Here is a 100,531-nt window from a genome sequence, read left to right on the forward strand (position 1 = left end):
AATTCTGGTTTATCAAAAGGTTCGCAAGCCTCGTCTATTAATTTCTTTTCAGCAGCATTGATTTGCTCTTCCGTAGGTTTTTCTATCTTAAAAATTTCTTTTGCTTTTTCAATTGCTTTGTCAGGATCAGTAGCATCTAATAGATTGCTTATAATGGTGTTCAAAGGTTGTTTGGCAGCATCTTCTATTTCCTGTCTGTCTTCTTTCTCAATCTCTCGAGCAAGCTTTGCAAGTCTACCAGCCAGCGATGTTATTGAATCAGTATCTCTATTGCCAAGAGCAATTGAGAAAAGCAGTTTATCAAAAGGAACGCTTGGTTTTCTTTCAAGAGGACGAGAATCAGTTTTATCATTTTCACACACCCCAACTGCATCTACAATAACAAAATGTGTTTTTTTGTATGCATCAGGGGTCACTGCGTTAAGTTCAGTCTGTGAAAGAATTCGAGTTCCTCTACCTTTCATTTGCTCAAAATAAACCCTTGATTTTACATCGCGCATAAATATCAGGCACTCGATTGGTTTTATGTCTGTACCAGTTGAAATCATATCTACTGTGACTGCAATCCGTGGATTGTATGAATTTCGAAATTCTGTAATCAAATTCTCTGGTTTTTCTCCAGTAATTTTATAGGTTATCTTTTTGCAAAAATCATTTCCTCTGCCGAATTCTTCCCTTACAATGTGCACAATGTCTTCTGCGTGTGAGTCGTCTTTGGCAAAGATTAAAGTTTTGGGGACTTCTTTTCTGCCGGGAAAGATTTCGGTAAAAAGTTTTTCCTTAAATGTCCTTATTACTGTTCTTATCTGGTCTGGTGCGACAATATCTCTATCCAGTTGATTTGGTGAATATTCAATATCATCATCAAGCTGTTCCCATCTCACCTTTCTGGTAAGTTTATCTCGTTTATCTATGTAATACCCTGCTTCTACCTTGCTCCCTTTTTCTGTAATTTCAGTTTTGATTCTGTACACTTCATAGGGCACATTCACTCCATCAGCCACAGCTTTTTCATAGTTATATTCAGAAACAAGATTTTGGTTGAAAAAGCCAAGTGTTTGCTTTGAGGGAGTAGCAGTCAGTCCAATGATATAGGCATCAAAATATTCCAGTACCTGTCTCCATAAATTGTAAATAGAACGGTGGCATTCATCAGTAATGATAAAATCAAACGTTTCAATCGGAATTTTTGGATTATATGTAATTTCTCTGGGTTGCTCTTCCTCTGGATATATTTCAAAAACCGACTGCTCTTCCAGACTCTCATCAAATTCTGCTTCGCCTTTTAACATGGAGTAGAGTCTCTGAATTGTGGTAATGCAAACCCGACTTACAGGGTCAATCACATTGGAGGTGAGATGCTGAATGTTATAAAGCTCTGTAAATTTCCTTCTGTCGTCCGGGGTAATAAACTGCTGAAATTCTTTTCTCGTTTGTCTGCCAAGATTACTTCTATCAACCAGAAAAAGAATCCTTTTGGCATTGGCAAATTTAATAAGGCGATAGACGAAATTCACTGCAGTATATGTTTTCCCACTCCCTGAAGCCATTTGAATCAAAGCCCGGGGTCTATCTTCAGCAAAGGCTCTCTCAAGATTCTTAATTGCTTCAATCTGACACCCTCTGAACCCTTCTGTAATGAGACGAGGCAAGTTTCTGAGTCTTTGTCGTAGAGTTTCTTTTTGCGACAGCCACTCTGCAAGTGTCTCCGGATTATGAAATGCAAAGACTCTTCTTGAACGAGGAAAAGGGTCTCTAATATCTCTGAAAAATGTTTCAGTGCCTGTACTTTCGTAGGCAAATGGAAGCGGTTCTTGAACAATGGGTAGATTTTTGGGTATGCTTGCAATATATAATTCAGACTGTTCCGCAACCCCACTTAATGTCGTACCCTCGGGTTTTGCTTCAATTACCCCAATAGCTTTTTTATCAACAAAAAGTAGATAATCAGCAAATCCAGATTCAAGGGGAAATTCGCAGACTGCTACACCAAAGGAAGCGCTAAGATTTATGTCTTTTAAATCCTGTACCCTCCAGCCTGCTAAATTCAGGAGTTTATCTATCTTCTGCCTTGCCTCTTCCTCTGGTTTCATAGCAAATGTTTTTATATTTTCTATTTATACCGATTCATTTTATATAACTAAATAGCAAATGGGCGAATTTTCTAAAAAAGGAAATTATCACAGGGGATGAAGCACCTAAGCGTTTCGGTTTAAAAATTATTCCCATTGGTTGAAACCGCATAATTATCTCCCAAAAAGTGTCAGTTAGTTTAGGTATGCGGCAAATTCTTATTAAAATCATATCATAAAGATACCAAATATATATAATTTCAAACTTTGTTATCTGTCCATGTTTTATCAAAATATAAAAATAGCAAAGAATAAATATATATAGAAGTAGGGGTAATTCACGAATTACTCCTACTTTTTTGAAAGTAAACAATAGTAAACAATTAAAAACATAAAGGGTCATCAGTAACTGTTTACTGATGACCCTTTAAGAACTATAAAATGAAACTAAATGGCTTTATTTTATGCTTACGTATTTAACTTCATTTACAACTTTCTGACCTTCTTTTGAAAGCATAAAATCAATAAATTTAGCGATAACTCCTTCAGGCTTTCCATTTGTGTACATAAATAGCGGCCTTGCTATAGGCCATGAACCATCACGAATACTTTGCGGAGTTGCTGTCTTGCCATTTACCATAACAGCCTTAACGGTTTTGTCAAGATATCCAATCCCAATATATCCTATAGCGTATTTGTTCTTTGCAACTGTCTGCACAGCCTGTCCATTTGAAGCAACCAATAAAGCATCTGCTCTTACTTTGTCGCCTTTTAATACTTTTTCTTCCCAGACTTCATAAGTTCCTGAACTTGTATCTCTTGACACTACAGAGATAGGTCTATTTGGACCGCCAAGTTCCTTCCAACTTTGTATTTTGCCATTGTAAATATCTCTTAACTGTTCTAATGTTAGCTCTTTTATATTCATTGACGGGTGTACTATCGGAACAATACCATCAAGAGCTATTTTGTGACCATTCAAAATAATGTTTTTGGCTTTTGCCGAATTAATTTCTTTATCTTTTGCTTCGCGGGAACTTGTAGCTATGTGGGTAGTTCCATCTATTAAAGCTTTAATTCCTGTACCAGAGCCGCTCCCTGAAACATAAACTTTAATATTTTGATTCTTTTTCATAAAAACTTCGGCTGCCTTCTGAGCAATTGGTAGAACAGTTGTTGAACCGTCTATCTTGATGTCTTCTGCATAAGAATATCCGGCAACAGAAAAAATAAACAAGACTGAAATTAACAGCATTAAAAACTTTTTCATAAGCTCCTCCTTGATTAATTTTCTACATTACACCTGAATTGTTACAATTGTGTTAAATTTTTGTTAAAATTTTATTATACATCTCACCTCCTTAATTTTTACGTTCATCATGCTTGTCGCCAAAAAATTTACCTAACAGATCAAACAAGAAAAGGCTCGGGGTCCTTTTTATGAGAAAATAAATTGCTGTAACCGCTACAACAAACGTCAAGAAAAAAATAGTCACTCTTTTAAAATAATATGTTTTTGTTACATGGATATGAAATCAATGTTAAAATTAAGTTCGGGTAGTTGAAATCAGGATATCTATTTCGTCTTTTAAATCCTCTGTATAAAAAGGGCACCTTTTATGGTCTTTTCTCTTGCAATACTCCTTTAGTTGGAACGCACTCGGAAAATATATCTGTTCCCTTGCCTTGCAGGCAAATGTAAGCCACTTTATGAGATAGGGGCATTTCATATGCATCTAAATCTTTAGACCATTAAAAGTTTATTAGCTCTTCCTCAGAACCTTTGAGAGGAATAGCGGACAGGAATCATAATTTTCGGTTTCGCAACAATCAGACTTTATCTGATTATCAATAAACATTGATGAAATAGAAGCTGTACAGATATTGAAACTGCTATAAGGACACATGTTATCACCAACCTTTCGAGTTTTTTCAAGAATTATGTCAAAATCGTTTCTCATGATAATAGCCTATCAGAAATATGTTACAGGCATATGAAAATAACTTGACATTTTCATTTATTGTGAATAAATAATTGATGTAACAGCTGTCTTGCTTATCAGCTGTCAAAATATTGACAAGTATGAATTTAAAAGAGGAGGCGCCAAAGGAACCTCCTCTAAAAACATGCGTGTATTCAGTAATGTTTATATTACCTCAAAACTTTCTTCATTATAGAAAACAGGTCTGTGTTGTCAAGGGCCTTGCCTAAATAGTGGCTTCCCGGCCCCTGACTCCAGATTATTGTATCACCGGCTGTATGGTCTCCGCTTGTCCATCCTGCTTCTACGATATCACCTGCATTTGACAAGCTGCCATATGGCCCATTAACCGCAAATCCACCGCAGTCATGGTCAGCAACAATAATTACCAGCGTATGGTTCTTGCGGGAAGGTTCTGCATTAATCCAGTCTAAGACCACACCCACGGATTCATCAAATGCGAGGGTTTCCCCGATCTGATAGGTAATATCGTTATCGTGGTTTGCCCAGTCTATCTGGGAGCCTTCGACCATTAGGAAAAAACCATCCTTGTCTTCTTCAAGAATATCGAGTGCAGCCGCTGTCATTTCAGGAAGCGTAGGTTCCTCTTCATTCCAGCTATAGACTATAGGGTCGATCCTGTAGGTTTCAGGAGTCTTTCCGCTGGCAGTAAAAAGACCGAGTATTTTGTTCTTCCTTGCTGCCACCGCAGCTTCCATCTCTGATTTGTTGATAACATATTCATACCCCCTGCTTATTGCGGATGAAATAACAGCATTTTTATCCTGCCCTAAATACTGTTCACAATTTTTGCCAGCCTGATTTGATCCTATGCCACCGCCGAGTATAACATCAACCCCTGTGACCTCAATATACTGACGGGCGATCTCTGTTTCACAATTCCTGTAGTGCACATGCGCAGCCCAGACTGCAGGTGTTGCATGAGAAATAGTTGAGGTAGCAACCAAACCTGTAGCTTTTCCTGACTGCTTTGCCAGTTCAAGGATAGTTGCTGGTGAACCATTAGTATCACAGACCTTGTCACCGTCATTGTCATGACAGGAGATTTCATTATTATTGAATTTTTCTCCACATGCCCATGCAGCAGCCGCGGCGGCGGAATCGGTCACTGTGCTGTTTCTGGAATGAGTTCTCTGATATCCAATCTGAGGTAAAGTTTCAAGATAGAGGGGATTACCATCTGGCCCGTTTTTGAATATGCGAGCCGCTGTCACATTATAGAGTCCCATACCATCCGGCACCATGAAAATGATATTTTTAGCATAGTTGCTGCTTTTTATAACTTCTGTTCCTGCACAGGAAATTCCTGGTAATGCAAGAGCTAAAAGTATTACGATCGATATCACGCACACCATAGTTTGAAAATGTTTTTTCATTTTTTGACCTCCTGTTATTTTTTCAAATCTGTTCAAAAGCGATTTTTGTACCCTCTGCATCTTTTATAAATCGAGGTTGAATTTTGAAACTGAATGTAATATTATGTTTTAAAGCAGAGGGAATGCATTTTACGGTTTGAGATGGTCCTCTTACGGTACACTCAAAATCGATGAAAAATGCAGCCGATACAAATTCCCTCTGCTATTTTTGCTATATGCGTCTAACTTCATTTAATCACCTCCTTTCAAAACTATAGACATTAGATAACGAAATAGGAAGAATGTATCGTGCAAATCAGATTTTAATTATTTCGTGTTACATGATTATTAAAGTGACATTAAAATTTTAGTTAATTTTGAGGAAGATTTTTTTTGATTCGAAGATTGCTCTACATTACTTTTTTAATTATTTTTCAATTTGCATTATGCAAATCTCATTTTTATCGCATCAATAATTCTGTATTTCCATGACCAGACGCCTCTTTCAGGACAGGGTGACAATAGCGAATCTTTGCCAATAATATATCTGTTTCCCCTCCAGACGACAGTGTTAGAAATAATCGGGATAAACCAAACAAGTCCGATAATAAGGTCTTTTATGGGAGATAAAAAATAAAATATCGATTTCATATCTGTCTTTAATATTTTACCTGTATAATAATCTCCTGCAATTTTCAAAAAAGATGCAGAAAATGCCAAAGATAAAGTCACCTTAGTCGGCTCCCATAACAATAGTGGAATGCATGAAATGAAAACCGGATTCCCTATCAGTTCTGAAAAATATTTTATTCCACCGATTTTCCACCTGAGTTTTCCCCATCTTGTATGTCTGTTCAGAAATTTGCGTATCCCCCAGTATTCATTCACATTCTTTATAACATGTTTTGAGAGAATAACTTTCCTTCCCATTTTATGAATCTTCTTGCCAATAATATAATCCTCTGCAAGAACATCCTTTACGCCCTCGAAGCCGCCGATGGACTCAAGGTCTCTTTTTCTCATAAGCATTGACTTCCCCACAACGCATGGCATCTTTAGAAATTTATCAAGGAAACATACACTGCCTATTATGAAGGAATTGAGATGAAGATTCTCAAAGACAGCTCCTGCTGTGCGTCCCCCGACACCCTGTATCAAGTTACTTACAAGTCCTACTTCTGGATCCTGCATATGCATTGCAATTTCTTTCAGATAATTGCCCCCAACCATAACGTTACTATCACTTATGAGTATATATTCATATTTCGCACTTCTATATGAAGGGAGAAGGTTATTTATTTTCGGATTAAGTCCCGCATTACATTGTTCAACAATAATCCTTATATTTTTATCCGGATATTTATCTTTTATTTTTCTCGCTATTTTATATGCAGGATCGTTGTGGTCCTGAAGAGAAAAAATTATCTCATATTCGGGGTAATCCTGGAGACATAGACTCTCAAGGTTATCGAATAGTTTATCATCAAGCCCCTTGAGAGGCTTCAAAATAGAAATAGCAGGCAAATGTAAAGGAGTGTCTTTATCTTTACTTTTATCTGCTCTTTCCCTTAGAGTCAATCGGGTGGCAAGGATTTGAAGACCATATGCTATTAGTCCCAGAAGAGTTATTACTAAGAATATTACAATAAAAAATTTTTCCATAATTTCTCCCTTACTGTGAGGATTTTATACTCGATAAATCCACCATCTCTAAAATGGATGGGCTGATTATCTTTTATATACATAATCGACATCCCTTAATTCCTGAATAATGTTATAGCTACGCCCTTGTTATGCCTGATACACTGTTTTACTGACTGAACATTTTTTTCGCAATTCAGCAGGGTCTTCCATGAATAAAGGTGACGTACCCTGTGGAAATCGCTGTTTGCAATGTAAGGGTATTTACTAAGACTTATGACATTAAAGACATCATCCCTGTTAGCAATCTCCCATGCGTCGATGTATTTAGAATATTTATCCCTGTTGTTCCATAAAAATAAGGTGTTTCTTGTAATTTCAGATGTATGGTGAGGGTGGCAGGCGATGATTAAAGCATCCTGGGCTTTTGCTTCGAGGAATATCTTTTCATAACTCCAGCATGCAGAGATAAAATCCTTTATATCAAGTATCAGGATATGTGCAGATTTGTCAGAAGAGATATAATTCTTGCTTATCTCTATCCCAGGGATGACAAGCATCTGATATTTGTCCCAAGCCCTTTTGGCCTCTTCTGCTAAGCGGGACATGTATATAGAGAAATTATCCTCCCTTATAGACAGATTAAACCTGCGGGCGATTTTCCCAAATGAACTGTCTCCGTTCACAACGTGGTCTGTTATCGCAATGACATCGAAGCCGGCCTGCCCAAAGAGATCGACCGTCCTGGTTAATTCTACTGAACCATCAGAGTATTTTGTGTGGATGTGAAAATCACACAATAACATTAATAAGATAATAAGATATTTTTATTACACACAGATTAAGGCAAAATTAAGTTTGTGTTACAAGCATTAAAGAAGAAATGGTGACAAAAAAAGGTATAATGTAAATGTTGACGATGCAACTGGAGGCAAATTATGCAGGACAATAAAGGAGCAGTCCCCTGGTCATTCCATCAAAAGCCTGAGGATAGCCGTACAGGTATGAATGCTGAAGCAATTAGACAATCAGTGCTTGATAATTTATTTTTCCAGCTTGCAAAGACCCCTCAGACCGCAACAAGAAAGGACTGGTACATGGCGCTTGCATATACAGTCCGTGACAGGTTAATACAGCGGTGGATTAAAACTCAACAGAGTTATACAGAAGATCTTACGGTTGTAGCATATCTTTCTTCTGAATTTCTTATCGGCCCACAACTTGCAAATAACCTCATTAATCTCAACATCTATAATGAGGTCTCCCATGCAATAGAAGAATTAGGAATGCACCTATTCGAACTTATTGAACAAGAGGGAGAACCAGGGCTTGGTAATAGTGGAATTGGCAGGCTTGCAGCATGCTATCTGGATTCGCTCACAACCCTTCAGATTCCTTCAATAGGTTATGGAATTCGTTATGAATTTGGAACTTTTAATCAGGATTTTTCAGACGGCTGGCAAACAGAGTTGACTGATAAGTGGCTTGTTGCAGGCAACCCATGGGAAATTCCACGCCCTGAGATAGCTTATACAATTAAGATTGGTGGACGTACAGAATCGTATTATGACGAGCAAGATTGTTACCGCGTTCGCTGGATTCCAAAATTCTCTATTAAAGGTATTGCATATGATACACCTATTTCAGGATACAGAGTTTCCAACATAAACACACTGCGACTCTGGAAGTCTGAGTCCATTGAATCCTTTGATTACGAAACCTTTAATGCCGGTGATTATTTCAGCGCAGTTAACGAAAAAATTGCATCAGAATCAATAGGTAAAATACTTTATCCTGATGATGAACCTTATGCTGGAAAACATTTACGTCTTGCACAACAATATTTTCTTGTCTCCTGTGGTCTCCAGGATATGATTCGTCTTCATCTGCTGCGCTGGAAAAATATTCATAGTTTTTCTAACTCTTTTGCAGTTCAACTTATTGATACCAATTCTGCAATAGCCGTGGCAGAGTTAATGAGACTCCTTGTTGATGAACATCTGGTAAGCTGGGAAAAAGCATGGTACATAACACAGAATACCTTTTCATACACAAACCATGCAACATTACCTGAAGCACTCGAAAAGTGGAATCTTCCTATGTTTGCGAGTATCCTGCCCAGACACCTTGAAATAATATACGAGATAAATAGACGCTTTCTTGATGAAATATGGCTAAGGTGTCCTGATAACAATGATAAAATCTCTCGCCTTTCAATAATTGACGAGAGTGATCAAAAATATGTCAAAATGGCACATCTTGCAACTCTTGGTAGCCATGCCATCAATGGTGTTTCAGAAACTCAGTCAGAGCTTCTGAAAAAGACGATATTCCCTGACCTTTACGAACTTTACCCTGAAAGATTTCTCAGTATAACCAATGGAGTGACACCAAGGCGATGGATTGTTCTCAGTAATCCAAGACTTACTAAACTTATAACAAATGTAATCGGAGATCGGTGGATTAATCAATTTATCGAACTCAGAAAGCTCGAAACATTTGTTGACGATCTTGACTTTGTGAAAAAATGGATACAGGTGAAAAAAGACAATAAGCATCATCTTGCAAAAATGATTTATGAACGAACAGACGTCCAAATTAATCCAGATTCGCTATTTGATGTTCATATGACGCGCTTTCAAGAATACAAAAGACAGCACCTTAACGTTCTTCATATAATATCGTTGTATAATAAGATCAAGAAAAATCCCCAGGTAGACATTACACCCCGCACATTCATATTCGGGGGGAAAGCTTCACCTGGTTATTTCATCGCAAATCTTATTATAAAATTAATCAATTCTGTTGCTGAAGTTGTAAACAATGATCCTGATGTATCTGAACGCCTGAAAGTCGTTTTCTTTCCCAACTTCAATATAAAAAATAGTCACAATATTTATATTGCTGCTGACCTATCCGAACAGATATCTTTAGCAGGAAGAGAAGCATCAGGAACAGGGAGCATGAAATTTTCCATGAATGGTGCACTTACAATAGGGACTTTAAACGGTTCGAACATTGAAATTCGTGAAGAGGTAGGAGCAGATAATTTTTTCCTATTCGGTCTGACTCCTGAAGAAGTTGTGTCCATGAAATCTCAGGGTTATAATCCTATGAATTACTATAATGCAAATCATGAACTCAAAGAAGTGATTGATCTAATCACTTCAGGATTCTTTTTTAGAAAAGATGTAAACCTGTTTAAACCATTAATCGACTCACTCCTCTGTCGAGATGAATATATGGTTCTTGCAGATTATCAATCATATATCGAAAGCCAGAATCTTGTAAGTATGGCTTTCAAAGATCAGAATAAGTGGGCGAAGATGTCACTCCTTACAGTTGCACGGATGGGAAAGTTTTCATCAGATAGGGCAATACATGAGTACAACGAAAAAATATGGCATGCCGAACCATTTAAAATAGATATAGATATTGATACAAAAAGGAGTTAATTTATGAATACCAAACGTTTGTCTGAGATGGTACAATCCTCATCACTCCTGAGTCAGGTTGTGGGAGCAGAAAAACTCTTCCTTTCAGGCCGTCGGAAACGAGGTGAAGATCTTGAAAGTGCTGTCAGATTTTTTCTTGAATTTCTTCATGGTTTTGAGAGTTTTGATTTTGAAAGCCCATGTGTTACAGTCTTTGGTTCAGCTCGCTTTCAGGAAAGACACCGATATTATGAACTTGCACGTGAACTTGGGCGGGCACTCGCGCAAGCTGGCTATGCTGTCATGACAGGAGGTGGACCGGGTATCATGGAGGCAGCAAACCGTGGTGCAAAAGAGGGCGGAGGACTGAGTCTCGGTTGTAATATAAAACTTCCTTTTGAGCAAAAACCGAATCCATACCTTGACAAATTCATCGAATTTGAGCACTTTTTTGTTCGTAAGGTAATGTTAGTAAAGTATTCATCAGCGTTTGTTGTTATGCCAGGTGGTTTTGGTACACTTGATGAGGCATTTGAAGTCATAACACTTGCACAGACTGGAAAACTTGAACGCTTTCCGGTTGTAGGGATGGTCAGAGAGTTCTGGGGTCATCTTCGTAACTTCATGCACGACACAATGCTGGCAGAAGGCACAATCAGTATTGAAGATTTAGATCTGATTCATGGAGCAAATACGGTTGAGGAAGCCATCCGCATTATCAGTGGTCTATCAAGGGGTCACTTTTAATCAATAAAGTGAAACTAAAAATGTTTCTCGAAGACCTTTCTGAAATGGAACCCATAAATCGAAAAAGTTATTGCCATCGGGAAAAGTCTCGGACGTTTGAACATGGTCCAGAAAAAAAGCTTCCAATACTGAAACCGCTCTTTCCCTATGATACCAAGAATGAACATTGATTTAAGTAAGGCATAAAAATAGTTGAGTTTTAAATTTAGCATCCTTTTCTTGGGAGGCATATACTCTTTTAAAAAATTTTTTACCCTTTTATAATAATGTCTTGGAGAATATATCGTCCTGAGGATTTTTTTGTATCCGTCAATTAGAATATCGTAGTTCATTTTGGGAATAAAGTTGATCGAAAAATCTGTATTGTCACCCGAAGTGTCTTTAAGAAGCCTTTTTTCTTTCTCAAGCCTTTGGTAAAGTCGGGTGCGGGGGAGTGCGTTTAACAGACCCACCATTGCAGTGACAATCCCGCTATTCTGGATGAACTTTATCTGTGTGTCAAAAATGGTAAGGGGGTCGTTATCAAACCCGACAATAAACCCTGCCTGAACCTGAAGCCCTGCCTTGTGAATATTTTTAACACTTTCAAGAAGGTCGCGGTTCTTGTTCTGAAATTTGCTGCATTCTGTCAGACTTTGCTCATTGGGGGTCTCGATACCAACAAAAACAGTATCAAATCCTGCCTGGACCATTAAATTCATTAATTCTTCATTATCTGAGAGCTCTATTGATGCCTGTGTTACAAAGGAAAATGGATACCTTCTGTCCTTCATCCATTCAGCAATTGCAGGCAATATCTCATCTTTGAGCTTTCTTTTATTCCCTATAAAATTGTCGTCCACAAAAAAGACTCCGCCTCTGAAGCCGCATGAGTAAATGCTCTCAAGTTCCCTGATAATCTGATCTTTATCTTTTGTCCGCGGGATACGCCCACAGAGCAGTGTAATGTCGCAGAATTCGCAGTTAAAGGGACAACCTCGGGAATACTGGATGTTTATTGTTGCATAGCGATTTATATTTATAAGGCTCCAGAGAGGAATAGGCGTCTTTCTTATATCTGCCCACTGATCAGATGTATAGATGTGTTTGGGGCAACCATTCTTTAAATCCTCAAGGAACAGAGGTAAAGTTATTTCTGCCTCACCTAATACAAGATAATCGATCTCTTTAAACTCTTCATATCCAGTCGTGAAGAGTGGCCCACCAGCTACAATCTTAACTCCAATGGATTTGCATCTCGTAATGATTTTTTCTACTGATTCTCGCTGAATAGCCATAGCGCTTATAAAAACAAGATCTGCCCACATTAGATCTTTATCATCCAGATTGCTGACATTCATATCAATTAGCTTTTTCTCATATTCTTCTGGAAGCATTGCTGCAACAGTCAGAAGACCCAATGGCGGACTGCTTGCCTTTTTAAGAATAAATTTTAATGCATGTCTGAAACTCCAGAAGCTGTCGGGAAAATAAGGATAAACAAGAAGTATCTTCACTTAGCAGTTCCTATATATTTTTGAAATTACTTTCTGGAATAAATAAAATTTCCATATCTTAACTTTAGCAGTTCATAAAAGTATACCTTATTTAATTGAAATAAACAAGTATTATTATTTTCATATAGATTTTACTTGTAAAATAATCTCCAGATATATCAGATGTCATATGAGCATTGACCATCTATCAGTTTTTTTATATATTTAAAGCAGAAACTATTGTTTCGAAATATAAAAGATAATATAAATAGGGTTTAAATATTTATTTTAGGAGGGAAAATGCAGGATATAGTATCAAAAGGTATATCTCATGGAGTTTATATTGTTACAGTCAGGACAAAAGAGAAAATAAATGGTATGACTGCTGCCTGGGTTTCTCAGGTTTCTTTCCAACCATTGTTGCTAATGGTTTCAATCGCGCCTGCAAGATATACTCATAATCTCATAAAAGAATCTGGTTACTTTGCGATTAATGCTCTTGACGAAAGTATGCAGAACTACGCAGCATCATTCGGTTTCAAAACTGGGAGGAAGGTAGATAAATTTCAGGGGGTCTTTTATTTCGATGCTCAAAACGGTTCACCTGTCCTTACTGATGCTCTTGCTTACTTTGAATGCAGGGTAAAAGATATCTTCTCTGCGGGGGACCATACTCTTTTTATCGGTGAGGTAGTGGAAGCAAAACTCCTTAAAGAAAATACCAAGCCACTGATATTTCATTGGAATGATTATTTTTAGGGGGTTTTTATTTAAATTAGTTCATATTTCAATTTCTTTATTCCAAAATCAATGGCATCTGAATAATTATGCATATATATGTCGAATCTATCGCATCCATGTCTCACGTTCATTCTGTCCTGAATCTCAAAGATTTTATCATTAACCTTTATTTTTGTTCCGAATGGAAGGCAATTATTTGCAACCATCCCTTCACTAATTTTTTTATTACTTGCAGTAATCGTTGGTGAACTGTCCGTTTGAGAAACAGTTGCAGTATATGCGGTGAAAATACCGATTTTTTTCTGTAAATCATTATTGTTTTCTAAAACAAAGGTAAAAATAAAGAACAGCATTCCTATGACAAGGAATTTGCAGACAAAAAATAATCCAATTTTTCTGTTAATCTTCACCTTCTATTTTCCTTGATTTATAATGAGGGATTGATTATTTAATTATATATTTTAATAAATAGGCTTGAGTATTTGTCAAGAGAACCAAGAATCTTAACTTTCAGAATTTCTTCATGACTATTTCTCATCCCTGTTTTCATCTTCATCTTTAGGAGAATAAGTTCTGTAGGAATATTCCCTCATCATTTGTCTGATCCGTTTTCTGTTAAGCGATAGTTCACGATTGGCAAGCAATCCTATAATTATTATGATAATAAAAAAAATGATGAGATATTTCATAATCTCTTATCCCCAACTCGTTAGATATCTCTGAGAATTTTATCATCTTTACGTTCGTATTTCTTTGTGGTATTCTTTTTTATATTTTAAACATAACTTATTCCCGAATACAGTGATAAAAAGTTGTCATTCCGAGTAAAGTGAGAAATCTTGTCGTTCGAGAAAAGATTGCCACGCACCTTTCAGGCGTTTGCAATGACAAACATGGCAAGAAATTTTACAGCTTATCACTGAATTTGGGTTATTATTAATATATGCATTATGGCTTTTACAGGTGACTTAGAACATCTACATATAGTTGATATTATTCAGTTAATTCATACAACGAGAAAGTCCGGCACTTTTTCTGTAAAAGGAAGTCGCGGTGAGAGTCGAATTATTTTCTATAATGGTTATATTGTAGGTGCAAATCATCTCAATATTCGGATTGGAACAGTTCTGGTAAAAATGAATGCTATCTCACCAAAGGATCTTGAACAAGCACTCGAAGCTCAGAAAAAAGTAGGAATTAATCGAAAACCCTTGATTGCTACTCTAATAGAAATGGGCAAATTGAGTCATGAAGAAGCATCCAAAGGCTTGAAGAAGCTGATAGAAATGACGATTGTTGAATTGATGGGATGGAAGGAAGGAGTCTTTACCTTTGATACTGAAGTAATTGCCGTATCTCCTGAATGTAAATATAGCCCTGCTGATATGGAACAGGAAGTTACCCTCGATGCTCAGATGGTTTTGATGGATGCACTCCGAATTTTTGACGAACGTGAACGAGACCGCATAGCAGGAAAGAATGTCCAGCCATTTGAAGATTTTTTCAAAGATGTCATCCCATCAAAAGATAAGATTGAAGATAAACAGAATGATAAAGTTATTACTCCAGAAGATCTTGGACTATCAGAAATTGATCGTCTTAAAAAGAAATTGCCAAGGCCTTTTTCTGTAAAAGAAATTTTTGATCCTGTAGAAATTCATCGTCAAAATATAAGAGAAAATTTAGAAAATTTTTCTGATGTAGATCAGGGAACTCTTGTATCTTTTTTAAATAGATTCACAAAGAGTAGCGGTATCCTCAGAGCTTCTTCACAAATAAAAGGCGAGGTTAAGGCGCTTGTATTTTTCAGCAGTGATAAGCTTATAAAACATTCTTTGATGACTATCTGTAAAAATGATGGTTACCTTGTATTTGCAACAGAAGAAAAAAGAGAACTTGATAATATTATCAACCAGTGTATATCAAAGAAAATACAACTAATCCTGGTCTTAGATTACCCTGTGAAATTAGCATCGTCACTTTTCAAAGAAAATATACTCAGCATACGAAATCATATAAAAGAGAGATATCCACAAATTATCACTATTCAACTTATATCTCTCTTTGATTACAATTTCATAATTCAGTCCTTTAATGATAATGTGAAAATTGTTTTTCCCAGGCCTTTAAAAGAGTTTCAAAAAGAAACTTTCATCGAAGATACAATAAAATTTCTGGAAACCTTTAGATCTTATATAAATAGTTTATTCGAAGAAAAAAAATACTCTTTATCAACTGATATTGCTCTCAGCAAAATCAAAGAGCAAATTACGATTTTTCAGAAAATAAATGAACCACCTGAGCTATCTCTTGCTATTCTTCAGTCTGTCTCTGAAATATTCGAAAGATCTATAACATTCGTAGTCCGTCAAGGAGAGCTGATAGGTGAAAAAGCTTGTGGAATTAATAATGATAAAAAAGAGGCTACAATTTCAGTAAGTAATCTCAGAATACCATTAACAGAATCTTCTATTTTCCGTAATGTAGTTGAAAATGGACAGATTTTTTATGGTGAGATTAATGACGAAATTTTAGAAGACTATCTTTTTAAAAAAATTGGGGCACCACTGAAAACTACCATACTCCTGTTGCCTGTAAAGAGCCTCAGAAAAACCATGATACTAACATATGGGGATTTTGGTATTAGCGATGTTCACCCGGTGCAGATTGATATTCTTGAAATACTTGCAAACCATGCTGGTTTAGTTCTTGAAAATATTATATTCAGAAAACATTTTAAAAAGACCGCTTCTAAATAAGAGGATTTACTTAAATTTAAAAACTACTCAAAAAGGAACCGATTATGGACATTGCAAAATTTAAACAGATACTTGAAATTGCCTTTGAAAAGAGGGTTTCTGACATTCACTTTGAAGTGGATAATCCCCCTCTATTCAGAGTCCGTGGGCACTTGATTCACTCAAAATTGAAAAGTCTGACAAAAAAAGATACAGAGTTTATCGCTGAAACCATCATGGAACAGAGCAATCGAAAACTACCAGAAGACTTTAAAGAATTTGACACTTCTTATACATTATTAAATGTAGGCCGTTTTCGTGCAAGTATCTTTCGTCAGCGTGGCAATATTGGAATTGTGATGCGTGTGATACCTCACCATATTGGCACTTTTGAGGAATTAAATCTTCCACCAGTACTTGGAAAAATTGTTCAGGCTCCTAACGGCCTGATTCTTGTAACCGGACCAACTGGAAATGGTAAATCTACGACCTTAGCATCGATGATTCGCTTCATAAATGAGAATTTCAATTATAATGTAATAACAATTGAGGACCCTATAGAGTTCCTATTTTCTTCTGAAAAAAGCTGTATCATTCAAAGAGAGGTTGGTATTGATACCGAAAGTTTCAGTGGTGCATTGAAAGCTGCCATGCGAATGGATCCTGATGTAATCATGGTAGGAGAAATGCGTGATCTGGAAACAATAGATGCATGTATCAAGGCTGCTGAAACAGGACATCTGGTTTTATCAACCCTGCATACACATAATGCTGCTTCAACTATTAACAGGATTGTGAGCTATTTTCCACCACAGGCTCAGGAAATCATAAGACACAGACTCGCAGAGATACTTGTTGCAACTGTTTCTCTGCGACTTATCGTAGATAAGAGCGGTGAATACATCATACCTGCTTTAGAGGTAATGTTCTCAACCTCATCTATTAAGGCGTGTATTCGTGACGGGCATCTGGATGAAATCGAACAATATATTGAGAAAGGGCACGATGAATATGGCATGCAGACTTTTGACCAGCATTTGATTCAACTTTGCAAACAGGATATTATAACGATTGATGAAGCAAAGCGGATTTCCCGCTCGACTGATCTGGAACGAAAGTTCATATATTATTAGCTAATTAAAATCGCCTGCTTTTGATAAGGTATGAGTAATATAGCGCTGCTTTGGTCGGTTTCCTTTCGAGGGTTTCGAAATCGACCCTGTAAAGGCCGAATCTTGAGTCGAGTCCATGGAGCCATTCATAGTTGTCGATAAGCGACCAGTAGAAATATCCCCTGATATCCATGCCATTCCTGATGCACCGTTGAAGAATATCGATATGGGACTTCATGAATTTAATCTTCTTCTCGTCCTGGTGAGTTGCAATCCCATTTTCGGTAATTATTAGAGGAACCTTGAGTCTCGATGCATATCTCAGAACCTTTTCAAGCCCGCGTGGATGGATTTCCCATCCCATATCTGTCAAACCGTAACCGTCTATATCCCTGTGCCGTAGCTCAATCCCCATTCTTTGAAATGGATTGAACCTTACATGAACCCTTGTATAATAATTCACACCAAAAAAATCGAGTTTATCCTGTAATGGGACCTCTATTTCGACCTCATTTTTCAAAGGGAATTTCACCCTTAATTTATTTGTCAGAAAAGCATCAATCAGAGAATGGTTATAAAAATATTTCGAAATCTTCGATAGTAGCCTGTCGAAAGGGTTCCAGAATCTCCACGGTGCAAGGGCTGCCATGTTATGCGCAATACTCACCTCTGCCCCTGGCACTTTTGCATGAATTATATCATACGACAGGCTGTGACATATGAGGATATTCTTGAGCGCTTTGAGTGCCATGGACGGGTCTTTCAGCCCCGGAGGCATACACCCTTCGAGATATCCTCCCAGCAAAAGCACATAAGGCTCATTGAAAGTTATCCAGTATCTGGCACCTTTTATTGCTGATAGAAGTTTTTTGACATATCCAGTAAATTTTTCTACTGATTTGTCTTTATGCCACGGATATTTTTTTATAAACCATAAAGGATGTGTGAAATGATGTAGGGTGATAACAGGTTCGATATTATTTTTATTTAGAATGTCTATGATATCCTGATAATGTGCAATCGTTTCGCAATCCCATACATTTTCTCGCGGCTGGATTCTACTCCATTCGAGTGAGAACCTGTACGCATTGACCCCGAGTTCTTTGAGTAATAGTAAATCTTTTTTATAGAGGTTGTAGTGGTCTGTTACACAAGGTTTTGCACTGAGTATTGAATCCCATGATGCCCAGTCTGCATTTATAGACCCTTCAAGCTGAAAGGCTGATGTAGCAACACCCCAGAGAAAGCTCTTATCAGTCATTTTTTATTTAAACACACCCACTAAAAAAATGCCCCCCTTATGAGGGGGGCAAAGGGGGGTTGCAGAGCTCTTCTTCAATCTTCAATCCATGATTCCTCAGATATTACTAACAAATACGCTAAAAGATACAGTTATTCCCTCTTTATACCGGTGATAAATCTTATCTCCCTGTGTATATTTAATGTCCTGATCAAGGAGATTCTTAACAGTCATTTTTATTCCCCACTTACCAAAACTCTTTATGGCTAACAAGTCAAGCCAGTGGGTAGAATCTTCTATAACGTCTGGTAGTCCGAATGCCCCAACATCACTGATTCTTTCACCTACATAGTTGTAAAGCAGACGGGTTGTAAGATTCCATGATTTATGATTGTGTTCCAATATCAGATTTGCAATGTGATCAGATTGCCCCTGTAGAGGCCTGTCCTTTGATGTCATAATCTCAGTTCCTTCACTGCTTAATTCTATTTGTGAATGTACATAAGAGTAGTTGGCAAAAAAGTTGAATGGTTCAAGCCAGGAGTGAATAAACCCCAGTTTTTTTCTTAACTCAAATTCAAAGCCGTAGTTCCTCGCTGCCTCAGCATTCTGGAAGGTACTCCTTATCTGAATTGTGGGTTGCACTACTTTTTCGATCGGGTCATCAAAGTCTTTATAAAATAGGCTGACAGCAAGCAGTTCATCTGAACTTAGGAACCATTCCCATCGCAAGTCGTAGTTCCTTATTAATGCACGTTTTAACTCAGGGTTCCCGACGGTTGCATATGCACCATGGACATCCGTAAATTCAAAGGGCGCAATTTCCCTGAATTCAGGACGGTTAACAGTCTGTGAGAAACCGAGGCGTAAATTCATGTCCTTCTTCAAGCTGTAAATAAAATTTGCTGAGGGGAAATAATCAGTGTCTTCAAGATTGGTTAAGACATTTTCTCCTGAAGGATTAAAAGGATCGAAACTTTCCATCTCCTGGTCTGAATATTCAACCCTTACTCCTCCCACAAATCTCAAGTTCTTTATGAATGTAGTGTCAGCCATTAGATAACCACCTGCGATTATGTGATTTGCATCATAATGGTCAGTAGGCCGTGTTTCTTCCTGAAGTTCAAAACCATTAACCGGCTCAATATTTTCAGGGCTGAACAGTGTTTCAGGATCCTGACCCAGATCTATTCCAGTAATATTTTTCTGTACATAATGGAACCTACGGTGGTCGAATGACCTGTCACGGTAAGATACTGCTGGCCCGAATTTTATTTTCAGAGGATTCCGGATTAAATCCTTCAGATCGATTTCCCAGTCAAATCCACCATCCCATCCATCCTCTTCAAGATCTGAAAAAAACCTTGAACCACTTTGTGTAACATTTGCAATTATATAGGAGGCAATTGTGGGCTCATATTCATAAAGCACTTCTCTTGTATCGGGTTCTTCGAGTGATGCATGAGAGTACCCCAATCTCCAGTGAATGAGGCTTTTCAATTTCTCAAACCGATGGTCCCCTGAAATCTGTCCGTTATAAATACCTTCTTCTTTCCAGTAAAGTCTTCTGTTCCATATGTCCTTTTTCAGGTTGTCATTATATCCTTCGTAGTATCTCACTTCATCTGTAGCTTTTCTTGTATATAAATTCTTTAAACTCAATTTATGATTACTGTTTAGCTCATAGCCAAAATTGAATATTCCACTCCAGGTAAATATCTGTTCCCAGACTGAAAAATCGTAGTCATAAATTGGTTCAAGTTGATTATCAGCACCCACTTTATAATAAATGCGTTCTTCCTGCTTTGTCTGGGCATCTTTGTCATAGTTTAAACTTATAATGTAGCCAAGATTACCGATCTTATCCCCGAGAGAAAAATTCATCCCTAAAGAAGGTGTGGCTTCTGTAGTTTCCGTACTCCAGATATTATTGAAGTCTTCCCCAAACTCTTCTAATTTTTCTGGAGAATAGCCTGTCCCGAACATGCCGCCAGGTCTCACCCTGTCATCCGGTATACTGTCAGGCAGCTTACGTGTCCCGTCGTCGAAGGCGAGCCAGTCCCACCTACCACCCTCATAGGTTTGGAAGTCTTTCCCGGTTGTCTCTGTGTTGTATCCAGCAGATAGAGAAAATTTTACTTCAAAATCATCAGGATGGTCTTTTGTATTGATCTGGACTAATCCACCGGAAAATTCACCTGGCAGATCAGGTGTGTACGACTTTATAATATTCACGGATTCAATAAGCTCAGAAGAAAATAAATCAAGAGGAACAATTTTTTTCTCGGGTTCGGTAGATGGTAATGCTGCGTTATTAAGGGATGTAGCTGTATAGCGTTCACCAAGACCTCTTACGTAAACATATTTATCATCTACGACTGAAATACCGGGGGCTCTTTCGACAACAGAAGCCACATGAGGGTCTGGCTGTTTACTGATTGTTTCTGCGCTTATTCTGTCTGTTACTGCTGGGGCCTGTTTTCTGATCATAAGCTGGGCTGCTTCTGTAGCTTTATCAGCTTCTGTGACAACTTCTACTACCTCTATCTCCATCTCTTTTTTGGGTTCAAGGGATATGTCTAACTTTGTAATCTTTCCAGGATTCACTATAACATTCTTTATCCTCTGTCCCTGAAATTGAGGGTAAAAGACACGAATTTCATAATCTCCCCGAGGCAACTCGATACGAAATTTACCGTCTAAATCAGTAAATACCTGCTTACCTGTCTGTATGACCTCTAAACCTGCTTCAATGAGTGGTTCCCCAGTATTTCTGTCTATGATTATTCCGCTGACTATCCCTGTGTCCTGAGCAAAAATAAATGACGGTACAAGCAAAAAACATACAACTATCCATAGTAGTTTCTTCACGAAATCTTCCCTCCATGCGGTTCTATCATTCGTTTATCGGTTTTGCTAATAAAGCGATGGTGACGGCACCACCTTCCCTTGCCTTATCCATCGCTTGAACAGCAAAACCGTAATTGGCTTCGTTGTCTATATCAACAAACAATACGTGGTCATCTTTTGCAGCAAACATCCTCTTGAGCTTTCCTGAAAGATCATTAACTGATATCTCTGCTTTATTGACTAACAACTTGTCCCCTGGCATAATCCGTAACACAAGTGAATCATTATTTGCTGTTTTCTGGACAACCTCTTTCTTGTCCTGTTTTGGCAGGTGTGTCCAGAACTCCCTTCTCATTAGAGGTGTAACAACCATAAAAATGATTAGTAAAACAAGCACAACATCAATAAGTGGAGTAACGTTAATCTCAGGTCTCGCTCTCTTTTTTTCTGAATCTACCCGGAAACCCATTCTTTCTTACCTTCTTCCTTATCCTTCTTCTTTGTTCTTGGCTCCTACTACAAAACCTGTGCCCCTAAAGCCGAGTTTCTGGAGGATATCAAGCACAGGTCGGACATGTTTAAATTGAAGCGACGTGTCTGCCTTTACAAGAACCTGTCTGTCCGGTGTTTCCTGGCGTATAAGCGCTAGTTCATTTTCAATTGCTTCGACTCCCGAATAAGATTGTTCTCCTATATATAATTGTTTATCAGCCGCAATCGTAATAGTCACAGGTTCGTGCTTTTGCTCATACTTTGGGTCAGGATTGAAGACACCTGGCAAATCTATCGGTATCTGGTCTATCATCCTCGGGATAACAACCATAAATATGATAAGCAGGACAAGAACAACATCTACCAGTGGTGTAACATTAATGTGCGGGCTTGCGGATTTCAATATCTTCCTCCATTTTTTCTACAAGTTCACCCCCGATAGATCTGACTGTTATCTCTTCTTTATCTATCTTTACAGAAAGATAATAAAACATTATGACAGCAGGGATTGCGACAAACAGCCCAAGGGCTGTTTCAACAAGAGCTTCTGCTATCCCAGCAGACACAGCAGCTAATCCGCCGGAGCCGGCCTGCGCAATACCCCTGAATGCAGAGACTATACCGATGACTGTCCCCAGTAGTCCCACAAAAGGCGCAGTTGATGCTACTGTTGATAGAACTGTGAGTCCACGCCGCATCTCATGTGATAAGCTCTCATAATACCGTTCGAGTTTGTTGCTGACTTTCTTAGGGTCTTTATCCACCTGGTAGTCTTTAATTCCCTTGATCATAACTTTTGCTGCATAACTCGTCGAGTATTTGTCTGTTATTGCAAGAGCATCTGAAAAATGAGGATTTGCAAGCAAGGGGGCTACCTCGTTAAGGAATACTTTCGAGCTTTTCCTGTGTCGGTATATCACGATGCTTCTTTCGATGAAAACAGACAGGGACATAAGCCCCATGATGATAAGCACTACTGCAACTCCCTTTGCTAAAGGGCTCATTGAACTCCACATTTGTATCCAGTTGAATTCCATCTTTATACCTCCTATGTTATGTTACTAATTTAAAAGGAATCTTTATGATCCGATAAACCGTTATTGGTTTATTGTTGTAATAGGCCGGCGTATATTTCCATTTTTTTACTGCTTTTACCGCCGCACTCTTAAAAGGCTCTTCACCCCTTAACACCTCAACTTTTATTACATTTCCGTTTGTATCTATTATTACTTTTAGCATTACTACACCAGTTAGGCCTTGTTTCTTGGCTTCAGAGGGATATTCTGGAGTAGCATTATCTGCCAGTGGCTGGGGTGGGACAGCATTCTCCGGTAATTGCACAGGTTTAATCTCAGGCTGTTCAGAACCACCAGGCGGAGCAACATTCTTTGAATTGTATGCACCATAAACCGCTACCCCCTTATCTTTGCTCGGATCAGCCTCCTTTGGCGCTGTATCAGGGATGTCAGGTGGAGGTGCGAGTTCTTTTTGAACTACAGGTTCGTCCACCTGAACAACCTTCACGTCCTTTGGAATGGCAGGTGCAGCAGGTTTCGGAGGAGGTGGTTTCTTTTCCACTTCTTCCACAAAGGCCACATCAACTTTTTTCAACTCTTTCTTCTGAACAGTCGTAGATTTAACCGTTGAAAAGACAAAAAAAAGTATTAAATAGAAAATGGCTGCCAATATAAGACTTGTGATCCATCTTTTGAGAGAAAACCCCTCACCTTCTCTGTATATTTCGTCAAACATCTTACCTGTATATATAGCTCAAAATTTTGTATCTGCCGTTTAATTCAACAATTGACCCGAATAGCTCTATTTCTTTTTGTTTTCCTTTTTCATCTTCTACTATTAATCTTGAATCTCTGTAAATGTTCAATTTTTTATATTGCCTTTTATCTTTTGCAAAATAAATTTTTATAAATTCAAATTTCTGACCGCCATACTCACTTAAAATCCACCTTAGAGAAGTGGATGACTTCTGGTGGAGATCTTTCCAGTAATATTCAAAAGGCATATTTGTTTTAGGCCTGCTCCAAGGGATTTCGGGCCATATATATTTGTAAAATTCATCTCTGGTCATCGCTAAGTTTTCCAAAACTTTTATGTCTTTTTTCATCAATGCTTCTAAAACTGAATTTGAAAGTTCTTCAACAGAGGACTTACTATTGAATAGTTCTTCACATAAACATCTGGATGGAATAATGAAAAGGAGGAGGGCAATTATCAGCCCTCCTCCTTTTTTTCTTATCCTTGTCTTGATATTTCTGTCCATTCTATACTCTGTTTGGGTATTCTGAATGAACTCCTATTCGTATACTGTCCAACCGGCCGTCCAGTCATTGTCTGGATCAACTCCCCCGATAAATGTTACCTGCTCAAAGAATCCATCATTCGGGGGTGTAGCTACAGGAACTGTCCCGTTTACAGCAGGTGAACCAGAAGCTGGCCTGAAGTCAGGATTTGTATGGTCATATGGATTTACAAGCATCGGGTCAATTGTTGCATTATTATCCATCATTGTAGTTGCAAAATATTCAGTAGTGAATGGAGGAGTGAAATTCTTTTCATCAGAATCATCACTGAATGGTAATGTCCCACCTGGACCACAATTGTAAAAAATACTATTGTCTACAATAAGATTTCCAGCCTGTGCCTGTGCAAAAGTCGTTGCATGGTCAATCTCGAGTCCCTTATCCTTGAACCCGACAACTATTGCATTGTATATCTTAGCTGCTGTGCCGTGTCTTAAGAGCATACCGAGGTCACTCTCTGTGCCATAGTTTGCAGTCGGATCACCGACTAAAGTCACGTTATAAATTGTAGGATTAGAACGGGGGGCATAATCCTCATTTTCCTGATTATTATCGGCTTCAAATCCGTTGTCAGCATCATCTCCTCTTTGCTGGGCTATAAGGAATTGTGCTTTCCCCTGCCAACCATCTGTCCAGTCGAAGCAATCATCGCCGATGTTAGTCACGATTACATATTTAAAGTTCACTGTGCCGCCAAAACATTCGATACCATCATCCTTGTTCATATGTACCTGCACATGGTCTACAGTTGTACCGGCACCAACACCCTGGAAAGCTATTCCGTTTAATTCATTCTCAGGGCTAAACTCATGTCCGGCATACTCGACACGAACATAACGGAGTGTGCCGCTGTTATCATTTGGATCATTTCCTCCATAGACACCTGTATCACCTTCTCCATAGGCGATTCCTCCAGGAACATTCAGGGGAGCGTTCCCATTAATTATTAATCCTCCCCAGTCACTCCTTGCCTTCAAGCCTTCAGGTTGTTCACTGGTAAAGACAATCGGAGCAGCCTGGGTTCCAACAGCATTTATTTTCGCACCCTGTGCAATAATCAATGTGCCGATAGATGCTGTCTCACCATAAATTGTAGTGCCAGGTTGTATTGTAAGGGTAGCTGGCGGCAGAATAAATACCGCACCTCTTAATAGAACCTGCCCGCTCCATGTGGTATCCTCAGTTATATTGCCTGAGACAATTTGAGTCTGACTTAAGCTTCCAGTAAAATTACCTTTAATATTTATTGTCCCGGTTGTGGCAAGATCATTGAAAATTATGTCTGCTTTAAATTTATATTTTCCGCTAATGGTTCCGTTTTTTTGTTCCTTGCCTGTGAAGCTTACTGTTGTGACAGTTACAGTTGTGTTGTACCCGTCTGCTGAGAGGTCTGCTTCTATAGAGTCTGCAAGCTGTGCTGTATCTAAAGAAACAGTGAATTTCTTACCATCCTGGCTCCATGTTCCTTTAACATCGTCTCCATCAAAGATTCCCCCAGTCTGGAATATCCATGTAGATGTAACAGACTGACTCTCATTTTCTGACCCATGTCCATGAATTTTCAGCTTTGTCGTTTCGGTACTCTGGATAGTCCATGTCCCTTCAACTGCTGCAGAAGCGAGAGTTCCATAAACAATGATCAAAAAAACTGCAAGAAAAAACATCATAAACCTTTTCATCAATACACCTCCATTTTTTATTTATGCTTTTTAAAAGCATGTCTTATCAACAATCTCTCAATCTTTTTCCAAAGTATTAGAACCCCTGATCGAGAGATGTATAAAGATTGAACATTAAAACGTGATAATTTTTTTAAACGATTTTGTATTTTTGTTATGTTAGTAAATTAGTGTTAAAAAAATATGAAGCTATCATTAAATTTAGGTTAAACTGAAAGTCATGTCTTCTATTGATTTGTAAAAAAATACCCTCCCATTTTCAGGGAGGGTAAGGGGGGATAGCAAGGCTTTTTATCTGACGTTTAAAGAGCTACTTGCAGGGTTAGCTGGACTCTTTTGTCGTCTTCTTTGGTATTGTCTTCATACTGAACTGTATCATAGTCAAGCACAATCATATTCTTGTGTGGTTTATCCAGATGATATGCAATACCGAAAATATATCTGGTATTTTCATCGTCATCAGCGTCGTCATTCGGATCAAAGTAATCATATCTGCCTATTACGCTGATTTTTTTATGTGGCTTTATTTCTGTGAATATTGAGTAGCCGTCTTTATTGTATTCATCAGTACCTTTCTGATTGCCTTTACCGTCATAATACTGGCCGGTGAGAACAATATATTCATGCTCGAAGCTTGCCATTCCGAGGTTTACATTCCAATCAGGTTCCGTTTCTTTATTACCCTTTCCAATGATTCCGAAATATGACAACTGGAGTCCCGGGACTATATCAGGAAGTGGCCTGATTGTTAGTCTTCCCTCAAATACCTTGTTGCCATTCTCTTCAGATGCATGATAACCACCGCCATTATAAACCCCGAAGGCCAAACTTCCATAACGCCCCGGGTATTTATTGTTAACCTTCTTTTGATACTCTTCATTAATCTCCCCACCGAGCAGAGATACAACGGTCAGTCCAAAATCTGCAGAATTGAACGTGCTATTCCTTTCAAGGAACATGGTATCCTGACACCTGAACCAGTTGACATGTTCTTCAAAGTCAAGCCATGGCATATGTACAATACCGACTTCCATAAAAGGATGAGTAAAGAAAGCAAATTCAGGGAATTTAAATTTTGCATATGCATACTTTATTCTCACATCTACAGAGCCGTTGAGACTGCTGTCTTCATCTTTAACCTGAGTAACATCAAATGTCATATGTGCATCCATCCAGGGCATAAGTGCTTTTGTAAACCTGAAATAACCTCTTTTAATAGCGAACTTGTTATGGCTTTCACCGTCACCGGCGCTGCCGCCAACATCTTTACCTTCTCCGTTCATATAAGAGAGGTACCATAAAAGATTGAATTTAATATCCTTGAGGGCTTTTACTACTTTTTCGATATCCTTTTCGGATACCTCTTCTTCCGTTGCCATTGCTGCCCCAGCCATAAAAATGAGGCAACAAAGACTTACAACCAATGCGAACAACTTTTTCTTCATACAAAATCCTCCTTCTAATTTTTTTAACAGACATAGAATATTACTTCAGAGAAGTTCTAAGCCGTTACGAAATAATTCGGGTTAGTTTACCGATAGAATGTTACAGAAATGTTAAAAACAAATTAAATTTCGGTTAACGCGGTTTATGTAACCGTACAAATAATCTTTACTGTTGTTCCTTTACCCTCGACACTCTCGATAACCATATCCCATCCGTGTGCTTTTACAAGATGTTTGACAATAGCAAGGCCGAGGCCTGTTCCCCCTAATTCACGGGAACGTGCTGTATCTACTCTGTAAAAACGTTCACCCAGACGAGGGATATGTTTTTTGGGAATGCCGATTCCTGTATCTTCAATGGAAATTTCGATAAAATTTATCAAATTGTCATTCCGAGCGGACCGAGAAATCTCGCCTTTTGAGATTGCTTCGGCTTCTCCTCGCAATGACAAAGAGGAATTTCTACTTTGAACTTTAACTGTTACACCTCCTTTCTCTGTAAATTTAATCCCGTTGTCAACGAGATTTAGAAGTATCTGGATAAAACGATTCCTGTCTGCCTGTATTTCCTGTAACTCAACAGGTATCTGCTTTTCAAGATTAAGTCCCTTTTTCTGTGCCTTTTCTTTGAGTGTATTAAACACAGTATCTACAACTTCATTAAGATTAACCGTGGTCTTTTCAATCTTTATATCCCCAAGTTCTATCCTCGATAAAGTCAGAAGATCACTCACGAGTGAATTTAATCGTTCACTATGGGCCTTAATTGTTTCGATAAATTTTCGTGCATTTTCTTTCTCATCAAGAGCACCTTCAAGGAGTGTTTCAGCAAAACCCTTAATAGCAGTAACAGGCGTTTTCATCTCATGCGATACATTAGCTACAAAATCTTTTCTGATGTTTTCGAGTTTTTTAAGCCTTGAAATATCATGGAATGTTATAACCACTCCTGTTACTTCACTCTTTATACTGAATGGTGCAGCTGTAGCTACAAGATGAATCTCTTTAGGATAACTGATTTCTATCTCAAGAGATATCCTATCTCCTGTTTCGATAACCTTTTCTATCAACTCCATCAACTCAGCTTTTCTCAGGGTCTCTAACAGTGTTTTACCTTCAATACTTGATGTTAAACCAAAAAGTCTTGCTACAGCATCATTGCTCAGGATGATGATGCCCTTCTTATCAGTCAATAATAATCCGTCTGACATATTTCTCAAGATGGCCTCAATCTTATTTTTCTCATCCTCACTCTGCTGGAGTCTAAAGCTAAGCTCTTTAGCCATTTCATTAATATTTTTTCCTAATTCGCCCAACTCTCCTTTTTCTTTTAGGAATAACCTCTTCCTGAAATTTCCTGATGCAACATCCTTTGAAAATAAAGTTATCTCTTCAATAGATTTGGTAATTCTTTCTGTCTGTATAAGTCCTACCATAATAACGATAAATAAAACTAACAATGCTCCCACAATAATCTTCATCCTTATTTCATTTATTGCTTTTTCTATATGTTGAAGAGGTACTGATAACCTCAGAAAAAATCTGTTGGGTTCTTGATTTACAGAAATTGCAAGATAGAAAAAGTTTTTTGAAATAGTTTTACTGAAGCGAATTGAACTTCCTGTGTCACTAATCATTGCATCTCTTATCTCAGGCCTGTTGAGATGATTCTCCATTAAGCGTGAAGATTCATCAGAATCTCCCAAAACTCGCCCTGAATTGTCAATGATTGTAATTCTGGAACCTGTTTTTTCTTTATATGTCCTGCAGAATTCATCAAGATTTATTTCAGCAGAAACAGATTGAATTTTTTCTGCAATGAGGTGTGCCTGTATAATAAGGTTTTCTCTGAGATTAAAAAGGTAACTATTCTTTATAACACTCGAAAGATAAAATTGAAGTGGAAGAACGAGAAGCGGGGTAATTATAAGATATAAAAACAAGATTCTTTTGAATAATATCCTTTTCATTACTTCCCGTCAAAGAAATAACCTATACCACGCATTGTCTTTATATATTTTGGGTTTGCAGGGTCTTCCTCGATATTAGCCCTTAACCTTCTGATGTGTACGTCTACTGTTCTTGGTTCGACGAAAGCCTCATCGCGCCATATTGCATCGAGGAGTTGATCTCTGTTGAATACTTTACCTTTTCTCTCAGCAAGAAATAAAAGTAGCTTAAACTCAGTTGCGCTAAGTTTTACCGGCTTACCTTTTATTGAAACTGTGTATCTTTCTGTGTCTATCTCGAGATCGCCAATTGTTAAAACTTTCTGAGTTACTGATTTTTCTACAAATCTTCTGAGAACAGCTTTAACTCTGGCTATGAGTTCCCTCGGGCTAAAAGGTTTTGTTATATAATCGTCTGCGCCCATCTCGAGACCAATCACTCTGTCAACTTCTTCTCCTTTTGCGGTCAACATGATTATAGGAAGATTTACTGTCTTTGGATCGTTTTTTAAGATTCGGCAGAGTTCAATCCCCTGAATTCCTGGAAGCATAAGATCGAGAATGATAAGATCATATTTGTCTTTTCTTATCTTTTTGAGAGCACCCTCACCATCTGTTGATGAGTCAACTATAAAGCCCTCTTTTTTGAGATTATACGAAACAAGCTCGATAAGATCTACCTCGTCATCAACAACAAGTATATGTTTTTGAAAGTTCACATTATACTTATAGCATTATTTTTTAAACTTGTGCAACACATATTAGTTTTATTGACTTTCGATTAATTTTTATTTATTCTAATTCGCTGAGGGGTGCTTTTATGAAAGTGAAAATATTTCCAAAAGATGTTGATTTTTTTTCTATTTTTGAAAAAGCTGCGAGTAATGTTACCCATGCAGCTACTCTTTTTGTTGGTATAATGGAATATTTTTCAAACCTGGAAGCCTGGGCAAAAGAAGTGCATGAACTTGAACAGGAAGGTGATGTTTATACACATGATATAATCAGAAAGCTAAATAAATCTTTTGTTACTCCGATTGATCGAGAAGATATACATGCCCTTGCATCAAGACTGGATGATATACTCGACCTACTATGGAATGCTGCTGATAGGCTAACTGTCTTCAAACTTAAAGAGTCAACCAAATGGGGGATCATCATGGCAAAAGATCTCCTCGCTACAGTAGAACTTGTAGAAAAAGCTATAAAGAAATTGAAAGACAAGAACTATGCCCATATTCAGGAATACTGTATTGAGATTAATAAGCTGGAAAACAAAATGGATAGGGGTTTCAGAGATGCACTCGGACACTTGTTTGATGAAATAAAAGACCCGATACTTATTATTAAATGGAAAGAAATATACGAGCATCTTGAAGATGCTTCTGACAGGTGTGAGGATGTTGCCAATATATTAGAAGCTATTGTTCTGAAGTATGCTTGATATTGTCCTCATTGTTGTTTTTCTCGCTATCTTATTTGACATAAGTAATGGTTATAATGATTCAGCAAATGCTATTGCAACTGTAGTTTCAACCCGTGTCCTGAAACCTTCACAGGCAGTTTTGCTTGCTGGTTTTTTAAATGTCCTCGGCGCATTCCTCACAACTGCTGTAGCCAAAACAATAGGTAAGGGGGTTGTTGACCCTAAGGCGATTACTGAGGGTGTAGTTGCATCATCTCTTTTAGCTGGTTTCATCTGGAATAGTGCAATGACGCGGTTTGGTTTGCCTGTTAGTGCTTCTCATGCACTTATCGGAGGTTTAATTGGGGCTTCTGTATCGCACGGCGGGTTTTCTATTCTTAATGTGCAAGGATTAAAAACAATCTTTTTATCTCTCCTTTTATCGCCTATCCTTGGAATAATTTTTGGATATTGTTTTATGAAATTTATTCTCGCTTTATGCGCTAATCTTTCTACATGTGCAGTAAATAAATATTTCGGTAAACTTCAGATTGTTTCAGCGAGTTTTATGGCATTCAGCCATGGTTCAAATGATGCACAAAAAGTAATGGGCATTATTACACTTTCGCTTATCAGTGGTGGTTACATTCATTCTCTTGAAGTCCCTTTATGGGTAATCCTTGCATGTGCTCTTGCAATGGGATTAGGAACAGCTATAGGTGGCTGGAAAGTGATTAAGACCATGGGCATAAAAATGCTAAAACTTGAGCCCGTGCATGGATTTGCAGCAGAGACATCAGCAACCGCAGTAATTCTCGGAGCAAGCCATTTTGGTCTTCCTGTCAGTACAACCCACGTTATTGCCACAGCAATTATGGGGGTTGGTGCAACAAAAAGATTAACTGCTGTGAGATGGGGTATCGGGAGAAAGATTGTCAATGCATGGATCTTTACCTTGCCTGCATGTTCGATTGCTGCATGGATTGTATATAAGATAGTTGCTGTATTTTCTTAACCTTAAAGCTCTTATATCAATACTTCTCTAATAGATCTTTCAGGAACGTTTTTCTGTATAAGCACACTTCCGATTTTTTGTGGAAGTATGAATTTCAATTCTCCAGCAATAGCTTTTTTATCAAGTTGCATGGAAAGGAAAATACTGTTTGGTTTTATATCTGTCGGTTTTTCAAACGGGAGCCCGTAAGATTCAATAAGGGATTTAATCTTTGAAGCATCTTTACTATTAATCAAATTAAGCATTTCGGCGAGACGTGCCTCAAGTGCCATCCCTATCGCAATAGCTTCCCCATGTAGAAATCTTTTATATCCTGTAACAGTCTCAATTGCATGTCCTATAGTATGTCCAAAATTCAGAATGGCTCTAAAACCTGATTCTCTTTCATCCTTTGATACAACTTCTGCTTTTATTTCACAAGAACGCTTAATTATATAAACAATTGCATCTCTATCAAGATTAAGGATTCTTTCTCTGTTTAATATAAGAAAATCAAATAATTCTTTATCATAGATCACACCATATTTGATAACTTCTGCTATCCCTGCTGTTAATTCTCTTTTCGGCAGGGTTTTTAAAGTCTCTATATCAATCCAAACAAGGCTTGGCTGCCAGAATGTGCCGATCATGTTCTTCCCGAGTTCATGATCAATACCTGTCTTGCCACCGACAGAACTATCAACCTGTGCAAGCAGAGTTGTAGGAATCTGGATATATGCAATTCCCCTCATATAGGTAGATGCAGCAAAACCGGTTATATCTCCGACAACTCCACCCCCGAGCGCAATTAGCGCAGACTTTCTGTCGAGTTTGTATCTAAGCAATTTACTGTATATCTGCTGAAGCGTTAAAATATTTTTATGCTCTTCACCATCGGGGATAATTACTGTCAGGAGATCAAACCCAGCCTTCCTGATTGAATCTGTTACTTGTTCCCCATAAAGTGAAGATACGGTTGAATTGCTTATGATGGCGATTTTCGCGCTGAGATTGAAGGATTTCAGTTGTTCTCCAATACCATTTAGTATTTCATTTCCTATCATAATATCATAGCTTCGCTCACCAAGATTAACAGTTATTTTTTCCATTTAATCCTCATGCTTTTAATTCTATCTATTATCTCCTCTGCAATCTGTAAAGGGGTTTTATCTTCTGTATCTATTATAATGTCAGCTTTTTCATAAAATGGTTCTCTAAAATTTAGAAGCTCTTTTATCTTTTTAATAGGATTATCAACCTGAAGTAACGGCCTGTCAGTATTATTGCTTGTCCTTTTCAGAATTGTTTCTGGTTTTGCCTTCAAGCATATAATAATTCCTTTTTTTCTCAATATATCCATATTTTCATGTCTTAATACTACCCCACCTCCTGTAGAAATTATGCTTTTCTGATATTTAGAAAGTTTTTTTACCATTTCTGTTTCTATTTCTCTAAATCTTGGTTCCCCGAATTGTTTAAATATTTCATTTATTGTCATATTCTCTGCCTTTTCTATTTCTGTATCCAGATCAATTAATTTCATATTAAGAAGGCGTGAGAGTTCTTTCCCAACAGCAGTCTTTCCTGTTCCCATGAAACCAGTAAGGACGATATTTTTCATTTTTTCTTTTCGTTATGTTCCCCTATCCCATAAGTGGTGAGGGGGAATCCTTTTTTAAATGTGTTTTATGGAAGCATCTAAAATTTAGGCTTGCTAATTTCGGGCTGGAAATGCCTTTTCGCTCACTGAACAAAATTTCTGACCATTCTAAGACTCGGTCGCTCGAATTTGCAAACTCGGCCTTTGGCCTCAAACAATGCAAATTCGCCCTTTAGGGACGCTCCCTTCGTTAAGACTGGTAACCAAAAATTTTGTAATGTTCGCTCCAAGACATCCCCAGCCAACTAATCTTTCTGGTCTTGAGCCTAAATTTTGGATGCTATCTGTTTATATTGTAGTAGTTACAGAACGACAGGTCAATCTGTTATATTGTTTATATGGCAAAGGTTATTGTTGGTATGAGTGGTGGAGTTGATTCTTCTGTTGCTGCATATCTTTTAAAAGAAAAAGGATATGAGGTTCAAGGAGTTAGTTTTGTCTTTTGGAGAGATGAAAACAGAATTGACCTTAAAACCTGTTGCTCTTTTCAATCCTTAAAAGATGCCTCAAAGTCTGCTCATCAAATTGGTATTCCACACAGCATTATAGATTTAAGAAATGATTTTACTGAAAAGGTAATCAAGCCCTTTGTTAATGCGTATTTAAGAGGTTTTACCCCGAATCCATGCATATTATGTAATAGATTTATCAAATTCCCATTTCTCTTGAAAGAGGCAGAAAAAATAAAAGCTGATTATATTGCAACTGGACATTATGCACGGATTGAAAAAATCCAGGAATCAGAAATCAAAAGTCAGAAACTAAAAAATAACCTATACTTGATCAAAAAGGGAATTGATCCAAAGAAAGATCAATCATATTTCCTGTATGTACTTAAACAGAAAATTCTTAAAAAGCTTCTTCTTCCACTTGGAAATTACAAGAAAAATGAAGTCAGAAGTATTGCAAAAGACCTGAATCTCGATGCCTTAGAAAGAACAGAAAGCCAGGAAATATGTTTTATCAAAGAAAGCAATTATCTCAAGTTTATTGAGAAGTTCTCCGGTATCCAATCAAGATCAGGACATATAGTCGATTCAGATGGAAATGTTATCGGCATACATAAGGGAATTTATAAATTCACAATTGGACAGAGAAAGGGATTGGGTATATCATCACGGCATCCATTCTATGTTGTAAAGATTGATGCAGAAAAAAATAGAATATATGTTGGAGATTTCGAATCAGCGCAAATGAATAATGTTTTTGCAGACAGATTAAACTGGATCTATTATCCTCGACAGATTTTAGTAAAGAATAATAATGACGGAATAGCTTTTAGAGCACTGGTAAAGGTGCGTTCCGCAATGAAAGAACAACCTGCAACAATAAACATACTAAAAAATAAAAAGATAGAGAAAGCAAAAACAGTACAAATTATATTTGATGAGCCTCAATGGGCTCCAGCTCCTGGACAGTCTGCCGTATTTTATGACGGAGATGTGATAATAGGCGGAGGCATCATCTATGCAACTAATATATAAATTCAAATCTGTTCCAAAAGACATTCAAAGCTATGATATATTATTAATATGAAAAACGAAATATCTCCTATACTCTTAGAAAAAAAACTGAGCGAAAAAGATCTCTTAAAGAAAATTAAGACAATCTATAAAGAAAATTATCAAGACGATTCTATCGATATTCTTGAAAAAATATTTCTGGATGTTAGTGATCTGTTCAACGGCAAGCAAAAGGGATTTCTAAAGTGTGACACTAAATATCATGATTTTTCACATACCTTGCATGTTATACCACCGTTTATCGGAATTATTGACGGATGGAATAAAAGTGGAAACAGGCCGAGGATCTCGAAAAAATTCTTTGATCTGGGTATTATTGCAGTCTTATTACACGATACAGGTTACATAAAATCAGAAGGTGACGTTGAAGGTACTGGTGCAAAATACACTTTTGTTCATATATACAGAAGCAAGATTTTTGCTGAATATTTTCTTTCTCTATCAGGATTCTCAAAAAAAGACATTACATCTGTTCAGAATATTATCATGTGTTCAGGAGTAAGCCTGGATCTCAAAAAAATACATTTTAGTTCAGAAGAGGAACGTCTTACAGGTTATGCTCTCGGGACATCAGATTTACTCGGGCAATTGTCTGCAAGTGATTATCCTGAAAAGCTTCCTGAATTATATAATGAGTTTGAAGAGGCTTATAATTATGAAGGTCTTGAAAAACTTCGCAAACAAGGGATAATGATATATAGTAGTGCAGAAGATTTAATCAGAAAAACTCCTTATTTTTATGAAGTAATTGTTTTAGAACGCCTTAAGACTCTTGGCTCACTGCATCAATATCTCACATATCATTTCAAGGATTCTCGAAACTATTTTATTGAGGCAATCGAGAATAATATTAATAAAATAAAACACGCTACTTAACTTTCAATAAATGAGCCTTAAGGAATTTGGTTCCACTTCTATTGAAGCAGGACTCAGTCCAAAATAATCTCCGTCAAGCTGGATATGTGCTTTACCTTTGATTTGTATGCTTTCTGTTTTGAGGTATTCCACATCTTCGAACATTATGTGTCTATTTATTAATATACCGGCTACATATCTGAGAATATCAAAACGCCTTTTTCCTTTAAAAAGACAGACATACAGAGTTGGCTCTGTAAGTTTTGCATCCGGAGTAATTTTTAAATTTCCACCGTATTTTGCAGCCTTACCGACAATTAATGAATAAACCTTATATGTTTTTTCATTAATATCGCATGTTAATGCTTCAGGCTTAAATCTGATCAATGTCTTAATCCCACTAAGTATATATACACCTTTCCCTGAAATTTTCTTAAGATTTTCATTTATCCTGTAAACAGATTCTCCATCATACCCTATACCTGCCATTAGGACAAAGTATCGGGTGATACGAGAAGATTGATAACCTGCTATTATTTTCCCGAGAGAAACAACATGCGGAGTTCCTTTTATTGCAATCTCTATCGCTCCTTCAACATTCTCAGGGACACCGATTTCCTTCGCAAGAACATTGGTTGTGCCCATAGGGAGAATTGCCATGGGTATATCTGAATTCACCATGCCATTTATGACCTCATTGAATGTCCCATCACCACCTGCTGCAATAACGAGAAAAGGCCGTTTATTCACTGCTTCTCTTGCAATATTCTCTGCTTCACCCCTCTGTTTTGTAAATAAGATATCAACTGCATATCCCTTTGATCTCAGGAGATGATATGCCCCTTGAATCTTTTTTTTAGAAGCGCTTTTTGCAGCAGGGTTACTTATGATAATTATTGAGGATTTCATTAAGTGGCACTACCCCTTTACTTGTGGAAACTCTATTAATTATTACTGGTGTTTCTTCAAGATAACGAGTGACTTTTTCTATATTAACCCCTTCTTTGATAAAAAAAGCCCTGCCTCCCGTTCTACTTCCCCTTTTTTTTATATGCGGTATCCTGACATAGCCATATCTTTGAGATGCTAAATACCCTGTTGTATAATCAGGGTCATCTGAAATACAAAGTTCAGCAATTATTCCTTTATAAGAAGAAACCTTGGAAGCAAGGATAATAGCCTCTTTTACTGTCTCAGTATTAATACTGTATCTTGAAAGTTCTGCGGAAAGTTTTTTTGAAGCAGAATTAGTTATCCCCAGACGTGATACCCTAATCCCTCGTTCAAAGTCAGGCTCAAGTCTTTTAGCTTTTTCTGCTGAAATAAGAGTTGCCCCTCTCATATTACCTTCTTTAATTATCTTAATAGCAACTTGAAAAGCCATTTTAGATATACCTAACATTTGTGTTATCTTTTCAATTATTTTTTCCCCTTCAAAAGGTGTTCTGCTATAAACAGTGCTTACTGGCAAAGATCTGATCGAATAAGGTTTCTGTTCAATATTTTCGATTGTTAATACAATTTTATCGGCCATGCCTTTAGGATGGTTTAATGCCCTTTCAATGTATCTATTAACTATCGTGTTAATCTCTGATTTAAAATAAAGCCCTTCTGCTCCAGATATATGGATTTCTTTTAGTTTCGATTCATGAATTTTGGTTTTTGTTTCTTTTATTTTGCATTTTGAATCTTGAGTTTTTAATTTTTTGGATGACCTCATCCTTATGCTCCAGAATTTTTTCATAGATGGATTATACCCAAAAAATGCAATTTATTAAATTTTATCTATGTTAAATCCCTGTCGCTGAAAATATCTCTAAGCGTTGTATAATTCCCCCCAAATCGCTCTATGAGTATCCTGTCGAAACGTCTTAATATTTTCATAATATAAATATCATGTTTTATATAGTCCTCGATAATAGTCACAAATCCTACATTCGAACTCCATGCCCCTTCCACCCTATTATTTCTGAATATAGTTCCCATTATTATTTCTCTTGAATCAATTACAGCAATGAATCCCTTCTCACCTTTTTCATGATATATCGTATTTTCAATAGGATGGAGATACATCTGCCCAATCCTCACTGAAGGTTGACCGAAATGAACTATTGCAATTTTGACACCTCTCCTGTGTGCTTCAAGAATCTCTTTTTCTATTTGTGTAAGCTCTTCTTTCCAGATAGAGAGAAGTATAGTGCGTGTAGTAGCTTTAATTGATTGATTGGTTTTATTTATTAGATGACTATAGTCCGTAATATTCCATATATATGAAGATGAACGTTTCGTCTTGAAATCCGATAGTCTGATCATTAATGATGTAAGAATATTCTCTGTAATATCTTTATATCTTTCAACTAAATCCTGAGGTGGTATTGGAATGTATTTAGCAGTTTTTTTCTCATCAATAATTGAGATGTTACCCTTTTCGATGAGCTTTTCGAGAACTCTATAAACCTTTGATGTAGGAACTCCAGAAGATTTACCCACCTCATAGGCAGTAGCAGGACTCTCCCGTAGTAATGTAAGGTAAACCTTCGCTTCGTATTCCGAAAAACCTAAATACATGAGGTGCTTTATTACAATATCAGTTTTATTATTATCTACCATTGTAGTTAATAATAATTTTACATATTATTGAATGTCAATTAGAATTAGATGTATCAAATAATTGCTGAATCTAAAGAGTAGTAAAAAGACCTATCTGGCCGTCCTTTTTAATCCTGTCTATTTTATCAGGTATATAGACATTTGAGATAAATTTTTCAGGAATCTCTCTTAGAAATGGGGAAGGGGACTGAGGATGTTTATGTCCATATATAAATCTGCTCCTTGTATTTGTAAGGAAGAGCTCATCCTTTGCCCGCGTCATACCAACATAAAAAAGCCTCCTCTCTTCCTCAATATCAGTTACATCCTTTTTTATGTTGTAAGGAATTAAACCTTCTTCAACACCTGTTATAAATACTACCCTGAATTCAAGCCCTTTAGACATATGGAGGGTCATAAGAGTTACAGCATCTGATTTTGAATTGTAGATATCAGCGGGTGTAATTAGTTTAATTTCTTGTATAAGTTTAACAAACATATCCGATAGTTCAAAATCATTATATTGATACTGTAATGCAATATTTTGAAGGACTATATAGACTGGGTCTCCTGAATCAGCCTTCAAAGAGATATTCTCTATGACTTTGTTGTAAAATTCAACAGGCGATAATTTCTTTAATTCATTAATAATTTTGTTATTAATCGTGGGTGGTTTTCCTATTACCTGATATGGTATTCCTGACAAACTAAAAGTTTCTTCCAATATCTGTGCTTGTGCATTCGATCTAAATAGTACTGCAAAATCTGAGAAGTTGAAACCCTGCCCTGAAAATTCTATGTTCATTCCTTCCTGAAGCATTTGATAATGACTTGTGCCTCCAATCATTCTCTCAATTTCTTTTATAATGAATTTCCCCTCTGCCTTTTCATCAGGCAATGAGATAATTCTGATCGGAAGACCTGTATCCTTCAATGGGTTGATTTTCCTTTCTATTCTCTTAAGATTATTTTTAATGAGTTCATTCGATGCCTCGATTATTATTCCTGTTGAACGATAATTATCAACGAGAGCGATTTTCTGTACATCAGTATAATCCTTATCAAAGTTCAGGAAATTAGTGACATCAGCCCCTCTGAAGGCATAGATTGCCTGGTCAGAATCTCCGATTACACAGAGGTTACGACTCTTTGGTGTAAGAAGTTTCAGCAATCTGTACTGTGCCGGATTGATATCCTGATACTCATCTACCATTATATATTCAAAGGCATCTTTATATTTTCCATGGTTATCATTATCACTGAGTATATCTATTGATTTACATATAAGGTCATCAAAATCGAAGGCGTTTTTTTCTTTCAATGTGTTCTGATATTTTTCGAAAATTGTTTTTATAGAATCATCAATGTATTCAGTATAGTTTTTTATTCTCGAAATCTTTTCAGCAACCTGCTTTAATTTCATTCCAGATTTCTTTATTAAACCCTTTAAAATATTTTCCTGCTCATCTCTGTTGATAATTATAAAACTGTCTTTGAAAAAATCTTGAATAATTCTCAAGCCGAGTAAATGAAAGGTACCAATAAATACCTTATGTGCATTTTTGCCCAGGAAATCCTCTGCCCTTTTCTTCATCTCATTTGCAGCCCTGTTAGTGAATGTCACACCAAGAATACGCTCTGGATTTGTCCCTTTGTGAATGAGATAAGAAATTCTCCGAACAATAGTTAAGGTCTTACCGGTGCCCGGCCCTGCAATAATCATCACCGGCCCCTCAGTAGTAGTCACCGCTTTTTTCTGTGATTCATTCAACCCGTAAAGTATGTCGTTCATAAAAATATCGACGTTAACCCAAATAATGCAGATATTGCTCAGAAAATTCTTTAACTCGATATTCCCCCGTAGTCCCCCTTGCCAAGGGGGGAATTAAAGGGGGGTACATGTTATATGGATAAAAATATTCAAAAAACCATCAGTTAAATGTGCACTAAGGTATCAAAAAATAAATTTTTTCGCAACATCTGTATTATTTGGGTTAATAATTATGTCTAAAATACAATCTTAATATGTTATACTTTTTAGCATCTTTTAAATTAATCTTTTTAAAAAGTAGAGTGGAACGCGAAGTAATAGAATTCGATATTATCTTTGTTGGTGGAGGGCCTGCCAATTTAAGCAGTGCAATTCATCTGACAAACCTCATCCAGAAATATAATGAGGAGATTGACAGTGGGACACGACAGGGTGAAAAAATTGATATCGAAGACAAAATTGCTGTTTTAGAAAAGGGCGCTTATTTTGGTGCACATAACATTTCTGGAGCAGTGCTCATTCCTGATGTGCTTTCAGAACTATTACCTGATCATAAGAAGCGTGGTTGTCCAGTTTATACAGAGGTAAATAAGGAATCCATTTATTTCTTAACCAGAAATAGAAAAATCAAGATTCCTTTTATTCCTTCTTTTTTGAATAATCATGGAAATTATATTATCTCACTCTCCAGATTTATAAGCTGGCTTTCTAAGATTGCAGAACAGAATAAAGTAATGCTTCTTGAAGGAACGGCTGCTGTTGAAATTCTCTATGAAGGAACAAAAGTAACAGGAGTACGTACAGACGACAAACGCCTTCAGGAGAATGGCGAATACGAAACCCCGGGTTATATTCTGAACTCAAAAGTTGTTGTTCTTGGTGAGGGAAGCAACGGCACTTTACTCAAAGGCATTGTCGAGAAATTGCATCTTGATCAAGACAGGTCTCCTTCTATTTATGAACTGGGTGTAAAGGAGATCTATGAACTAACGAATAATCCTCTCAAAAAAGGAGAATGCATTCATACATTCGGGTATCCTTTTCGAAAAGGAATTTCTGGCGGAGGATTCATTTATTGTATTTCTGAAACACAGGTTGTCATCGGGCTTATAGCTCATCTCAGTTCAGAGGACCCACAGTTAGATCCACATAAAGAACTTCAAAAATATAAAATGCATCCTCTGATAAACAGTATCATCAAAGATGGGAAACCCACTCATTACGGAGCACGAACACTTCCTTGCGGTGGATATTTTTCTATCCCAAAACTTACCTCTGATGGAGTTATGATAATCGGCGATTCTGCAAACCTTGTTGATTCTCGAAAATTGAAAGGACTGCATACAGCTATAAAATCCGGAATGCTTGCTGCAGAAGTTCTTTTTGAAGCCTATAAGACAAAAAATTTTTCAGAAAGCCAACTCGCAAAATATGAAGAAAAATTGAAAAACAGCTGGATATATTCTGACCTCAAGAAGAGCCGTAATTTCACACCTGCTGTTGCAATGGGGGTGCCTTTTCCTGGCGGGCCTCTTCTTGCTTTCCAGATTCTTACTGGCGGGGCTACTCCAATTGGAGATCTTAAATCAAAATACGATTACTTAACAACAAAGAATATAAAAAGTTTTTACGGCAGTAAATCATTCGAGCCATTGCCAAAGCCAGATGAAAGAATTATAGTAAGCAAGCTAACAGATGTATATTTATCTGGCACTTCACATGACGAAAAACAGAAAAGCCATATACGTTTGAAAGATGAAGAAAACTGCAAAAAATGTATTGATGAATATAATGCTTCCTGCACAGTATTCTGTCCAGCCGCTGTATATGAACTTGAAGGCGATAGAATAAAAGTTAATTTCAGTAACTGTCTTCATTGCAAAACCTGCGATCTGAAATGTCCTTTTGAAAATATAGTATGGAATCTCCCGGAAGGTGGTGGAGGGCCACGTTATACTTTACAATAATTAAAAAAGCATTTTCTGTCCCTTAATCTCTCTCCTGTCAACCGTTTCAAAGATCTTTATCTTACCATATTCTCCATCAAAACCTGGTGCGATATGCACATTTCCAGTACGCATACGACCAATGGCTTCTTTAATTAAAGGAGAGCATGTTTTCCCTAAGTCTTCTAAGGACAAATTCATAAGGATATTGAATTCACTACCGAGCTTATGTAACATTGACCAATATGTATTCTCTACAGCTTTACTGTTAACACCAACTTTAAGCACTTCTGCAATAATCTCAGGTAATGGAATGATCGAGTAAAAAGATGGAGCATTCAGCGGTTTGAAGCCATCTTGCCGGTCAGCAAGCTTTTCGACTCTATGCATTACTCCTACTGTAATTTTCTTACCACAAACAGGACAAAGGTAATTATGTTGAATTGTTTCCACAGGAGACAGACTGACGCCACATAACCTGTGTCCATCATAATGGTACTTCCCTTCTTCAGGGAAAAATTCTATTGTGCCAAGAAAACCTTTTTTTGTTTTGATCGCATCCATGACCCCTTTGTATGAAAGCTCTGTATCAAATATGTTTGCCTCGCGCCCTATTTTTGCAGGTGAATGTGCATCTGAATTAGATATGAGGGTGAGTCTGTCGAGCGCAGAAAGTCGCCAGTTCATTGATGGATCAGACGAAAGCCCTGTTTCAATAGCATAAATATAAGTCGCTAAATCCTCGAAACATTCTTCAACTGAATCAAATCCAGATTCTGCTCCAAATATCGAAAAATGTGGTGTCCATGCATGTGCTGGAATAAGTAAAGCATCAGGTGAAATTTCTAAAACTATTTTTAAAAGCTCTTTTGCATCAAGTCCTAATATAGGTCTCCCATCAGCATTTAGATTTCCTATTCTTGAAAGCATAATATTCAATCTTGCTGCATTAGAAAAGTCAGGCATTAAGACAATACAATGTATTTTTCTCGTCTTTGCTTTTTTACTGTAAATACAGCTTATCTCTGATGTGAGCAGAAAAAAAACTTCCTCTCTGCAACTGTCTGGAACATCATTTGTAGAAAAATCCTTTTTCAGGATAAAGAGCCCATTTCCATATGGTTCTGTTTTTTCCTGAAGTTCTTTAAACCATTCAGGATGTGTAAAGTCTCCTGTACCTATCAATTTAATCCCCTTCAATTGAGCCCATTCCCAGATTTTTTCAGGGGACATTTCCTTACTTGTTGCTCTTGAGTATTTAGAATGTATATGCAGGTCTGCAATAAAACGCATTTTGGTAGGAATCAGAGAATCTGATTTTTAATCAAATAATGCTGCCAGTTTATTGGTTTTATCCTCAATATTTTTTGCCAGCTCTTCATGTTCATTTTTTAATTTAAATAACTCATCAGCAATATCAAGTGCGGCAAGAATAGATGCTTTAACGGGTGTAACATTTGGGACTGCATTATAAACTTCTTTAAGTTTTTTATCAACGAAAGCAGCCAGTTGTTTTATATATTCTTCTGGAGCATCACCTCTAATAGTATATTTCTGTCCAAGTATATATACTTCAGTACTGCCCATAACACCTATTCTACCTCCAGTGCTTCAATCTCGTTAAGGAGAGCCTCAAGTTGGCTTTTCACAAGGCTCTTCTCTGCTTTGAGCTGCTCAATTTCTATGTTTTTTTCATTAAGAAGTCCTTCAAGTTCCTGAACTCTTCTCTCAGTAATCATCTTTTCTTCTTTAAGGGTTTTAACCTTATCAATTGCATTTGCAATTTTGTCTTCAAGTGTCTTAAGTTTTTCCAATGGTTTAACCTCCTTTTTTAATTCTCTCAGGTGTTCTTTATCTTGTTCATCATTGAAAAGAGTCTTTTGCAAAACCATCGTAAATAAAATAACAAAATGCCTGATTGAAAGTCTATAACATTTCGAATGAAATTGTCTTTCTGCTGACTCCTGCAGGAGAAAATAAGGCGTATTCAAAAAAGGTATTTATTACCCTTTTCACATAATTTTTTGTTTCGATGTATGGTATATCCTCAATAAATTCATCGACAGATTTGTAATTTGCATTTTGAGTCCACCTTTTTACTGTTTGTTCTCCAGCATTATATGCTGCAATTGCATATGCATAAGACCCAAACTCTTTTATCAAATAATTCAGGTAATAGATTCCGATTTTCAGATTTTTTTCTATATCAAAGATATCATGCATATTATTTATATTCAGTTTTAAAATGGAATCAAATCTCTTTGCAGTTGAGGGCATCAATTGCATGAGACCTATAGCACCAGCAGGAGACCTTGCTTCAGGATTGAACCTGCTCTCCTCTCTTACAATCGAAAGGACAATTAATGGTTCAATATCATATTTTTTTGCTAAACTTTCAATAATCTCTAAGTATGCTAATGGATATAAGTACGGATGCATCTTTTCATTATAAGGTACTTTTACAGCAAGCCCCACTGAATATCTGTATTCCTTAAGTTCATTGAATTTATTACATGCATATAAAACATCTTCAATGGAATCAGGATTTCTTGCAAGGTAATTTAGTTCCATCAGAGCTTCTTTTGAAAAACCTATACTGAAGAGTGTATCTATACGTTCATTTTTCTTTTCTGGTAAGGTATTTTTCGTTACAGGGACTATATCATTTGCCAGCTTTATTTTCTCATGCTCTGACAGGGCTGATGATAATAGTCCTTTGACGTGTGTCATTGCACCATAAAAATTACGGCCTTTCTCTATAAGTGAATGATACATCTGTTTTGCGTCACCACCTGCTACTTCAATACTACGGGCATGCCAGTATAAATAACGTGAATCTTTATAAGTATCATAAAGCTTTGTAAAGATTTCAGATGCCTTATCATATGCTCCTGTTAAATAGTATGTCCATCCAATTCCCCATAGGGCATCCTCACTCTCTGAAGGATATTTTTCAATTATGCTTTGATAAAGACTTAATGCCTCGTCAATTTTACCTTCCCTCCTCCTGTCTGCTGCCAGAGAAATAAGAATAGAAGCCATTCTATTATCTCCATTATCCAGTAATTCCTTTAGTGAGGAATTGACAGTTTCTTTTTCTCCAGCCCTATAGAGTGACCGTATCTCCCAGTATCGCTCATGTGCCTTAGCAAATATTTCAGCTGCCTCCTTATATTTTTTCTGTTTAAAAAGAGAAATGCCAAGATTTTTGTAGATCTGATTCTGTAACTTTTCATTATCTTTTATGATTATAGCCCTCAACTCATCTTCTGCTTTTGTGTATTGCATACGATCTATCAGATTTGAGGATCTCTCAATAATATCTTCTGTACTTATATCATCAGATTTCAATTCATTGAAAGCAGCAGATGAATAAGGTCCTGCACTTATGTAAAGATCCTTAAAGAATTCTTTTGCTTTGCTTTTATTGCCATTTTGTATTAAAAATTTTGCGTAGAGATATTTCATTCTTTGATCATTCGGATAATCAATAATGTAAGATTCATATAGCTTCTCAATATTTTCCTCTGAAATTTCAGAAGCTTCGGTTATCTCCCTGATTCTTGCCTGTTTAATAAGAGGGGTATCCTGATAGTTATTCAAAAGATCACGTATTACTTTCAGAGACTCCTTATAATTTCCTACATCATGGTATGCCTCTGAAAGCCAAAACAAGGCATAATCATCAAGTGGAGCACATCCTTTTACTGCTTCAGATAAGCGTTTTATGGCTTCTTTGTATTGTGAGTTGTCAAGCGCAATCTTTCCTTCTTTAAGATAAGCTTTGCAATCCGTCTCTTCAGCATAGGCAGGCAGTGATAGAAAAAAGATTAAAATAAAAAGACAGATAAAATATCTCATAAAAATATCATAATCAAAAGAACGAGTTTCGGCAATATTTAAATGCCATGTCCTATACCTTAAAAATTTACCCGAATAATGCAGACATTGCTCAAAAATTTCTTTAACTCGATGAATTATCGGATTTATTTTAATTGTTTTATGGATAAAAATATTCGCAAAACCATTAGTTAAAGGAACACTAAGGAATCGAAAAATAAATTTTCTCGCAACATCTGCATTATTCAATTGCATTTTTTGGGTTTATAAATAAAATGGGTTAGGTGGTTTCTTCAATACGCATAGAGTACAGACAGACGGGCTTTCTCAACAGGATTATTTGTATCCTGTGAATTTATCTCTATTCTGTATAAATAGGGTGTTGGAGGTCCGGTAAATGTTGCACATTCATAGGCTGCGCCGGCACCACAAGAAAGATTTTCTCCGCTTAAATCTGTAACACCGACAGTTGTATCAACAATCTTTGCAAAAACCCTATAATTTGTTCCATAACCAGAGAGATCGAAAGGTGGTATATCCGGACTTAAAACAGGGTCAAGCGAAGTACCATCAGATCCACATATTGTCCAGTTGTAAGAACCGTCAATATTGTAAGGTGGCATACATAATTTACGGCATAAACAATTATTTGGTAAAGGATCAGGATATATCTCATCAAATGGATTTGTATCAAAACCACAAATACAGGAAGTCGGCAAATTAACAAGTCCCTGGATTACAAGTTCACCGCGATTTGTTACAAGAGCAGCAGAAATCTCAGCTCCACCAATTCCGGCGTCAAGAGCGGATGCATATCTTTTGTGAAAACCTGAAAATTTTGTGCCCTGTATTACAAGATATAGCAATGCAGAAATAATCGCAAGAGCGATCAATGACAGGACAAGCACCATCATGAGCGCAATACCCTTTTCATTATTAATAGTACAATCTATTTCCTGACTTCTAACTTCCGCCTTCTGACTTCCCATTTTATCCTCTCAAATTCTTTGGCTTCACAACAATTCTGTCTAGCTTCCAGCGATAGTTCTGCCAATCTGGTATTGTGGTCAAGTCAAAATCTCTTCCCAATCCTTGCTCACCTACATATATTGTTTTATCTGAACAAGACGGTGGATCCTGGCAATAAGTAAAATTACTGTCCTTTTGTCCCTCGTGGGCAAGTATGTATACCCTGATATCTTTCACCTGTTCACGTATCTGCTGCGCTGTAAGGCCTGATAAATCATCCGTCCTGTTATCAACATCTCCATCATTGTCTGTATCCCTTCCGAAAATAACCTGCATATCAGCAACGCAATCAAGAATTTGATGAATGCCCCCCTGAAAAGTACCGCTATGGTTCAAAACAGCTTTTCTTAGAACACCTGTATTTGACGCGCACTTCTGTGGTATATTCAGCTTGGATATATAGTAATCAGCCCTGTTAAATGGCATCCTGAGGGCTGTATCAATCGGATCAGCAACCGGGGTAACCCCATAAACTAAATATACTTCTCCCTGAGGAGGTGCAAAGTCTGCCGGGAAGTTTTGATTAAACTGGACTGAAAATTTAGTGCTATCATTATCACTCGTTTTCAGAATTCTTTGATTATTTTCTCCCTTACTCGGTATGAGAACTATAACTCTCTCGCTTGTGCTTAAATCATCAACCGAAGAACCCCATGATCTTACCATTGTCTTTTTATTGCCAGTTGCATCTATTTTGGAAATTACTTCTGTCCATTTAGCAGAGGCGTCACTCATTGCAATATTAGTTGCCTTAAGCACAAGATAGTCAGATCCGTTTACAACATTTGTAAAATTCACATTATTACCACTTAAAATAGCCCTTGGAGGATTAGTGGTGCCACTAACAGTTGGTTCATTGTAGTTACTTGCTGGTGAACTTGAAGCTTCCTGATATGTAATACCAACCGGTATATTCCAAGGCAAACCAAATCCTGCGTGTTCAATATCTCTCTTTAATAATTCAAGACCAATTATGTTCTCGATATTGCTCTCTGCTATCTTGCTCTGCTGCTTAAATTGTGTAAGCATGGGCACAAATATTCCTGTGGCAGCAGCTATGGTAAGGACAAAAACCACCATTGTAATGAGAAGCTCTACAAGGGTAAACCCTCCTTCTTTTTTCATTATCTTCTCCTTACAGTGGTTATGCTCTGCGTGTAGCACTCATTTTTATATTCCCACGCTGCTAATATTTCTATCTGCTTTGTGCTCAAAGTGACACCATCCGGATCAAGGGCGTCAGTCACTGTCACCTCTAAACCAAATGGGAAATTTTGTATATTTCTGAAATTTCTTTCTATTTTTATTGGATAACTCGGGTCTGCACAAGATGATATTGTTGCTGTGGATGGAGTATTGCATGTCTCACCGTTAGCACAATCTTCATTAACTGAACATATATTATTTGTTATTGAACAAATCCCTGGATTCGATTTAACATGATCAAATGGAAGAGTCCTTATCTCTTCAGCCTTCTGTGACACAATATTAACCGCCTCTTCTCTAAGAAGATTTCTCATGTTATGGTCTATCCCGAGCAGTGCTGCCTGAAGTAATCCGATGAAAACAAGAAGCAGCACAACAAGCGCAATCATTACCTCAACAAGGGAGACACCTTTATTGCCTATGTTATTTTTCATCACAAGCAGTTCCTGTTGTATTTGTTTTACCCATCCTTATTCTTGCCTCATCTATTATCAGGCAGTCAAAGTCAGGGTCTAATGAATTGTCTATACGGAAGCTGATGGCTGCTGTTGCATTTGAAATAAGCCCTCGTGTATCAAAAGTTAATGTTCGAGGCAAAGTGCCGGAACTTATCATTTTGAACTGATAGTTATATATTAGTGTTTTCGGTTTTGACCATATTGACTGATCTTCTGCATCAGGTGAATTTCCATAACTATTATTTGTATCCTCATAAATAGCGTAATTGTCTGTATTAATCACTGCAAAGTGAAGCATGTTTCTTGTCATAGCCCTTGTCCTCGCCTCCATCAGGTCTGAATATACCTCCTTGATTTGACTCTCAATTCTGTATTTTCCCATCCATCCTTCATACGAGAAACCAAAGGCTATCACGAGTATAGCAATAATACTCACAACAACCATAGTTTCGACTAATGTTATACCTTTGTATGTCATCTTTGCTGTAGGTGAAAAACTCTTCTTATCGGCCTTGGAGGGATATTCACCTGCGGTTTTTCTGTTGCTGCTATTCCTTCAGTTGGCCCGGTTCTGCGGTAATCAACAGTCTCCCCTTCAGGTGCCCCATAGTCTCTTTTCTGTGTAAATGCTGATGGCAAATGAATTTCTCCTATACTTCCAGTTGATACCTGTATTAATACTTTTCCCCTTAATACATGTTTTTTTACAGCTCCTCCTGTTGCATAATAGACAGCCCAGAGATGAGTTATTCCACCATATTCACATACATCTGCTGTTGGTTTAATAGTTGTGAAAAATACAGCTCCAATCGGCGTAGCAAGTGGATCAGTTACCATACGTTCTGCTCTGTATACAACACTTGAATCTGCACATGATGGGGCTTCACTTCCATTTAAAGTAGTGCACGAATCAAGATTTATCTTCCAGCCTTCAGATGTTGCATTGGTTGAATCTGTTGTAACATCTCCGAGAGAACCATCACCTGAATAAAATGAATTGCAGGTTGAATCAAGTTTTGCATCACCACTATCAAAACAGGGATCTTTTAATCCATATAATTTTCTGATGCTGTTTGCGTCATCAATCTCTGAGGCAATCTTATAGTAGTATCTGCCAGTCCCGAAAAATAGCCATAAGGATTCATTACCAACTTCATAATTCTGAAGTTTTGATACTGCTGTTGTAACAGGACCAATATCTACAATAACCTTTTCCAGTGTCCATTGGCTTGGGTCAGCAGATTCTTTTGTGTTAAGACGCAAAACGCCGCCTTTTGTCCATTTGGTAGTATTGATATCAATTTCTTCTACTTCTGCCTGTGTGTATCCAAAATAAATAGCGTCGTCTGAATAGAAACCTGATGAGGTGGGATTATTCTGATCAAGATCAACAGGAGAGCTTATCAAAGAACCTGCAAAAGCATTCTGGATTGTTGAACCATCTTTTGTCTGCTTTATGATTCTCGCAATATTCCCTGTTGCGAGATCCAGAACAAAAACTTTTAGTGGCTGATCAGAATAACCCATAAACTGATGTGCCTCAGTATTGATTGGGCCGGTTGGTCCTGAGGCAAATACAGCAAACCATTTTCCATTTTTACCTTTGGGTCCGATTCTGACAATCGCAGGTCCTGAAGTTGCAAAACCAAAGCCACCTGTTGCAGTTTCACCAGGGTAAAGGGTTTCTATTTGCTCATTTGAAAATTCCCAGAGCACTTCAGGAGGTTTTGTTGGATCAGCAAGTGTATTTGTTATATCAAGTGCAAAATATGAGGAATAACCAATTCCTGCTGAAGGGGTCTGGACACCAAATGAGCTTGCAGTATCCCTGGATGCGCCACCATAACGCATCCCGCCTATGAGTATAGTCCTCCAGCTATTTACACTTATCGGATCATCAGGTTTTCCTCCTATGCTGACATCAAACAGATTTGGTACTGCATCTGCAAAATATAGATGACAATACTCTTCATCAGTCATATATCTGAGATATGGCAGGGCGTGTTTGGGTATGTAAGCCCACATCTCTTCCCCCAGATCTGTTCCCGATAATTCTGCTTTCTTACAATTTTCTTCATATATTTTAATGGTTCCGAGTTTAAAGGCATGAAGCATTCCGTCATTTGCACCAACAAAAACCATCCCCCTGTTTTTATAGTCCTGTGTTGAGATGAATTGATTATTGTTGATGGGGTCAGTCAATTTAGGGCTATAACCATAAGGGCCATATGAGATGTCACCATATACCTTATGATAAGTATTCAAAGGTGACCATGATGCAACTTTCGGAGTTGATGTTACTATATCTCCAAGCTTCCATGTATTTGAAACACCACTGATTGAAATAGTTCTTTTTCTATAATCAGGGCTATATCCTGAATCTATTTCAGGGCTGAATGGAGTATCTTCTCCCCTAACATATCTTATAATTGCGTTCGCCTCATTAACATCTGATGCCTGTAGAAGTGATATTAAAGTAGAACCACTACCTATTGGATTTGCAACTTGTGGTATCTGAATCCTTGTAGTTCCATCAAATGTATAAATATTTCTTGTTAACGGATTTTTTGCCCATAATAATTTGCCAGCTTCCCAGAGATACTTTATTTTATTGGATGGGTCAATAAATTCATCCAGATATTTATAGCCCACGTAACTGTTGGCGGTGCCATCGCAATCGGAGTCTGAATATAGATTAGCTATAGTATTTTGATCTGTTGCTGAAGCAGGAAATTTAAAATGCATTATATAATCAGAACTCAAATCAAGCTCTTTAATGCTACTGGTATCACTCGAATTCTCTCTGATAGTGCTATATATCATATAAGGGTCAATATAATACCAGAAGTTCTGGAGTGAACCTGTCCATTTTATTGTAGTTCCGCCGGAACTTCGCTGTGGATAAAAGAGTGCCTGTAGCAGATTCGCTCCACTTCCCTCGCCGGATGCAAGAACAGAAGCAGCAGTTCCTGAAGATGACCTTGCAGCTATCCTCTGAAAAGTCTCTTCCAGAGCACTATATAGCTGTGATGGATCTTCAGCAACACTGAGCTTTGATCCTCCGTTTTCAGCGGTTTCCTGCATCAATACATTTGGATCACACTCATCAGGTTCACCTGTTGCTTCTCCTGTAAAAACTACATGTGTCAGAATTGTCCTGCTGTTTATCGAGTCATCGGGAGGTGGCGCACTAAAATCCTTGATGTCTCTATTTTTGGCTACCCAGGCAAGGTCGTCGAGGTTTCTACTTCCTGCAAATTGGGGGCAGGTGGGAAATGATGTAAGAGTTAAAGGCACATCATAAAATGTATCATCCGGTTCTTCATGATATACTCGAACAGTATCTCTCACCTTTGTATCAAGGTCTGCTGTTGACATGCCGTCAGTTATAATCAATATATTGTTATTCTGGCATCTGTATTGGACGGGGTCAGGATAATTAATATCTTCAGATTCAGTTATAAAGTTACCGTCTGCTATCCTGAGATCTGTCCTCTGTGCAAAATATCCGATTGCATCATGAAATGCTTCGGCAAAAGGAGTCCATGATGCTGCCTGAATATCATCAATTGACTTAATTAAACCTGAACTGTGATCTCCAACCTTAGAAACGCATTCTTGACCCGATGGGCAATCTTGGTCAATATCACACAGAGTTGAAGATACAGAGCAAACATTTTTAATGTAATGTATTATTTGACCACCATCAGCATTGGAAGAAAGCACACATCTTTCACCGGAGGGACAATCCGCATCAACTGCACAACTCTTTGTAGTAGTTTCTGAACAGATTTTCGGGCATAATATATTTGAAGCATCTATGGGGCATTCTTCGTCAGAACCGTTGAAATTAAAAACCATTGCACCAAAACGGATTGAGTCTTCATACTTCTGAATTAAGCCGTCAGGGGGCGTTGCAATCGATACTTTAACATAAAAGACATCATCTATACTTCCAGCAGGCATAAGAGGATCTCCTAATGCCCTGACACTCGCATCTCTTATGACAGCAGGCACGTTGTCTGCTGTATCAATGGATGCTCCACCTGATGGGTCTATCACTTCTGGGGCAGCATACCCGCTACAGTAATGTAAAAATTCTCTTTTTACGCAGGCTTCTCCACCAACAAATTTATCAGCCGACCCATTCCAGCACTTGCCGACAAAACCTGTTGTGTCAGATCCCAAAAAGTCATAATAAGGTGATGATGGAGTAATGTGTGTAACAGTTCTTGCACAGATATAATTTCCGCCTGCTTCGTTATTGAGGATTGATTCACATGTACTTAGATCATTCGGATCCGGACAATCTTTAGTGTAAACGTTTGTACAATTAGTTTCTAAATTGGTGATTGTGACATTCTTTAAAAGGTTTGCTTCAGTAAATGCCAGTTTCCCTGCTTCAATATCTTCAATATTATTTTTTATATGGTAACAGCCTCTAACAGATTCAATGAAAGTAGCCAGTTCCCTGCCTGATGCTGTTCCCCCTCCTCCTGAAATCCCAAGACAATCACTTGCTGCATTCGTCCATTGACCTAAAGGGTCATCAGCAGCCCAAATATCAATGGCATCCTGACAACGTTCTTCATTATAGGTCCCCTGAAATATTTCAATCCTTGTCAAGCCTCCCTGTGTTTCAGGATTGGTATAATCAGGTTCAAGCGCATTAGGTCCTCTTACAGCGAAAGTTATATCAGCAAAGTCAGGTATCCTTTTTATAAATCTTCTTCCTAAACAACCCCTTGATTCGCCGACAAGAACCCTGTTGAGTGTGTCATACTTACCGCCTGTTAATATCTTTTTCTGCACATCGAATTTAGATGCTGAAAGCCAATTAAGGAATTTTCCTTTTGCTATAAAATTATCTACAGTAGTTCCTGTTATATTAATGCATACAAAGTCTGTTCGATATGTGCAACTCCCGGGGAGCGCTGCTCCCGGAACAAACTTACTACTTGCTCCGTTGTAGCTATAAAACTCATTTTGCTCAAAATAACCTTCATACGGTTCTACATCGTTATACGAGGTATCGTAGCAATAATCAGCTTCAGGACTCTCGTCTATATAAGTTAAATCATACATACTGGCAGAGTTATCAATCATCAAAAGCAGATTTGGCTTAACACCTGAAACGACAAAAGGAGGGGTAATACAGTAATCATTCATTATTTGCGCATGAGCTGGTAAGTTTTTTAAAACTAAGCTTATAATTCCAAATATAAAAATTGCCTTAATAAATTGCTTCATATTGCACATCTTGTTTCAATGAATAAAAATAGCATTTGCTTATTTTAGCAAAAAGCGTTCTAATTTTTCAATTAATTGATTTTTATTGATTATTTATTTTACAGATACTGCAGAAGGGTTTAATTGTGTAAAAGGTTACATATTTTATGTAATCATTTGATTAAAAATTGTAGCCATATAGTCAGACTTTTCGTCATTCATATTTCATAACAAAACAAGTAGGACAGGCGTCTCGCCTGTCCTGAAAGGTGAAATGCTCGGACAGCCTTATCCTGAAGCAATCTCGTCTCTTTTTCATCGAGAATCGCTGGACATTCTTATTTTACTTCGAGGGTGAAACTTTGTAGAACTTCACCACCCTGTCCGTCTGTAACAGATACCGATACAGGCGCTTCACCTCTAAAATCTGTTGGGATACTCCATTGAATCTGTCCAGTGGCAGTATTTATAGTCATTCCTGATGGTGCGGTTTTCAGGGTATATGTAAGCTTATCGCCATCCGGATCACTTGCTTTTACCCTGTAACTATAAAAGCTTCCTTTTATATTTAGCATATCTTCCGATGGTTGTATTACAGGCGATGCATTGGCAATTACTATGTTAAGTGTTAGAGGATTTCCATAAGTTTTACCATCATACGGAATCAGCCTCACTGATATTTTATCTCCGCGCTTGAATTCCTCTGTTACTTTCAATGTAGAAGTTTCTATGGGTAAAAGCGTTTCATTTTTTGACCACTGATAAGAAATTGTGACTGGATCATCTTCCTTGTCAAGTGTAACTGCTTCAATCTTAATCGTGTCTCCAATGACAGGATACTGCGGGTAAACGTCCAGAGTTGTTATTCGTGGAGGTGTATTAGGTGTCTGAGTTGTCACATCACCTTCTCGCGGAGTTTCAGGCGCTGGAACCACAGGTGATTTCGATTCCTTTTGTTTCAGTTCTTCTGTAAATGTGGTCTGTGGAACAGTCTGCTTTTCTTCTTTTCCTTTGCAACCTGAAATAATTAAGGCTGATAATAAAATAATTATGGATAATAATCTAATCATTTTTATTACTCCTCTCCAAATAGTAGGACAGGCGAGACGCCTGTCTTTATGTATAATTTAATCCCATCCATCCATCTTTATTCACAATCTAACCTCATCCAGTAGGACAGGCGAGACGCCTGACTCTATGTATAATTTAACCCCATCCATCCATCTCTATTCACAATCTAACCTCATCCGGTAGGACAGGCGTCCCGCCTGTCTATTTATAATCATTTATCCAACCTTTGATATAAAGCCATTTATACTCTTCATACTCTTCTACCAAATTTGCTTTGATTGGATTATTTGCAATATAGTTAAGTTTCTCTAATAGTTCCTTTTCATCTCTTATTACACTATCAAAATTCTCATCATGCCATAATTTACCACTTCTATTTGATACTTTATTAATTTCATGTGCAGTAAAGCTTTTGATGCTATGCATTATCTTAGATAATGTATCTATAGGGTTTATCACCATATGAACATGATCATCTAATACTACAACAGCATAGAGTTCATAGCTCTTACCATCTAAAAAACGAATTGCTTCAAAAACACAATCTTTATGTGATGGATGTAAGAATTGCCTGTTATGCGTAGTAAATGTAATGAAATAATACCCAGCAGAGAGTTGAATGTGCGGAAGATGTCGTCTCCATGAATGTTCTGACAGGCGAGACGCCTGTCCTACTTGTGGTTCTGCTGGCGGTTCTACTTGTGGTTCTGTTTGTAGTTCTGTTTGTGGTTCTCCTGGCGGTTCTGCTTGTGGTTCTGCTTGTGGTTCTGTTTGTAGTTCTGTTTGTGGTTCTGCTGGCGGTTCTACTTGTGGTTCTGCTGGCGGTTTTTCGTTTTTCATATCAACTACCATTTCAGATATTATGGACAGCTTGGAGATGTAACCCTACTGACTGTTCTCTGTTTTTCATATAAACTGTCCCTATTTTTCACGAAACTCTTGAAATTACCATAATCGCCATTTGTTAAGTAATTGAAATTATAATTATTTCGCATAAATTTATAAAGTAGAATAACAAGAAAAATTTAAAGAACTGGATTCCGCATCAAGAGACTGTGTCACAATGGTAGCCGCAGGCTTTAGCCTGCGTATATTCTGCTTGTAAAGAAGAAGTGTTAGTGACAACAATACATTAGGCTTCAGATAATTATCGCTTTAATTAATAGGCATAGAGCACTGACAGCCTTGACCTCTCGGTTTGGGTTGTATTGTTCACTGAATCAATTTCAATTCTGTATAAATAAGGCATTGGAGGGGCTGAAATTACTCCTGAAGTTGATGAAGCAACTCCTCCTGTGCCAAGCTCTTCACCACTAAGACTTGAGTTGCCAATAGTTGTATCAACTATTTTCACAGATACCTGGTAGGAGTCTGTCCCGAGACCGGAAAGGTCAAATTGCATCCTATCCCCAAGATATGGATCTGTTGACAATAACGGATCAAGCGTGCTGCTGCATGTTGCAGGCCAGTTTGAAGTAGGGTCACATAATTTGGCACATATGCATATATATTCTGAGTCGGCAGGAATAGACGAACCATCTGAAAATTTATTGTCACCGGGGGTAACAGGATCGCCACAATCACACTGATTTGGTAAATTAACATAATATTCTCCGTCACCTTTTGGAATTACAAGATTGCCGCGATTCGATATGAGTGCGCCTACTATTTCTGCTCCGCCGATTCCTGCTTCGCGGGCTGACTCATATCTCTTCATGAAACCCGAAGTCTTTGTGCCCTGTATGACAAGATAGACTAATGTAGCCACAATAGCCAGTGCGATTAATGACAGCACAAGCACCATCATGAGTGCAATACCCTTTTCATTATTAATAGTAGTATTTATTTTCTGACTTCTCATTTTATCCTCTCAAATTGTCTGGTTTCACGACTATTGTATATATCTTCCACCGATAATTCTGGTAGTCTGCAATAGGAGTAAGGTCAAAATTTCTTCCTAAATTTAATGCCTGAGGAATCGTCTCGTCAGCCCCAACATAAATAGAATTGCTTTGATATCTATAAGTAGCATCTTTTTGTCCTTCATGAGCAAGTATATAAACCCTTACTTCCTTTAATTGTTGCCTTATTTGATTGGCTGTGAGCCCTGATATGTCAGATGCTTCATTATCAATAACCCCGTCATCATCTGTATCACTTCTGAAGATTATCTGCATATCAGCCACGCAATCAAAGAGGGGAATTTCTGGGTTTCTTGTACCATCTCCATGATTTATAAGCCCTTTCATAAGGACACCTGTGGTTGGAGCACAACGGGGAGGCACGTTTGTAGTTGATATATAATAATCTGCCCTGTTGAAAGGCATCCTGAGATTAACACTGTCAACGCCATATACTAAATAACGATCATTGGAGGTGGCTGGTGCAAAACCTGCAGGGAAATTAGCTGAATCAAATATGTCATAAAAACTGGCACCATCGTTTACCAATACTTTTTGATTATTTTCGCCCCGGCTTGGAATTATTACAATAACCCTGTCCAGACCGCTAACCAAATCTTCAGTAGTATTGCCCCAAATATGAACAGTGCTACCACCACCACCTGTCCCTGTAACATAAGTCCATTTAACAGTCGGTTCACTTGTAGAGACACTCGTTGCCTTGATAACAAGATAATCTGAGCCATTTGTTCCGGCATCATCGCCGCTTAATATAGCTCTTGGGGGATCGGAAGGAGAATCATTATATAATGACGCTGGAGCCGCGGCTGCTTCATTATAACTAACAGCAGTGGGCACAACCCATGGGATGCCAAAACCTGCCTGCTCAATGTCTTTTCTTAATAGTTCAAGCCCGATTATGCCTTCTATATTACTCTCTGCTATCTTGCTCTGTTGTTTGAACTGTGTTAGTATGGGCACAAATATTCCTGTTGCAGCAGCTATGGTAAGGACAAAGACCACCATTGTGATGAGAAGTTCTACTAATGTAAATCCTTCCTCTCTCTTAATCATCTTCTCCTCAATGTAGTTGCACTTTGAATAAAATCTTCACCTTTCCATCTCCATGTTACCCTGACATTTATCCGTTTTGTATTAGAAGCAGCATCATCAGTAGCACAATTATCATCTCCATCAACATCTTTACAAGTAATATTTGTACAAAAATCTTTTGTTATATTTCTAAAGGTTCTTTGAATTCTTTCTCCATTAGTGAAAGTATTTGGACAATCAACCCCTCCTGGAAGAGATGTAGTGTCTGATACTACATTAGCGAAAGGTTCATTTCTGACTTCTTCCAGCCTTGCTGCGGCAACATTAACCGCCTCTTCTCTCAAAAGGTTTCGCATGTTATGGTCTATGCCGAGAAGTGCTGCCTGCAATAATCCAATAAAAACAAGTAGAAGCACCACAAGCGCAATCATTACCTCAACAAGGCTCACACCTTTGTCATTGTAAAGGGTTCTCATCACCTTATTTTTCTTCACAGATTGTTCCATTATACTGACCCATCCTTATTCTTGAACGATCCAATAACAAACAATCATAATCCGGCTCATATGTGCTATCAATACGTGTAACTATTTGCGTGGTTACAGGTAAAATGTTGCCTCCACTTACATATGATAAAAGCCCTCTTGTGTCAATGATTAGCGTTAGAGGCAATGTCTCAGCGCTGACCATTGTGAACTGATATCCATACTCAAGCGTCTTTGCGCTATCCCATATAGTATCATCTCCGGCATCAGGGGCTATCCCGAGACTGTCATTTGTGTCTTCAGTTGCCTGATAGTTGTTGGTATCCAGAGAGACAAAATACCTGTGATTTCTTGTTACAGCCCTTGATCGTGCATCCATCAAATCAGCATATATCTGCTTTATCTGGCTTTCTACCCTGTATTTACCCATCCATCCCTGATACGAAAACCCAAAGGCAATCACAAGTATAGCGATAATACTCACAACAACCATAACCTCAGTTAATGTTACGCCGTCATCCTTTTCTATATTCGCTATGTTCGACCGCTTAATATGTTTGTCATTGCAAGAGACGAGATTGCTTCGTTTCACTCGCAATGACAATTCCTTATTGCTGGATTCGCGGATACATTTAACTATTCTTTTTATAATTTTATTTCTCCCTTATATGTAAAATTTTATCTACAGGATTAGGTGGAATAAGGATGCCAGGAGGCGCTCCTGTAGGCGGAACACCCTGAATCATAGGAGTTCTTCTTCCACCTTTTTCAGTCAGAGCAGACTCCAGGGTTATCTCCTCAATACTACCTGTTGAAACCTGGAGCAATGCTTTCCCTCTTAGTATGGAACTGCTTACAGCTCCGCCTGTATCATAATCAACAACCCAGAGATGGGATGCTCCGCCGAATGAACAGACATCAGCAGCAGGTTTGGTAGTTGTAAAGAATACCGCTCCAATAGGTGTTGCCAATGGGTCTGTTACATTCCGCTCTGTCTTATATCCACTCGTTGAGGTAGCAGAGCAATCAACATTTATTGGATTTCCGCTTGCATCTAAATCTGTGCATAAATCAAGATTTATATACCAGCCATCTTCATCTGAAGATGCACCAGAAGAGGCATCGCCAAGGGAACTTCTTGCAACCGTGGTTGTGCAGTCAAAATCAACACCTGCTGGACTAAAACATGGCTCTTTCACACCATATAAACTCCTGCCACTGTCTGAGTCGTCAATGTTATCAGCAATTTTGAAATAGTATCTTCCTGTCCCCCAGAATAGCCATATATCATCCTCTTTAAAATTCTGTAGCCGGGTAACAGCTGAGGTAACAGGACCGATGTTCTCGATTACCTTATTTAAAGCCCAATCATCAGGATCGAGACTATTTTTTGTAAAGAGCCTCATGACACCGCCGGAATTCCATTTTGTTGTAGAAAGAGGGGGGTTGTTCTCAGCTTTTGTAAAACCAAAATAGACAGCGTCATCCTGATAGAAGCCATTAGCCGTTAAATTATCCATATCAAAATCAGCCTGTGCATTAACCATTGACCCTGCAAATGCATTTTGAATTCCTGAATCAATAGTCCTTACAAGAGAACCATCTTTTAAATCAAGGACGAATACCCTCATGTTCTGGTCTGAATGTCCGTAGAATTGACGTGTATTAGTATTAATCGGGCCAGTTGGTCCAGAACCAATTACAACAAACCATCTGCCATTTTTATTATGATCAGGAATTTGATTTTCAAGGGGTTCACTCTTTGAAGCATCTGTTTTACCAGCAATCCTAACAATTGCAGGACCTGTTGTTGAGTAGCCAAGGTTTGGATCAGTAAATTCCCACAATACCTGAGGATCGGTTGGGTTTGTTATATCAAGCGCAAAATATGATGAATAACCAATTCCGCTTGTTGGTGTCAAGACACAATCTTCATTTGTTATCGCTCCATCTCCGTTAATGTCTTTTGTACAGGTATCTGCAACCCCGGCTGGGGCATTGGTATCAGTTGGATCCTTGCAAGCTCCTCCGAGACGCAATCCGCCGATTACAATCGTCCTCCAGCTATTTACATCTTTAATTTGATCCCAGTAATCTCCACTACATTCGCCCTCAGCACAAATACTTGCATCAAGAACATAAGGTGTCAGGTCAGTATAATAGAGATGACAATAAGTTCCGTCACGCAGATATTCCAGATAAGGAAGGGCACTCCTGGGGATAAACGCCCATTCTTCTTTCCCAATATCTGTGCCTGATATAGTTGCCTTTTTGCTTTTCTCTTCGAACATCTCTATTTTGCCTAATTTGAATGCATGGAGCATTCCATCATTTGCACCGACGAGAACAATTCCTCTGTTCTGGTAATCAGTTGTTTCAGTAAACTCTTTGTAAGTATTATCCTGATAGGTCTTGTAGTAATTATTAAGCGGCACAAAAGAAACTATCCTCGGAGTTGAGTTTACTATATCGCCAAGTTTATATACTCTTGATACACCTTCGCTTATACCATTAACTGTATCGGTTGTATCTCCATCTCCGTTCAGGTCGAGTTTAGTAATCCTGTTTCTTGGAGATGAACACCTCTCTCCTACTTCTGTGCAATCTGTGTCAAGGCTACAGGTAATGCCTGATACTGAACAATATTTATTATCGTAACCTCTTACATATTGAATTATATTTATAGCTTCTTCATCGCTATCTGCATGTAAAAGCGTCCTCAAAGTTGCTGCATTGGCTGTTGTGAAATCAGTTCTGCTGCTTCCAGTTGTAGTTGTGTAAATTATCCTGTCATCAGCGCTTCTTACCCATAACTTTGCTCCTGCTTCCCATAGATGCCTTACATTCTCAAAATAAACCGGGGAATTTCTTGAAGCATCTTCAGAGTCTGTATCACCATCACCGTCTGTATCTCTATAAAGATGTGCCATAGTTGTATTTGTCCCGGTATCAAAGTAGAAAGTGACAATATCATCGACTGTTAATGAAAGAGTATTGTCTTGTGAAGTATCCTCCCGGATGCTGCTGTTTCCGAGGAATGGGTCTATGTAGTACCATATATTTTTAAGAGTCCCAACCCAAGTTACTTCATTTGATGCAGGAAATGTTATTTCAGGATAGAAGATTGCCTGAACAAGGTTTGCTCCACTCCCTTCACCTGTTGCAAGGACTGATGCTGCTGTTCCTGATGCTGCCTGTCCTGCTATCTCAAGGAGGGTCTCTCTCAGTGCATTTTTTAATGCCTCGGGGTCATCAGCCTTATGGTAGCAGTCATCTCCGGGGTCGCAACCATTTTCTCCAGTCTCTAATAATAATCTATCAGGATTGCATTCACCCGGATCAGTGCTTCCCACTCCATTAAATACAACATATGAGGTTATCGTTTTACTGTTTACATCTGTTACTGGCGGCGTTGAAGTGAAGTCTGTTATATCTTTATTCTTTGCAAGCCATGCAAGGTCATCAATATTTCTGCTTCCTGCGAACTTCGGACATGTTGCAGATGCTACTGCGTCAATCTGTCCGTCACCATCGTTATAAGTGCTTACAAGGGTATTAACATTGGCATTCAGGTCTGCTGTTGACATACCATCAGTTATGAGAAGAACATTATTCTTTTGGCATCTGTACTGAACCGGATTGCGGTAAACAGGATTTTCACCTTCTGTTATGTAATCAGTATTGTTCAACCGCGTGAACTGTGCATCACTTGTTCTCTGAGCAAAATAACCTATTGCCTCATAAAAACCCTCTGCAAAAGGTGTCCATGTCGAGGCAAAAATATCATCAATAGCACTAATAAGACCGGAATTATGGTCTCCTACTGAATATTCACAGGTTTCACCTGCCGGGCAATGTGAATCAACCGAACAGGTTGTAGCAGTGGTGGTTGAGCAGTTACCCATAATGTAACCTATTACCATGCCTCCATCTAAATTCGTTGCTGCAACGCAGGTTTCACCGGTAGGACAGTCGAGGTTCGTCTCACATACTGTCAAACTTGTATTGCATATCTTTGTACATGGGACGTTTGCAGGGCATTCAGTGCTTGAACCATAGTAGTTAAAGGTCATTGCTCCAAAATGTATAATGTCTTCGAATTCCTGAATTACTCCGGATGGCGGTGAAGCGAGATTAAGTTTCACAGTTAATGTGGCAATAGGAGCACCGAGCTGTGACTCAATCCCTATATCTCCGATTATTGCCGGAAGATTATCATAATTCTCTGTTGTTGATGGGTCGTCGGAAGGGTCAATTACAGGCGGGACTTCTACATCACCACAGAATTCCTCGTGCTTTTTTATGATACAGTCATCGCCGCATTCTCCAGTAGGCAAACAGCCTGTCCATAAACCACCACCGGCATAACATGCTCCGGCATAGTCAAGCCCGCAGAGCAAAGAAGGATTTCCGGGCAATATTACATGCGGACCAGCTTCACATGTTCCTCCCGGACAATCTGCTGCTCCTGTGCATATCATGCCGTCATTATCCCCTCCAACACACCTGTAATTCTCATCATAAAGATCCGTGCACTGATTTTTGACTGTATTTGCTTCATCAATGCTGATTGGAGTGCCGTTGTCAAGCGCCCAGCATGCCTGGATACTCTGTGTAAAAACTACCTTCTGTTTTGCTTCAGTCGTTGCCGTAGGGTTCACGCAAGGACCTACATCCCAGTCACAGTCAGCATTCTTTTTACATGACGAACCTATTTTTGTCGGATCGCCTACTGTACATGTCTTTGGGCCACCGGTACAAACACCGGCTAATTTTATACAATCTGAATCCTTTGTACATGTCCTCGTCACTTCTTTTTGACAGTATGAAGCTACAGATAAGGCAGAAAGACAATCCTCAACAGCCTTTTTGATGCTTGCAGGGTCATGCCCTTCAATGAATGCATCTACTGCTTCCTGGCATAATGCTTCTTTGTAATCACCCTGGAATATATCAATGAATGTCTGTCCGCCAATTGAAAGTAAAGTGTCATTAAAAGGGTGTTCAGGGCCCCTTACACCGAAGGTAATTCCCAAAGATGTATTCGGATTTGGATTTGGATCTGAATACTCCTGAAAAGACTGGGTAGTTATAGCTTCTTTTATAAACTTTCTCCCTACACATCCTCTTGATTCTGACTTCAGATAATTGTCTGCAATATCATTGCAGGTATCTCCGGTTGGGCAGTCAGAATCAACATTACATGAGATTGTTGATGTATCGGTTGATGATGAACATGCCTTATCAATGTATTTTCCTCCAGTCAGAATCCATTTCTGTATGTCAAACTTAGATGCTGTAAGCCAGTTGAGATAATTCCCCTCTGCAACAAACCTTTTGACTGTCGGAGGAGATACGGTTGTATCAAGATTAATACACAAAGTTCCGGTTACATATTTGTCACAGCTTGCAGGGAAAGGAGTGACTTCCTTGAAATAGTTATTGACAAAATCATATTCATAATAATGGTACCAATCCTCAAAATACCCCTTATAATAATTCCCATAATTATATGTCTGGTCGTAACAGTAAGATGGATCACGGGTATAGGTTATGCTGGTACAAATCTCCCCCTCAGGGCAACTGACTGTATTTGAGCAAACACCACCTCCGGAACAGGTGCCGGTATATCTTCCTTTATCAATATATATTAAATCGAACATACTGGCTGAATTGTCTATCGTCATGAGAAGATTCGGTTTAACACCTGCGACGATAAACGGGGGGGTAATACAGTAGTCCTCCATTACTTGTGAATAGGCTGCTGATGAAAATATAAAAACAGTTAATGATAGAAGAATAATTATTTTCCCCCAAAATTTTATTAAGGTCTTCATGGCAAATACACCTCAAATTTTATAAGAATTTTTTTCTTGACAATATTGTTAGCATATGCTAATTTAGCACTTTTTATCACAATCGATAATTACTCTGCAATTCCTGTGCCATTGAAAACTATTTGAAATTAAAGGATATTTTTTAGTGGAGGTGGGTAATTAAGGTAATAATGCTATGTAGTAAATTACATAATTACCAGGCAAACACTTTATACAAAATCAAATAAATAATCAGCTGAGAGAGACTATTCCGGGACACTTCCTCATTTTAACGGCTTCTGCTATTAACTCTGATGTGAGGCTTGAAAAATATTGTATATATTATATTACATTGTATTATTTTGTTAATGATTTAAATTGTAATAGTGTTTCTTTTACTAACTTTTTCTGAAATACCATGTTAACACCCTTTCGATATTTGCCGTGATGCTGTCCTTGGCATTTACGATAAATATCTTATTCATTATATGAAACAGCTCCTTCTCTATTCTCAGTATTCCGGGAGGCTTTGAATGTCTTTTCTTTAACTCCTCATCAAACATCAGCACTATCTTGTCTTTCATTCTCAACTCTGTATCAACGAAAAATACGCTCAATTCAGGCAGGAGGTCAGAAACACGGTCAAAGAATGCTGCAATCTCGTTCTGATATATCTGTTTTGGCGGAGATGATTTTACCTCCATATAAAGTATCGAACCGTCAACCTTTGCAATAAGATCATAATCTCCGCCTATTTTGGGCCTCTTAGAGCGAATCCCCCATATTGCCTCTGCTGAAAACTCTCTTTTGAATACTTCTGCCATAAACCATTCGAGCGTCTCGCCAAAGCTTTTTATTGGACAGACAGTAAGGCGGAACCCATCCTTTATCTTTTCTACAAGTCCTATAATTCTCATATATTCAAGATAATCTCTGGTTACTTCAGATGTCGCATAACGGACAATATCTTCAAGCCTGAAGAATGCCTGATGTTTTATTACTTCTCTTAGAAAAAGTCTAAAAGAATATTTCTTGAGCATCTCATAATAGCCGTCGATAAATTTATCTGGTGGAATTAAAAGATCATCTGAAGGTTCTTTTTTGTATATTTTGAATCCCCTTCGTTTAAGGAGAGCTTCAAGTGGAGGCGTGAGTTCTGAAAGTGATTTTCTGAGCCTTTTTATTTCTTCCTTAAGAGACCGGTATTCATCAGATTTTTTATTCTCTGACATGGAGAAATTTTACTGCTACTCTTCTATGCCTTGGGCCATCAAACTCACAGAAAAACACAGCCTGCCATGTGCCGAGAAGTAATTTGCCTTCATCAATGATAACAATGACAGATGTGCCTACAAGTGTTGACTTTATATGGGCATCAGCATTACCTTCTCTGTGTAAATAATTCATATCATGAGGTATCAATCTGCTGAGCGTATTTAGGATATCACGTTGAACACTTGGGTCTGCTCCCTCATTTATAGTAATACCTGCTGTAGTATGCGGCACATAAAGACAGCATATACCCTTCATTACCCCTGCTTCTTTTACAACATCCTGAACAAGGCCTGTGATATCAATGAATTCATTTCTGGATTTACTTCGGACATTTATATATCTCACCATCTCAATAAGCCTCCCAAGCTTATAAGATTATCAATCCATCTATAAATAGCGTAATCCCTTGCTATAATTGTCATTGCAAGCCACGAATGCTTTTGGAGCTCGCATTTATCATTGGATTTGAGTAAAATTAAATACTTCATCATAAAATCCTTCTTCTACAGAAAACTCAATCTCTAATGCAATCAGATTCTCAGGTATATTCTGTTCTTTAAGTCTCATTATATCCTTTTCTGTTGTAACAATCCACTCTGCACTGCTATTATTTGCAAGCCTTATTATGGTCCCAATATCATCCTTAGTATATCTGTAATGATCTCTAAATATTCTAAAACCTTTTAATTCAATATTTATTGATGATAGAGTTTCTTTAAATGACTGTGGATTGCCGATTCCACAGAAACCAAAAAACTTTTTATTTTTAGCCCAATTCAGAGGCATGGTCTCGCCATTTGTTTTAATAAATTTTGTAGGCTTATGTTCAGCAAAAAAAATTGGGGCGTTTGTATTATATTGCTTGATTTCGTGAATAAGATTACTAATACCCCTTCCCTTACCCTCCTCCCTCAAGGGGGAGGGATGGATACTGGTATTTGTTGTCACAATAATATCAGCCCGCTTTATTTGATTTATTGGCTCTCTTAAGGAACCAACAGGAAAGAGTCTTTTGTTCCCAAAAGGATTTAGACTGTTTATCAATAAAATATCCTTATCTCTAAAAAGCGACCAGTGCTGAAATCCGTCATCGAGAATAAAAAGATCAGGGCTAAGTGCTATGGGTAAAGAGCCAAGAGCAAATTTACCTGCCTCATACCTATTTTTACCTTTTACAACATGAACACCTTTTAATTTTTCAGCCATTAAAAGGGCTTCATCCCCTGCCTGATATTGATTTAATAGAGGAACTTCACCTTTACTCACAAAAACAGTTCCCTTTGCTTTTCCTTTATATCCTCTTGTTAGAATGCAGGGTATGAACCCCTTTTCTCTTGCTTTTTCTGCCAGTGCTATTGTTGCTGGAGTTTTTCCTGTCCCACCGAGTGTGATATTACCGATGCTGATAACCTTTTGTGGTAGTCTCTTTTGATTCTTGAGAGAAGAATGTTTTTTTATTGAATAAACGATGTAATAGATGAGTTCTGGTAAGTTCATTATCCGGCTTTGTTTTTCAGATTGTTCATGTTTGATAAAATTATACCTGAGTTAAGCAATCATTTAAAATTCGAATATATACCCACCATTATCAAAGGCGAGATTGCCACGCTTCCTTTGGTCGCTCGCAATGACAGTTTATGAGGCGCTCAAATATCAATTTATTTATGCAACAGCACAATAGAAGGGTGTAAAAAGGGAACAAGTCTGCTACAATAGGCAATCTAACATGCATCCTGAAGCTAAAAGTCAATTCAGAAAATATCAAACGACTCCTTTGCTAAAAGGAGCAATTCGCGCATTCACTATTGTTTCAAAAATCCTGCCTCTATGGTTCATGAAAATAACAGCCTTTTTTATAATACCGTTTTTTATTCTACTGAATCACAGAAACTTCAAATATATTATGATAAATTTCTCATATATACGTCCGGATGCAGATTTATTAAGAAGGGCTCTATCTGCATATCGGGTATTTCTGAATTATTCATTCTATCTTATTGATCTTTTTTTTCTGAGTCATGGGGCAAAAAGGATAGAAAAGTATAATATAAAAATCTACGGAGAAGAACACCTTAATGAATTAATAAAAAAGAACATTGGTTTTATACTCCTGACAATTCACATGGGAAACTGGGAGATAGCCAGTGCAGTCCTCTCTAAAAAAAATGTGAAGTCTTATGTTGTATATTCACCTGACAGTGAAGGAACAATCGAATATAATCGCAGAACATTAAGGAATATTTTTAATGTGAATGACATACCTTTGAACAGAAAAACCTTCTTTTCGATACAACTCCTGAATACCTTAAGAGAAAAAGGAATAGTAGCGTTTCAGGGTGACAGGCTTATGGGAGACAGCGGTGTTGAAGTCAAATTTTTTGGTAAGAATGCTCTTTTCCCTAAAGGTCCTATTGTTCTTGGAATGGTTTCCGGGGCCCCGATTCTTCCTGTTTTCTGCACAATGAAAGGATATAACGGCTATATCCTTTCGATTGAAAAGCCATACAATATTCAATTGTATGAAACACGGGATGAGACTATCAGAAGGGCACTTGAAGATATTGTGATAATTTTTCAGAAATATGTATTACAATATGCTGAACAATGGTATACCTTCATGCCGTTCTGGGGAAAAAATGAAACTTAAACTCATATATCCTGAATGGGGACATTTTCCTCTTTTATATAGAAGGTTCATTCCTGTTCTTGGACCCGCAACAATCGCTGCACTAACTCCTGATGAGTGGGAAATAGAGTTCATTGATGAAAGAATAGAAACCCTTAATATTCAGAATGATGCTGACCTGGTAGGAATATCTCTTATGACTTCTCAGGCATTGAGGGCATATGAGATTTCCAGTGCTTACAGGGCTCTCGGGATACCAGTTATTTTAGGTGGTGTCCATGTCTCACTTGCACCCGAAGAGGCAACTGCTTATGCTGATGCAATTATTATTGGAGAGGCAGAAGAAGTATGGATTAAACTTCTTGATGATTTTAAAAAAAATCAATTAAAAAAAATATATAAATGCACCCGCCCTGTTCTTAACCCTCCTTTACCAAGATGGGATATAATATGCTCAGGGAAGGGATATCTGCCTATGAATGCACTCCAGATATCAAGAGGCTGTCCCGTAAACTGTGAGATGTGTTCAGTTCCACAGAGTTTTGGCACCGACTTCAGGATGAGAGATATCAATTCTCTACATAAAGAACTTGACGCATCAGCAAAATATCTCTTTATTGTAAACGATAATCTTTACCTTTCGAAGAGGCGGTCTGGAGAATTCCTGAATTTACTTAAAGACAGCTCAAAAGAATGGGTAGGACTTGCACCATTAAAGATAGGTGAGGATAAATGGTTTTTAGAACTACTTATGAAAAGTCATTGTTGGGCTATGTATATTGATCTAAGTCCCTGGATTTCTGCTGGACTCAACGAGGTAATTGATGATGTTCAGGTTAAAAAGGCTGGAGAATATATCTCACGAATACGTGAATATAATATAAAAGTTATAGCATCTTTTGTCTTCGGTTTTGATCATGATGAAAAAGATATTTTTGAGAAGACTGTATCATTCGCAAAAAAACATGAGATAGAAGAGGTAGAATTTCATATTCTTACACCTTATCCAATGAGTAGACTTTATGAAAGACTAAAATCGCAAGGGAGGTTGATAACAGATAAATTTTCAGAATATACTACTTCTCAAGTCGTCTTCAAACCTGCTAAAATGACACCTGATGAGTTATATGAAGGGTATATCTCGGCATGGAAAGAATTTTATGCAGATGAATACGAAGATTCATCCAACGGACCGATGATTAGAACATTCCGATGTTTTCCAATGAAAAAAGATGATGTTATACAATTTAATGGAGAAAGATGGGTTGAGGCAGTATTTAAAAGGGAGAATACAAATAAATGTATAGAGAACTAAAGCCGATTATTCTTTCAAATTTACTTTATAGAATAGTTCAGATTCTATCTCTGAGTTCTCCTCAATTGCTTATCCATTATACAAAGATAGCAGAACTCGCAACCACAAGAGATCATTATAAACGAGCGATCCGAAAGATTAGAGGCATGTGGGAAAATGGTCATCCAAGCCTGAGGGTTGCTATGAAAATCCTGAGGAATACATCACCGAATCACAAGAGAAAAATTATCAAAAACTTCATTATCAATCAGCTTCTGGTAGGCAGTACAAGGAGGAAGCTTTTTTCAGAGCAGGAAGGCGGATTTTATCCTCCAGGACTTATGGTAATTAGCCCCACGATGAAATGTAATTTGAATTGTTATGGTTGTTATGCAGGCATGTATCGCAAAGATGCGGATTTGCCTTTTGATGTGTTTGACAGGGTGCTTAATGAGGCCAAGGAAATGGGAATTTATTTCGCTGTTATATCCGGTGGTGAACCTTTTTTTAGAAAAGATATTTTTGATATCTTCGAAAAACATCATGATATGTCATTTCATGTATTCACAAATGGTAGTCTTCTTGATGACGAAAAGGTAAGGAAGATATCTGATCTCGGGAATATTCTACCTGCAATTAGTGTAGAGGGGTTTAAGGAAGAGACTGATACCCGTCGGGGTAAGGGTCACTACGAAAAAGTATTAAATGCAATGAGACTTTTAAAAGAAAATGGCGTGCTTTTCGGTTTTTCTGCAACAATGACAAAAGAAAATGCAAATACGATTGTTTCAGATGAATTCATAGACCACTGGATTGGACATGGCTGCACTATCGGTTGGTATTTCCTTTATACACCGGTTGGAAGAGAACCTAACTGGCAAATTGTTCCAACGCCTGAACAGAGAGATATGCTTAGAGAACGGGTGGCTTATATTCGCTCTAATAAGGAGATATTAATCGGTGATTTCTGGAATGATGGCCCTGTTGTTGGTGGCTGCATTGCCGGAGGAAGAAAATATTTCCATATTAATTCCAAGGGTGATATAGAGCCATGTGTATTCTGCCATATCTCAATGCATAATATAAAAAACACAAGTCTCAGGGAAGCCATTACCTCCCCTTTATTCAAGAGAATCCGTGAACATCAGAAAAATAATACCAATCTTTTACGTCCATGTATGATCATGGATCATCCCTATGTTTACAGAGAAATATGTCAGATTCCTGGAGTAAAATTTACACATAAAGGTGCCGAGCAAATCGTAACTGAATTTGCACCTGAAATAGATAAATATTCAAAAAGATGGGCTGAGCTTGCTGATAGGGCATGGAGTGAAAGACAGAATAGTAGTTGTTAGTTTTATCTTGGTTTTTTTATTCTTTACTATCTCTGGATGTGCAAAAAAGGAGGTAATCAGACAACCAGAATCTGTTCCTCCTCTACCAGAAAAAATAACGCCTTATACACTTATTGAAAGAATAACCTCTCCTGAAATAAAGACCTTGCAGGGAAGTATAAAGCTTAATATCTTTCAGAATGGAGAATCTAAAGGAACTTTTTCCGGAGTTCTTCTTTATGAGTATCCTTACCGAATGCGCATAAAAGTCTTTGGACCTCTCTGGTTTACTCTCGCTGAACTTCTGTTCGATCATGGACTTTTTCAGGTTCTCATTCCTCTTAAAGATTCTATTTACAGCGATAACGTCCCATTTAAAAGTCTCTTTCCAGATCGTAATAAACTTGAAAAATCCATTAATTTTATAGAGGAGACAGATGAACATTACGTTCTCTATATAGTTGACTTTGAATACAATAAAACAGAAATGCTCGAACAGAGTAACAACCCCAACATAATACTCAAGGCAAAATACTCTTTTCAAAAAAGTGATCTTTTCCTCGAATCAGTTAATCTCTATAGAAAATCGAAAAAAAATTTTGGGATAAGAATTCATCGAACAAAAGAAAAAGCTCCTTCAGAAATATTGATAAATTTTAGTAAAACATTACTATCAATCACACTAAATGACATTGAGATAAATAAACCACTTAAAAAAGACATTTTCAAACCATTGGAAGCTTCTCAGAACTTTCCTCTTTCAGAATTTCTCAAAGATTTTGCTCCAAGCCTGTAACTGAGATTAATCGCTAAATAATAAGGAATATTACTTATTATATTTGGCATTCTTTTTAAAATAGAATAAAATGAAAATGTCCTTCTGTATGCATCATCAGTCAGTATATAAAACCGATTAACATCAATATGTTTTGGCTTAAAAACGAGATGATATCTATCATATTTAGACCAGTCAAGCGTTAGCAATCTATCTTCGCTTTTCATTTTTTCGAAAAGTTCAGTTCCAGGGAAAGGAGTAAGTTTGCAATAATTTGCACACTCGAGTCTGTTTCTGATAACAAAGTCAATTGTATCAGTAAAGACATCTTCTGTATCTTCATCAAATCCAAAAACAAAAGAGCCATGAACCCCGATACGGTAGGAATGGATTAAACGTATCATCTCTGCATAATCCTGTGGATCTCTGAGTTTTTTTACATCCTTTTTATTGCTATATCTTATACTTTCAAAACCAATAAGTAGCCCTGCACATCCGCTGTCTGAAGCATATTGTAAAAGCCTTTGGTCTTTTGCAATGTCAATGCTCGCCTGAGCAACCCATCTTTTTTTTAGTGGCATTAAAGACTTAAACAATTCCCTCGCATAGTCATGATTCCCTACTATATTATCGTCCACGAATACAAGAAACTTTTTTGGATAATCTTTGATCTCATCAACTACATTCTTAACAGGTTTGAATCGATAATGTCTTCCAAAAAACTTTGTTGATGAGCAGAAACTACATCCGTATGGACACCCGCGGGATACCTGAAATGTTCTCGGGACAAAGTATCTATTATTATTTAGCAGTTCCCATTTTGGCTTCGGAACAATGGACATATCAGAGAAATCAGCACTTTTATAGATAGCTTTAAGTCTTCCTCTCTGAAAATCTGATATTATGTTTTGCCAAAGAGGCTCTCCCTCACCAGCTACAACTGAATCTGCATATTGCAGAGCTTCCTCTGGCATACAAGATGGGTGGATTCCTCCCATAATAATTTTCGAACCTTTCTTCCTGAAATATTCCGCTATTTCATATGCTCTTTTGGCATTTGTTGTATTCACTGAGAGAGCAACAATGTCTGGATCAGAAGATAGAGCTATGTCCTCTACAAGTTCATCAGTAATCTTTATCTCGATTTTCTCTGGAGTAAGACTTGCAAGAATGGCTAATGACATGGGTGGAAGTGTAAAGGTTACCCTCTTTTTTCTCCATATATCTTTTTTTCTACAGGGTGCAATAAGATAAAGTCTCAATTGAGTCTTTCTAAAGCTTCCTTCATTGATTTTGTAATATCTGGTATCTTTTCTTCTAATATTTTTGATATATTGTATGACAGAATGTGTTTTCCTTCTTTTCCTCCTGCAAGTTGATAAATGTTGTAATAACGGTCAATACGGTTACCTTTTAAATCATGTGTCCATATAATCTCGTTTGTATCTATCTTTCTTAATCTAAGAGTTATTTCAAGATTAATTTCATATGATACATAAGGTAGCCCTAATATTCTTGTAATCCATGCATACATTCCCGAACCATAATAGTAACCTGTCTCTTTTAGAGATGTTCGTCTGAGAACTCCTTCAAGTCTATAATCAACAACCCGGTATTTATCTTCTGGAAGATAAACAATATCTTTAAAGAGTTTACTCTGCGTTAAGTGGTTATATATCGCATATGCGAAAGCATGTTTAAAATGACCGGAGTTATATGTAGAGAATCCTGTATAGGTGTCGGGTATTTCTGATATGAATTCGAGCCAGAAAACTCCTGGTATAAAGCCAAGCCATTTTCTGGCATCATTGGTTGTTACCTGCGGTCTGAGATCAATAAATTCATCTACTCCGAGAACGCCCTCAAGAGGTATTTGATAGATTTCCACTGGTGGAGCAAAGTTCAGAGAGAGATCAAGTTTTGGAGCTGCACAAGAAGTCTCAAAGAGAGATAGAAAAAGTAAAAAGATTATTACCTTTTTTTTATTTAGCACCCGATTTTCGATATGTGCCATGTATGTCAATGCTTGATCCTCTGAACGTACTCAAACGTCCAACTTCACCTTCAAAAACAATTTTATCATTCTTATTTAATTCTGAAGGAGCATTCTGGGTAGTGTAAAGTACCACATTATAGCCTTTTTCAGGCTTGCTCGCAGGAGTAAGAATTGTTACCCTGTGACGGTCTCTTTTCCCTGGTAAAACATTTACTACTATCCCTTCTCCTTTTGCATTCTTATCTTGAACAGTTTCATAGTATTCCTTAATTTGTGCTTTTGTAAACTTTGCTGTATCAACATTCTTAAGAATATCGTTTACATTCAGCAAAGCAGCCTCTTCTGCATGAACAATACAAAAACATAAAAAAGATGAGAATACAATAAATAGCGTTGACGTGAGTAATTTTATCATTGTCTTACCTCCTCATTTGTTTTATGATTTTTTTATTTAGGGCTTAACCCCACCCAGCCCTCCACCTCAAGGGAGGAGGGTTAGGGATTTTGTATTAATAAGGTATATCTTATGACAAACACTTTGTCTTCAAAAAACATTTCAGAAAACATACGCTTATCCGGTAGAAATCCCTTACAGGTCTGAAATGGCTCGAATAGTCATCCGCATATACTGTTGTAATAGTAGCTGTTCCAACATGAAATCCAGCATAACGTGACTTTAACAAAATTTCTGTCTCCATTTCAAATCCTGCTGTTTCAATATGGATACTTTTTATAACATCTGTTGAATAAATTCTAAATCCTGATTGGGTGTCTCTTATTTTAGTTCCTATAGCTCTGGAGATAAAAATTTCTCCAATCCTGTTTGCCAGTGCCCTATGTATTGGCATTATATTACGATTTATAAGTCTTTCTCCAATAATAATATCACAATCTCCTTGTTCAAAAACGGTCTTAAGGATGGGAATCTCAGATGGAAGATGCTGTCCATCAGCATCCATTGTTATGACTGCATCAAAATTATTCTTCATGATTTCAGAGAATCCTGTCAGCAGTGCTTTACCTTTGCCCATATTTTTCTGATGTACTATAACCTTTGCTCCTGCTTCTCTGGCTAAAAAAGATGTTCTGTCTCCTGAACCGTCATCCACCACAAAGATATCCTGAACATATTGAAATGCATCACGGATTATATGGGAGATATTTTTTTCTTCATTGTATGCAGGGATAAGAAGGCTATATCTCATTTCCATAACCTTAATTTTTTTTAGAAAAATCTTTGAACAATTTGATCATTCTTAGAATGAATAATCTCTCCTGTTTCTCTGCCCTGATAAAATGCCAGCAGATTATTTTTTGAAACAGCACTTTCAAATCTCTCACTCACAGCAATTTCCCAATGCTCTATGGGAAGATCAAGAAAATTGCTGAGCCTTCCAAGACAGAACATATTCAAACTCCTATTATATTTGGTTATTTCTTTATCTGTTGGCAAAATGACTGTTGTCATCTCAGAAAAAATAAGACCAACTTCATTGGAGAGAACTACTGCTATATCTGCAATTTCAGGTATAACTTTTGGGTCGTAAACCTTTTTGCCTGCTACGAGTGTTGATAGAACTTTTCCTCCCCTGCGTGCAATTCCTTTCATATCTGATTTTTTCACATCATAACCAGAAAGGAAAAAAGTTCGCGCAGTAATTGATGAAGCAGTGAGGACTCCCTGTCCTCCTTTACCTATAAATACTATTGATGTATTTCTTTTTGATTGCATTTTGTTCACATACCTGTATGCACAATCCGCACCCGTTACATCTGTCATTTATTTTATAAGAATTTCCATCTCTTATAATTGCTGAACAACCAAGTGATAGGCAGCTATTACACAAATTGCATTCCTGCTCCTCTATATAACAGAATCCGTCCTTTTGTTTATGTACAGCACATTCACCATCTATAATGATGGCTGAAATACCACTTGTTAGTAAACCATCCATTATACCGGTCTTGATATTACGCAGGTCATATGCTCCAATTCTCTTCACAGATTCAACTCCACAACTATATAAAATATCTTCAATTAATAATCTCTTTTTATCAGGTCTCAAACCTTTACCTGTCCCAATATGGGGCTGTCCGCCGGTCATTGAGGTTGTATGATTATCAAGGATAATAATGAGTATATCTGCTTTTTGATACATAGCATTAAGAACAGCCGGGATACCCGAGTGGAAAAAGGTAGAATCACCTATTACACCAATTGCCTTTTCGCCCTGTGAGATACTATATCCAGCTGCCTGAGATATTCCGCTCCCCATGCAGAGTGTTGTGTCAATTACATTCGGATATGTGTGTACAGCCAATGTGTAACAACCGATATCACCTCCAATAAAAATTGATTTATTGTGCAATTCTGAAAAGACCCCAATATACGGGCAACCCGGACATAAAAAAGCATGGTTGTCTCTGCATAGCTCTCCATATTTAATATAGTTGCCCTGAAAAGCCTCTTTGATTAAAAATGAATTTAACTCCCCTGTTTCTGGTAAAAGTCCATTTGCTTTACCCTTCACCTCTATCCCTCTTGCTTTTAGCATATCTTCGATAAAGGAACTCGATTCTTCAACAATAAATAATTCAATGCATGATTCAGAAAATTTCTTGATTTCTTGAATATTAAGTGGATATACAATACCAATTTTAAATACAGAAACATCTGGAAAAGTTTCTTTTACATATTGGTATGAAATACCTGATGTTATAATTCCTTTAATACTTCCCTTATTTTCTGCACTATTTAAACCGATTGAAGGAATTTCCTGTCTGAAAATTTCCATCCTCCTCTGAAGAGATAGTCTCTGTTTGCTGGTATATGGTGGGATTAAAACATTTTTTTTCGGATTCGAAGTATATTTCCGGTAAACCTCTCTTCTTTCTCCCTCAAAATTAACAATACTGCTTGTATGTGATATCGCTCTTGTTAATCTTAAAAGAATAGGGAGATCAAAGCGTTCACTTATATCAAACGCCATTTTAGTAAATATATATGCTTCTTGTGAATCTGACGGCTCAAGGACAGGAATATTAGCGATCAAACCGTAGAGTCTCGAATCCTGTTCATTCTGAGAGCTCCACATTCCGGGATCGTCAGAAACAGCAATTACAAGACCACCATTTACCCCTGTATATGCAAGATTTATTAGTGGATCAGAAGCAACATTTAAACCAACATGTTTCATTGCAACAAGAGCACGTTTTCCTGAAAGAGATACCCCTGATGCAAATTCAAGGGCTGTCTTTTCATTTACAGACCACTCTGCATAAACTTCAGGATAGCGGGAGATTGTTTCGATAATCTCTGTAGCAGGGGTTCCCGGATAGCCGGTAGCTACAAAAACACCAGCCTCATATGCTCCTAAAGCAACTGCTTCATTCCCTGTAAGTAGAGATTTCATGCTCAAATTGGATTTGTTTTTTATTATGTGTGCTTATAAAATCTTCGCATCTGACAGAACAATCAAAGGACTATACCCTGACTGCCCGTAATCGAACTTTCTCAATATGCCTTTGAATCTTATGTGATCTCCACTGGATATTGATTCAATGTTCTGCTTATCATCACCTATTAAAACTATATTAAAACCTTTTCTTGATTTTAAACCTGGATTGTCAACGAGAATCTTAAAACCCCTTCTTCCCTTGTCAACTTCATAGACTCTCCCCCCCCATATTACGGGTTTGCCCTCGACTTTTTGCCAGTAATCCTTTATTTCATATTTAGAATGATAATCTAAACTAAGATTGTTAGCTACTGTTTTAAAATCCATCCCCATCTGCAACTGTGGTTTTGGTGTAAATTCGATGGGTGGTTTGGAAGCTATTGGGGTTTTAGGAGGAGCCTCAGGCTTTTTTGGAGGAACTGGTACTTCTTCCCGTAGTTTTTCAGGTGCCTTCTGAACCTCCTTTACTCCTTTATCCCCATGTTCAATAGTAATCTTTATCTTTTCTTCAGAAGATTCCTTTCCGGTGCAATTGATAAGAAATAGCATAGGCATCATGCTAATAACTAAAAATTTTTTAATAATTCTCATGGAAATCCTCCGGTAATTTTGCATTAATAACTGAATAAAGCTGAACTGGCTCTGAAATTCCTTTAACCTGAACAGGACTCAGCTTTATGACCTCCACATAGTCTTTAACAGCTTCATATGTCTTTTCACTGATATGAAGTTGTCCTTTTTCTGTAGACGACTCTATCCTCTGAGCAATATTCACACCCGAACCTATAACTGTGTATTCAAGCCTTTCAGGTGAACCTACATTCCCTGCGACAGCCTCGTCTGTATTGATTCCTATCCCAATATTAACCTGCTGTTCACCCTTTTTGAGTCTTTCTTTATTCATCTCTGCCATTTTCTTCTGCATCTCAAGGCCTGTCAAGATAGCCCGCAATTCATGGTATTTCTGGTCAAGGGGTGCATTATATGTAACCATAATCGCATCCCCTATAAATTTATTCAATACACCGCCATACTGGAATACCACATCTATCATCATACTGAAATATTGATTTAGGATTTCAATTACTTTTTCAGGAGGCATGGTTTCAGCCAATGGGGTAAAACCTCTGATATCTGCAAAAAGCACTGTAACAATCCTCTTTTCCCCTTTGAGCTTAAGATAATCCTTCTCTTTGAGTATCTTATCTGCAACCTGTTTAGAGACATATTTTGAAAAAGTGTCCTTGATAAATTCCCGCTCATTAAGTCCATCGACCATTTTATTGAATGCTCTCCCCATAGAGCCTACTTCATCCGATGTGTTTATATTCACCTTATGAGTTAGGTCACCAGCTTCAACATGGCTCATGGCATCGGCTATTTTACTCAGTGGCTTTGTTATTCTATTTGATATAAAAAAAGCCCCAATAATGCCCAACAAAATAAAGCCCAACCCAATACCAGCCCACGTAACAAGAGAGAGAAAAACCTTTTTCTTGAGAGCCGATAGACTGAATATTATTTTTATATTCCCCCTAAGTCCCTCATCGCTTTCTATATTTACAGAAACAGATTTAAATTTCTTATGTTTTAAATCCTTATCCCTTAATCTCGAAAGTGCGGTGATCTTATCGCCACTGAATTCAATCCATTTAGTGTTAAGGTCTCCTGCTATAATATTCCCCTTACTCCCTGAAATAACTATGCATGCAATCCTTTCATCCAATGACATCATAACATCTATAAACCTTTCAAGTTCTGGCCGTTCTATCCTTTCCGAATGTTCAATATCGCTAACCCATTTTAATGCTACTACTTTTGCCATCATTTTCGCATATGATGACATCTCTGCATATGAATTCTGGATTTCTTTTCTTGCACTATGTATGGTTATGGCAGAGATAAGTATAATCTGAATCAATACAACAAAAATAGCTATCTTGTGTTTTAATTTCAAGTCTTTTAGTTTCCCTCTTCCTTTATGAGCATTATAATGTCAACTTATAAAATCTTCAATATTTATCCTAATTTATCCTATATCATTCAATTTTCAAAACCTCAGAGTTTCTGCTGTGGGGTTGCCGTATACTTCCCACCTCCCTTTAGGGGAGGGTAAGGGTGGGGGAGATTAAGCCGAAAAATGCGATTAAGTTAAGGACGAATCTTACTTGATTTATACAGCGGTAAGAATAGAAAAACAAGTATGAGGTTTAGAGCCGTCCCTATCGAAACAGCGAATCCGATATCAGAAAGTCCTCTATAGGATGAGAAATAAAGACTCCCGAAACCGCAGATAGTAGTGAGTGCAGAAATGATAATGGCAGTGCCTGTTTGTGAAATAATCTTCTGAATATCGTTTTCTTTTTTCATATGATGAACAAAGTGTATGGCATAATCGGTTCCTATTCCGAAGAGCATCACTGCTGTTAGTGCACTCATGATGTGGATATGACGTCCTGTCGCTGTGAGAATAGCTAATGTAAAAATTATCCCGATAAGAATCGGTAATTGAATCAATATTGTAATCTTTATACTTCTGAAACTTACAAGAAGTATGATGTTCACAAGTAAAAATCCGATAAGGGTAATTTTTAATGCATCTGTTTTTAAAAGATCAGATAGTTCTTTTTTAATAGATTCTTTGTCTATGACGGTTACTCCTGAGATATCAGGAATATCTGTAGCATTTTTATTATGAATAATGACCAGGTAATGAAATCTATTGCCATCCTTCCATAAAAATCTGTTCTTAAAAAATTCATTATACATTATATCTTCATATGTAATCGGAGTATTTACTGACAATATCTCATTTAAAGTATCTGAATATTGCATGATGAACTTATTTGAAAATCCAACCTGCTCAGCCTTCATGGCGAAATTTTTAATAACTTGATCTTTATTGATATTCCTGAGGAGGTTGATAATCATTAACTGTTTTTCAAGAGGTGGGACAAAAGTTGTTTGAGATATAACATCCCTTATATTAGAGGCATAAAGTTGTTTTTCAATTGTATCCGCCTTTATTATTGCGTCATCAGGATTATCTCCATCGCCCATTAAAAATACCTTTTTATCATCCTTGATGATTTCACCAAGAACTGTTCGTGCAGGATTTTTTTCAGAACCAATCTCCCTTAAATCAATATCAAATTTTATATCTTTGGTTATCCAGAGTGAGAAAGCTATCAAAATAAAAAAAAGTATCGGTAAAACCCTTTTAACATTATTATTTAACAATATTCTACCGAAAGAAGAAAAATGGTAAGGCAACGTCACATTTGTTTTTAATCTGATTAAACCTGCAACTACTCCAAAGAGGATCAATGCACAGATGATTATACCTGAAGACGTGAGGATGCCGAGTTCCTGAATTCCTTTAAATCCGGATAATGCCATTGGAAAGAACGTTGCCCATGTAGTAAGCGCTCCTGTCCATATGCCGGTTGAAGTTTGCTCTATAGATTTCTCGATGTTTTTTTGATAAAGATGCTTTATATATAGGATAATGGATAGATCGACTCCAAGACCGATGAGCATGCCTCCGAATCCAACAGAGGCCTCTGTCAGATTGCCCATTAATAAGCTGATTAATCCGAGTGTGAAAATAACAGATATGGCAACAGGTAAAAATGCATAGAACATTATTCTCAAATCTCTCCTGAAAAAGATAAACATAACAATGCTGACAAGCACGAGGGAGATTATAATATTTCTCTGCATCTCGCTTTTCATCTGAGTTGCTTCATAATATGTTATAGCGTGGCTGCCTGTTATCATGTAACTTATATCTTCTTTCTCGTCAAGGTTCTTTTTAAGAACAGCTTCTATACCGGTTATAAGATTATGATCAAAGGACAGATCTCTCGGTTCTCCGTTTGCTGTTGCTATAATGACCAGGGCATTCTTTTCTTTTAAAAGATAAAATCCAGTGTTTGTGTCAAAGAGACTTTCTGTTTCAGGAAAAGGCCTGATAAAATCACTAAGCCCAAGGGGGTCAATTCTTCCTATCTCCCCACCTCCGGGCATCATCATCCTGAGTTTCGTTCTTCTTATAGCTTCCTCAATACCAGATGGCGATATCCGATAAAAGAAATCATCGATAAATTCATCAGATAAATATAGAGGGAGCCTTTTCTTGAGAAGTGTGATGTAATAATTTTTTAACTCATCCGTTAGCCGATATTTAACATCTGTAATCTCTTTAAGCTCTTTTAGTTCTTTGCTTATCTTTTCTGCTTTCTCTAATATTATTGGCATGTGACCTCTGAGAATTATGTAACAATTCTTCTCACCACCGAGATGATTCAATGCTTCAAGATAAGCGTGTGTCTTGACAGCCTCTTTGGGGATATACTGAAGAAAATTCTGCCCGAAACCTGTTTGATAAATAATGTAAATTGAAAAAACTGACAAAAGAAGGATAATCGAAAGGACGATGAGCGGTCTTTTTTTAAAAAATCTTATAAGAAAGAGAGAAAATTTAAGCATTGATGCTCAATAAAATATATCCATTTAAAACCCTTTTATTTTCAACTGTCGCAGATACGGAAAAATCTAATATATTACCGAATCTTTTATTAAGGGTGCTTTCAAGGATTAAAACATCTCCACAAATTACTACACTATGAAAAGCAAACTCTTTAATTCCAACAAGCATACCCTGTCCTTCTATTCCTGAAGCAACGCCGCTTAGCTGTGCAAGTGCCTCTATCAAAAGAACTTGTGGAAAAATTAAGCCTTTTGAAAATAATTCCAGCGTAATTTTTTTTATACCAGTTGCCTTACCATTTTCAACCGAGATTATATCATCCAGCATCAAGAAAGGATATCTGTGAGGAAGGATTTTTATCGGGTTCAAAGTATTCACATTACAATATCAAGTTTTTTGTTTCATGATATAATCTGCTAAGGCATTCACTGATCTGAATGCCTCTTTACCAACATCTTCATCAGGAATTCTTATGCCATAATTTTTTTCAAGAGCAACTACAAGCTCAAGTGCATCAATGGAGTCAAGCCCAAGACCTTCCCCGAAGAGTGGACCGTCATCCTCTATTTCATCAGGATTGATATCTTCTAATTTCAATCTTTTAATAATTAATTTTTTTAATTCTATCAAAAGTTCATTCTTATTCACTATGTCAAGCCTCCATCAATAGAAATATATGTTCCTGTAATATAACCTGCTTTTTCAGATACAAGATAACTTACTGCTTGAGCGATCTCTTCAGGGGTGCCAAAACGTCTCAGTGGTATCATGTTAAGTAAATCATCTCTGACTTTCGCGTCCAGATTTTTTGTTAGATCTGTTTCGATCACGCCGGGACTTATAGCATTAACGGTGATGCCAAGACGTGCTACCTCTCTTGCAAGAGAACGGGTAAAGCTGAGAATTCCTCCTTTTGACGCAGAGTAATTCGTCTGGCCTTTTCTTCCCAAAAGAGCGCTTGGAGAAATAATATTGACTATCCTTCCCCAGTGTCCTGCTATCATTGGTCTCAGTGCAGCTTTACAACAGTTATAAACTCCTGTAAGGTTTATATCGATTACCTTCTTCCAGTCATCATCTTTCATGGAAAATAGAAGGCTATCCCTTGTTATCCCTGCATTGTTTATAAGTATGTCCAGTTTACCTGTCTTATTAATAATACTATCAATCATCTCCTGAACTTCTTCGTAATTAGAAACATCCGCCCTGAATGCAAGGGCAAAACCATTTATTTTTTCAATCTCTTTTCTTGTCTGCTCTGCTGTTTCAGCATCGGAAATATAATTAACTATAACCTTTGCTCCATAGTCTGCAAGAGACAGTGCTATGGCTTTCCCGATGCCCTTTGTCCCCCCTGTGATAAGGGCAACTTTACCGTCTTGTTTATATACCAAGGGATTTCACCTCTGCATCACGTTCAATCCATTTTGTTATCTTTGATAGTATATCACCTGGGCCTACCTCAATAAATTTTCTGATTCCTTTTTGCCACATCTTCTTGATTACATCAAGCCATACAACCTTCCTTGCAAGTTGACATGACAGGGTCTCTTTTATTTGTTCTGGCGAGATCAGTATTTCTGATGTTGTATGGTCAACAATTGGTATCTCAGGCGCTTTTATCTCAATTTTTTCTACTGCCTTATTCATAATTTCTTCAATGCCTTTTAAAAAAGGAGTATGGACAGGATATTTAATCGAAAGTCTCTGCACTTTTAAAGCACCCTCTTTGATGACTTTTTTTTCAATTTTGTCAATTGAATCTGCCGGACCTGAAATTACCACCTGTGTTGCAGAATTTATGTTAGCAATATAAACATTATTAAATTTTCTGCACAGATTTTCTATTATATCCCATTTGATTCCTATAATTGCAGTTATGCCGAAGGTTTTTGATCCTGTCATTTTTAATATCGCATCATGAGCAGCATTTATTAAATAAAGACCTGTTCTAAAATCTATACTGTTAGATGCATAGAGTGAAGAGTAAAATCCAAGGCTATGTCCTGCTACAAGGGATATTGGATAGACAAGCTTTGAACTATCCCACAAAGAGGCGCTTACAGCATAAATATTCTGCTGAAGTAATATATCTTCTCCACATGAAATATCTATTTGCTTGAGAAGATCTTCTTTTATCAGTGCCTTCATACCATCTCTCTCTGAACCAATTCCTGGGAATATCGCTCCTGTCATCTCTTTGAAAGTTCCTCCCATAAACTCCCTTTAATACCTGATTTCCTGAGAAGTCTCTGGAGTCTTTCATGATAATTAATCTCAAAGCCAGGGAAGATCCAGTCCTTATGTTCTTCTGATATTTCATGAACAATATTTTCTATATTTTCTTCAATATACGGTGAAATGTAATAAACAGGTTCAAGCCCGATCTTATGTATTCCAAGCTCATTTTTTGCACGTAAGAACAATTCAGTATTCGGGAATATTCTGATGCCAACCATGAGCATAGTTGAGTCAGCATTCAATGAAGACAACCTGTCTATATTTAACTTAATATCATCTGTTGTTTCACCAGGAGCACCTATGAAACAGAAATGGCAGAACTTGAGACCGGCCTGTTTGCAAAGCTGTGATACTTCCTGCACCTGTTTATATCTAAAGCCCTTCTTCAGATTATCAAGAACACTGTCAATCATTGAGTCTGTCCCGAATTCAACCCCACTACATCCAGCACGGAGCATAGCTCCAATCAATTCTTTATCCATAAGACCTGGATTAGCATAACAATTCCAGCTTAATTTCAACCCCCTTTTTATTATTTCATTGCAGAAAGCGAGTGCATATTCTCTTGGATGATTGAAGATGCTGTCAACAATAAAAAAGTGCCTTACACCTGTCTGTTCAACAATTCCACTTATTTCATCAATGACATGGCTTATCTCTCTGAAACGAATATCTCTACCTTCTATCAATGGATATGAGCAGTAAATACATCTGAAAGGACAACCACGACGTGTCTGGATATTGAGCATTCCACCTTTCTCATAATAGTCCTTTATGCTGAAAATATTTCTCAGCGGAATTATGTTTTTCCATCTAAAATCCGTTTTTGGAATACCATGAGGCTTATGAGTTGTTATCACGGAATCCGGCAAATCTCCTCCGTTTTGCAGATAATCAATGAGCTTAAGCAGTTGACTTTCACCCTCTCCGATAATTCCATATTCAATATTCAAAGTCTCCATAAATTCTTGAGGTAGAATGGTAAAGCCGGAACCTCCTGCAACGATTGGAACATCTGAATATTTTCTACAGATATCTATGGTAATTCTGTAAAGTGGAAGATAAGAAATGCTTCTTGGAAAAGATACATCATCAATATTTCTGATTGATATCCCTATTAATTCAGGTTTAAATTTGAAAATACCAGACTGAAGAGTTTTTTCGATATCATCTGTAAAACATAAGTCAACTACGCTTATCTCATGTCCAGCTTCTTTTAGTGCAGATGCAATATATGCAAGTCCGATAGGAAAGACAGGGTCGGGTAAGGTCTCTCTGTTTGGAGAGATAAGAAGAACCCTCAATTGAGCCCTCTCAAGATTCTAAATATTGCTTTAAGCTTGATACCCTTTTTTCTGTATGGGCTGAGGAAACCGTTGATTATCCTCTCAGGACTTAGATAAAATTTCATATATGCTTTTTTCAATAATCTCCGTGTAGCTTCAGGGGTTAAGTAATCAAGCCTGAAAACAGGATGGAGACAGTCATATAAATTCCAGTCATATGTAAAAATCCTCTCTTTCACTTCCTGAAAAAGCTGTGTGCCGGGATATGGGGTCAGAATAGAAAACTGAACTGCATCAGGAGATATCTCTTTTGCATATTTTATGGTCTTATTAATCATGTCTTCTGTTTCATTTATATCACCGATTATGAAGCTTGCATGAGTTGAGATTCCATAAGATTTGAGAAGTCTTATTGTTTCATGTGACAGTTCAGGATAAATCCTTTTCCTGTAATGTTCGAGTGTATCCCGTGTAAAAGCCTCAAAACCGATAAAGATATACCTTGCCCCAGCATTTGCCATCTCTTTTACCATTTCCTCATTTCTCAGCAAAGTATCTGCTCTCGAGAAACACCACCAGGAAATATCGAGCCTTCTTTGCACTATACCTCTGCATATCTCTTTAACCCTCTCAGGATTGAGGGTAAAATTATCATCAAGGAAAGCTATACTTTTGAAATCGTAATTTGAAACAATATCGTCAATTTCATTCACAACTTTATCGGCACTCAATGCCCTCCATTCTGTTCCGCTAAACTCAGAAGAGGAACAGAATGTGCAACGATATGGACATCCCCTGCTTGTAAGAATACCTGTTATTTTCTTCGCGCCCATTTCAAGGAACTGATATGATTTTATCCTTAGTTCTTTACGGTCTGGCTGAGGTAAAATTGAAATATCCGGAGCTTTTCTATTCTGTGTTCTCACAACAGTTCCCTTTCTCATAAAACTTATACCAGCAACTTCTTCTAAATCTTTTCTGCCTTCTATTGCTTCAAGAAGATCAGCCATCGTTTCTTCAGCTTCTCCACGAATAATATAGTCTGCGAAACCTTTCTGCAAAGGTTCTTCATCAAGAAAAGTAACATGTGGGCCTCCCATGACAATCTTTGCACCCGTCTTCCTGATTTCTTTACAGAGTTGAATAGCAGAGTGATATCTGGGTGTATCAGCAGATATCCCGATTACGTGATAACCGTTTAAATTGGTATCTTTCTGTGGGATGTTGAAATCAATAATCTTTACCTCGTGCCCTTTCTGTTTCAGGTATGATGAGATGTAGCCAAGGCCAAGGGGTGGCAGGATAAAACCAACCTTATAATACATATTGTTCTGAAAAGGATAACAGAGGAGAACCCTCACATTAAGATTTCCTTCTTTTCAGAAAGCTTTTTAAAGACATATAAGAAAAAAAAGACACAATGATACCAAGCACAATGCTTCCCACGATTATTGGTAATATGTAATGTTCTAAATAACTTACATCTTTTGAAAACTTGATATCAAGGAGCTTTCCGTTAAGTAACAGACTTCCTATCTCTGCACTTAGGAATATTTGAAAAGGAAAAGATAGAGGGTTCGATATCTGTGTCCCGAGGAGAACAAGAAAGGTATTTAATCTCAGAAAATATGCCAGAGTAAATGCCATTAATGTATGAACACCTATTAAAGGTATAAATCCAATAAAAATCCCTATTGCTACCCCGGCTGCAATTTCATCAGGAGTTAATCCCTTTTTAACCAATCTGATTATATATTCTTTTATTTGTGAATAAATCTTCATTTTTAAATTTTAAAATTCTTCCATGCGCGGCTAAAGCCCCAGTTCATGGGACCAAATACCATGATACTCCGTCTGATGGAAGGTAATCTCTTAAGCATTGATCTGAATGAGTAAAATCTCTGATTTGCTTTGAGAAAATGCTCCTCGAGTTCTTCAGGCTGCATATTCTTAGGTCTGAATACAGCATGCGCCATATCATATAGTCTCCAGTCTTTTGTAATAAGCCGTCCTTCGCTTTTCATTCTCTCAAAAACCCTTGTGCCAGGATATGGTGTGAGAATAGTATAAAGGACACTGTCAAGTCTTGTCCTTTCAACAAATTCAAGAACCTGATTAAAGGTATCAGGTGTATCCCAATCATATCCAAATATGAATGAACCCTGAATCCCTATGCCAAAGTCATGAATTTTTTTTATGAATTCTGCATACTTCTCTGCCCGATTGAACCTCTTGTTCAATTTATTGAGAGCTTCCTGTGAAAGGCTCTCAAAACCGATGAACATACCGTAACAACCACTCTCCTTTGCAAGTTGCAAAAGCTCATTGTTCTCAGCAAAGGTTATCGAAGCCTGACTGAGCCATTTAAAAGGATATCTTTTTAATAAAATAAATAGTTCCTTCGCATATGAAGGATTACCTATAATGTTATCGTCCACAATAAACAGAAAATTTGCTCCACCTGATAGCATATTAAGTTCATTCTCTATATCTTTCAAAGGTCTCATCCTATATGAATGACCATAAAATGCAGTGACAGAACAAAAATCGCAGTTAAAAGGGCAGCCCCGTGTAGTCTGTAAGGTGTTAATAAAGAAATACCCTTTACGATTAAGTAATTCACGTCGTGCAGGCTTAAGACCTTCAAGGTTTACCCTCCCATTATTTTTATAAAAAGGCTGCAGACGATTATCTACAAAATCTTTTAGAACCTGATGCCAGATTCCTTCAGCTTCTCCGATAATAACAGAATCAGCAAATTGTATTGCCTCATCAGGAAGCCAAGTTGCATGAAATCCTCCTATTACAACCTTAACTCCTTTTCCTCTGAATTTTTGAGCTATCTCGTATGCACGTGGTGCGAGTGGAGTCAAAGCAGTAATACCAACAAGATCAACATCTTCATCAAATTTGATGGGCGATACATTTTCATCTTCTATTATGACTTCCCATTCATAAGGACATAATGCAGCAATTGTGGTAACACTCAGGTATGGAAAACGAAATATGAAATTTTTCCAAAGGCTTGTTTCAGACCATCCTGGTATAATGAGCTTAAGCCTCATCCCATCCTTTTAATAGAATACAGATATTACTTCCACCATGAGAAAAACCATTAATCAATATTTTTCTGAGCTTTAATTCTCTTGCTTCGAAAATATATCCAAGGCCTTCTATTTCAGGTTTCTCAAGTCCCCATATGGGGGGGACAATACTCCTCTCCTTGAAAAGCAATGCAGAACCAACCTTCATAACCCCGGAAGACATAATAAATCCTGTCAATGAACTGAGCGATGTAATCGGAACTATATCGCCGAGCGTCTCTTTGATGGCAAGGGCTTCCTTTAAATCAAGTTCTATAGAAGAATTTGCAGAAGCAATAACCAGATCTGGAGAAAAATCACGAACAGCATCTTTGATTGCGTAAGCCATAGATTCTGCTGATGTATAATTAAATCTATCAACAGCCTCAGTTGAAAAACCAAAGTTCTCCAGAACTCCGTAAATATGTGCTCCCCGTTTTGAAGCATCAGTGATTCGTTCAAGAATAAGCGAACAAGCCCCTTCTCCAGGAAGTATGCCATCTCTTTTAATATCAAAAGGCCGAAGATAAGATCCTTTAGATAATATCCGTAATATATTCATGCCTTCAAATAACGGTTCTGTCAATTCATCAGAACCAGTTACCATAACAGCATCCGCAAGACCATCATTCAGAAGCTCTCTCGCATAAAAGATTGCCTGTTCACCTGCTATTCCTGCTTGACTGAACGTTGTATTCGGACCGTTTAATCCGAACTCGATCGAAATATGTGCAGAAGCAATATTTTGAACTGTCTCCGGGAAAAGTATGGGGTTTGTCTCATCAGGTCCTTTTTCGAGAAGTCCATCATAAAATAAATCTGTACTGCTCACACTTCCGAGTCCTGTTGCAACAATTACTCCTATGTCTGAAGTTTTATAATATCCTTGAATTGATGAATCTTTCCATGCTTCTATGGCAGAGACAAGTGCTAATTGAGAATATCTCGACATTTTTCTAAGTTTCATAGGAGGAATAATATGTTTTGGATAAAAATCTCTAATAAAACCCCCTCTTTTTGTTTCATGTCCAGTATTGAACTCATTAATACCAGATCTTGCTAAGGCACCTGATGTGAAAGCTTCTTTCCCGATTCCATATGGACTGACAATACCTATACCGGTAATACCTATCATTCAATACCCCTGATAATTAATGCAGTATTATTTCCTGCGAAAGCCAGAGAAAGACTTAATGCAGTATTAACAGACATATTTCTGACCACAGGGACATAATCGAGATCACATTCAGGATCAGGATTTCTGTAATTAACTGTGGGAGGTATAATACCTTTGTTAATCGGCATTAAAGAAGCAACAGCTTCGATCGCACCTGCAGCACCAAGGCAATGTCCTACCATGGATTTTGTAGAACTTATGGGTATTCTATAAGCTCTTTTCCCAAAAAAATCCTTTATTGCGATTGTCTCTGCGAGGTCGTTTGCCTGTGTGCCTGTCCCGTGGGCATTAATATACTGAATCTCATCCTTTTTAATATCTGCTGATTTTAAAGCCATTTCAAGTGCTATTAAAATACCTTTGCCTTGAGGATGGGGTGAAGTTACATGATAGGCATCACCTGAAATACCATATCCAGAAATCTCACCGTAAATCTTTGCTCCTCTTTTCCGGGCATTGTTATATTCTTCAAGAATTAATATAGCTGCACCTTCCCCAAGTGAAATACCTTTTCTTTCTGCATCAAATGGTCTGCACGGCAATTCATCTATGGTTCTCAGTGAATTAAATCCTGAATAAGTTGTTTCTGATAAAGATTCACTGCCACCTGTAATCACAACATCACAAAATCCTTTTTTTATCCATTCAGCAGCAATGCCAATAGCGGTTGAAGAGGAGGAACAAGCTGTTGATACAGTAGTTTTTCTTCCCCTGATTCCGGCAATCGCTGAGAGGAGGTCTGTAAAGCTATAAGATGTAAAAGGGACGAGTAGACCTGGCCTACTTTTTCCTTTCTTTTTCTTTTCTCGCTTGTATATCTCAGCATTCAATAATCCACCCGATCCACTGCCAATACAAATACTTTTTCTTTCAGGAGGATAATCAATATCTCCAAAACCACTGTCCCTTGCTGCTTCTTCCCACGCTATGAGTCCCAGAATATCGCACCGAGAAAGCCTCGAATCCGAAACCTCTATCCCCTTAACTTCAGCAGCAAGTTTCCCTCTATATCCTGAGGTATCGAAAACAGTTACATCTCCGATTCCACAAATGCCATTCTCCAGAGCTTTCCAGTATTCAGAAAGCCCCTTACCGATTGCTGTGATTACCCCTATTCCTGTTATAACTGCCCGTTTTTTCATAGCGTAAAAGTTATTAACTTAAAATAATTTGCTCTTTATTAGTATGAAAAACACATATGCATCAGATTCCAGCAGGTATAATTTATCTTGTGCGTTTTCTTACTTTGACCCCATCAGGCACACTAATGCTAAATGTCTCATCAGGTATGAATATATTAAACTCTTTTTTAGGGAACGTTATATGAATCTTATCCTGTGTCCTTTCGATCATTTTTATATCTGATGGAACTCCTTTTTCATCAAGTTTAATCAGAAGTTCTTTTATCATACTTGAAGGGATCAGTGGAGTAAGTTTGACAACACTACTGCTTGAAGATGACTGGATAACTTCTATACGATATCTTTCTTTGAGCTTTTCGAGAGAAAATCCTGCCGGAAGTGAAGGAACGCTTTCAATATCTCCGATGTCTGCTTCTTTTATGTCTTTATAATAAATTAATACTTTCTCTCCATTAGATACAACCTTTAATCCCTCATTATAGTCCCATACAAATTTATCAGGGGATGCGAAGAAAAAAGTCCCATTTGCAGTTATCGGTTTATCAAGTAATTCAGAATATTTTTCCTGTATGAATTCTGCTTTAATCGTCTTAATTGTTCTTTGTAATTCTATAAGTTTTGTTAGAGTATCAGCAATTGCATTTGCCTTTATGTAAAAGCATAATGAGACTACAAGAGCTATAATTAATATTAATTTTTTCAAGTTCATTTTAATATGGTCTCTTCCAAAGACGACCATTTACCGCAATTGTCTCCCCATCTTGCTATCACTTCTTCACCATCTTTTATCTCAATAACACCACAATTATTTGGACAGCCATCACAGTAAAAACTGCTACTTGTTAGATGATGAGAAAAAACCTTGAATCCCTTAAACTTTGTTTTTCGTGGTTTCATTTCAAGTGCCAGCAAAGAAGCTCCAATGGCACCCATTAGTGAAAAATGTCTCGGGATAATAATTTCTTTTTTCAGCTCACGTTCAAAAGCCACCTTTATGCCCGGATTTGCTGCAACTCCGCCCTGAAATAGAATCGGCTCTCGCATTTCCTTGCCTCTTGCGAGATTGTTAAGATAGTTGCGAACCAGAGCATCACATAGCCCTGCAATAATATCCTCAAGATTATGTCCCATCTGTTGTTTATGAATCATATCTGACTCTGCAAAAACAGTACATCTTCCTGCTATTCTAACAGGTGCTGTAGCATGCAAAGCACTTTTCCCGAATTCATCTATTCCCATGCCAAGCCTTGATGCCTGATGTTCCAGAAAAGAACCTGTCCCTGCTGCGCATACTGTATTCATTGAGAAATCTACTACTACATTGTCCCTTATTATAATAAGTTTTGAGTCCTGACCACCTATCTCTATAATTGTCTGTACATTATAGTGGTGCTTAATAGCAGAGATCGCATGAGCCGTAATCTCATTCTTTACAATATCTGCTCCTATTAGATGTGCAGCAAGTCCTCTTCCACTTCCTGTAACACCTACTCCGTGTATAGATGGGGAAAGTTCCTTGTGTAGTTTTGCTAAAGCAGCCTGAAGAACCCTAATAGGTTGTCCAAGGGTCTTTCGGTAAGTCCCCCAGAGAAGTTCACCTTCTTCACTCAAAAGCACGAGCTTTGTTGTAACCGAACCTACATCAATTCCCAGATAACCATGCATATACTATCTCTTTTTTCTTCTTTTTCCTCTCAAGAAGATCAACAAAAGCCTCGAGTCTTGTTTGTAAATTTGCCTCTGAAACATGTTCATCAAATGTCAGTGATAGAATAGGATAATTCAAATCGTTGCTTATCCGTTGTAATATTGTTGAGGCAACAAGTTCGGGCATACAGGTAAATGGCATAATATGGATAACTCCATCAATCTTTTCCTTATAAAATTTCAATGTCTTTCCGACAGTCTCAATGCTTTCACCACCTGATGGGTATTTCAGATATGGATATGCCCATTTACATGATAGCCTGTTTTGATGGGGTTTGAATGGTTTGAATCTGAACCTGTCATTCAGCCAATCACTAAGCCATACCCCTCGGACGACTTCCACCCCCATCCTTGCGAGTTTTCTCTCAACGTCCATATTTGCAAAAGGCTCAATTATTACGAAGATCTCACCAAGTATGCCGATTTTTAGCGGTCTACATTTTCTATCAATTTTCACATCTTTCATTATTGAATTTGCCTGATTAAATGCTTTTAAAAGTTTTAGATATCCTTTTGATTCTTCAATTATCTTTACACATTCTGTGTATGCCCTGTCCGTTTCACCACGATTTATCTCTCTTGGTTTTATTCTGAAATAAAGAGATTCTATCTTATCAAATGCAGCCATACGCATAAGTATGAGGTAAAAGACAAGATAACCATCCTTTTTTGATTTTATATTACTAATACTCCGAATAGTTTTTATCATATCAGCAAGGCTGTCAGGGTTGTCTGTTCGTGTCATACTGAAGTTATATCCGAGCCTTCTTAGTATATTTTCTTGTATGACACTGTAATAACCAAAACGGCAGGGCCCATAGCCACCTGGCATAAGGATTGAGTCTACTCCTTCTTCAAGGGCTTCGATCATATTCCCCAGGTTAATCTTGAAAGGAAGGCATGCATATTCAGGAGAATATCTCACCCCGAGATTTAGCGTTTTTATAGTAGGCTTAGGGGGTGGATGCATATTAACTCCATGTTCTCGAAGAACATTGGTATAAGCATTCGCAAGAAGCCCCATATGTGGTACTGTAAGTTTCATCTTTATTGTCTTTTGTTCTGATTTCTCTCTATCATATCCACAAATGCTTCTATCCTTGTCTGGAGTCCAGCATTAGATGAATGTTCATCAAGAATAAGATTCATATAAGGCTTTTTTTTGTTAGAAAAAGAGTGTTCTGAAAGTTCTGTAATAAAAGAATCCGGTCCACATCCTGCATTTGAAATAAGTATAATACCATCAATTATATCATCATCTAACATCCTTCTTACAGATGAAACAATTTCTTTTCCCATACTCCAATAAACCCACTTGGGTAGCATGTTCATTGTTTCGTTAATATAATTATCTTCAGGATTATGATAGACTACATTAACTTCCATCTTATGTAAATGACTGATAATGCCCTTGTTCAGGCACCGATCGAAAACCATATATGGTCTACCTGCTATTCCAACTGTAATATTCCATGTTTTTTCTTTGTTAGAGAATGTTACGTATTCAGGAAGGTGTTCATCAAAAGTAAAATCATTTGGAAGAAAAAATTTTCTTCTGAATTGTAGTGCATTCCACACCTCCTGCAAAAATGTTATAAGTGGTTTTTCTTTTATATTAAATTCTTTATCAATAACCGGTGGTAGATTTCGTATAGCAGCTCTTACCATATCAGGCAAACCAAGGAATTTCGGGCAGAGATATGAGTCTTTCTCTATCCTTATCATTCTTGGAATAAAAAGATAATCCACTGTATCTTTTAATGCAAGCACGTGACCGAAAAAAGACTTTACTGGAAGACATATATCACCAACACTGTGCCTTATTCCATCAGAAAGCATCTCATCCGTCGTCTCTGGAGACACAACAACCTCTGCTCCCATTGTGGAAAAAAACCTTTTCCATAAATTGCCATATCTGAAATATAAAAGCGCCTGTGGTATCCCTATTCTCATAATTCTATAAAGTATATCAAATCGACGACCTCTTGAATACCATTCGTTACAAAGGGATTTTACAAGGGTAGCGTAAAATAAGAGCCTGTTGCCGAAGTCAGTTCAAGCAAGTATTGGTTTTAAATATTAATATGTCAAAGATTTGTTTCGTTTTGTTTAATGAATCTCTTACCTGAGGAAATATTATTTTTATAAGCCTTTTTAGATTTTGTACTGTAGCTATCATCAATGTCTGGATCTTCATTTTCTCTAACCCCCTGCATATTGCTCGTCTTAATCCATGAAAACACTTTGCTTCAGCAATCACCCATTCTACTATGCTACTTCTCTGTGATAAGGTCTTCTGACCTTCGGGAGTTTCATAATAAGAAGCTGCCCAATCGATAGAGACTTGTAAGATGCTAAACGAATGGGGTCAGACTTGTTTATTGCAAATTGTCTTTTCATTTAGCATATTTAAAACATTTTCCATATCCGCTTTAAAGGTTTCTCCTTCTTTCAAATATCTGGTGATAACCGAGGGGTCTTTTTGAAGAAAGAATGCTATTTATTTATACTTATACCCAAATTCCCTTGCTGAAATAAATGCCCAACAGTTCTGTATCTCCTGTTGTAATACATTGCGTAACTCTGGTTTATACCCTGAGGAATTTTTAGAGGCTGATATATTTCTGAAAATCATCATCCCCTTTGAATACCCTCTGGCGTTGATTCCCACAGGTGATGACATGATAAAACGCTCCTTCATATTCTATCCTCGGCTTCCTTGCCATGCATCAAGATAGCATGTCATCTATAAATTTGTAATAAACAAGTCTGACCCCGTTATTTTCAATTGCCTGATGTGAGGAAAAGATTATCTACGATATTTCATTATGCTTCTTAACAAGAATACACAAATTTATCTTATAAATGAATTTTGAAGGTCTGACCCTCATTTCCTCAATAAACTTGGTGCTCTTAGACTAAAGCTTCCTCTTGTATTGGCAAATCTTTACTTGGTTTGACTGTTAAAAATCCTAATGAGGCGAGGTTTTGGATTGTTTTTGTTATTTCAGATTTATCAAAAGAGGGTTTTCTTTTTTGTTTCCATTCCGTTACTGCTTTTAAAACATCTATTTCTGAGGGTTCTCTATCATATTTTTTTGTAGTGATTGCGCAGCGAAATGTACAGTAGATGCAAGTTCTGCTTGGCGTGTGGTATTTATTCTCAAGAAAAGATCGACAAGTCTTTCTATAACCGGTTGTGCTTCTTCGAGATCTTTTTGATAGATTTTGCTTGCATCATTAAACGTTGGTCCGGTTTCCACACTGAACATTCTGCCAAGTTGTTCTTCCTTAATAAGTCTCTTATTTACAAGTTTGGTTATTCGTGAAAGCACCTCAATTATTGCTATTAACCTAGGTTCAATTTTATTCCTGACGGGCGCTCCTGAAATGAAATGCATCTCATTGAAAGAACAAATCTGGATTCACTATTATCATTAGCCATTATGTCTCATGGAATAGTAAATATGCCCTTTTCGATTTCTTTTGAAATACGTTTTATTAAAACATAGATTGAAACATCATAAGTTCTGATTAATTTGTTGGCAACTGCATTGACGATATATTCTTGATAGGAATCTTTTGGTAGATTCTTTGATTTCACAAGTTCTATCTTACTTTTTAAGGCTTCTATTTGTAATGAAAAGTCTTTTGACAGAAATCTTCTTGGCACCAGCAACAGTCCGGCAAATGTATAGGCCTGCCATTCTAACCAGTCATAAACTTCATCATCGACCTGCAGTACAAAATTTTTCCAGTCTCCAATGCTTAAAGGACGAAAACTTTCTATTAAATCCTTGTGTAAGACAAGATGACCAATCTCATGTGCAAGGGTAAAGCGGTATCTGGAAGGACGATTCTGGTGAATGAAATCATCAACATATATGCATGTTAAATCTCCCGATATAAAACCGTCAATATCGAAATCTCTTTGCAATGATGGGAAGGGAACAATATCTAAACCCAAATCAAATTCAAGGATTTCTTCTATAGGAATAGGTAACGTATTATCTGCGTGATGATCTCTTAAAAAATCTTCTGCATAGGTATTAATATCTTCGCATGAAAGAATGGGAGGCGAGAAATGGGGCTCTTTCATTTATATTTATACTTCCTTAAGTTTTTGTGCCAACTGATTCAATTGTTCTTTGGTCAATTTCTGCCCCCTTAGAGTTCTAAAAACTAATGGTAATTTTGACAATAATTTTCTATTAGAGAGTATCTCTTCGGGAATACGTCCAGCACTTGCATAAGCAAGATCAAAGAATTTATACCAATCGTCTGATCCCTTTTTGAGCTGTAGGCATCTCGCATATTCTTTAAGTTTTTCGCTGCCTTGTGGTGGTGGTAACAAACCCCTTTCAAGTTTGCTAATATTGCCGGGGTCAAGATTATTTTCAGCACAAAATTGTCTAAGAGTCTTCCTCAACGCAATCCTCTTCTTCTTAAAAAATTCTCCAAACAGGGGTGTCTGCATATTAAAACACCTCCTTTCTCTGTTGTAATATTATTACAACACTAAAATGATTTATTGTCAAGATAGGAATTTATCGATTTATCACTAACAGTCCTATATTATTTTGAACCCTCAATGATTTTGATTTCTTCTTCAGTCAAACCATAAAGTTTATATACTATCTGATCAATGAGCCAATCGGTTTTGCGAAGTTTTTCTTTTATCCCATTATCCCCATATATGAAACAAGCTTTAGCTCAGGTTCCTCTGAAGAAATTTCTTTTTCTTCTTGGGGCTGGACAGGATGGTTCTCTTTAAAAGTTTTCAGGCTTGTTAATAAGGCTTCCTCTGAAAGTCCTCTTTGAGCCCATATTTTCCTTAGTTCACGAAGGTAAATGTCCGGCAAAGGAGTTGAAAAGTATTCCATTAATTCATTTCTTACATTACCACTTAGGCATTGCAGCCAGTTAACAACATGGTTTTGAGGGCTTTTTAATTTAGGAGGTTTTAACTTTGCAGTTCTCAGACGTGAAATAATATGAGACCTCACTTTTTCTATTATCTCATAGGGATCAAAATCCAGCTCAGTTCTTTCTTCATCCCTTCTGCATCTAATAAGTCTTATAACGTTAAGCTTATCTTCTGAGATTTTTTTATTTTTAAAGTCGTAATAACACCAATGATGTCTGGAACTATCTTTAAAGGATACAAAAAGCCCATGATGCCCTGGTCTTTTGAGCCCGCTCCCCATACCATGAGGAATTCTTTTAATTCTCTCCTCCCCGATATCCTGTAAATATTTAAGAACCTCTTCTTTTAAAAATTCACCGATGGCAAGTTCTGAGAGATTTTCTAATTCATTAAGAACTTCAGCTTTCCCCTCATAAAGTTGGTGGACATAACCAAATTCTTTTGGATTTGGTGTCTCACCTATTGTTGAGGCATCAAGCCCGACACTCCGATTAATGGCATCGAGTTTTTTGTATAAGCGTTCCATCAGTTTTAATAAGGATTCTAATGCGTCCTCAGGAAAAAAATTGTAGATATGAACAAAGTCATGTTTAGATTTTAGCCTGTCGATTCTTCCAATTCTCTGAATAAGACGGACAGGATTCCAGGGCAGGTCGTAATTTATTACTGTATCTGCATCTTGGAGATTTTGTCCCTCAGAAAGGACATCTGTGCTTAAAAGGATATGGATTTCTTCATCCGTTCCCATAATATCAGGGCGGTTATTAGATTCTGGTGAAAATGCAATTATTCTTTTCTTTCTGTCCTCCGGTGGTATATCACTGTCAGTAATACTTATCTCATTATGTGAAAGATTGATATTATTGAGAAAATCGGTTATTAATTCTTTCTCATTAATCGGGGCATCTTTTTCAAGCCATGCTTTATTACCACCTAATTGTTTGTGAAGGTATCTCATAGTGTCTTTGAAATATCCGAATATGAGAACCTTTTTGCCCTTAAGGTTGTTCTTGAGTATCTCTCTCAGAACCTGTAACTTATCATCATCCACTGCTGAAATATCTTCGATTTTGCTATATATCTCTTTCAGGATTTTAATATCCAGATTGACAAATGTCTTTATTTTCTCTGTCTCATAATCCTCTGCCTTTATTGAAGGGAGTTCCTCAAGGGAAATTGTCTCTTCCTCTGCCAAATCATCGCTTTCATTGGATAAATAAAACTTTCTATATTTGTCTTTACTAAGCAATTTTCCTTTCTCAAAGACTTCGAGAAATTTTTCCTGAAAGTCAATTAGCCTCTTTATGCTTATTTTGAAAGCTGGAATACTTGATTCAAGCCTCTTAAGAAGCATCATCTTCAGGATTGCTATAACAGCCTCGTTTCTTCCTAATACCATAAGAAATTTCTGGGCATCATTTTCTTTCCATCCCTTTCCGAGGAGTGTACCTTTGAGTGTCTCGAAAAGTTCAATCTGTTTGCCTATCATCTCTTTTCTATAAGCCTCGATGTTGTAGCTTGCAAGTGTGAGGTTCTCTATAGTTTTAGCACACTCATCATATAGACCCTTGTAAGTCTTCTCAAGATTGTAACGGACTTCATATAACTTTCTCTCAGGAAACTTCACAGGTTCACCATCTATCAAAGCTGATGGATAATATTTTCTTATAAATGGCCTACTTCGCCTGATTGCTATTTCGTCAAGCAGGTCATAGAGCGTGTCTTTGTTTACATCAGCCTTTAAGAAATGTCCCCAGAGGCTCTGTATTCCTGCTACAGAGAAGTAATCATCCCTGTCCTTTGTAATAAGTCTGATCTGATTGTAAAGGTCAAAGACGCTATTATTGACCGGGGTGGCAGTAATTAAAACCAGCTTTTTAGACTTCCCTTGTATTAATATGGAAAAAAGATTTTTCCAGCAGTTTGTGTTGCTGTTTCTGAAATTATGGGATTCATCAACAACTATAAGATCGTAATCAGCATACTGTTCAAGTGGCAAGACCCTGCTTACTGTTTCTCTACTTACAATATCTGCTCTGATCCCAGCATCTCTAAGTTTTGGTTCCCATAGAATTCCCTTAAGCTGTGCAGGGCAGATTATAAGGGCCTTTTGCCTTAGCCTGTAGGCGAAATCATCTAATATTCTCAATGCAAGATATGTCTTTCCAAGACCTACAGAATCAGATAGAAGCACACCGCCGTATCTCTCAAAGATATCGAGGGCTGACAGGTAGCCATCCCTTTGAAAATCAGATAGTATTATAGGGCTAGGAATATTATCTTCTGGAGATACCGAGGCAAATTTGTCCTCAAAATAGCTATAAAGGGTCTTTAAATAAATCTCATAAGGGGAGTATGTCTCTGTAAACCTCATATAGAGGTCTTTTAAATCTTCCTTATAATCTTCTCCTTCATTCCATATACGTTCAAAGACCTTTTTTAGCTCTGAAACTGCACTTTCCTGTTTTTGGACAGTATTCAATTCTGTATTATGTGTAAGACCTGCCTCTGTAAAATTGGAAGACCCTACTACACCTATAGAACCAATAACTGGAATCCCTTCTACAATATAGGTCTTTCCATGATAAAAATGCTTATTGTAGATTCTGAAGTTGACATTATCCTTATCTAACCATTCGAGAAATTCCTGAACTATACTCCTTGCGTGAGGGCTGTCCATACTGGATTCGGCCTCGTGACGAAGTTCATCGAGAAATACCTCAGATGCATAGATGTCTTTGGGGCCTAGTGCCCTTCCTATTATTATCGAAACTTCAGCAGCATCTTTAAGCCTGTCCTTGAGAAGTTTAAAACCACTTAAATTGAAATAGCCTGAGGCTATATAGACTTTGCTTTCAGGTCTGATAAGCTCATTGAGGACATTAGAGAGTGTCTTTTTGGGTGAGCTATTGTCAATAATATCAGGTATCATCTCCACTAGCCCCATGTTCTTGATTGTAAAGTTCTATAAGTCCCATGTATTGCTTTACTGAACCGATAGTTGGTGCTCCTTTTAATTTAGCTTTCATAGCCCGCGTTATTGTGTTATCTGAAAGAGGCGGATGGAGTTCATAGAGCCTTTCGATAAAATCAATATATTGCTTTTGACCTTCTCTCTCAAATAATACAATGTAAAAGGGCAATATAATATTAAAGAGGATTTCAAGGGCTCTTTGTTTTCCAATGCCATCAATAGAGACGATCTTTTGGACAATCTTTATCGCCTTGTGTTTATTTAGTTGACTTGTGTAATTTTCTTCAATTCTTTTTCTGAAAATGTTTTCGAGACCTCCAGCCTTGCAAGATTCTGCTAAAAAGACAGATATATTTTTGATTCTGTTCTCAGGAAAGTTTATCGGCCTTACATCTTTATAATTCCAGACAGATTTATCCATTTTAAGAGAGAAATTAAAGTCCTTTGATAATCCATCCTTATCCTTTGAAAATCCAGCACGGTAAAGGAGTGCCTTTGCTATCAGATCCTGATTCTTTAAGGTTTTAATCTCAGAGTATGGCATGATTGTAGAAAGCTCTAAGAACTGCACCTTGTTGTTTTTGTATCCGAGGGCAAGCATGATTTCACGATACAATGC

Annotated in this window: 89 protein-coding genes; 14 read left to right on the forward strand and 75 right to left on the reverse strand. The window is 37.4% G+C overall.

What is annotated here, in order from left to right:
- The 6 genes from HXY53_00420 to HXY53_00445 form a co-directional block, all read right to left on the reverse strand.
- Nucleotides 1–2,093 (reverse strand): DEAD/DEAH box helicase family protein (locus HXY53_00420; GenBank protein NWF75032.1); only part of this gene is annotated, 2,093 nt, incomplete at its 3' end.
- Nucleotides 2,094–2,529: 436 nt separating this feature from the next.
- Nucleotides 2,530–3,342 (reverse strand): phosphate ABC transporter substrate-binding protein, encoded by an 813-nt coding sequence (locus HXY53_00425; GenBank protein NWF75033.1) that lies wholly within the window; start codon nt 3,340–3,342, stop codon nt 2,530–2,532.
- Between the two features lie 493 nt (nt 3,343–3,835).
- Complete coding sequence (locus HXY53_00430; GenBank protein NWF75034.1) at nt 3,836–4,033, reverse strand: hypothetical protein; 198 nt, start codon at nt 4,031–4,033, stop codon at nt 3,836–3,838.
- Between the two features lie 191 nt (nt 4,034–4,224).
- Nucleotides 4,225–5,451 (reverse strand): alkaline phosphatase, encoded by a 1,227-nt coding sequence (locus HXY53_00435; protein ID NWF75035.1) that lies wholly within the window; start codon nt 5,449–5,451, stop codon nt 4,225–4,227.
- A gap of 423 nt (nt 5,452–5,874) precedes the next feature.
- A complete protein-coding gene (locus tag HXY53_00440; protein ID NWF75036.1) occupies nt 5,875–7,092 on the reverse strand; it encodes a glycosyltransferase in 1,218 nt (405 codons plus the stop codon).
- A 95-nt stretch (nt 7,093–7,187) separates the two neighbouring features.
- Nucleotides 7,188–7,877, reverse strand: coding sequence for a PHP domain-containing protein (locus tag HXY53_00445; protein NWF75037.1), 690 nt, complete (start codon nt 7,875–7,877; stop codon nt 7,188–7,190).
- 132 nt (nt 7,878–8,009) lie between these two features.
- Here HXY53_00445 and HXY53_00450 point away from each other — a divergent pair, with 132 nt between their 5' ends.
- Together HXY53_00450 and HXY53_00455 are read left to right on the forward strand one after the other, a co-directional pair.
- On the forward strand, nt 8,010–10,526 hold the full coding sequence (locus tag HXY53_00450; GenBank protein NWF75038.1) for a glycogen/starch/alpha-glucan phosphorylase: 2,517 nt from the start codon (nt 8,010–8,012) through the stop codon (nt 10,524–10,526).
- 3 nt (nt 10,527–10,529) lie between these two features.
- On the forward strand, nt 10,530–11,252 hold the full coding sequence (locus HXY53_00455; GenBank protein NWF75039.1) for a TIGR00730 family Rossman fold protein: 723 nt from the start codon (nt 10,530–10,532) through the stop codon (nt 11,250–11,252).
- 14 nt (nt 11,253–11,266) lie between these two features.
- On the opposite strand, the gene HXY53_00460 is transcribed toward HXY53_00455, so the two are convergent.
- A complete protein-coding gene (locus HXY53_00460; GenBank protein NWF75040.1) occupies nt 11,267–12,748 on the reverse strand; it encodes a DUF4070 domain-containing protein in 1,482 nt (493 codons plus the stop codon).
- A 279-nt stretch (nt 12,749–13,027) separates the two neighbouring features.
- On the opposite strand from HXY53_00460, the gene HXY53_00465 reads away from it, so the two are divergent.
- Nucleotides 13,028–13,486 carry a flavin reductase family protein gene (locus tag HXY53_00465; GenBank protein NWF75041.1) on the forward strand — a complete coding sequence of 153 codons (459 nt, stop codon included), beginning with the start codon at nt 13,028–13,030 and terminating at the stop codon, nt 13,484–13,486.
- 11 nt (nt 13,487–13,497) lie between these two features.
- On the opposite strand, the gene HXY53_00470 is transcribed toward HXY53_00465, so the two are convergent.
- Together HXY53_00470 and HXY53_00475 are read right to left on the reverse strand one after the other, a co-directional pair.
- Nucleotides 13,498–13,878, reverse strand: a complete 381-nt coding sequence (locus HXY53_00470; protein NWF75042.1) for a 3D domain-containing protein — start codon at nt 13,876–13,878, stop codon at nt 13,498–13,500.
- Nucleotides 13,879–13,995: 117 nt separating this feature from the next.
- Nucleotides 13,996–14,157 (reverse strand): hypothetical protein, encoded by a 162-nt coding sequence (locus tag HXY53_00475; protein NWF75043.1) that lies wholly within the window; start codon nt 14,155–14,157, stop codon nt 13,996–13,998.
- Between the two features lie 261 nt (nt 14,158–14,418).
- Here HXY53_00475 and HXY53_00480 point away from each other — a divergent pair, with 261 nt between their 5' ends.
- On the forward strand, nt 14,419–16,227 hold the full coding sequence (locus HXY53_00480) for a DUF4388 domain-containing protein (protein ID NWF75044.1): 1,809 nt from the start codon (nt 14,419–14,421) through the stop codon (nt 16,225–16,227).
- Between the two features lie 44 nt (nt 16,228–16,271).
- Nucleotides 16,272–17,339, forward strand: coding sequence for a PilT/PilU family type 4a pilus ATPase (locus HXY53_00485; protein ID NWF75045.1), 1,068 nt, complete (start codon nt 16,272–16,274; stop codon nt 17,337–17,339).
- 4 nt (nt 17,340–17,343) lie between these two features.
- Here HXY53_00485 and HXY53_00490 read toward each other — a convergent pair whose 3' ends face one another.
- The 11 genes from HXY53_00490 to HXY53_00540 form a co-directional block, all read right to left on the reverse strand.
- Entirely contained in the window at nt 17,344–18,579 is a 1,236-nt protein-coding gene (locus tag HXY53_00490) for a family 1 glycosylhydrolase (GenBank protein NWF75046.1), read from the reverse strand.
- Nucleotides 18,580–18,675: 96 nt separating this feature from the next.
- Nucleotides 18,676–21,429 (reverse strand): TonB-dependent receptor, encoded by a 2,754-nt coding sequence (locus HXY53_00495; GenBank protein ID NWF75047.1) that lies wholly within the window; start codon nt 21,427–21,429, stop codon nt 18,676–18,678.
- A 25-nt stretch (nt 21,430–21,454) separates the two neighbouring features.
- Nucleotides 21,455–21,877 (reverse strand): biopolymer transporter ExbD, encoded by a 423-nt coding sequence (locus tag HXY53_00500; protein ID NWF75048.1) that lies wholly within the window; start codon nt 21,875–21,877, stop codon nt 21,455–21,457.
- Nucleotides 21,878–21,895: 18 nt separating this feature from the next.
- On the reverse strand, nt 21,896–22,303 hold the full coding sequence (locus HXY53_00505) for a biopolymer transporter ExbD (GenBank protein NWF75049.1): 408 nt from the start codon (nt 22,301–22,303) through the stop codon (nt 21,896–21,898).
- Nucleotides 22,278–22,937 (reverse strand): MotA/TolQ/ExbB proton channel family protein, encoded by a 660-nt coding sequence (locus HXY53_00510; protein ID NWF75050.1) that lies wholly within the window; start codon nt 22,935–22,937, stop codon nt 22,278–22,280. The genes HXY53_00505 and HXY53_00510 overlap by 26 nt, the downstream gene beginning before the upstream one ends.
- A 16-nt stretch (nt 22,938–22,953) precedes the next feature.
- The gene (locus HXY53_00515; protein ID NWF75051.1) at nt 22,954–23,652 is read right to left on the reverse strand and encodes an energy transducer TonB; all 699 of its coding nucleotides are present in this window, start codon (nt 23,650–23,652) and stop codon (nt 22,954–22,956) included.
- Nucleotide 23,653: 1 nt separating this feature from the next.
- Complete coding sequence (locus HXY53_00520) at nt 23,654–24,178, reverse strand: hypothetical protein (protein ID NWF75052.1); 525 nt, start codon at nt 24,176–24,178, stop codon at nt 23,654–23,656.
- 33 nt (nt 24,179–24,211) lie between these two features.
- On the reverse strand, nt 24,212–25,897 hold the full coding sequence (locus HXY53_00525) for a T9SS C-terminal target domain-containing protein (protein NWF75053.1): 1,686 nt from the start codon (nt 25,895–25,897) through the stop codon (nt 24,212–24,214).
- A gap of 302 nt (nt 25,898–26,199) precedes the next feature.
- Complete coding sequence (locus HXY53_00530) at nt 26,200–27,342, reverse strand: hypothetical protein (GenBank protein NWF75054.1); 1,143 nt, start codon at nt 27,340–27,342, stop codon at nt 26,200–26,202.
- A 143-nt stretch (nt 27,343–27,485) separates the two neighbouring features.
- Nucleotides 27,486–29,312, reverse strand: a complete 1,827-nt coding sequence (locus tag HXY53_00535) for a PAS domain-containing protein (GenBank protein ID NWF75055.1) — start codon at nt 29,310–29,312, stop codon at nt 27,486–27,488.
- Nucleotides 29,312–30,010, reverse strand: coding sequence for a response regulator (locus HXY53_00540; protein ID NWF75056.1), 699 nt, complete (start codon nt 30,008–30,010; stop codon nt 29,312–29,314). Before HXY53_00540 ends, HXY53_00535 begins: the two co-directional genes overlap by 1 nt.
- 101 nt (nt 30,011–30,111) lie before the next feature.
- Between HXY53_00540 and HXY53_00545 the strand changes: the two genes are divergently transcribed.
- Together HXY53_00545 and HXY53_00550 are read left to right on the forward strand one after the other, a co-directional pair.
- A complete protein-coding gene (locus HXY53_00545) occupies nt 30,112–30,735 on the forward strand; it encodes a DUF47 domain-containing protein (GenBank protein NWF75057.1) in 624 nt (207 codons plus the stop codon).
- The gene (locus HXY53_00550) at nt 30,728–31,711 is read left to right on the forward strand and encodes an inorganic phosphate transporter (GenBank protein ID NWF75058.1); all 984 of its coding nucleotides are present in this window, start codon (nt 30,728–30,730) and stop codon (nt 31,709–31,711) included. The genes HXY53_00545 and HXY53_00550 overlap by 8 nt, the downstream gene beginning before the upstream one ends.
- A gap of 11 nt (nt 31,712–31,722) precedes the next feature.
- On the opposite strand, the gene HXY53_00555 is transcribed toward HXY53_00550, so the two are convergent.
- Nucleotides 31,723–32,799 carry a 3-dehydroquinate synthase gene (locus tag HXY53_00555; protein ID NWF75059.1) on the reverse strand — a complete coding sequence of 359 codons (1,077 nt, stop codon included), beginning with the start codon at nt 32,797–32,799 and terminating at the stop codon, nt 31,723–31,725.
- Nucleotides 32,787–33,311 (reverse strand): shikimate kinase, encoded by a 525-nt coding sequence (locus HXY53_00560; GenBank protein ID NWF75060.1) that lies wholly within the window; start codon nt 33,309–33,311, stop codon nt 32,787–32,789. Before HXY53_00560 ends, HXY53_00555 begins: the two co-directional genes overlap by 13 nt.
- 377 nt (nt 33,312–33,688) lie before the next feature.
- Here HXY53_00560 and mnmA point away from each other — a divergent pair, with 377 nt between their 5' ends.
- On the forward strand, nt 33,689–34,834 hold the full coding sequence (gene mnmA, locus HXY53_00565) for a tRNA 2-thiouridine(34) synthase MnmA (GenBank protein NWF75061.1): 1,146 nt from the start codon (nt 33,689–33,691) through the stop codon (nt 34,832–34,834).
- 48 nt (nt 34,835–34,882) lie between these two features.
- A complete protein-coding gene (locus HXY53_00570) occupies nt 34,883–35,749 on the forward strand; it encodes a hypothetical protein (protein ID NWF75062.1) in 867 nt (288 codons plus the stop codon).
- A gap of 3 nt (nt 35,750–35,752) precedes the next feature.
- Here the strand turns inward: HXY53_00570 and HXY53_00575 are convergent, their stop codons facing one another.
- The 4 genes from HXY53_00575 to HXY53_00590 all read right to left on the reverse strand — a co-directional run bounded on the left by HXY53_00575 (nt 35,753) and on the right by HXY53_00590 (nt 40,109).
- A complete protein-coding gene (locus HXY53_00575) occupies nt 35,753–36,637 on the reverse strand; it encodes a diacylglycerol kinase family lipid kinase (GenBank protein ID NWF75063.1) in 885 nt (294 codons plus the stop codon).
- Complete coding sequence (locus HXY53_00580) at nt 36,609–37,472, reverse strand: 6-carboxyhexanoate--CoA ligase (protein NWF75064.1); 864 nt, start codon at nt 37,470–37,472, stop codon at nt 36,609–36,611. The genes HXY53_00575 and HXY53_00580 overlap by 29 nt, the downstream gene beginning before the upstream one ends.
- A 41-nt stretch (nt 37,473–37,513) precedes the next feature.
- Nucleotides 37,514–38,338 (reverse strand): TrmB family transcriptional regulator, encoded by an 825-nt coding sequence (locus HXY53_00585; protein NWF75065.1) that lies wholly within the window; start codon nt 38,336–38,338, stop codon nt 37,514–37,516.
- A 70-nt stretch (nt 38,339–38,408) separates the two neighbouring features.
- Nucleotides 38,409–40,109 carry a UvrD-helicase domain-containing protein gene (locus tag HXY53_00590; protein NWF75066.1) on the reverse strand — a complete coding sequence of 567 codons (1,701 nt, stop codon included), beginning with the start codon at nt 40,107–40,109 and terminating at the stop codon, nt 38,409–38,411.
- A 281-nt stretch (nt 40,110–40,390) separates the two neighbouring features.
- On the opposite strand from HXY53_00590, the gene HXY53_00595 reads away from it, so the two are divergent.
- Nucleotides 40,391–42,055 (forward strand): 4Fe-4S dicluster domain-containing protein, encoded by a 1,665-nt coding sequence (locus HXY53_00595; GenBank protein ID NWF75067.1) that lies wholly within the window; start codon nt 40,391–40,393, stop codon nt 42,053–42,055.
- Here the strand turns inward: HXY53_00595 and HXY53_00600 are convergent, their stop codons facing one another.
- From HXY53_00600 to lpxK, 19 genes are all read right to left on the reverse strand, one after another.
- The gene (locus tag HXY53_00600; GenBank protein NWF75068.1) at nt 42,056–43,327 is read right to left on the reverse strand and encodes a DNA helicase UvrD; all 1,272 of its coding nucleotides are present in this window, start codon (nt 43,325–43,327) and stop codon (nt 42,056–42,058) included.
- A 27-nt stretch (nt 43,328–43,354) separates the two neighbouring features.
- On the reverse strand, nt 43,355–43,621 hold the full coding sequence (locus tag HXY53_00605) for a cell division protein ZapA (GenBank protein NWF75069.1): 267 nt from the start codon (nt 43,619–43,621) through the stop codon (nt 43,355–43,357).
- 5 nt (nt 43,622–43,626) lie between these two features.
- Complete coding sequence (zapB, locus tag HXY53_00610; protein NWF75070.1) at nt 43,627–43,848, reverse strand: cell division protein ZapB; 222 nt, start codon at nt 43,846–43,848, stop codon at nt 43,627–43,629.
- A gap of 112 nt (nt 43,849–43,960) precedes the next feature.
- On the reverse strand, nt 43,961–45,895 hold the full coding sequence (locus HXY53_00615; protein ID NWF75071.1) for a transglycosylase SLT domain-containing protein: 1,935 nt from the start codon (nt 45,893–45,895) through the stop codon (nt 43,961–43,963).
- A gap of 272 nt (nt 45,896–46,167) precedes the next feature.
- On the reverse strand, nt 46,168–46,863 hold the full coding sequence (locus HXY53_00620; GenBank protein NWF75072.1) for a hypothetical protein: 696 nt from the start codon (nt 46,861–46,863) through the stop codon (nt 46,168–46,170).
- A 1-nt stretch (nt 46,864) separates the two neighbouring features.
- On the reverse strand, nt 46,865–48,028 hold the full coding sequence (locus HXY53_00625; protein NWF75073.1) for a prepilin-type N-terminal cleavage/methylation domain-containing protein: 1,164 nt from the start codon (nt 48,026–48,028) through the stop codon (nt 46,865–46,867).
- Nucleotides 48,028–48,543 carry a prepilin-type N-terminal cleavage/methylation domain-containing protein gene (locus tag HXY53_00630; GenBank protein NWF75074.1) on the reverse strand — a complete coding sequence of 172 codons (516 nt, stop codon included), beginning with the start codon at nt 48,541–48,543 and terminating at the stop codon, nt 48,028–48,030. Before HXY53_00630 ends, HXY53_00625 begins: the two co-directional genes overlap by 1 nt.
- Complete coding sequence (locus HXY53_00635) at nt 48,533–49,045, reverse strand: prepilin-type N-terminal cleavage/methylation domain-containing protein (protein NWF75075.1); 513 nt, start codon at nt 49,043–49,045, stop codon at nt 48,533–48,535. Before HXY53_00635 ends, HXY53_00630 begins: the two co-directional genes overlap by 11 nt.
- Nucleotides 49,042–53,817 carry a hypothetical protein gene (locus HXY53_00640; GenBank protein NWF75076.1) on the reverse strand — a complete coding sequence of 1,592 codons (4,776 nt, stop codon included), beginning with the start codon at nt 53,815–53,817 and terminating at the stop codon, nt 49,042–49,044. Before HXY53_00640 ends, HXY53_00635 begins: the two co-directional genes overlap by 4 nt.
- Nucleotides 53,818–54,134: 317 nt before the next feature.
- Nucleotides 54,135–54,866, reverse strand: coding sequence for a cadherin-like domain-containing protein (locus HXY53_00645; GenBank protein ID NWF75077.1), 732 nt, complete (start codon nt 54,864–54,866; stop codon nt 54,135–54,137).
- A gap of 202 nt (nt 54,867–55,068) precedes the next feature.
- Nucleotides 55,069–55,707, reverse strand: coding sequence for a transposase (locus HXY53_00650; GenBank protein NWF75078.1), 639 nt, complete (start codon nt 55,705–55,707; stop codon nt 55,069–55,071).
- Nucleotides 55,708–56,026: 319 nt separating this feature from the next.
- Nucleotides 56,027–56,728, reverse strand: a complete 702-nt coding sequence (locus HXY53_00655; GenBank protein ID NWF75079.1) for a hypothetical protein — start codon at nt 56,726–56,728, stop codon at nt 56,027–56,029.
- Between the two features lies 1 nt (nt 56,729).
- Nucleotides 56,730–57,842, reverse strand: coding sequence for a prepilin-type N-terminal cleavage/methylation domain-containing protein (locus HXY53_00660; GenBank protein ID NWF75080.1), 1,113 nt, complete (start codon nt 57,840–57,842; stop codon nt 56,730–56,732).
- On the reverse strand, nt 57,839–58,327 hold the full coding sequence (locus HXY53_00665) for a prepilin-type N-terminal cleavage/methylation domain-containing protein (protein NWF75081.1): 489 nt from the start codon (nt 58,325–58,327) through the stop codon (nt 57,839–57,841). The genes HXY53_00660 and HXY53_00665 overlap by 4 nt, the downstream gene beginning before the upstream one ends.
- Nucleotides 58,302–58,898 carry a prepilin-type N-terminal cleavage/methylation domain-containing protein gene (locus HXY53_00670; protein ID NWF75082.1) on the reverse strand — a complete coding sequence of 199 codons (597 nt, stop codon included), beginning with the start codon at nt 58,896–58,898 and terminating at the stop codon, nt 58,302–58,304. The genes HXY53_00665 and HXY53_00670 overlap by 26 nt, the downstream gene beginning before the upstream one ends.
- A 61-nt stretch (nt 58,899–58,959) precedes the next feature.
- The gene (locus tag HXY53_00675) at nt 58,960–64,143 is read right to left on the reverse strand and encodes a hypothetical protein (GenBank protein ID NWF75083.1); all 5,184 of its coding nucleotides are present in this window, start codon (nt 64,141–64,143) and stop codon (nt 58,960–58,962) included.
- 377 nt (nt 64,144–64,520) lie between these two features.
- Nucleotides 64,521–65,354 (reverse strand): hypothetical protein, encoded by an 834-nt coding sequence (locus HXY53_00680; protein ID NWF75084.1) that lies wholly within the window; start codon nt 65,352–65,354, stop codon nt 64,521–64,523.
- Nucleotides 65,341–65,745 (reverse strand): YjbQ family protein, encoded by a 405-nt coding sequence (locus HXY53_00685; protein ID NWF75085.1) that lies wholly within the window; start codon nt 65,743–65,745, stop codon nt 65,341–65,343. The genes HXY53_00680 and HXY53_00685 overlap by 14 nt, the downstream gene beginning before the upstream one ends.
- Before the next feature lie 108 nt (nt 65,746–65,853).
- Nucleotides 65,854–66,894, reverse strand: coding sequence for a tetraacyldisaccharide 4'-kinase (gene lpxK, locus HXY53_00690; GenBank protein ID NWF75086.1), 1,041 nt, complete (start codon nt 66,892–66,894; stop codon nt 65,854–65,856).
- Between the two features lie 229 nt (nt 66,895–67,123).
- On the opposite strand from lpxK, the gene HXY53_00695 reads away from it, so the two are divergent.
- The 4 genes from HXY53_00695 to HXY53_00710 are packed head-to-tail and all read left to right on the forward strand — an operon-like array spanning nt 67,124 to nt 71,450.
- Entirely contained in the window at nt 67,124–68,044 is a 921-nt protein-coding gene (locus HXY53_00695) for a lysophospholipid acyltransferase family protein (protein ID NWF75087.1), read from the forward strand.
- Complete coding sequence (locus HXY53_00700; protein ID NWF75088.1) at nt 68,034–69,338, forward strand: cobalamin B12-binding domain-containing protein; 1,305 nt, start codon at nt 68,034–68,036, stop codon at nt 69,336–69,338. Before HXY53_00695 ends, HXY53_00700 begins: the two co-directional genes overlap by 11 nt.
- On the forward strand, nt 69,323–70,675 hold the full coding sequence (locus tag HXY53_00705) for a radical SAM protein (GenBank protein NWF75089.1): 1,353 nt from the start codon (nt 69,323–69,325) through the stop codon (nt 70,673–70,675). Before HXY53_00700 ends, HXY53_00705 begins: the two co-directional genes overlap by 16 nt.
- Nucleotides 70,650–71,450, forward strand: a complete 801-nt coding sequence (locus tag HXY53_00710; protein ID NWF75090.1) for a hypothetical protein — start codon at nt 70,650–70,652, stop codon at nt 71,448–71,450. The genes HXY53_00705 and HXY53_00710 overlap by 26 nt, the downstream gene beginning before the upstream one ends.
- Here HXY53_00710 and HXY53_00715 read toward each other — a convergent pair.
- From HXY53_00715 to HXY53_00860, 30 genes are all read right to left on the reverse strand, one after another.
- Nucleotides 71,399–72,691, reverse strand: a complete 1,293-nt coding sequence (locus HXY53_00715; GenBank protein NWF75091.1) for a radical SAM protein — start codon at nt 72,689–72,691, stop codon at nt 71,399–71,401. The genes HXY53_00710 and HXY53_00715 overlap by 52 nt on opposite strands.
- Nucleotides 72,688–73,443, reverse strand: coding sequence for a hypothetical protein (locus HXY53_00720; GenBank protein NWF75092.1), 756 nt, complete (start codon nt 73,441–73,443; stop codon nt 72,688–72,690). Before HXY53_00720 ends, HXY53_00715 begins: the two co-directional genes overlap by 4 nt.
- A complete protein-coding gene (locus tag HXY53_00725) occupies nt 73,412–73,840 on the reverse strand; it encodes a hypothetical protein (protein NWF75093.1) in 429 nt (142 codons plus the stop codon). Before HXY53_00725 ends, HXY53_00720 begins: the two co-directional genes overlap by 32 nt.
- A 109-nt stretch (nt 73,841–73,949) precedes the next feature.
- Complete coding sequence (locus HXY53_00730; GenBank protein NWF75094.1) at nt 73,950–74,630, reverse strand: glycosyltransferase family 2 protein; 681 nt, start codon at nt 74,628–74,630, stop codon at nt 73,950–73,952.
- Nucleotides 74,631–74,650: 20 nt separating this feature from the next.
- Nucleotides 74,651–75,157, reverse strand: a complete 507-nt coding sequence (locus HXY53_00735; protein NWF75095.1) for a 2-oxoacid:acceptor oxidoreductase family protein — start codon at nt 75,155–75,157, stop codon at nt 74,651–74,653.
- Nucleotides 75,117–76,838: a 4Fe-4S binding protein gene (locus tag HXY53_00740; GenBank protein ID NWF75096.1), complete on the reverse strand. Its 1,722-nt coding sequence runs from the start codon at nt 76,836–76,838 to the stop codon at nt 75,117–75,119. The genes HXY53_00735 and HXY53_00740 overlap by 41 nt, the downstream gene beginning before the upstream one ends.
- Nucleotides 76,839–76,871: 33 nt before the next feature.
- Nucleotides 76,872–77,474: a hypothetical protein gene (locus HXY53_00745; protein ID NWF75097.1), complete on the reverse strand. Its 603-nt coding sequence runs from the start codon at nt 77,472–77,474 to the stop codon at nt 76,872–76,874.
- Nucleotides 77,461–78,840, reverse strand: a complete 1,380-nt coding sequence (locus HXY53_00750; protein ID NWF75098.1) for a HAMP domain-containing protein — start codon at nt 78,838–78,840, stop codon at nt 77,461–77,463. Before HXY53_00750 ends, HXY53_00745 begins: the two co-directional genes overlap by 14 nt.
- Before the next feature lie 194 nt (nt 78,841–79,034).
- Entirely contained in the window at nt 79,035–81,374 is a 2,340-nt protein-coding gene (locus HXY53_00755; protein ID NWF75099.1) for an MMPL family transporter, read from the reverse strand.
- On the reverse strand, nt 81,367–81,753 hold the full coding sequence (locus tag HXY53_00760; GenBank protein NWF75100.1) for a 3-hydroxyacyl-[acyl-carrier-protein] dehydratase FabZ: 387 nt from the start codon (nt 81,751–81,753) through the stop codon (nt 81,367–81,369). The genes HXY53_00755 and HXY53_00760 overlap by 8 nt, the downstream gene beginning before the upstream one ends.
- A gap of 9 nt (nt 81,754–81,762) precedes the next feature.
- Entirely contained in the window at nt 81,763–82,023 is a 261-nt protein-coding gene (locus HXY53_00765) for an acyl carrier protein (protein ID NWF75101.1), read from the reverse strand.
- Entirely contained in the window at nt 82,023–82,769 is a 747-nt protein-coding gene (gene fabG / locus HXY53_00770) for a 3-oxoacyl-[acyl-carrier-protein] reductase (GenBank protein ID NWF75102.1), read from the reverse strand. The genes HXY53_00765 and fabG overlap by 1 nt, the downstream gene beginning before the upstream one ends.
- Nucleotides 82,759–83,592, reverse strand: coding sequence for an ACP S-malonyltransferase (locus HXY53_00775; GenBank protein NWF75103.1), 834 nt, complete (start codon nt 83,590–83,592; stop codon nt 82,759–82,761). Before HXY53_00775 ends, fabG begins: the two co-directional genes overlap by 11 nt.
- Nucleotides 83,568–84,920: a cobalamin B12-binding domain-containing protein gene (locus HXY53_00780; protein ID NWF75104.1), complete on the reverse strand. Its 1,353-nt coding sequence runs from the start codon at nt 84,918–84,920 to the stop codon at nt 83,568–83,570. Before HXY53_00780 ends, HXY53_00775 begins: the two co-directional genes overlap by 25 nt.
- Nucleotides 84,917–86,227, reverse strand: coding sequence for a cobalamin B12-binding domain-containing protein (locus tag HXY53_00785; GenBank protein ID NWF75105.1), 1,311 nt, complete (start codon nt 86,225–86,227; stop codon nt 84,917–84,919). The genes HXY53_00780 and HXY53_00785 overlap by 4 nt, the downstream gene beginning before the upstream one ends.
- Before the next feature lie 37 nt (nt 86,228–86,264).
- Nucleotides 86,265–86,684: a DUF2062 domain-containing protein gene (locus tag HXY53_00790; protein ID NWF75106.1), complete on the reverse strand. Its 420-nt coding sequence runs from the start codon at nt 86,682–86,684 to the stop codon at nt 86,265–86,267.
- A 2-nt stretch (nt 86,685–86,686) separates the two neighbouring features.
- Complete coding sequence (locus HXY53_00795; protein ID NWF75107.1) at nt 86,687–87,967, reverse strand: B12-binding domain-containing radical SAM protein; 1,281 nt, start codon at nt 87,965–87,967, stop codon at nt 86,687–86,689.
- A complete protein-coding gene (locus HXY53_00800) occupies nt 87,957–89,120 on the reverse strand; it encodes a hypothetical protein (GenBank protein NWF75108.1) in 1,164 nt (387 codons plus the stop codon). Before HXY53_00800 ends, HXY53_00795 begins: the two co-directional genes overlap by 11 nt.
- Nucleotides 89,117–90,304 carry a beta-ketoacyl-[acyl-carrier-protein] synthase family protein gene (locus tag HXY53_00805; GenBank protein NWF75109.1) on the reverse strand — a complete coding sequence of 396 codons (1,188 nt, stop codon included), beginning with the start codon at nt 90,302–90,304 and terminating at the stop codon, nt 89,117–89,119. Before HXY53_00805 ends, HXY53_00800 begins: the two co-directional genes overlap by 4 nt.
- Nucleotides 90,305–90,386: 82 nt before the next feature.
- Nucleotides 90,387–91,013 (reverse strand): outer membrane lipoprotein carrier protein LolA, encoded by a 627-nt coding sequence (locus tag HXY53_00810; GenBank protein ID NWF75110.1) that lies wholly within the window; start codon nt 91,011–91,013, stop codon nt 90,387–90,389.
- Entirely contained in the window at nt 91,010–91,969 is a 960-nt protein-coding gene (locus HXY53_00815) for a 2-hydroxyglutaryl-CoA dehydratase (protein NWF75111.1), read from the reverse strand. The genes HXY53_00810 and HXY53_00815 overlap by 4 nt, the downstream gene beginning before the upstream one ends.
- Nucleotides 91,947–93,056: a CoA protein activase gene (locus tag HXY53_00820; GenBank protein ID NWF75112.1), complete on the reverse strand. Its 1,110-nt coding sequence runs from the start codon at nt 93,054–93,056 to the stop codon at nt 91,947–91,949. The genes HXY53_00815 and HXY53_00820 overlap by 23 nt, the downstream gene beginning before the upstream one ends.
- Before the next feature lie 2 nt (nt 93,057–93,058).
- Nucleotides 93,059–93,964, reverse strand: a complete 906-nt coding sequence (locus tag HXY53_00825; protein ID NWF75113.1) for a hypothetical protein — start codon at nt 93,962–93,964, stop codon at nt 93,059–93,061.
- A gap of 97 nt (nt 93,965–94,061) precedes the next feature.
- Complete coding sequence (locus HXY53_00830) at nt 94,062–94,364, reverse strand: transposase (protein NWF75114.1); 303 nt, start codon at nt 94,362–94,364, stop codon at nt 94,062–94,064.
- A gap of 147 nt (nt 94,365–94,511) precedes the next feature.
- Nucleotides 94,512–94,712, reverse strand: coding sequence for a hypothetical protein (locus HXY53_00835; protein ID NWF75115.1), 201 nt, complete (start codon nt 94,710–94,712; stop codon nt 94,512–94,514).
- A gap of 367 nt (nt 94,713–95,079) precedes the next feature.
- Nucleotides 95,080–95,412, reverse strand: coding sequence for a hypothetical protein (locus tag HXY53_00840; GenBank protein NWF75116.1), 333 nt, complete (start codon nt 95,410–95,412; stop codon nt 95,080–95,082).
- Between the two features lie 50 nt (nt 95,413–95,462).
- Nucleotides 95,463–96,110, reverse strand: a complete 648-nt coding sequence (locus HXY53_00845) for an ImmA/IrrE family metallo-endopeptidase (protein ID NWF75117.1) — start codon at nt 96,108–96,110, stop codon at nt 95,463–95,465.
- A 6-nt stretch (nt 96,111–96,116) separates the two neighbouring features.
- Nucleotides 96,117–96,488, reverse strand: a complete 372-nt coding sequence (locus HXY53_00850) for a helix-turn-helix transcriptional regulator (GenBank protein NWF75118.1) — start codon at nt 96,486–96,488, stop codon at nt 96,117–96,119.
- Between the two features lie 199 nt (nt 96,489–96,687).
- Complete coding sequence (locus HXY53_00855) at nt 96,688–99,870, reverse strand: hypothetical protein (GenBank protein ID NWF75119.1); 3,183 nt, start codon at nt 99,868–99,870, stop codon at nt 96,688–96,690.
- On the reverse strand, nt 99,860–100,531 hold a 672-nt coding region (locus HXY53_00860; protein NWF75120.1), incomplete at its 5' end, for a DUF2851 family protein. The genes HXY53_00855 and HXY53_00860, both read right to left, overlap by 11 nt.

This window comes from Nitrospirota bacterium, from assembly GCA_013388455.1.
Lineage (GTDB): Bacteria > Nitrospirota > Thermodesulfovibrionia > Thermodesulfovibrionales > SM23-35 > JACAFF01.

Excerpts from the sequence above, each read along its gene's own strand:
- HXY53_00480 (NWF75044.1), top strand. The coding sequence starts at position 14,419 with ATGGCTTTTACAGGTGACTTAGAACATCTACATATAGTTGATATTATT.
- HXY53_00725 (NWF75093.1), bottom strand. The coding sequence starts at position 73,840 with ATGATAAAATTACTCACGTCAACGCTATTTATTGTATTCTCATCTTTT.
- HXY53_00590 (NWF75066.1), bottom strand. The coding sequence starts at position 40,109 with ATGAACGACATACTTTACGGGTTGAATGAATCACAGAAAAAAGCGGTG.
- HXY53_00640 (NWF75076.1), bottom strand. The coding sequence starts at position 53,817 with ATGAAGCAATTTATTAAGGCAATTTTTATATTTGGAATTATAAGCTTA.
- HXY53_00485 (NWF75045.1), top strand. The coding sequence starts at position 16,272 with ATGGACATTGCAAAATTTAAACAGATACTTGAAATTGCCTTTGAAAAG.
- HXY53_00440 (NWF75036.1), bottom strand. The coding sequence starts at position 7,092 with ATGGAAAAATTTTTTATTGTAATATTCTTAGTAATAACTCTTCTGGGA.
- HXY53_00625 (NWF75073.1), bottom strand. The coding sequence starts at position 48,028 with ATGAAAAAAGAAGGAGGGTTTACCCTTGTAGAGCTTCTCATTACAATG.
- HXY53_00650 (NWF75078.1), bottom strand. The coding sequence starts at position 55,707 with ATGAAAAACGAAAAACCGCCAGCAGAACCACAAGTAGAACCGCCAGCA.
- HXY53_00630 (NWF75074.1), bottom strand. The coding sequence starts at position 48,543 with ATGAAAAATAACATAGGCAATAAAGGTGTCTCCCTTGTTGAGGTAATG.
- mnmA (NWF75061.1), top strand. The coding sequence starts at position 33,689 with ATGGCAAAGGTTATTGTTGGTATGAGTGGTGGAGTTGATTCTTCTGTT.
- HXY53_00660 (NWF75080.1), bottom strand. The coding sequence starts at position 57,842 with ATGATTAAGAGAGAGGAAGGATTTACATTAGTAGAACTTCTCATCACA.
- HXY53_00615 (NWF75071.1), bottom strand. The coding sequence starts at position 45,895 with ATGAGATATTTTATCTGTCTTTTTATTTTAATCTTTTTTCTATCACTG.
- HXY53_00575 (NWF75063.1), bottom strand. The coding sequence starts at position 36,637 with ATGAAATCCTCAATAATTATCATAAGTAACCCTGCTGCAAAAAGCGCT.
- HXY53_00645 (NWF75077.1), bottom strand. The coding sequence starts at position 54,866 with ATGATTAGATTATTATCCATAATTATTTTATTATCAGCCTTAATTATT.
- HXY53_00535 (NWF75055.1), bottom strand. The coding sequence starts at position 29,312 with ATGAAAAGGATATTATTCAAAAGAATCTTGTTTTTATATCTTATAATT.
- HXY53_00475 (NWF75043.1), bottom strand. The coding sequence starts at position 14,157 with ATGAAATATCTCATCATTTTTTTTATTATCATAATAATTATAGGATTG.
- HXY53_00755 (NWF75099.1), bottom strand. The coding sequence starts at position 81,374 with ATGCTTAAATTTTCTCTCTTTCTTATAAGATTTTTTAAAAAAAGACCG.
- HXY53_00580 (NWF75064.1), bottom strand. The coding sequence starts at position 37,472 with ATGAAAAAATTCTGGAGCATAAGGATGAGGTCATCCAAAAAATTAAAA.
- HXY53_00685 (NWF75085.1), bottom strand. The coding sequence starts at position 65,745 with ATGGTGAGATATATAAATGTCCGAAGTAAATCCAGAAATGAATTCATT.
- HXY53_00450 (NWF75038.1), top strand. The coding sequence starts at position 8,010 with ATGCAGGACAATAAAGGAGCAGTCCCCTGGTCATTCCATCAAAAGCCT.
- HXY53_00695 (NWF75087.1), top strand. The coding sequence starts at position 67,124 with ATGCATCCTGAAGCTAAAAGTCAATTCAGAAAATATCAAACGACTCCT.
- HXY53_00510 (NWF75050.1), bottom strand. The coding sequence starts at position 22,937 with ATGGAATTCAACTGGATACAAATGTGGAGTTCAATGAGCCCTTTAGCA.
- HXY53_00855 (NWF75119.1), bottom strand. The coding sequence starts at position 99,870 with ATGATACCTGATATTATTGACAATAGCTCACCCAAAAAGACACTCTCT.
- HXY53_00520 (NWF75052.1), bottom strand. The coding sequence starts at position 24,178 with ATGGACAGAAATATCAAGACAAGGATAAGAAAAAAAGGAGGAGGGCTG.
- HXY53_00555 (NWF75059.1), bottom strand. The coding sequence starts at position 32,799 with ATGGAAAAAATAACTGTTAATCTTGGTGAGCGAAGCTATGATATTATG.
- HXY53_00675 (NWF75083.1), bottom strand. The coding sequence starts at position 64,143 with ATGAAGACCTTAATAAAATTTTGGGGGAAAATAATTATTCTTCTATCA.
- HXY53_00545 (NWF75057.1), top strand. The coding sequence starts at position 30,112 with ATGAAAGTGAAAATATTTCCAAAAGATGTTGATTTTTTTTCTATTTTT.
- HXY53_00550 (NWF75058.1), top strand. The coding sequence starts at position 30,728 with ATGCTTGATATTGTCCTCATTGTTGTTTTTCTCGCTATCTTATTTGAC.
- HXY53_00465 (NWF75041.1), top strand. The coding sequence starts at position 13,028 with ATGCAGGATATAGTATCAAAAGGTATATCTCATGGAGTTTATATTGTT.
- HXY53_00490 (NWF75046.1), bottom strand. The coding sequence starts at position 18,579 with ATGACTGATAAGAGCTTTCTCTGGGGTGTTGCTACATCAGCCTTTCAG.
- HXY53_00795 (NWF75107.1), bottom strand. The coding sequence starts at position 87,967 with ATGAGGCTTAAGCTCATTATACCAGGATGGTCTGAAACAAGCCTTTGG.
- HXY53_00850 (NWF75118.1), bottom strand. The coding sequence starts at position 96,488 with ATGCAGACACCCCTGTTTGGAGAATTTTTTAAGAAGAAGAGGATTGCG.
- HXY53_00665 (NWF75081.1), bottom strand. The coding sequence starts at position 58,327 with ATGGAACAATCTGTGAAGAAAAATAAGGTGATGAGAACCCTTTACAAT.
- HXY53_00600 (NWF75068.1), bottom strand. The coding sequence starts at position 43,327 with ATGCGTTTTATTGCAGACCTGCATATACATTCTAAATACTCAAGAGCA.
- HXY53_00700 (NWF75088.1), top strand. The coding sequence starts at position 68,034 with ATGAAACTTAAACTCATATATCCTGAATGGGGACATTTTCCTCTTTTA.
- HXY53_00730 (NWF75094.1), bottom strand. The coding sequence starts at position 74,630 with ATGAGATATAGCCTTCTTATCCCTGCATACAATGAAGAAAAAAATATC.
- HXY53_00435 (NWF75035.1), bottom strand. The coding sequence starts at position 5,451 with ATGAAAAAACATTTTCAAACTATGGTGTGCGTGATATCGATCGTAATA.
- HXY53_00815 (NWF75111.1), bottom strand. The coding sequence starts at position 91,969 with ATGCATGGTTATCTGGGAATTGATGTAGGTTCGGTTACAACAAAGCTC.
- HXY53_00805 (NWF75109.1), bottom strand. The coding sequence starts at position 90,304 with ATGAAAAAACGGGCAGTTATAACAGGAATAGGGGTAATCACAGCAATC.
- HXY53_00820 (NWF75112.1), bottom strand. The coding sequence starts at position 93,056 with ATGAAACTTACAGTACCACATATGGGGCTTCTTGCGAATGCTTATACC.
- HXY53_00720 (NWF75092.1), bottom strand. The coding sequence starts at position 73,443 with ATGGCACATATCGAAAATCGGGTGCTAAATAAAAAAAAGGTAATAATC.
- HXY53_00570 (NWF75062.1), top strand. The coding sequence starts at position 34,883 with ATGAAAAACGAAATATCTCCTATACTCTTAGAAAAAAAACTGAGCGAA.
- HXY53_00680 (NWF75084.1), bottom strand. The coding sequence starts at position 65,354 with ATGTCAGAGAATAAAAAATCTGATGAATACCGGTCTCTTAAGGAAGAA.
- HXY53_00530 (NWF75054.1), bottom strand. The coding sequence starts at position 27,342 with ATGAAGAAAAAGTTGTTCGCATTGGTTGTAAGTCTTTGTTGCCTCATT.
- HXY53_00790 (NWF75106.1), bottom strand. The coding sequence starts at position 86,684 with ATGAAGATTTATTCACAAATAAAAGAATATATAATCAGATTGGTTAAA.
- HXY53_00585 (NWF75065.1), bottom strand. The coding sequence starts at position 38,338 with ATGGTAGATAATAATAAAACTGATATTGTAATAAAGCACCTCATGTAT.
- HXY53_00445 (NWF75037.1), bottom strand. The coding sequence starts at position 7,877 with ATGTTATTGTGTGATTTTCACATCCACACAAAATACTCTGATGGTTCA.
- HXY53_00745 (NWF75097.1), bottom strand. The coding sequence starts at position 77,474 with ATGAGAATTATTAAAAAATTTTTAGTTATTAGCATGATGCCTATGCTA.
- HXY53_00825 (NWF75113.1), bottom strand. The coding sequence starts at position 93,964 with ATGAGAATAGGGATACCACAGGCGCTTTTATATTTCAGATATGGCAAT.
- HXY53_00840 (NWF75116.1), bottom strand. The coding sequence starts at position 95,412 with ATGCATTTCATTTCAGGAGCGCCCGTCAGGAATAAAATTGAACCTAGG.
- HXY53_00500 (NWF75048.1), bottom strand. The coding sequence starts at position 21,877 with ATGGGTTTCCGGGTAGATTCAGAAAAAAAGAGAGCGAGACCTGAGATT.
- HXY53_00560 (NWF75060.1), bottom strand. The coding sequence starts at position 33,311 with ATGAAAAATATCGTCCTTACTGGTTTCATGGGAACAGGAAAGACTGCT.
- HXY53_00655 (NWF75079.1), bottom strand. The coding sequence starts at position 56,728 with ATGAGAAGTCAGAAAATAAATACTACTATTAATAATGAAAAGGGTATT.
- HXY53_00810 (NWF75110.1), bottom strand. The coding sequence starts at position 91,013 with ATGAACTTGAAAAAATTAATATTAATTATAGCTCTTGTAGTCTCATTA.
- HXY53_00525 (NWF75053.1), bottom strand. The coding sequence starts at position 25,897 with ATGAAAAGGTTTATGATGTTTTTTCTTGCAGTTTTTTTGATCATTGTT.
- HXY53_00430 (NWF75034.1), bottom strand. The coding sequence starts at position 4,033 with ATGAGAAACGATTTTGACATAATTCTTGAAAAAACTCGAAAGGTTGGT.
- HXY53_00425 (NWF75033.1), bottom strand. The coding sequence starts at position 3,342 with ATGAAAAAGTTTTTAATGCTGTTAATTTCAGTCTTGTTTATTTTTTCT.
- HXY53_00620 (NWF75072.1), bottom strand. The coding sequence starts at position 46,863 with ATGGGAAGTCAGAAGGCGGAAGTTAGAAGTCAGGAAATAGATTGTACT.
- HXY53_00735 (NWF75095.1), bottom strand. The coding sequence starts at position 75,157 with ATGCAATCAAAAAGAAATACATCAATAGTATTTATAGGTAAAGGAGGA.
- HXY53_00455 (NWF75039.1), top strand. The coding sequence starts at position 10,530 with ATGAATACCAAACGTTTGTCTGAGATGGTACAATCCTCATCACTCCTG.
- HXY53_00605 (NWF75069.1), bottom strand. The coding sequence starts at position 43,621 with ATGGGCAGTACTGAAGTATATATACTTGGACAGAAATATACTATTAGA.
- HXY53_00835 (NWF75115.1), bottom strand. The coding sequence starts at position 94,712 with ATGAAGGAGCGTTTTATCATGTCATCACCTGTGGGAATCAACGCCAGA.
- HXY53_00800 (NWF75108.1), bottom strand. The coding sequence starts at position 89,120 with ATGATAGGTATTACCGGTATAGGTATTGTCAGTCCATATGGAATCGGG.
- HXY53_00635 (NWF75075.1), bottom strand. The coding sequence starts at position 49,045 with ATGACATACAAAGGTATAACATTAGTCGAAACTATGGTTGTTGTGAGT.
- HXY53_00705 (NWF75089.1), top strand. The coding sequence starts at position 69,323 with ATGTATAGAGAACTAAAGCCGATTATTCTTTCAAATTTACTTTATAGA.
- HXY53_00775 (NWF75103.1), bottom strand. The coding sequence starts at position 83,592 with ATGGGAGGAACTTTCAAAGAGATGACAGGAGCGATATTCCCAGGAATT.
- HXY53_00845 (NWF75117.1), bottom strand. The coding sequence starts at position 96,110 with ATGAAAGAGCCCCATTTCTCGCCTCCCATTCTTTCATGCGAAGATATT.
- HXY53_00515 (NWF75051.1), bottom strand. The coding sequence starts at position 23,652 with ATGTTTGACGAAATATACAGAGAAGGTGAGGGGTTTTCTCTCAAAAGA.
- lpxK (NWF75086.1), bottom strand. The coding sequence starts at position 66,894 with ATGAACTTACCAGAACTCATCTATTACATCGTTTATTCAATAAAAAAA.
- HXY53_00785 (NWF75105.1), bottom strand. The coding sequence starts at position 86,227 with ATGTATTATAAGGTTGGTTTTATCCTGCCACCCCTTGGCCTTGGCTAC.
- HXY53_00740 (NWF75096.1), bottom strand. The coding sequence starts at position 76,838 with ATGAAATCTCTACTTACAGGGAATGAAGCAGTTGCTTTAGGAGCATAT.